The sequence below is a fragment of the Paraburkholderia hiiakae genome (assembly GCF_904848665.1).
Lineage (GTDB): Bacteria > Pseudomonadota > Gammaproteobacteria > Burkholderiales > Burkholderiaceae > Paraburkholderia > Paraburkholderia hiiakae.
Genome location: NZ_CAJHCQ010000004.1, coordinates 343490 through 457875, shown reverse-complemented (window position 1 = coordinate 457875; position 114386 = coordinate 343490). Strand labels below are relative to the sequence as shown.

Genomic DNA, 114386 nt, shown 5'->3' with positions numbered 1-114386 from the left:
CTGGTCGACGCCTCACGCGAGCGTGCGCGTCAACCAGGGCAGGAATCGGACATTTCTAATGAGCCAGAACCGGACATTTCAAAAAAGCCCTAACATTAAAAATGTCGATAATTTTCATTATGTAAAATACGAAACACTCAAATATTCCTGTTGCGAATGCGGCTTGCTGCCAACTTCGCCACGCGTCGCTGCTGACCGAGGAAAGTCAGACGCGATAATCTGCTGCCATCGGCCCGTTGCCAACCTCCAACTCTTCGGGTCATTCATAGCGACTACGCGCCGCTCCGGCGGCGCGTTCGCCTATTAAAACAGGACTACCACTGGGAAGTGTTCTGCTTCCCCAGGCCACGCTATTCGTTCGGACAGAGGGCTTAACCTCGTACGGTCGGGCACCGTCATTGCGAATGCCCACCTGACTCTCGACGCGCTGGGAGCGACGATGCGGCGGCGCCGTCGGTCCCAGCACAAGGAGATAGCGTCTCAAGCCGATCGAGACGACCAAGCAGATCCTTTGCCTGCTTTTCAATGTGCATGGGTAGCAAAGGCATTGCCAGAATGGCGCGAAGCCTCGTCCGCCAGTAGCTCAGGCTAATCACCGTCCCGATCTCCGCGGCGCGAACGCTGTCGGCCGAATGCTCGAGATGGCTTAATACGTTCCTGATATGCGCCAGATCCCGTTCGGCAAATTCGCTGCTCACAATTGATTCCCTGTTCGTTGTGTCCACATCGTTCTTATACGCACTACTCTTCTCCTGCATCGGAGTCACCTGCTGTGCACCCGACGCACTCAACGCCGTGACCGGGTTCGTTGCCACCATTCATGATGATCGAGGTTGCGCAGAAGCTCAGCCCGACGCCTCTCACGCAGGTAGTGCGCGGTCACGCCAACCACGGCAACAACAAGCACGATAGTGCCGGTCGCCATACCCAGCCAGGTTTGGTCCACGACAGTCTCCTCAGTTAGTTCCGGGGTAACCGCTTCATGACGCAGGCGGCGCGCATCACAAATACAGGTCGCGCTCGTGGCAGGCCCTCGACCAGGAGCCTGCGCTCAGCGCGCCCGGGCAATGGCACGCAACATTGCCTCGCCTCGCGGGGTCACGCGAGGCATCGTCCGGCCCGCATCGGGCTGCTCGAGCGCAATCAACTCAAGTGCGCGAAGCACGCCAACTTCCTCGCGCCCAGCGTCCATCCGCTCAGGGGCATCCTTCACGAGCATCAACGTGGCAAGTTCGTGGGGGCTCAGCATGGCGCTCCCTGGCATCGGGCCATTTAGAAAGAGATCGGTATCCAGCGGCGATCCGGTGCGCAATGGCGCTCCGGACAGCGCGCGACATTAGCGCGACGGACTTCGCCGTCTGGGAGACATGGATTCCGTATCCTTGCTCGGGATGTCGTGCAAGGCGACATAACCCTCAAGGGCAAGCCGATTGAGCGAGGTTGACGTTTGCAGCGTCATTTCGAGCACGGCGCTGGGCGACGCGACGAACTGATCGGCGAACAGCGGCAACCCGACGGCCCGATTCCCGGCACGCGGCCCCCGCGTCTGCGGCGGCAGGATGCCGTCCCGGGTGTTCTGCGTGCCGGTGAGTCGAGCGCTGTACATCGCGAGATTCAACCGCGTGAGTTCGCTGAAACCGGCAACCATATGACCGGCCAGGACTGGGAACGCAGCCGCACAGGCTGCGGTAGTGGCAAACAACTTCTCTTGAGGACTGCTCACGAATTGGCTCCAGGTGCTCACCAACAGGCGTGGCCGCTGCCACTGCGGCCGATCGTCCGCACGCCGTCGCCCGCAACCCGCGCGACGCCCGCCGAACAATCTAGAGACTTTATTCTAACTTTGTTAAATCCGCGCCACTGGCGCTTCTTGATGGGGGGTTTCCCCTATATGCGAAAACGCGCTGGCAGGCGTCTACGCTATGACACCCGATCGATCTGCTGTGCCTGCCCCCCTCAAAACCGGTGTGCTCGCAACGTCGCGCCCTATCTTATGGAGCCGCCGTGACTGCCCCGTGACCAGTACGTCCGTGCTGTTTCGCAAATGGCCATCAACTTCCGGACGAGGCTGCCGTTATAACGGTGCAGCAAAGACGAGGGGCGAGGCCCCACCTACTATCGAGGTCGTGTTGACGCGCCAAAGCGTCAGCCAGCAGCCAGTAAGGCTCGCGCAAGAAACGGGGCCGGACGTGAGCAGACTGCAGACAATTCTCAGGCGGAGCCGGCCGGCTGGCACCGAAAGAGGCGACGTGCCGCGTTGGGCGCTCATCCTGCTGCCCGCGCTGACCGTGCTGATCCTGGCCGTACTGTGGGTCACCATCCTCGAGAGACTGCGCCTCGAAAAAGACGCTGCGCTTAACAATGCGCGCGTCGCGGCGGGAACGGCGGCGAGCGCGCTGGCAACGCACACGCTCAAAACGATCCACGACGTCGACGAGATCGCGCTGCTCATCAAGTTCGGGTATGAGAACTCGCCCACGACGTTCGATCTCAAGAAGTACCAGTCTTACGGACTGGTCACGGCTGACACCGCGTTGCAGGTGACGGTTGTGGGCGCAAACGGACGCGTGATCGTTTCGACGATTCCGTTTTCCGGCGAAGTCGACTTGAGTGACCGCGAGCATTTCCGCATGCATCGCGAGCGCGCAGATGTCGGGCTCTATCTCAGCCAACCGGTCGTCGGCCGGATCTCGCATCAGACGTCGGTCCAGGCGACACGTCGCATCAACCGCCCAGACGGCAGCTTCGGCGGCGTCGTGGTCGTATCGGAAAACCCGGCGTGGCTCACCGACGGCTTCTATAGTGCTGCGCTGGGCGAGCACGGCATGATCGCGGTGTTGAGCCGCCGTGGCTTCATGCTTTCGCGCCGAGCAGGCGATGCACCCAGCCGCACGGGCGACGCATCGCCAAGCGGCTACCTCGGTGTGCGCACTGCCATCGGAGCATCCCCTGATCCGATCGACCATGTCGAGCGCATCGTCTCGACCCGAGAGATCAAGCAGTATGGACTGACGGTCGTAGCAGGTCTGTCTGTTGCGGAAGCCCTCGACGACTACTGGAGGATGCGCCGTGTTTACCTGACTATGGCAACCGTCATTTCGGTAATTCTCGTGGGACTGTCGACGTGGATCACCGCACTGATCCTCGAACTGCTTAGGGGCAAAGAAGCGTTGCGGCAGCTCGCGCACACGGACGCTCTCACGGGCCTGTCGAATCGCGCCCGCATTATGGATCTACTCGCAGCGGTCATCGTGAGACCCGGTGCGGCCGGCCGTGTTGCTGTCATCTTTGTGGATCTCGACCGGTTCAAGGAGCTCAACGACACCTTCGGGCACCATCTGGGCGATGCGATCCTTGGCGAAATCGCGCGTCGTCTGACCGACGCGACGCAGGGCCGTGCACGGATTGGACGGTTGGGCGGCGACGAGTTTCTCGTCATCGTCGAAGACGATTGCGCGCGCGACGCCGCGTCGCAGATTGCCACCGGCATCACAGCTGCGCTGGAGGCGCCCTTCGACGTGCATGGCCGCAACTACAGCGTTCGAGCGAGTCTCGGCGTGGCGGTGCTGCAGCCGGGCGAGCGCGCATCCGATCTGGTCAAAACGGCGGACCGGGCGATGTATGACGCTAAGGAGCGCAACCGGGTGAATCGCGTGCCGTCGATGCCGGGTGCGCTTGCCGCGTGACGCGCCCGCAAGGCATCGTAAGCGCCGGGATTGCGAAATGAAAGCTTAGATATCCGAACAATTGTTTGTTTTTTGTAATATTCCTGCGGCTGGGCAGCGCCATCGGCCTATTGCAAGCGCTCGAGGCCGCGAAACAACCGGCTGGATGCAGCAACGCAAATCTGCAATGGGTGGTTCCGAACCGGTAAGGGCATTCCTTATATGCAAAATCGCTGGCTATGTTAATTAACGCACCAACCCCCGCTCCGTCGCACTCTATTTTGGCGAAGGACAGCAAGCAAAAAAACGTCAGGGCGGGGACATGGATACTACGAATACGAGCTCGAGATACGCCACGCTAGATGGCCTGCGCGGCATAGGCGCACTGTTTGTCCTCGTCCAGCATTTTTCTCTGATGTACCATTCACCAGTCTTTGCCCACGCCTATCTTGCAGTCGATCTATTCTTTGCGATGAGCGGCTTTGTCATTGGTAGTGCTTATGATAAGAAGATTATTTCGGGTTCCTTAAAGTTCCACCAATACCTCTTGCTACGGGTGGTTCGCCTGTATCCACTCTACCTTGCCGGTCTCGCGCTTGGCGTCATCGCCATGATGGTTCGCTTGCCGACGTCCTACTGGGCCGAGATTGCTTCGGCGCTTCCGGTAAGCGTGCTCATGCTGCCGAGCCATGTGGCACTGCCCACCTTCTACCCATGGCTAACGACCATTGATTTTAGCTACCCGCTGGATTTTCCGGCCTGGTCGCTATTCTTCGAGTTGATGGTGAGCCTGGGTTACGGGCTTTTCTTTCGCTTTCTGAGCACCCGAACGCTCTTCCTCATCATGTGCGTGTCGAGTGTCGGGCTCGGTATCGCCGCGTACACATCCACCCTCAACGGCGGCGCATTCTGGTCGTCGTTCTACCTGGGCTTCGCGCGCGTGGGCTATTCGTTTCCCGCCGGCCTGCTGCTATACCGCCACCGCCGCCCAGGACAATCCCACAATCATCTTGCGACGGTCGCCGTCCTCCTGACCGTAATCGGCCTGCTCTGCGTTTCGTGGCCTGCGGCTCATCAACACGCGTCCGATCTGTTTCTCGCGCTCGTCGTCCCACCCGCGCTGGTATGGGTGACGACCCGCGTGGAACCGCCCGCGCGGCTCCTGCGGCTTTGCGCCTTCTCCGGCATGGTTTCCTATGGCATCTATGCGATGCACGTGCCGTTCGAGATCATCGTGCAGGAGATCGTCTACCACATCCACGGGATTTCCCATCCAAGCGGCGTCACCGCGCTGTTACTGCTTCCCGGCGTCGTGCTGCTCGCGTGGGCCACCGACCGTTACTACGACACCCCCCTGCGCCGAGCCGTGCTCGCGCGCTCGCGTGGCCGGCGCGCGGCGGGGCCGGTCTCCAGCAATGCGCGCGCGTAGGCGTCGGAGACCGTCGCTCGAAGCGTGAGCGCAACTGCTCATTCAAGACGGCCGCCCTTCCCCGTAAGCGGCCCTGTGCCTGCCTCTCCGGAAAGGTCGCGACCAAGGTGCGCGACCGATCTTCCCAAGCGAAATCGCGAGCTTTGCGCGGTTGAGATCAGCCCCCACTAGGGCAAACCCCTCTTTCGCTGTTCGGGAATAACGATATAAAAATTCATTATTTGAAAAACACATTCTGGACGCTTCAGAATGCAGATTCTGAATTCTTGTACGCCCCGACACTAACCGGAAGATGGAACTACGCCAGCTCGAAGCCTTCGCCGCAGTGATCACGTCCGGTAGCGTCACCGCCGCCGGCCGCCTGCTGGGGCGCTCGCAGCCCGCGATCACGCGGCTGATACAGGAGCTCGAAACCGAGGTCGGGTATCCGTTGTTCACGCGCAATGGCCCGCGCGTCACGCCGACTGAGCAAGGCATCCTGCTCTATCAGGACGTCGAGCACGTGCTGACGGGACTGCATCAGATCCAGAAGCGCGCCGGCGAGATTGGCCGCGGCGAAACCCGGCCGCTGCGCATTGCCGCCACTTCCGCGCTCGCCGCTGGCCTCGTGCCCGTCGCGCTCGCGCGCACCGATTTCGCAGGCGCCGCGCAGACGATCCAATTGCGCAGCATGCCCCCCGAGCAGGTCGTGCACGATGTCCTCACGGGCGCGGCCGATATTGGCGTGGCGAGCCTGCCGCTAGAACACCGCGGCGTGGTCGTGCACTGGATCGGGCAATCCGCGTGCGTGGCGGCGCTGCGCGACGACGACCCCCTGGCGCGCCATGACCGGCTGCCGCTATCGGCCTGCGAGGGCCGGCGCATCGTCACCATGCAGAACCCCTATCGCTTGCGCCGCCGCCTCGACCATGCGTTCGCACAAGCAGACGTCACACCAGCCGGACTGATCGAAACGAATTCGTCGATGAACGCGCTGACCGCGGTTCGCGCCGGTCTCGGCATCTCGGTGCTCGAACCGGTCACGGCCTATGGCATGCCGCTTGCCGGCGTCGCGATCCGCACGATCGACGCCGACATTCCGTATTTCTTTGGCGTGATCTCGCGCGATGCCATCGCGCTGCCCCCCGTGGCGGCGACGCTCATCGGCGCGCTCGCCGACGCAGCCCGCGCCGTGCTGCCCGATTTCGCGCTGCGCGCGAGCGCCGAGCACGCTCAAGTCCTGCAGTCGCTGTATGGCGATCTGCCTGCCAACAAGGAATCTTTGCCGTAATGAATCCGACCACTCCATCGTCCGCAGGTCTTGCCGCGCTCGAAGCCCGCCTGCGCGAGGATCTCGCGTGGCTCGAACTGCCCGCGAAGCGCTGGATACCCGAACGCACCCTCGACGGCCGCTCCGTCATGAATGTAGCGATTGTGGGCGGCGGTATGGCCGGGCTTGCGCTGGCCGCCGCGCTCGGCCATCTCGGCATCGACGCCGTTATCTACGATCAGTCGCCGCGCGGTTTCGAAGGCCCATGGGCCACCACGGCGCGCATGGAAACACTACGTTCTCCGAAGCAGCTCACGGGCCCCGCCCTCGGCCTGCCCTCGCTCACGTTCCGCGCGTGGTTCGAAGCACAGTTCGGCGTAGAGGCGTGGGATGCGCTCGACAAGATCCCGCGCCTGCAATGGATGGACTATCTGCGCTGGTATCGCGACGTACTCGATATCGACGTGCGTAACGAACACAGGGTCACCGCAATCACGCCACGCGCGGACGGCAGCGTCGCGCTGTCTGTGACGAGCCCCGCTGGCAGCGAGACCGTCGTCGCGCGCCATGTCGTCCTCGCGACGGGCCGCGACGGCCTGGGCGGCCCGTCCGTGCCTGCATTCGTGCGTGATGTGCCGCGCCGCTTCTATGCCCACTCGTCCGATGTGTTGGACTACGGCACGCTGCGCGGCAAGCGCGTCGGTGTCATCGGCGCGGGTGCGTCGGCAATGGACAGCGCCGCAACCGCGCTCGAAGCGGGTGCGGCCTCGGTCGATCTGCTGATTCGCCGCGCGGACATCCCGCGTATCAACAAAGGCAAAGGCGCAGGGAATCCGGGCCTCACGCACGGCCATGTCGCGCTGTCCGACGACTGGAAGTGGCGCATCCGCCACTACATCAACGTGCAGCAGGTGCCGCCGCCGCGCGGCAGTACGCTGCGCGTGTCACGCCATGCCAACGCTCGATTCAACCTCGGTGCGCCGGTCATCGGCATCGAGCAGGTGGACGACGAACTTTACGTAAGCACACCGAAGGGTGTCTTCGTACTGGACTTCCTGGTGTTCGCAACCGGCTTCCGTATCGATCTGGCGAGCCGCCCGGAATTCGCGCCGTTCGCACGCCACGTGCGTGCGTGGAAAGACCGCTACGCGTCGCCCGCAGGCGACGATGACATCGAGCTTGCCGATTCGCCCGACCTCGGACCGGCCTTCGAGTTTCAGGAAAAGACTCCCGGCGCGTGCCCCGGACTCGAGCGCATTCATTGCTTTTGCGCACCAGCGACGCTCTCGCACGGCGCGCTGTCGGGCGACATCCCCGCTGTCAGCGAAGGCGCGAAGCGGCTCGCGCAGGGGCTTGCCGCGACGTTCTATCGTGAGGATGTCGAACTGCATTACGCCAACATGGCGGCTTTCGCCGAGCCGGAAGTCGAAGGCGACGAATGGACGCCCGCTCCACCGCCCCCGGCACTCGCCGAGCGCGAAGCGAAATGAGCGTGTGTGAATCTGCAGTTTTCCGGACTTGACCATGACATACGACACTAACGACGACATTATCGATCGCGTCGCCAGCCTGGCGGCCGACTCGGCCACGCATGCGTTACGGCACCAGCGCGCCAAGGTGGTGGAAGCGACCCAGGGCAGCTACGACGCGCTGTTCGATCCCGTACTCGGCGGCCTCACGCTTGTCGAGCGATTGCTCGTCGCGCTCTACGCGAGCCGCCTGGCACCCTCCCCGGCGCTCGTTGCCCACTACCGCGCCGAACTGGCTGCACACGAAGTCGATGCGGCGACGCTCGCCGCCGTGCAAACGGGTGCGCCGGAGGATCTCTCTGCGCCGCGCCTGCGCACAATCCTCGCGTTCACGCGTACGCTGATCGAAAATCCGGTCGCTGGCGACAAGGCCGCGCTGCAGACGCTGCCCGCCGCCGGATTGACGACGCCCGCCGTCGTCGCGCTCGCCCAGCTGATCGCCTTTCTGTCGTACCAGACGCGCCTCGTCGCGGGACTGCAAGCCCTCAAGCAGCTGGAGCGCTCATCATGAACGACATCATCCGTTCGCACGGCTTTACCAACGAATCCCTGGAATGGGACGCGTGGCTCGACGTTGTCGATCTCGACCACGCCACCACGGAGCAGATCGCCGTTCTCGAAGAAAGCCATCCCAAGGCAAAAATCTCGGACTACTACCGATTTCTCGTTCACCAGCCCGAAATCCTGCGACAGCGCTCCGCCGCGTTCAACGCGATCATGTACGCACCCGGCGGTTTGCCTCGCGCGGAGCGGGAACTTTCGACCACTGTTGTTTCGCGGCTCAACGGCTGTGTGTATTGCGCGTCGGTGCATGCCCAGCGTTTCGAGCAGCTCGCCAAGCGCAACGATGTTATCCGCCAGGTGTTCGCCGATCCTCACAGCGCCGGTACGACAAAGCGCGAAGAGGCGATCGCGCGTTTCTCGGCTGCGCTGACCGAGCACCCGAACGAGATCGATGCAGGCCAGTTGCGCGAATTGCGCGAGGCCGGTCTAACGGACGCCGAAATTCTCGACCTGATCCATTCGATCGCCATTTTCGCGTGGGCGAACCGGCTGATGCTCAATCTCGGCGAACCTGTGTTCCCCGAAATGGCACCCGCCTCTTGACCGAACCATGCTGGACCGTCCTTCAACCAATACCCGGGAATAGCCGATGGGCACTCAACCAGGCATCAAGCCCGTCATCGTGGCCGCCGTGCTGGCCAATGCGATGGAGTGGTTCGATTTCACCATCTTCGCAGCGATGACGCCGATCATCAGCAAGCTGTTCTTTCCGGCCTCGCACGGCGTAGCGAGCGCGGATCTGAACGCGATCTTGCTGACCACGGCCCTCTTCGGCGCGGGCTTTTTCATGCGGCCCGTGGGCGGCCTTCTCCTCGGCCTTTACGGCGATACGTATGGCCGCAAGGCGGCCATGACGCTCGGCATGGGCATCATGGCGCTTGCCGCCGCGATCATGACCTTCGCGCCGACCTATGCGACCGCCGGTCTCGCGGCACCGCTCCTGATGCTCGTGGCCCGGCTTCTGCAAGGGTTCTCGATAGGCGGTGAATTCGGCACTTCGACGGCGTTCCTGATCGAACTGGCGCCGCCGAATCGCACTGGCTTTTACGGCTCGTGGCAGATGAGCGGACAACTCATGTCGACGATGCTGGGCGCCGCGCTCGGCATGGTGGTCACGCAGGCGTTCACGCCCGAGCAGCAGCTCGCGGGCGCCTGGCGCATCCCGTTCGCGGTGGGCCTGCTCATTGCGCCGCTGACCATCTACCTGCGCCGCCACGCAAGCGAAACCTATGCACGCATCCACGCAGCGCCGCGTGTCCGAGCGACGGAGGCGGCCGCCGTCAAGCGTGGACTGTCCGACTATCTGATCGGCATGGGCATGGTGGTGGCGAGCACCGTCACGTTCTACGTCACGTTCGGCTACACCGTCACCTACGCGAAGCAGGTTCTCAAGCTGCCCGTTTCGGAAAGCTTCATGGTGCAAATGATCGCGGCCATCGTCATGCTGATCGTCACGCCGATCGCGGGCGCGCTATCCGACCGCTACGACCGCAAGACACTGCTGGTCGCCTCGCTGGGCGCTTACCTGGTTGCGATCTATCCGCTCTATGCGTGGGTCGTGGCGGCGCCGTCCGTCCCCCGGCTCCTGGTCACGCAGATTGTGATTGGCGTGCTGAGCGCGACCTTCCTTGGCGTCTATTGCACGACGCTTGCCGAAATGTTCCCCAAGCGCACGCGTGCGACGTCGCTCGCCGTGGTCAATAATGTCGTTGTCCTGATTTTTGGCGGCTTTGCACAGACTTTCGTGACCTGGCTCATTGCGCTCACGGGCTCGCCGCTGGCGCCGGTGCTCTATGTGATGATCGGCATCGCGCTCAGTCTCGTAGCCGTCGTGGCGCTGAAGCCGAGCCATTTCAGGCAGCGCAGCGCAAACGCCGCTCAAACTGCCGGTTGATGCAGCGGGCTTTGGCAGGTTGAAGAGTGCGACGTCGAGGATTTTGCGACAGGAGCGTGGCGTGACTCGGACCACGCCTCGTTTCACCTTCCTGTCGTCAAGATTCCGCTGTCGTCCGGCGCTGTCTGTGCGTTTGCCGTGTCCTGCACACGTTCGATCTGCACTTGCATCGACCGTGCGTCCGTCAAGCCCAGGGTCTTCGCCGCGGCATAAGAGAGATCGATGATGCGGCCTTTGACATAGGGCCCGCGATCGTTGATGCGCACGACAACCGACTTTCCGGTTGCCAACGACCTGACGCGCACATAGCTGCCGAGCGGCAATGTGCGGTGCGCAGCCGTCAATGCGCCGGGATCAAAGCGTTCCCCGTTTGCGGTCTGATGCCCCTGGAATTTTTCCGCATACCATGACGCCTCGCCGGATTGCACCACCTCATGTCGCGCGCGACAGGAATCAGCGTTGCACACAGCCTGTTTGGGCGCGATTTGTCCGCAAGCCGCAAATAAGGCGCAGATTGCGGAAATTCCCACATAGCGGACTGATGACGTCATGGACCACATGCCAGTCAATGAGCGGTGTTAAGCGTTTTCAAAAAATTGTGCGCATTCCGCGTGCCCGGTCAAGCCTGGGCACGCGGGGCCAGAATGCTCGCAGCTTTTCAGATTTCACGCAATGGGCCTGAAAGTCCGGCCCTCATTTCGCGGCGTGTGACGAGCCCGAACAGAGCCCCCTCCATCCGGAGGAAGGGCTTCGTCAACCTAATGGCTTACTGACCGAAGTAAATCGGCTTCATGCCGTCGGCGGCCTTGGGCGCACCGGACGCTGACGCGCCGCCAACCATCCCGCCGTAACTGCTCCCGCCGTTCTGCGCGGCCACGCGCGCTTCAGCGGCCTGGATATCGGCCGGATAGTTTGTGTTGTCGCCGTCACCTGGGCGGTAGCCAGCCTGTTCCAGTTGCACGAGTTCGGCGCGGACCTGCTCGGGAGTCACGGCCGCGTTCGATTGCGCGAACGAAACAACCGGAGCAGATGCAATAATAAGGATAACGAATGTTTGACCAGGGGATTTCATGATGAGATACCTCTAACGATTGTCACATGGGGGGACAAGCCTTCTTGTTTGCACCAACAAGCCGCTTCACTTCACTCATTTCCTCCTGTATCGGTTTCATTTCCAGGCGTCGTATTCGTTTGCTCGCGGCGTCCTGCCTGAAGAACAGGCTGCTCCGTGATTGCGTTGCCACCATTCGTGGTGATCGAAGTTGCGCAGCAGATCAGCCCGCCGACGCTCACGAAGGTAGTGCGCCGCCACGCCAACCACAGCGATAACAAGCACGATCGTGCCGGCAGCCATACCCAGCCCCGTTTGGTCCACGTGAGCCTCCGCGGTTACGCCTCTGCGCTTCACAGGTCGTTGGACAAGCGTGGCAGTAGCGGTCGCCAACGGAGTTCTCCAGCACGCCGTCGACATACATGCCGACAGGGGCGCTATAGAGACTCGCGGCACACTATGCAGGTGTCATGCCATCCGGGCACGATCCGTGTAAAGCCCGTCCCAACGTGCATCGCGACGATGCTAGTTTGGGCGCGACCATCACTTGGCCGAATGGTGTTGGGGAATCGCCGACAGGCCGGGCAGCGTCGTTTGCGCGTCGAATTCGAGGTTGCAGGCCGTGGCGACTGCGAACCGGCATGGGCAGGCAGACGCTTCGGTGCTGGCCTGCCATGTGCTTCCCAGAGATACCGCGCCGAAGCGCTAACACCCGCAACTTCCGGTTCGTGCTCTATACGGGTGCCTCAAGCCATTGCCTGGCTTCTCGCAAGTCTGCCGTTGCGAAACCCTCGGTGAACGATTCATAAACAGGCGCGAGTATCTCCCGAGCCGCACGCACGCTTCCCTCTTCCGTATGAAGTTCCGCCAGGCTCAACGCCGCGCGAAGTTCGAGCGATCTGGCGCCCCTGCGACGAGCGATTGCCATGGCTTCGCTGAAATTCGCCTTTGCTGCATCGCGGTCCCCGCCTGCGACGCTCGAACGCCCCGCAGGAAGCAGCGACAACTCGCCTTTGAGCCGATATAACTCGGGCTCGTGATAGCGTTCGTCCGATGTTTCGCAAGCCGCGATTGCCTCGGCCAGCGCATGTTGCCCGGCGTCGCGCAAACCCGCCTTGGCGTAGGTTTGCGCCAACAATGCGAGAAAGTACGAGCGGCCAAGACGAGCGCCGGTCGCTTCATAGTCGGTGAGGCCACGACGCACTTGAGCAATACCCTCTTCCTTTTCTCCTGCCTCCGATAGCGCCCAGCCGTGGAGCATGGTCGCCCAGGCGAGAATCATGGGAAAGCCCTGCTCCGTTGCAAGGGCGATGGCGGCCTCGGCGCAGGCATAAGTTTGCGCAGCCTCGCGGCGCAATTGATGGAGCTCAGCCTTGAAAATGAGCGTTTGGCCGAGACTAACCAGATCGTGTATCGAGCGGGCGCGAGTGAGCGCTTGTTCAGCATGTCTTAACGCTGCGTCCGGGTAGCCCATATGCCAGAGAACGAGGCCCAGGCTGCCTTCGCCCACGCTGCGCGGATCCCGCCCGTGCGCAAAGACATCTTCATCGAGCTTCCCGGCGTCCTGCAGCAACGACGATTGCGCGAGGCCGGCAAGGTAGGCATGCGCAGCGGAGAGGTCTCCGAGCCTGAACAAGCTCATGCCGAGTAGATAATGCGCTTCCATGACTTGCGTGGGATTGTCCGCGCGCTCGGCCAGTTCGAGCAGCCGCTCGGCAATTTCTTTCGCCGTTTTATATTCCGCGCTCAACTGATAAAACATCCGCAGCCCGCTTTGAGCGCGGAACAGATGCGGCGTTTGCCCAGCCAGTCTGCACAGCTCCAACGCACGTGAGTAGGTCGCCTCCACGTCGCGCGAAGCCCATCCTCTCGCGGCCATCAAGACCGGCCCGATAGCAAGCCGTAACGCGAGTTCGCGATCGGCGCGTTCGGGCGTTTCTGGCAGGCCTGAGAGTAGATCCAGCGCCATCCCGAGCTGGCGAAGCGCCTCGGCGCTAGCCGAGCGCTGCCACGCCTGTTGACCGGCGCTGAGCAAATACTCGACCGCTTTCGGTACGTTTCCACTGACGCTATAGTGATGCGCGAGTTCGTTCCAGTAGTCCTTAAGACGCGCATGGAAAAGCGCTTCTATCGCCTGGCCGATGCGTTCGTGCAAAAGCCGGCGCCGCTCGGCCAGCATCGAGCTGCCTGCCACTTCCTGCGTCAATGCATGCTTGAAGCCGTATTCCATCTCCGGAAAAGCGGGTTGCTCGTAAATGAACTCCCCCGCTTCCAGACGTGACAAGCTCGCGTACAGCTCGTCGTCCGGCAGGTCGACGACACACTGGACAAGATTTGCCGGGAACGTTTTTCCAATTACCGCGAGCGTCTGCAACAACGCTTTGTCTGCGGCGTGCAGCCGGTCAATACGCGAAGCGAGCACGCCCTGCACCGTGGTCGGGATATGAAGTGCGACCGGTGCCGCTTCCATTCGGTAATGGCCAGGCTCCCCCACGAGGACGTGTTCTTCGGCCAAAGTTTGTACGACTTCTTCAATAAAAAACGGATTGCCTTCCGTTTTGTCGAGCACATGCTGCTTGACGCCAGAAAGCGTTCGATCGTCGCCGACGAGCGCGCTGATGAGGCCCTGCGCATCGGCACGATCCAGCGGTTCCAGCACCAGCTGCGCATACGCGCTGCGATTTCCCCAATCGTGCTGATACTCCGGGCGATAGTTCAGCAGCAACAGCAGGCGCGCACTCGATACGCGCTCAACCAGGTAAGCGAGGAAGGCTTGCGTCTCGCTGTCGAGCCACTGCAGGTCCTCGAACACCAGGACGACGGGTTCGTTCGCGCTTTCGCGCACGAAGAGTTGCGTGATGGCTTCGAACGTGCGGTCGCGCCGAATTTGCGAATCCATTTGCACGAGGGCCGGACTAGTTTCGCCGACCGCAAGCAAATGGAGCAAATAAGGCACTCCATCCTCGAGATTGCGTTCGAGGGAAAGCACCCGGCCCGTCACCTTTTCGCGGCTTCGCCGTTCGTCATCTTCGGAGGTGATCTGAAAGTAGTTCTTCAGCAATTCGATGAGTGGCAAATACGCGAACGACTTGCCATGCGAGACCGAGAACGTCTCCACCACGAGGCAGCCTTTTAGCGCCGAGCGTTTGAACTCATGAAAGAGCCGCGATTTCCCCACGCCCGCTTCGCCAACCACGCCGACGATGCTGTATTGCCCGGCTCGGGTCGCATCGAGCGCCTCGCGCAATGTCTGGAGTTCAGGCTCGCGTCCGACGAACCGCGCGAGCCCGCGCCGCTCGGCCACCTGAAGACGTGTGCGCAGCACGCCAGGCCCCTGCACCTCATACACGGCAAGCGGTTCGACCACGCCTTTGACCTGTGTCTGCCCTAAGGCCTTGAACTCGAAATAGCCCTCGGTCAACCTGTAGGTGGACTGGCTCACCAGTATCGATGCCGGCGTCGCAATGGCCTCCATGCGCGAGGCGACATGGATCGTGTTGCCGACAGGGTCATAGTCCGCTTGCAGGTCGTTCTTGTGGATCGAGCGCATGAGGACTTCGCCGGTGTGGACACCCACGCGTATCTGCAAGGGAATGCCGCGCTCGAGGCGAATGCGGTCACTATGACGGCGCATGGCCTGCTGCATTCTGAGTGCCGCATAGAGCGAGCGCTGCGGATGGTCCTCGTGCGCGATCGGCGCGCCAAACAAGGCCAGAATGCCGTCACCGAGCAATTTCGCTACAAAGCCCTCGTAATGGTGAACGGCCTCCATCATCAATTCGATGACGGGCGCGATCAGCCGGTGAGCCTCTTCCGGGTCCAGCCCGTATATGAGCGCTGTCGAGCCGGCCATGTCCGCAAACAATGCGGTAATCGTCTTACGTTCGCTGAGCGCTTTGCCGCGGGCTTCGAGGGCCGCCTGCGCGGCGTGGATCTGCTCGGCCAGGTGCGAAGGCGTGTAATCGACCGGGGATGGGAGCGACGCAGTGTGAGCGATGTGGGTGCCGCACTGCTCGCAAAATCTCGCGCCCTCGCGGCATTCGAAGCCACAATTTGTGCAGCGCATATAGCCCCTGATCTCGAGAGACGCCCTCCATGGCAATTACCATTAAAAGCTCAATCTATCGAGGCATCAAGCTGACTCGCAAGCTCGTTCAAATCGCCCACGACGAAATCCCACGCCTCGTCCGCTTTCAGGTCCGTCTTCTGATTGGGTCCGTGCTCGGTCGGCCGCACGACGAACGCGGTGGAAAGACCAAGCCGGCGCGCCGCGGCAAGGTCGCCGTTATGCGCCGCGACAAGGCACAGTTCGGCTGGCGCGAGACCCAGAATGTCCACCGTCTCGCTGTACACCTGCGGTGAGGGCTTGTAAGCGCGAACCACTTCGGCGCCGAGAATCGCGTCCCACGGCAAACCGGCGCGCTTCGCCATATCCACCATGAGCCGGATATTTCCGTTAGACAAAGGGGCGATGATGAATCGGCGTTTCAGACGGTTCAGCGCCCCGAGCGCATCCGGCCACGGATCGAGACGATGCCAGGCCAGGTTGAGTTCGTCGATCTCGGCGTCCGTCACCCCGGCAATGCCGCTACGCTCCAGCACCTTCACGAGGTTCTCGCGATGCAGAACGTCGAGGCGCACGTATGGCCGGCGCCCGCTGCGGATTTCCTCCATCGAGGGTGAATATTCGCGTCGCCAGGCGTCGGCGAACGCGAAAGCATCGAGGCTCGGCGCGTGGCGCTGCAGAAAAGCGCTGGCTTCCCTCGCGACACCGCTTCGCCAGTCCACAATGGTGCCGAAGACGTCGAATACGAGGGCCTTGATTTCGGTGGGGTTTGTCATAGGGGCCAGAATGGGCAGTGGATCGGAGGCCAACCGGCAAAGGCGGCGCAACGCTCATTGAAGCACTTGAAGCGCCATCTCGCTGACCGTTGTGCCACTGCGCGCTCATCAAGCCGCTTCGGCCGCAAGCTCGCGCCCGGGAATCGCGGCGAGCAGCGTGCGCGTGTACGGATGCCGCGGCGCGCGCCAGATGTCCCGATGGTCGCCGCTCTCGACGATCTTGCCCTGTTGCATCACGTGCACGCGGTCCGCGATATAGCGCACGACCGAAAGATCATGCGAGATGAAGAGCATGGAAAGCCCCAACTCGCGCTTGAGTTCGACGAGCAGATTGAGGATTTGCGCCTGAATCGAGACGTCCAGCGCCGATACCGGCTCGTCGCAGATCAGCAACGCGGGCTCGAGCACGAGCGCGCGCGCGATGCCAATGCGTTGGCGCTGGCCGCCCGAGAACTCATGCGCGAAACGCGAGAGCGCTGCCGCGGGAAGACCCACGCGCTCAAGCGCCAATCGCACGCGCGCACGGCGCGCCGCCGGGTCGCCCACACCGTTCACGGCCAGTACGGTTTCGAGAATGTCGCCCACCGTGCGGCGCGGGTTGAGTGATGCATAGGGATCCTGAAAGACCATCTGCACCTTGCGCCGCAAAGGCCGCAACGCGCGCTCGCGCAGCGGCACGAGCTCAGTGCCGTCGAGCGCGATCGAGCCGCTCGCAACCGGCACGAGACGCATGATCGCGCGCGAAAGCGTGGACTTGCCGCAGCCCGATTCGCCCACGAGCCCGACCGACTCGCCCCGGCCAATCTCGAACGACACGCCGTCCACGGCGTGAAGCGGCGGCGCGCCATGGCGCTGCGGGTACGCCACGCGCAGGTCGCGCACGGCGAGCAGCGGCGCAGCAGCCGCCTCCCGCGCGCCCGGCGCTGCGCGCTCGGGCACCTTGCGCGGCACCACTACGAAGCCCCCCTCCTCACCGGCCCGATCTTCCGTTACCGTGTGGCGGATTTCCGGCAAGGTCCACGACCGGTAGTGCAAATCATCGGCCAGATTGAGCGAAGCGTTCAGGAGACCTTGCGTATAAGCGTGACGAGGATGCGCAAAGAGGTCCTGGGTTGGCGCCTCCTCGACCTTGCGCCCGGCCAGCATCACCGCTACGCGGTCAGCATGATCGGCCACGACGCCCAGGTCGTGCGTGATCAGCAGGAGCGACATCGATAGCTCGCGGCGCAGCGCGTCGAGCAGTTCGAGAATACGCGCCTGGATGGTCACGTCGAGCGCGGTGGTGGGTTCGTCGGCGATCAGCAGACGGGGGTGGCACGCGACGGCCATCGCGATCATCACGCGCTGGCGCTGGCCACCGGATAGCTCGTGCGGGTAGTCGTCGAAGCGGCGCTGCGGCTCGGGAATGCGCACGAGATCGAGCAATTCGACGGCGCGCGCGCGAGCGGCGCGACGCGACAGCGCTTCGTGCTGGCGCAACGTCTCCACAATTTGCTCGCCGATGCAGAGCACCGGATTGAGCGAGGTCATCGGCTCCTGAAAGATCATCGAGATCTGCTTGCCGCGCAGCTCGCGCACCGCCCTGGGCGGCAGCCCCAGCAGCTCGCGCCCTTCGAATCGCACGCTACCCGTGACGCGTCCGGGCTCGGCAACGAGCTGCATGACCGAAAGCGCTGTCGCGGATTTGCCGCTGCCCGACTCGCCGACCAGTGCCAGCGTCTCGCCCGCCGCGATGTCGAAGCTCACGCCGCGCACCGCTTCGTGTGCCCCAAAATTCACGCGCAAATCGCGCACTTCAAGCAGTTGGCTCACGTGACACCTTTACGGTCGTTGCCGCTGCCGCGGATTGAGGGCTTCGGTCAGGCCGTCGCCCAGCAGATTGAGGGCGAGCACCGCGAGCACGATGGCCGCGCCGGGAATCGCCGTGAGATACCACGCCGTGCGCAGCGAATCGCGTCCGGCGCCGATCATCGCCCCCCAGCTGATGACATTCGGGTCGCCCATGCCAAGGAACGACAGCGACGATTCGATCAGAATGGCGCTCGCCACCATCACCGAAGCCGTGACGATCACCGGCGGCAACGCATTGGGCAGGATCTCGCCAAAAATGATCCGCGTATTGCTGAACCCCTGGCTGCGCGCCGCGAGCACGAAGTCCGAGTGGCGCAGCGTGCGAAATTCCGCGCGTACGATACGCGCGACCGTGGGCCACGAGGCAATGCCGATGGCGAGCGCGATCACTACCACGTTGGGCCGCCCGATCGCCACGAGCACGATCACCAGCAAAAAGGACGGCACGGTCTGGAAGAGTTCGGTGAGGCGCACCAGCGCATCATCGATCAGACCTCCGAAATAACCGCCGATCGCACCCACCAGCGTGCCGATCACGAGCCCCAGGCCCGCCGAGGCTGCGCCGATCAGCAGTGACACGCGCGCACCATGCGCAATGCCGGCCGCTACGTCGCGCCCGAGCGAATCCGTGCCAAGCCGGAATTGCGGGTCGCTGCCCGGCCATTCGAACGGCCCTCCCACCATGTCGAGCGGGTCGCCCGGGTAGAGTCGCGGCGCGAGCACGGCAAGCACAACGAATGCGGCGAGCAGCGCGAGGCCGGCGCACGCCGCAGGGTTGCGCACCAGCGCTCGCCAGAAAGCGTGCCCGGCGCGCCGCGCGCTCGCGCCGTCGCGATCGGCACCGCGGCGGCCAAGCAGCGCGAACGCCAACTGACGCCGCCACGGCGAACCGTGGCTCGCGCTAGCAGGTCGTGCCTCAACCGGCAGATTCGGCGATTCGAAACTCATTGCTGTCCCTCCTTTAACCGACACGTGGATCGAGCCACGCCTGCAGCAGATCGACGACGACGTTCGCGACAATGACGAGCAGCGACGACAGGAGCAGCACACCCAGCAGCACACTGAAGTCGCGCGCCAGCACCGCATCGAGTGCAAGGCGGCCGAGCCCCGGCCAGCTGAACACGGTCTCCGTCACCGCCGCGCCGCCGAGCAGCGTGCCGAAATGCAGCCCCACGAGCGTGGTGAGCGGCATCAGCGCGTTGCGCAGCACGTGCCGCAACGTCACGCGCCACGGATGCAGACCTTTGGCCTGCGCGGTTCGCACGAAGTCCTGCCGCTGCACTTCGATCATCGCGGCACGCGTAATGCGCGCGTAGATCGCCACGAAGAAGGTGGCGAGCGTCGCCGCCGGCAGCAATACGTGCCGCGCGACATCAGCGACGTAGGCGAAGCCGTGCAGGTTCGCCCCGATCGTGACGTTGCCGCCGCTCGGCAGCCACCCTAGCCGGACCGCGAACAGAACGATGGCGAGCAGGCCGATCCAGAAGCCCGGCGTCGAATAAAACAGCAGCGCGCCCACCGACAACACGCGATCGGGCCACTTGCCTGCCCAGTGCGCCATCACCGCGCCAAGCACGACGCCGGCTACGAGGGCGAGCGAAAGCGCCACGCCCATCAACAGCAAGGTGTTGGGCAGCCGCGAGAGGATCAGCTGCATCACGGGCATGTCGTAGCGCGGCGAATAGCCAAGGCTGAAATGCGCGAGATGCGTCAGATACGTCCAGAGCTGCACGAGCAAGGGCTGGTCGAGCCCGAACTTCGCGCGCAGCATCGTCATCGTTTCCGTCGTCGCAGAGCCGGCTTCGCCCGCGATCACATCGGCGGCGTCGCCCGGCATCAGCTTGAGCAGAAAGAAGTTGAGGATCACGATGCCGAGCACCGTGGGCAGCGCCTGCCAGGCTGTGCGGCGCAGGATCGTTTGCCAGCGGGCGCTTCGGCTCATCGTTGGGCTCCGTTCTGTGTTGCGGTGCGCGTCACGTGCTCAGTCAGGCACTGAGCCAGACATCGGCGAAATTGCCTTCCAGACCTTGCGCACTCACCGTGTGATCGTGCACACGGCGGTTAGCGAGCGTGACCATGCGCGGCGCGACAAGATTGAGGATCGGCAGATCGCGGTAAACGGTCTGCTGAAACTGCTTGTAGAGGCTCACGCGACGGCTTTCGTCGATTTCAACCGATGCCGCTTCGAGCAGACGGTCCGCTTCCGGGCTGCTGTAATGCGGGGCATTCGAGAACGGCACGCCGGGCCGGATATTCTTCGACCAGTAAAGTCGCTGCACGCCCACGGCCGGATCGAACAGCGTGTTCACGCCGATGCTCGTGAAGTCGAACTGGCGGTCGGCGTAGACACGCTTGAGGAAGGACGGCAGATCCTGCGAGCGCACCGTCACATCGATACCCACGCGCGCGAGCGCCGATTTCACGTAGCCGGCTTGCCGCTGGTACATGTCGCCGTACGGAAGGTAATCATGGGTTAGCTTGAATCGCACACCGTCTGCGCCGCGCGGCTTGCCTGCCGCATCGAGCAGCGCCTCCGCCGCATGCGGGTCGAACGCGTAGGGCGTGATCTGCGCGTCGTGATAGGGCGAAGCGGGCGTGATGGGCGTGGGCGAGACGTCCGCATAGCCGTAGGCCACAGTTTTTTGCACGACCTGCGGGTTGATGGCATGCGCGATGGCCTGGCGCACGCGCGGATCCTTCAGCACCGGATGGTCGAGGTTGAAATCGATCTCCGCCAGGGGCTCGAGGAAGCGATAGCCGCGCGTTTCGGTCACGAGCTGCGGTAATTGCGTGAGGCGTGGCAAGTCGGTGAGCGGCACGGGGTTCTCGCCGCCCAGATCGAGCGCGCCGGTTTCGAACGCCGCCGAGCGCGCGGCCGGATCGGGAATGACCTTGTACACGAGCGCATCGATATAAGGTTTGCCCGCGTCCCAGTAGTCGGGATTGCGCTCGTAGACGATGCTCGCGCCGCGCGTCCACGACTTGAAGCGAAACGGCCCGGTGCCAATGGGCGCATTGTTGTGCGGGTTCGTGAGCGGATCGCCCGAGGCGTACAGGTGCTTCGGCACGATCGGCGACTCGCCCGCCGAAAGCGCCTTGAGGAGAAACGGCGCGGGCTTCGACAATTCGATGATGGCCGTGCTGGCGTCGGGCGTCTGCACCTTCGTCACGTTCGCAAAGGTACTGCGCCCGCGCGGATGAATCGCTTTGAGCAAGTCGACCGAGAACGCCACGTCCGCGGACGTGAACGGCTGACCATCGTGCCAGCGCACGTTTTGCCGCAGCTTGAACGTATAGCGCAGCCCATCGGGGCTCACGGTCCATGCTGTTGCCAGTTGCGGTTGCGCTCGCAGGTCGAAGTCGTAGGCAAGCAGACCCTCCAGCACCTTCGAGCTTACGGCGAGCGCCGGTCCCGTGGTCTGGAAGATCGAGACCAGCACGGGCGGCTCGGGGTTGATCAGCACGTTCAGCGTGCCGCCGCGTTTGCGCGTAACAGCGCCTTGGGCACGGGCAAGCGCGGGAAACCCCGCCGTGGCGGCAGCCGCGCCGCTTGCAACAAGAAATTCTCGACGGGTCAAACGTGACATGCTGATGCGTTCCGATATCAATGAGACAAAGCGGCGCTAAACGAGGCGAAACGTTGCGATCTGCAAGAACCGTTGAATTCGCGCCGTGGCGACAGTGCTGCAATCGTAGCAACGGCCTTCTCACGCGCTAACCAAGCGATGCTGCTATTCATATGAACTGGCGCACCGAAATGCCAATGCAGCAGCACAGCTACTCAATTGGAAAGCAGAAAAGCTTCTTTGTTATTCGCGCGCGGCGCGTGTTTAATCAATCGATCCGCTGATCGATTAGCATGGCGCCCGGCGCCGCTACAAACCTCCAAGGTGTCTGTCTTGAGCGAACATTCCGTGGCCGAGCCGCGCGCATCCACTCCCGCATCTACACCCTTCGTGCCTGTGGCCTCCCCCGCCGCCTTTTCCGATAGCCCAGTGGCGCGCGCATTCGCGCAGCCGCTCATGCTGGGCCTGTTCCTGCCGATCCAGGCTGGCGGATGGAGCGCGTCCACGCTGCCGCGCGGCACGGACTGGTCGTTCGACTACAACGCCGCGCTCGTGGAAAAGTGCGAGGCGCTCGGCTTCGATCTCGTCTTCGCCCTGTCGCAATGGCTGCCAAAAGGTGGCTATGGCGGCGTGTTCGACGGTCATGCGCTCGACTCGTTCATGACGCTGGCGGCGCTGACCGCGCGTACCGAACGCATCATCCTGGCGGCAACGACCCACGTGCTCTACGGGCCGTGGCACCCGCTGCATTTCGCGAAGTTCACGGCCACGCTGGATCACATCTCGCGCGGACGTTGGGGCATCAACGTGGTCACGGGGCATCGTGCCGTCGAACACGAAATGTTTGGCTGGAACCGCATCGAGCACGATCGGCGCTACGAGATGGCCGCTGAATTTGTCGACGCCGTGCAGCAGTTGTGGGCGCAACCAGACAACTTCAGTTTCGAGCCGGAACTCTCGGGATGGCGGCTGCAGGGCGCGTTCGTCACGCCCAAGCCGCGCTACGGACGCCCGTTGCTCATCAATGCGACGGGCTCCGATGCGGGCATCGACTTCGCCGCGCGTTACTCCGATGTGGTGTTCCTCACGAGCCCTGCGGGACCGCAGATCGATCGCGCGCTGGAGGCGCTGCCCGCGCATGTCGCGCGCGTGAAGGCAGCGGCGCGCGCGTATGGACGCGAGGTACGTTCGCTGATCAATCCGATGGTGATCTGCCGCGAGACGTCCGCCGAGGCGCGCGACTATCACGACGCCATCGTCGCCCATGCCGACGAAGGGAGTTTTCACCGCTTCGACAGCGACGCGCACGCATGGCGTGGCGGTTTCGAAGATCGTGCAAAGGCCGCCTCGCGCGCCGTGGGCGGCAACATTGCGATCGTGGGCTCGCCCGAAGAGGTGGCCGACAAGATCATCAAGCTTCATGCGGCAGGCATCGACGGCGTGCAGTTGAGCTTCTATGATTTTCAGCCCGACCTGGACTTCTTCGGTGAATGCGTGCTGCCGTTACTGCACGAGGCCGGGCTGCGCCGCTGAATTGCGGACTCGCGGCGCCTGGGGCGCCGCCGCAAACGCACAGCTTCAGGCGCGCTGAAGCTGTGCGCCCACCACCGCCTCACGAACGCCCGGCCGCTCGAGCCCGAGATGCGAGCGCAACGTGGTGCCTTCGTATTCGGTTCGAAAGAGTCCGCGGCGTTGCAGGATCGGCACCACGCCATTCACGAACGCTTCCAGCCCGTCCGGCAGCGCGTCGGGCATGAGGTTGAAGCCGTCGGCGGCCTCGCCTTTGAACCAGCGCTCGATATCGTCGGCGATTTGCTCCGGTGTGCCAACGATCACGCGATGCCCGCCGCCGCCCGCGAGCGTGCGGATCAGCTCGCGCACCGTGTGGCCGCCGCGCCGCGCCTCGGCGATCGTGGCATGAAAGAACGTGTGGTTGCCGTTGCCGCCGCCGGGGAGCGCGAGGTTCTCCGGCAATCGCGCGTCGAGTTCGAGCTGATCGGGCGACAGACCCAGTGTGCCGGCGAGGCGCGTGAGGCTGTAGCGCCAGGGAATCTGCTCGACGAGTTCGTCGCGCCGCCGCAATGCCTCGGCTTCGGTCGCGCCGATAATGGTGGTGAGGCCCGCTAATACCTGCACGCCCCGCGTTCGTCCGTATGCGGCGGCGCGCGCATTGAGATCGCGCCGGTACGCAGCCGACTCCTCGAACGATTGCGATGCGGAAAATACGGCCTCCGCGTGACGTGCCGCGAGATCGCGGCCGTCGCCCGAGCCGCCCGCCTGCACGAGCACAGGATGACCTTGCGGCGCACGCGGAAGATTCAGCGGCCCCTGCACCTTGAAAAAGCGCCCCTCATGCGCAACGGGGCGCACCTTCGTCACGTCGATGAAGCGGCCGCTTGCCTTGTCGCCAACGAAGGCGTCGTCATCCCAGCTATCCCAGAGCGCCTTGACGAGTTCCGTAAATTCAGCGGCGCGCGCGTAACGTTGCGCGTGATCGGGCACCGCGTCGTGGCCAAAGTTGCGCGCCGAGGGCAAATCGGCCGTCGTCACGACATTCCAGCCCGCACGGCCACGACTCACGTGATCGAGCGTGGCGAAGCGGCGCGCGATGTTATAGGGCTCGTTGTAGCTCGTCGAAGCCGTGCCGATCACGCCGATATGCGTGGTCGCTGCCGCGATGCTGGCCAGCAGCACGGTGGGTTCGAGCGCCGTGATCGGACGGAAGTCGATCTGGTCGATGATCGCGGCATTATCGGCGAGAAAGACCGCATCGAATTTCGCGCTTTCGGCGAGTTGCGCGACGCGCACATAGTGCCCCACGTCCACGAATGCGCGAGGATCGGCGTCGGCCAGACGCCATGCCGATGGCACGAAGCCCGAGTGCAGGATATTGACGTTCAAATGCAGGCGGCGCGACGCTTCGGTCGCCGAAGTTCGGCTCATCTCGTGGACACTCCTCTAATCATCGATTTCAAAATACCCGGCCTTCGGTGAGGTGCGTCGTCACGCCGTTCAAGGTATAGTCGCCCACCACGCGCGCCTTGTGCAGCAGCGGGTTGTGACTGAAGATCGTGCGCAGGTTGCGCCAGTGCCGGTCGAAATTGTGCGCACGTGAAGTGGCCGAAGCGCCACCCGCTTCGAACAGGCGCTCGGCCGCTTCGAGCGCGAGCTTGCTGACCACGAGTTGCGTGCGCGCCGTTGCCAATGCGCCTTCCAGCACGAGCGGATCTGCGTTTGGCGCACCCGCGCGGATCGCGTGCGCCGATCGATCGAGCGTGCGGGCGTTCTCGCGGACCAGCGCATCGATCGCATGGCTATGCGCGGAGAGCGTGCCGACGACCTGCTGGATGAACGCATCTTCGCGCGCGGAGGGTGCCGTGCTGTGCAGTACTGGGCGCCCGTGCTCCAGCACGTAGCGCTGCGCATCCGCGACCACATTGCGAACGATGCCCGCCGCCACCGCGACCAGATGGAGTTGCCGCAGCGCACCGCCATGACGGCCGGCGAGCGTGGCGAGGCCACGTTCCGTGATCTCATCCGCACGCACCAGCAGATTCTCGAACACGAGACTGCCGCTCGCCGTCATGCGCTGCCCCATGCCGTCCCAGTCGTCGAGCACCGTGAGCCCCTCGCGCCGCACCGGCACGATCGCCACGACCGGCTTGCCCTCGTCATTCAGCACACTCAGGCGCGCGTAGTCGGAAAATGCCGTGCCGGTCGAATAGTATTTGCGGCCGTCGAGCCGATAGTGCTCGCCGTCTCGTCTGAGCGCCGTGGTGTACTCGCCCGGACGCGACGTACCCAGCTCGGTCGAGGCGCCCCCGAAAATGGCGCCGTCAATCACGCGCTGAATCTGCAAATCGTTGAACGGCGTGCGCGCCGAGAGCAGCAGCGCTTCGGTCTGGTCGTAGTGGATGCGCAGCGCGTGCGCGAGATTGCTGTCGGCGGCGGCCAGCGTCGCGATCACGTCGAATTCGTCGACGAGCGAGCCGCCCAGACCGCCCCATTCCACCGGCAACCTGAGGCGCCCGAGCCCTGAGCGCCGGAACGCGTCAAAGCCCTCGAAAGGCAATTCGCGGCGCCCTTCGCGCGCCGCCGCTTCTTTGCCGATTTCGTTCGCGAGCGATGGCAAGTTGGCGAGCGCATCCTGCAACGGCAAACTCGGCGAAAATTGAGTGGGAAGAGCGGACATTGAGTTTTCCTTTTTTGTCAGGCGCGCGAATCATTCTGATGCGCAGGCGGCCTCAAGGTGTTTTGCCGAAAGGGAAAAGTATAGGGAGCGCATTGCCTGCGACTAACCACCGAATTCGAATTTTGTTATTCGCCTGTCTGCGTTGGCCTGCATTGCGCGCATTCGAGCAGCATGACGTTGCGGTCAAAGCAAATCACGCTGGCACGTGGACCTATTTCACGATTCGTTCTTTGACCACACGGCAGGCGTTTGTCGATAATCGTTTGCTCCAGTCTGCCCGCGCAGCCGCTGTGCGCCGAGCGCCCATTCGCGACCGAGGAATCTTCATGACGCTTCTCTGGTACACCCGTTGTCCCGCGCCGACGCCATTTGGTATTGCCGCGCAGCAAGGACTGCTGCAGGACGAATTCGCGGCTGACGGCATCGAGGTGAAGGCATTGCAGGACGCCGCCGAAGCGTCCATCCGCCGCTCGCACTTCACGCACACGCAGCCGTGGTCGTTTCGTCAGGGCGGCAATATTCCAGCGCTATGGGCGCGGGCCCAGGGCAGCGATACGCGGCTCATCGGCGTGAGCTGGGTCGACGAGTTTCAGGCGCTCATTACGCTCGATCCGCACGTTGCGCCAACACGCGCCTCGCTCGCCGGGCGTCGATTCGGATTGCCGATCAATATCTCCGCCGAAGTGGTCGATTTTCATCGCGCCACTGCGCTGCGCGGTTTTCACACGCTCCTCGAAGCCATCGGCGTTTCGCCTGCCGATGTCGAGCTGGTGGATCTGCCGCACGCGCCCCGTGGTCTCGCGCACGCCAAGCCGGATGAATCCGCACCGCTCGCCGATTGGCTCGATGCGCAGCGCGCTCACGAATTTTCGCGCGAGGCGGCGGCGCTCCTGCGCGGCGAAGCCGACGTGGTGTTCGTCAAGGGCGCGACGGGCCTCGACATCGCCAACGTGATCGGTGCGCGCGTGCTGGTCGAAATCAGCGCGCATCCCGATCGCCGCGCGCACGCGAACAACGGTACGCCGCGCCCGCTCACAGTCGATGCGCAACTCCTGCGCGAGCGCCCCGACCTCGTCGAACGCGTGCTCGCACGCACGCTCGATGTCGCCGCGTGGGCCAACTCGCATCCCGGCGAAGTCTCGCGCTATGTCGCGCGCGAGGTGCGCAGCGCCGAGCACTGGGTGACGCGCGCGTATGGCGCTGGCTTGCACAGGCAACTGGCAATCGGGCTGGATGCCGGGGCGCTCGATGCGCTCGAGCACTTCAAGCGCTTTCTCTTCGAGCACGGCTTCATCGCGACCGATTTCGACTTCGCACAATGGGTCGAGCCAGCGCCGCTCGAGGCAGCGCTGGCTCGTCGTGCGGCGGCCGCCGGCTAACCCGTGAAGCGTTGCCCTCCAGCGCTCTAATCTTTCTGATCGTCTTTTGCCTAACCGATGATTTCTCTTCTCCTGCGCACGGCGTCACACCGTGTCGTTCTGCTGCTTCTGGTTGTGGCGAGCGTTCTCGCGCACGGGGCCGCCCACGCTCAAACGCGCGGCGGCACGCTCAATTTCGTGGTGACGCCGGAGCCGACGGCGCTCGTGGATGTCGCCACGACGGCAGTGAATGTCCTCAAGGTCAGCCCGAAAGTGATTGAAGGCCTGCTCGACTACGACTTCGAATTGAAGGCCAAGCCGCTGCTCGCCACGTCATGGGAGATCGAGGATGGGGGCCGCCGTTACGTGTTTCATCTGCGGCACGGCGTGAAATGGCACGACGGCGCGCCGTTTACGTCGGCCGACGTGGCGTGGTCGATCGAAACGCTGCGCAAGGTGCATCCGCGTGCGCGCACCACGTTCGCGAACGTCACCGCGATCTCCACGCCGGACCCCTATACGCTCGTGCTGACGCTCAGCGAACCCGCGCCGTGGCTGATACGCGCGTTCTCGGCCTCGGAAACGCCGATCCTGCCGAAGCACATCTACGAGGGCCGGGACGTGCTCACCAATCCGGCCAACAACGCGCCCATCGGCACCGGTCCGTTTCGCTTCGTCAAGTGGGTGCGCGGCAGCTTCATCGAATACGCGCGCAACGACGACTACTGGAATGCCGGGAAGCCGTATCTGGACCGTATCATCGTGAAGATCATCGCCGATCCCGCCGCGCGCGCGGTGGCGTTCGAGGACGGCTCGGTCGATCTCGGCGGCGATACGCCCGTGCCGCTCGCCGACCTCGATCGCCTCAAGGCCAACCCGAAACTCGGCGTCGAAACTCGCGGCTACGAGTTCCAGGCGGGCGTTGCGCGTATCGAGTTCAATCTCGACAATCCGGTGCTCAAGCCATTGAAAGTGCGTCAGGCGATTGCCTCGGCGATCGATCGCGAAGTGATCCGCAAGGTCATTTACTACGGCTACGCGACACCCACCGCGAGCCCGCTGATGCCGTCGAACCCGTACTATGACGCTGGCCCCACGCCCTACCCGTTCGACGTGGCGCGCGCGAACCGTCTACTCGACGAGGCCGGTTATCCGCGCAAGGCGGATGGCACGCGCTTCGCGCTCACGCTCGACCCGCTGCCGATCGGTGACCTGCCGGCGCGCACGGGCGAGTACATCAAGTCAGCGCTCGCCCGTGTGGGGATCGCCGTGACGATCCGCAATCAGGATCTTGCAGCCTATTTGAAGCGCGTTTATACCGACCGGCAGTTCGATTTCACCGTGAATGGCATGAGCAATCTGTTCGATCCAGTGGTCGGCGTGGCGCGTTTATATACGACTGACAACTTCCGCCCCGGCGTGCCGTTCACGAACGGCTCGCACTACAGCAACCCGCAAATCGACGGCCTGTTTGCACAAGCCGCGCGAGAAAGCGATGAAACGAAGCGCAAGCAGCAGTTCGCGCAAATCCAGCGCATTCTGGAGCACGATTTGCCGGACCTGAATCTCGTCTCGCCGCAGTGGGTGACGCTCGCCTCGAAGCGCGTGCACGACCACACCCTTTCACCCGACGGCACGGCCGCGAGTTTTGCCGATGTGTGGCTCTCGCGGTAAGCGCGCACGTCGCACTGTTTGAATGACACAGAGGAATTCCATGGAATACCGGCAACTTGGCCATAGCGGCCTGAAAATCTCCACGCTGACGCTCGGCACGATGATGTTCGGCGGACAAACCGACGACGCCACGGCCGAACGCATCATTGGCGCCGCGCAGGAACAAGGCGTGAATTCGATCGATACCGCCGATGTCTATCACCAGGGCGAATCGGAGCGCGTGGTTGGCCGGCATATTGCGCGGCAACGCGACCGCTGGGTGCTCGCCACGAAGTTCGGCAACCCGTTCGACTTTTCGCCCGGCAGCGGCAGCCGCGATATCAACGCGGCCGGTGCGTCGCGCAAGCACGTGATCCGCGCGGTCGAAGCGAGCCTGGCTCGCCTCGATACCGATTATCTGGACCTTGTGTATCTGCATCGCGAGGACCACCACACACCTGTCGAGGAGACTGTGCGCGCGCTGGGCGATCTGATCGCGGCCGGTAAGCTGCGTCACTACGGTCTGTCGAATCATCGCGCATGGCGTATTGCCGAGTTCAGCCGTGTGGCCGATTTGCTGGGCGTGCCGCGGCCCGTTGCGAGCCAGCCGCTCTACAACCTCGCCAATCGCCAGGTCGAGGCGGAGCAGTTGAGCGCCGCCTGGCACTATGGACTTGGCGTGGTCTCGTACAGCCCGCTCGCGCGCGGCGTGCTGACCGGCAAGTACGAGCCCGGCGCCCAGCCGGGGGCCGACACGCGCGCGGGACGACAAGACCGCCGACTGAACGAGACCGAATGGCGAGCGGAGACGATCGAACTCGCGCGGCGCGTAGAGGCGCATGCGCACGCGCGCAACCTCACCGCCGCGCAGTTCGCGCTGGCGTGGGTGCTCAATAGCCGCTATATCACTTCGGCGATTGCGGGGCCGCGCACCGAGGCGCAATGGCGCGACTATCTGCCCGCGCTACAGTGCCGACTCGATGAGGATGACGAAGCATTCGTCGATTCACTCGTGGCAAGCGGCCATCCGTCGACACCGGGATACAACGACCCGGGCCACCCGTTCTTCGGCCGCATCGTGCGCCATGGCGCCGCGCAAGAGCCGCGCGCGCCAGGCGGCGAACGTTAAACGCTCAGGGAGTGAACCGTGAATGCATTCACGCCAAACGCCGCGCTCGCGCGCGACGACGATCAGGCAGCCGCGTTGATCGAGCGCGCGGCGCTGCTCGGCCGCGCGTTTGCCGCCGTGGCCGACGAGCATGACCGCAACGCCACCCCGCCGCTCGAGCAGTTTCGCGCGTTGCGCGACGCGGGCCTGCTGCGCGCGAATATTGCGCGCAGCAACGGCGGCTTTGGCGCTGGGCTCGCGCTGGCGCGCGCCATCGTCGCCAAAATTGCCTATGGCGATCCATCGGTCGCGCTGATTCTTTCGATGCACTACAGCCAGCACGCCATGATCGTGCACGACGCGCGCGAGAACACGGGCAACTGGCCCGCAGCGCTCGCGCAGCGCCTTACGCAGGCAAGCGTGGAAGGTCGCGCGCTCGTCAACGCGGCCCAGGTCGAGCCGGCGCTCGGTTCGCCCTCGCATGGCGGCCTGCCCGAAACGCTCGCGCGCCGCGAAGGCGCCTCGTGGCGCATCACGGGCCACAAGCTCTATGTGACGGGCGCGCCCTTGCTTACGTGGATCAACGTGCTCGCACGCACGGACGAGCCCGAGCCGCGCCTCGGCCATTTCCTCGTGCCTCGGGAGGCGGCGGGCGTGCGCATCGTTCAGACCTGGGACCCGCTCGGCATGCGGGCGAGCGCGAGTCACGATGTGGTGTTCACGGACGCCGCGATTTCCGTTGACGATGTTGTCGGCTTGCGGCCCGCGCATCTCGGCGTGCAGCGCGATCCGCACGCCACGGCGTGGTACTTCAGCCTCGTCGGCACGGTCTACGACGGCGCGGCGCGCGCGGCCCGCGACTGGCTGCTCGCCTTCCTGAACGAGCGCAAGCCGGCTGCGCTTGGGGGCGCGGCGCTGGCCACCGTCCCCATCGTGCAGGAAAGCGTGGGGCGCATCGAGATGCTGCTGGCGAGCAATGACTGGCTGCTACGCACGCATGCCGAAGCAATCGACGCAGGCACTGCGGCCGCCGAGCTGTCTGCCGTCGTCAAGCATAACGTGGTGGACAACGCCATTCAGGCCGTGGATATCGCACTCGAACTCGCGGGCAATCATGGGATTGCGCGGCACAATCCGCTCGAACGCCATCACCGGAATGTGCAGTGCGCGCGCATTCACGCGCCGTCCAATAGTTTGCTGCGGACCATGGCGGCGCGACGTGCGCTCGGCTTGTGAGAAAACCCCGGCGCGCGCGCTGCGGCCGGGGTTCGGGGTTGATACGCAGCGGTGGGCACTGCGCACGCGCGAGCGCTAGACGATGCCCGGCGCCGCCGCTTCCAGCACGTTCACGCGCTTCGGAATCAGTTTCAGGTCGAAGAACGTATTCGCGATCTGTTGCTGCTCGGCGAGAATGGCTTTCGTGATCGGGCCCGTGCCGAACGGCACGCGTGCGATTGCCTCGCTGACCACGTCGTTGGGCAGGCCCCACAACTGCGCGAGCTGGGTGGCGAGCGCGGCTCGGTTAGCCTGCCCCCATTGATCGATCTGGCTCAATTCGCCGATGAGAATTTTGATGACATCGGGGTTTTGCTTCGCATAGCTGAGCGACGAGAAATAGTAGGCGCGGTTGCCGACCACGCCGCTCGCATCGGCGAGAATGCGGGCGTCGAGTGATTTTTGCGCGGCGGCGAGAAACGGGTCCCAGATCACCCACGCATCGATGGAGCCGCGCTCGAACGCCGCGCGCGCGTCGGCGGGCGCGAGGAACACGACTTTCACATCGCCATACTGGAGGTTGTGCGCTTGCAGCAGCTTCACGAGGAAGTAGTGGACGTTGCTGCCGCGATTGAGCGCGATTGTCTTTCCCTTGAGATCCGCCACGCTGCGTATGGCTGAAGCGTGAGGCACGAGCACCGCTTCCGACTGCGGGCGCGGCACCGTGGCGGCGACGTAGGCGAGCGGCGCGCCGGCCGCCTGCGCGAAGATAGGGGGCGCCTCGCCCACGTCGCCAAAGTCGATCGAACCTACGTTGAGGGCTTCGAGTTGCACTGGGCCCGCATCGAACTCTGTCCACGTCACCGCGACACCAAGCGGAGCGAGCCGCTTCTCGAGGGTTCCACGTCCTTTCAGAAGACTCAGATAACCTTTCTGATTGCCGACACGCAGCGTGCGCGATGCGCTGGCCGCGCGCGCGGGACCAGCGCTGAGCACGGGCAAAGCGGCGAGCGCTGCGGCGCCCGCTGAGATTCGAATGAAGTTACGGCGTGCGTTCATGCTCGGCTGCCTCGATGTGAGATCGACGGTGAATAAGTAAATAGCCGATGTTATAAGCCGCCCGGCAGAGTGAAAACCATCAAATCCTGCGCTTCTAATTCCCGCAGCAGATAACCCCATTGCTTTGCGTTCCATGCGGACTGTCGATATGTAAATCTCGATTTAATATTGGCCGACCCAGGGGGCCACAACGATAATCGGTCTTTCCAGTCCCTGAAAGCACTCGTGATGATAAATCGATTAGTTATCCAAACGTTATTCTCCACTATTGCACTGTTTGCGCTGCAATCGCCGGCTGTCCGCGCTGCCGACAACGCCGCTCACGTGTTGCGCGTCGGCTTCGTGCCCGGTCCATACGCCGACGAATTCCGCGAAGGCGTCGAGCCTCAACTCAAGCGCAAGGGTTACATCATTCGGTACGTCAACTTCAGCACCGGGCTCGAAGCGAATCAGGCCGTGTGGCACGGCGAGATCGCCGCCGACGTGATGCAGCACAGCGTCTATCTGAAGGCGTACAACGATCGGAACGGCACCGATCTGGTCGGCGTCGTACAAGTGCCTACGCCACCTATGGGGCTCTACTCTACCCGCCATCATTCGCTCTCCGAGGTGAAAGCCGGCGCGACGGTCGCCGTGCCGAACGACCCCGTCAATCTCGAACGCGCGCTCAAGATTCTCCAGGCAATTGGCTGGATCCGCATTCGCGAGAATCCCAATCCCGTCGATGTCTCCGAGCGTGACGTGGTCGCTAATCCCGCTGGCATTCGCATCGTTCCGCTCGAAACCGCACAGGCGCCGCGTGCACTCGAGGACGTCGATTTCGCAGCGATCCAGGGCAACTTCGCAATATCTAGCGGGCACCGATTGACCGAAGCGCTGGCACTCGAACAAATGCGCTCGCCTTATGTGAATCAAGTGGTCGTCAAATCGGCGAACCGTGGTTCACAGGAGACCGCCGATATCGTCGCGGCCTATCGGTCGGAGGAATTCCGTGCCGCGATCCTGCGCAACGAAACCTACAAGGGCTATCGACTGCCCGATTACTTCCCGCATTGACACCGACTCACATAAGCTCACAACGGCTTGAAGAAGCCCTTAATCATGAAAAAAACACTTCTCGCGCTAACTACAATCGCACTGTCCCCCGTCGCCGCCTACGCTCAGAGCAGCGTGACGCTCTACGGGATCGTCACGGGCAACGTGACCTACACGAATAACGTTCAAACGGCGGCAACGCCCGCTGGAGGCAAACCCACCGGCGGCGGCCAGGTCGCCCAGTTCGATAGCGGCACCTCGGGCCCGAGTTCGAGCCGCTGGGGCCTGAAAGGCACCGAAGATCTGGGTGGCAGCGTGAAGACGCTGTTCGTGCTCGAAAACGGCTTTAGTGTCAGCAATGGCACGCTCGGACAGGGTGGCACCCTGTTCGGCCGTCAGGCGTGGATCGGGCTCACCGCGCCCAACTACGGCACCGCATCCCTCGGGCGTCAGTCCGACGCCGCGGTGGATTATGTGTCGCCGTTGCTCTATGCCTGGTACTTCGGCAATCTCGCGATCCATCCGGCCGACTACGACAACCTCAACTTCACGCATCGCATCAACAACGCGGTCAAATACAGTTCGGACTCCTTTGGAGGATTCCGGTTTGGCGCGCTGTACAGCCTGGGCGGCATAGCCGGCAACTTCACGCAGAACCAGTACTGGTCCGCGGGCCTCAGCTATACCGGGCCGAGCGTTGCGGTCGCGGCGTCGATCATCAACGCGCGCAATCCGAACAACTCGCTCTATGGCACGAATGCGAACGCGAGCGCCACTGGCAACAATCTCGGCTCCGCCGGTTCCGCCACGACGCCGGCATCGAACCCGTCCATCTCGGGATTCGCCTCCGCGCGCACGCAGCAGACGGTCGCGGTGGCCTCGACCTGGACAATCGGCTCGGCGATCCTGGGCCTCGCCTGGTCCAACACGCAATACCGCGATCTCGGGGCCACGGCCTCGCTCAACACGCAGAACTACCACGGCACAGCTTCGTTCAACACGGTGGGTGCGAGCGTGCGTTACCAGGTCACGCCGTTTCTGCGCGTGGGCACGTCGTTCGATTACACAAACGGCGGCAACCTGAACGGCGGTGGCGGCGCGCGCTATGAGCAGTGGAACCTGGGCGCCGGCTATTCGCTCTCCAAGGCCACCGAACTGTACGCAACGGCCGCGTACCAGCACGCAAGCGGCGTGGACTCGTGGGGTCGCGAAGCGGTCGCGGACATCGGCTACCTGTCGCCCTCGACAACGTCGAATCAGCTTGCGGTGTCTGCGGGGATCAAGCACCTGTTCTAACCCGCAACACGAACCGCCGCTCAGTCGATTCGTGGCTGGCGGCGCGCTCGTCCAGCCTGTTGGATAATGAAGCGTTCGTTTGGACGCGCACGCCCATCCGCCCTACGATGCGTGTCGCCACTCTCACTCCGGAACGCCCGCCATGTCCTCAACATCCGCTTATCTTCCGCATGATCTCGATAACGCGCTGCTCGTCGGGCGCGTCTGGCGGCCCACCCCGGAAGGCGACGGCCCCTGCGTCGTCGTGGTGCGCGGCGGCATGGTCTTCGATATTTCGCAGGTTGCCCCCACCACAGCCGACTTGTTCGAGTACGACGATCTGCTCGATGTCGTGCGACATACGCCCGGCGAGCCGCTCGGGACGGCTGAAGCGCTGCTCGAACACAGCCTCGCGGGCGATCGCCCCGAAGATCGCCCTTCGCTGCTCGCGCCGTGTGACCTGCAGGCCATCAAGGCTTGCGGCGTGACGTTCGCCGTGAGTCTTCTGGAGCGCGTCATTGAAGAGCAGGCTGGTGGCGATCCTGCCAAAGCGCAGGACGTGCGCGCGGAAATCACGAAGCTGATCGGCGCCGACCTTTCGAAGATCAAACCGGGTTCCGCGGCTGCGATCAAACTGAAGGAAGAACTTCAGCGCCGGGGCGCCTGGTCCCAATACATGGAGGTCGGCATCGGCCCGGACGCCGAGGTGTTCTCGAAGTCCCAGCCGATGTCCGCCGTGGGGTTCGGCGCCGATATCGGCCTGCATCCCGCCTCTGCGTGGAATAACCCCGAACCTGAGATCGTGCTCGCGGTGAACAGCCTGGGCGACGTGGTCGGGGCGACGCTCGGCAACGACGTCAATCTGCGCGACATCGAAGGCCGCTCCGCCCTGCTGCTCGGCAAATGCAAGGACAACAACGGCTCGTGCGCCATAGGCCCGTTCATTCGTTTATTCGACGAAACCTTCACGCTCGACTCGGTTCGCGCCACCAGCGTTTCGCTTCGCGTGGAGGGCGCAGACGACGACTTCCTGCTCGAAGGTGTGAGTCATATGCGGGAAATCAGCCGCGACCCGCTCGATCTCGTCTCGCAGGCGTGGGGCCGGCACCATCAATATCCGGACGGTTTCATGCTGTTCCTCGGCACGATGTTCTCGCCGATCAAGGACCGCGACACGCCCGGCGGCGGCTTCACCCATCACCTGGGCGACCGCGTCACGATCAGCGCGCCGCCGCTTGGCGCCATTGTCAACACCGTGCGCCTTTGCACTGAAATCGAACCGTGGACGTTCGGCGTGCGCGCCCTGTACGCCAATCTTGCCGATCGGGGTCTTTTCTAACCCCGTTAGAAGGTTTCCCATTCCCCGCCGGCGGTTGCGGCAGGAGCCGGAGTCTGCGCGAACGCCACGGTCTTTGCCATCGGCTTTCGGCTCGTGACTGCGTTTTTTGGGCGAGTCGCCTGTTTCGGCTTCGATGGCGCCGACATCGTCGCGCGGCTGGAGGGCGGCGCTTCTCCGCCAGTCCGGAAGAAGGCAACCTCCGTTTTCATTCGGTCTGATTGCTCCTGAAGCGACTGTGCAGCAGCAGCCGACTCTTCGACGAGGGCTGCATTCTGCTGAGTCACTTCGTCGATCTGCGTGATCGCTTGATGGACCTGTTGAATTCCCTTGCTCTGTTCGTCGGAGGCTGCGGTGATTTCGCCGACAATATCCGACACCCGGCCAATGGCGCCGCTGACCTTGCCCATGTTCATGCTGACTTCGCCCGCCTGCTGCGCGCCCCGCTCGACCTTGGTGGACGAGACTTCAATGAGGTCCTTGATTTCCTTTGCGGCTGCTGAAGCACGTTGAGCCAAAGCGCGCACTTCACCAGCCACTACGGCAAAGCCACGTCCCTGCTCACCCGCACGCGCCGCTTCCACCGCGGCGTTAAGCGCCAGAATGTTGGTCTGGAATGCGATACCTTCAATCAGGCCGGTGATGTCGGCAATCTTCGCCGAGTCCGAGGTGATCTCACTGATCGTCTCGACCATCATCTCCACCGCCTTGCTGCCTGCATCCGTCATCTCGCGCGCATTGGTCGCGAGCGTATTGGCCTGACGCGCGTTGTCGGCGTTCTGCCGCACAGTCTCCGTGAGCTCTGTGATGCTCGCAGCAGTTTGTTCCAGTGACGACGCCTGCTCTTCCGTCCGCGCGGAGAGATCCATATTGCCTGCTGCGATCTGGCCGGCAGCGACATTCACCGATTCACTCGAATGGCGGATACCCCGGACTGTTTCAGTGAGCCGTTCGCTCATGATTTTGAGCGCACCCAGCAGTTGGCCGATTTCGTCCCTCGACGATGCCTGGATGAAATTGTCGAGCTTTCCCGCAGCTACGCTGTTGGCAACGGACACGGCTTGCACGAGCGGGCGCGTAATCGCCCGCACCAGAACGGTCGCGACGATCGTGGCAAGGATTGCCGCGCAAGCGGCCAACGCGCTCACTAGCCAGATCGTGCGCGTCGCAAGCTCGGCAGCCTCGTCAGCCGCGCGCTTCGCCATGCGCCCGTTCATTTCGATATCCTCAGTAGCGGCCGCCGCGAGTGCGAGTGCTACAGGAAGAAATCGCTGCTTGTATTCGTCCGAGGCGTCCGTGGCGCTTCCCTTTTCGAGCATAGGAATGACTCGATCGATGCTGGCGATGAATAGCGTCAACTGGTCATTCATCTTGTCGGCAAGCGCGCGTTCCTGAGCCGATGTGATTCCGCTCGGGTAGTAGGCGTTCCACGCCGCCTTCACGTAATCCTCGTCGGCTTTGATCGCCTGAGCGCCCTTCTGAAACTCTCCAGGCTCGTTCTGGAGAAGCAGGCTGCGGACCAGCGTAATCCCGATGTTCAGAACGCGGGCGCGAAAATTCGCGACATTCAAGATCGGTTCGGTATTCCCCCGATATGTCTCGGTCATATTCGAACTGAGCGTGCGAACGGCGCCGACGCCAACCACGCCGACAATAATGATCATCAAGACGCAGGCCGAAAATGAAGCTGATAGCCGGGCTCTTATTGTGCCAAACATGATGGACTTGCTCTCCTCAATCTATTCGGGATCGAACGTTCTGGCGGCGCCGCCAATACAACACGGTCACCCGTAAATTCCACTCGTATTTCGTTTCAATGGGCCGTGGCAGGCACATTGCAGAGGTTCGCTGCCGGCCAGGAAATGTGACCGGTACAGGTGGCATTTCGTTGACGCAGCCGATAAAGATGCGTGGTGAAGAAAATGTTTATATCGGAACCAGGTTGCGGAGACTCTGATAGATGTCAATTTTCGAAGATTGAGGAAGAGCGTCCGGCCCTAAAGGAGCGTTGCGTTTCGTCTTCACGTCGATCGCCCAACTATTGCCATCCATCAATCTTTCCTCGCTGCGGTTTGGGAAGGACTTGGCAACTTTTGACACTCTCCTTTAATTCAGGGATTCGCGCAGATGAGGTTAATGTGAAAACCGTGGTCCGTTTGTACAGGGCCAGGATCATTACGGTCCTGGCGACGAGCGCCCTTTTGATCGCGACGGCAGACGTTGGCGCAATGATCGGGCTTGATCGTCTTCAGCGTCACGTCGAGGTGATGATCAACGGAAATATGCTGCCAGTGGTGCAACTGAACGAGCTTCGCGCCGCGGAACTCCAGGCGCGCCGCCGCTTCTGGAAAACCGCGGAACTTCGGCAGCCCGAACGGTTGCAGGAAGCGCTCGAAGGCTTTCAGACCGATATGGACAAGGTTGATACTGAGTGGAGTGCCTACTATCCACGAGGCATTAGCAGTCCGCGCGAGGGGACAATCGCCGAAGAATTGAGGCAATCTTTGCCAAAATTCAAAACCATTATTGCGGTCGCGATCCACCGTCTTCGTGCAGGGCAATACACGTCCGCGATGCAGTGGTTCGACGAGAGCGTTGGCTGCATGGACTATTTCGATACGCTTCTTGCCGACGATATCAGCACAAACGCCGATCAGGCGGCGGGGTTGGTTAAGGAAAGCAAGACGATTTTGAAATGGATGTCACGAGCCGTAATCAGTTTCCTGACCGCTTTCATTTTGCTGGTGGCAACGCTCACGATCTACCTCTTGAGACAGCGGGATAATGCGGTTGTGGAATCACGCTACCAGTCGTGGCTGACCAACCGCGTGTTCGAATTGACACTAGACGGAATGATGGTGACAGACGCAAAAGGACACATCCTGCACGTGAATCAGGCGTTTTCCGATCTCACCGGCTACTCGGCCGTTGAGGTCGTCGGAGGGACGCCGAAGATCCTCAATTCGGGGAGGCAGACTCCAGAGTTCTATTGTGACTTCTGGACGGCGCTGAAAACAACAGGTCAGTGGAAGGGGCAACTGTGGAACCGTAGAAAGTGCGGCGACGTCTACCTGGAATCACTCAAAATCGCTGGCATACGCGACGGCGACGGTCGCTTCTCACACTACGTTGCCGTCATGAACGACATCACACAGCGCTTTCGTCAGGAGGAACGGCTGAGCCATCTTGCGACGCACGACGCGCTGACCGGTCTACCCAACCGAATGCTGTTCAGCGAGCGTTTGAAGCAGGCGATCATCCGCGCGAAGCGGCACCGGAATCAGGTGGCGGTCATGTACATCGACCTTGACGGTTTCAAGCAAGTCAACGATACGCGTGGTCACGGCGCAGGCGATGAGGTGCTGCGGACCGTTGCCGGACGACTCACGCATGGATTGCGCGAAAGTGACACGGTTGCACGCCTTGGCGGAGACGAGTTTGCGATAGTGCTCGAAGACATCGCCCCGGGTTCGGATGTCAAGAGGATCGCTTCGTCACTGGTGACCTCGGTCGGCGCGGCGATCCGGATCGGTGATCGCGACGAATGGGTAACGCCGAGCATCGGTATTAGCATGTACCCCGGAAGCGCAACCGATGCGGAGAAGCTGGTAGAAATGGCCGATCACGCGATGTACCTGGCAAAGAAGGATGGGAAAAACGGCTATCGAATCGCAACGGAATCGCCTGGAACTCAGCCGGAACGAGTGATCGAGGAGTCGATCTCGTAAGGCGTCGCGCCGTGATGTTGTCGGCGCGTCGCTCACTTTCGACTCACCCGGTTCCGCCCTCTTCGCGCTCTCCATTCGCGCCAAAACCCACGATGCGGAGCACCGAAGATCGCGTGCGCATAGGGCGCCCCGGCGCCATGACTTGCGTTGCGCCCGACTACACGAAACAGATACAACACCACGATCGCTATGAGACTGTATTGGAGATTTTTCATTGATATCAGGGAATTCAAGCGCAACAGGAAACGACACGGCGTGGTCGATTTGCGGGTTGTAACGTCAACGCTTATTTCCAACCGTCCTTAACCAGGCAACGATGAGACGAATCCCCTCAACCATTGCGTTTGCAACCATTTCACTGCTTAGCGTGTGCGCTGACGCTCGTGCCGAACGATCAGCGGCTGGCTTGCGCCAGGCTCAGAACCTTGTCACTCAAGGACGCACGCAACTTCAGGTCGTACACAGGCGCCATCCTCACGGATATGGCGGCCACGATGTCAAAGCAGAGCGGTTTTTGAGAATGGCGTCACGCGAACTAAGCGAAGCGGAGGTTTATCGGAAGTACAACCGCGGGAAAAGCTGACGGGAGATGAAAGGCGTACGCGGGCACGGGTACGCTTCCCTCACATTGCGCGTCATTCGACAAACGCGTCTTCCGCGTTCTTTCCGATGACGATCTGGCCGCTCTCCGCAAGGTTTCTGACGACTTGCAGAATGGAACGTTGTTGCTCCTCGACCTCGGAAACCCGAACGGGGCCACGCGCACCGAGATCCTCGGCGAACAGCTCCGCCGCACGTCGCGACATGTTATTGAGGAACTTCTGACGCAATGGCCCCTGCGCGCCTTTTAGCGCAATAATGAGCGTCTCGCCGGGTATCTCTTTGATCAACAACTGGATGGAAGGGTTGTCCAGATCAAGAAGATTATCGAACGTGAACATCTCGTCGATAATCGCCTGAGCGAGTTCGGCATCGTACGCCTTCACATTTTCAAGCGCGCTTTGCTCTTGCCCGCCAGTCATGTAATTCAGAATCTCCGCTGCCGCACGAACGCCACCCATGGCGCTTCGTTTGAGGTTGCCGCCACCAGCCAGCAGGTCCTTCAACACGTTGTCCAGTTCGCGCAAGGCAAACGGCTGAATACCTTCAAGCACGGCGATGCGCAGCAAGACATCGTTGCGTAGCCGCTCGGGGAACGTAGCGACGATTTCAGCCGCCTGGTCGTGGTCGAGATGAACAAGGATCGTTGCGATGATCTGCGGATGTTCGTTCTTGACTAGTTCAGCGATGGCCGACGAGTCCAGCCATTTCAGGCCCTCGATGCCGCTCGTGTCGCTACCCTGAAGAATGCGGCCGATCAGCTGATTACCCTTTTCGTCGCCGAGCGCGCGTACCAGCACTGAACGAAGGTACTCATCCGTGTCTACGGAAATACCACCCAGTTCTTCGGCAGCGAGGTTGAATTGCTCCAATATCTCGCTAAGCTCGTCGCGAGAGGGGGACGCGATTTTTGCCATCGCGGAGCCGATCTTCTGCACTTCCCGAGGGCCAAGCGCCCTGAAAACATCTGCCGCGTGCTCTTCGCCGAGCACCATCAGCAGCAGCGCTGCACGTTCAATCCCGTTACTTGCCATCATTCATCCACTTCAAGATCACCGCAGCCGTCGCGGCGGGATCATTCCGTACGATCTCATCGACACGCTTGCGCGTCTCACTGCTTTCAAAACACATCGCCCGAGATATCGCGGTGCGGAGCGCACCCAGTTCGCCGGCGTTGTCCTGCAGATCGACAACAAAAGTCTTTGCCTTCCTGCACTCGACGGCGGCGTCTAGAAGCAGACGTACGATTTGTTTATCCAATTTCGATTCCTCACGAATTCGTATGCCCGGGCCGTGCCAGCTGTGTCTTTCTGCCGTCGTATAGGGACGGCACGCGTGCTCGAAGCGAGAGGGTGCGGCGCTTCCAAACTTATCGGATGGATGGGTGACGCTGAGGAGCATTCAACGGTGATTCAGTCGAACGTCCGCAGGGACCAGCGAACACGGCCGCTCGATTACAGCATGGTGTCCCTGCGGGAAAATTGATAACCATCAATTTTCAGAACGACGGGCGCGTCGTGTGTGCCGGTGTCGAAGCCGATACGAGGAGTTCATCTCAAGTTTGACCGATGTTAACTTTCCGCCGCGCCTCCGCCCGGCCTTAAGAGCAGTTCCCGAACCGATGTGCCGTTATCCAGTCATGCATCGAACCGATAAAAGGCGAAAAAAGGGAGCTATGAATAATCGACCCCCCGATAGTGAAATCGAAAAGCGCACGAATCTGACCAGCAACAATCAGTTCGAACTCCTACTGTTCAAACTCACGGGATCAAGTGATGAGGCAGCGCAGGAGTTGTATGGGATCAACGTGTTCAAGGTCCGGGAGATCACGATGATGCCCACCATTACTCCGGTTTCTAGTGGACACCCATTTCTCTTGGGGATGTCGGATATCCGCGGACAGGTCATTCCTGTCATTGATCTTTCTGCTGCCGCGGGCCGTATTCAATCGGGCGGCGCCGCCCGCACCCTGATCATCACCGAGTTCTCGCGATCGACGCAGGGGTTCGCTGTCGAAGAGGTCGATGAGATCGTCCGGCTCGACTGGCGCCATGTTCTCCCAGCGCAGACCTACGTCGGAGGAAAGACGGTCACGAGCATCGCGCGGCTCGACGGCGATCGAGAGAACTCACGCCTCGCACAAGTCGTCGACGTCGAGCAGATTCTTCGCGACGTGCTGCCGTCCACGGCTGAAGATGTCATCGAGTCGAGGATCGGCGATCGGATCGTCATGCCAGCGGGCGCCAGAATCCTCGCTGCGGACGATTCTCCACTTGCTCGCACGCTCCTGGGTCAGATCTTCGAGGCGCTCGAGGTTCCGTACGAAATCGTGAAGAGCGGTCAGGAGGCGTGGGATTGGCTAAAGACCGCTGCCACGCGCGCCAAGGACCAAAACAAGCGCTGCCGCGACCTGGTCCCCCTCGTCATTACAGACCTCGAAATGCCGGAAATGGACGGATTCACGCTCACGAGGAAAATCAAGGCAGATCCAACGCTCGCATCGATCCCTGTCGTGATTCATTCGTCGCTCACCGGAGAAGCGAACGAGCAACACGCGCATAGGGCCGGTGCAGATGCGTATGTCGCGAAGTTCGTAGCCGACGAGCTCGCCGACGTTATCCGCGCCTCCCTCGCAAAGATCGAGGCTCAGTGATCGCACAATAGTGCGGTAGTTGCCTTGCGCACGACGTCGAGCCTCCGAAACACTCGACGTCGATACCTCGTTCGTGTACCCATTGGATCAGGTGAGCGACCGGCAAGCTCACATCGCGATTCCACCCGAATAGGCCTCGAAAATGAAGGCCTGCAGGTACCCCTGGACTTCGCTCGGAACGCTCGTAAATTCGAGGCCGATAAGCTGTCCGCTCCCCGACGGACTCACTTTTCTCACCTTTCCACCGAGGTTGATCTGCCTCGCGCGATTCTCAAACGGAAGCGACAATACAACGCTCACGTACTCCCCGCTCGCGAGGGCGGCTCGCGGCAACCGCACCTTTGCGCCGCTCAGGCTCAGGTCCAGCGTCCTACCGTCGATTCCAGCGGTAGATCCATCATTTTGCCGGAGTCTGATTGGCAGATTGGCGCTTACGCGAAGGTGCCTGCGGATCGGAATTCTTTGCGTCTCCTGAGGATAGTCCAGGTGTACCACGCCCACGGGGCCTGGATCCCTGACAAGCACCCGGGTACTAAAACGATAGATATAACGCCCGTAAAGAGCAGTCGCATCGAGCAACTGCCCGATTCGCAGCAGATCGCTCTGACTTTGACTCGACACGAGCAAGCTGATCCCCGGCAGCATCCCCACCCATATAGCCCGAACAGGGATATCGCTCCTTTCTGGATCGGCTAATTGCAACTCCGGTCCCTGGGGCATGCGAGGAAAGGCAGCAGTGGTCGATTCTATGCCACGGTGCAATGCCTCCTCGCTTTCTGTGGGCGCGCCCGTAGTTACGCCCCCAAAAACCTTATCCGGCACCGGGGGGCGAGGCGCTACGCAGTGTCCATCCACTCGCGCGTCGCGCTTTAACAGCGTATTGACCTGCTCTATCGACTCTATAACGTGCCCCGGTGCGAGGAGAAGGCTGCCGTCCGGCGCGTAGACGGGAAATCGCAAAGGCTTGCCGATAACGACGTCGCCTGGTGAAAGTTTCACGCGTGCCATGTCTTCTTCATTGTTCTGAGTGTGTTCATCTGCCAGATGGGGACTAGCCCATTAGCGTAGCGGTCGCGCGCGCCGGATTCTTTGATAATTTCCAGGGATTGGTCCTGCGTGGGGGCAGCGAAGCAAAGAAAAAAGCGGAGACCCGATATCAAATCCGGTCTCCGCTTTGGAAAACAAAGAGGAAGCGCTGCCGCTCTTCCTCCCACACCAATCAGTCGTAAAGCACGGCAGCGATCTTCGGGTCGCTCATATTCGTCTTGTCGTACCAGTAAAAGCCCGTGTCGATTTTCTTCGGCAGCGTCTCGCCCTTCAACGCCTTCGCCGCGGAATCGACGACACACTTGCCGATGCCGACCGGGTTCTGCGTGATCGCACCCGCCATCAGGCCGGACATGATGGCCTCCTTTTGCTCCTTGCCCGAATCGAAGCCGATCAGCACCAGTTTCTTGCCCGACTCCTTCACGCCGATCGCCGCGCCTTCCGCCGAGCCTTCATTGGCGCCGAAAATGCCCTTGAGGTTCGGGTTCGCCTGAATCATGGTCTTGGCAATTTCCGCCGACTTCAGGTGGTCCCCAGCGCCGTATTGCACGGAAACGATCTTGATGCCCGGGTGCTTCGTCTTCATCTCGTTGAGGAAGCCGTCGCGCCGATCGATACCCGTGCGGCTCGTCTGGTCATGCACGATCACGCCGACTTCGCCCGCGTTGCCGATCATCTCCGCCATTTTGTCGGCGGCGAGCGCGGCGGCGGCGAGATTGTCCGTGGCGCAGGTCGTGAGCGGAATATCGCTGTCGACACCCGAGTCGAACGCGATCACAGGGATCTTGCTGGACTGCGCGCGTTTGAGCAGCGGAACGGCGGCCTTGCTGTCGAGCGCGGCAATACCGAGCGCCTGCGGCTTCTTGGCGAGCGCTGCCGAGAGCATGTCGATCTGCTTGTCGACCATGGCCTCGGTTTCAGGGCCTTCGAACGTGATCCGGACGTTGTTCGCCTGCGCCGACTGTTCCGCGCCAGCTTTCACGGCTTGCCAGAACTGATGCTGGAAGCCCTTTGAAATGATCGGAATGTAGGGTTCCTCAGCATATGTCAAGCCAGACACGCCCACGAGCGCGCCCACTCCGATTACGGCACTGATCAGTTTTCTTTTCAACATGACATTTCTCCTCCTAAGGTGGGCCATAGACCTCCAGCCGTTGAGGGAGTCTTGTTTTACTCCCCGTTCTTTCCTTGCTTCTTCCGTCTCCTCTTTCAACGCTTCTTGCGCCGCAAGATATCCGCATAGACCGCGAGGATGATGATGAGCCCCGTCACCACGATCTGCCATTCCTGCGCGACCGACATGATGCGCAGGCCGTTCGTCAGCACGCTCATGATGAACGCGCCGATGATGGTGCCGAGTATCGTGCCCGACCCGCCGCTCAGCGACGTACCGCCGATCACGACGGCCGCGATGGCTTCCAGCTCGTAACCCTGGCCGAGCGCCGGTTGTGCCGAATTCAGACGCGAGGCGATCAACAGTCCTGCAATGCCGCAAATCGCGCCGCCAAGGCCATAAATGGCGATCTTCCAGCGATCGACATTCACGCCCGAAAGGCGCACGGCCTCTTCATTGCTGCCGAGCGCGAACGTATAGCGCCCAAGCGCCGTGCGGTTGAGCGTGATCGAACTCACAATGGCGAGCACGAACAGAATCAGCACGGCGTTCGGCACAGGCACGCTGGGCAGGAAATAGCCGATCAGCGAGTCTTGCGAAATCATGTAGAAGTTTTCGGTGTCGGTGAAATAGATGGGCTTGTCGGACGAGACCACGAGCGAGAGCCCCTTGAGCAGCAGCATCATGCCGAGCGTGGCGATGAACGGCGGGATTTTCATCTTCGCCGTGAGCGTGCCCGAAACGGTTCCGCACAGCGCGCCCGTTGCGATTGCGGCGAGCACGCCAATCCACATCGGCAAATGCCAATAGGTCAGAAACACGCCACAAATCACGGCCGTAAAAGTCATCAACGTGCCGACGGACAAATCGATGCCGCCCGTGATGATGACGAACGTGCTGGCAATGGCGAGCACGCCGTTCACTGCCGTTGCCTGCAGAATGCCGAGGATATTGTCCATCTGCATGAACGCAGGCGAAGCGAAGCTGAAAAAGATCAGCAGCAGGATCAGGCTCGCGAACGCCAGCATTTTCTGCAGCGCAGTAGGCGAGAAAATGCGCGCCCTTAAACCGGCCGACCGTTTCTGATCCGCCAGAGCCGCAGTATCCGATTGCATAGTCATGGATTCGACCTCTTGAGGCTCATGCCGCTTGCAAGGTTTCGCGCAGGGTCGCGAGATGCATGATGCGCTCCTGGGTCGCCTCGCTGGCAGAGAGTTCGCCAGTGATACGGCCTTCGCACATCACTACGATCCGGTCGCTCATGCGCAGGATTTCCGGAAGTTCCGACGAGATCATCACGATCGCCTTGCCTTGTTCCGCAAGCGCGCGCAACAACTTGTAGATCTCGCTTTTCGCGCCAACGTCGATACCGCGCGTGGGCTCGTCGAAGAAAAGCACATCACAGTCGCGCTCCAGCCACTTCGCTATGACGATCTTCTGCTGATTGCCGCCCGAGAGCAGACGCACCGGCTGCGTGGCGGAAGGCGTGCGAATGGCGAGGAGACTGATGAAATGCGCCGCCGTCTTGCGTATCTGCATGCGGCGCAGAAAGAGGTTCAGCGAGAGGAATTTGCCGAGGTTGGACATCACGATGTTCGACTCGACATCCATGCCGGTCGCGAGACCAAAGCGTTTGCGGTCCTCGGAGAGATACCCGATGCTGTGCGCGACCGCGTCGCTCGGCGTTTTGATCGACACCTTCGCGCCTTTCACGAAGATGTCGCCGGATTCGACCGGGTCCGCGCCGAAAACGGCGCGCGCAACTTCGGTGCGGCCCGCGCCCATGAGTCCCGCAAAACCCAGTATTTCGCCCTTGCGCAACGTGAAGCTCACGTCCCTCACGAGCGGCCCGGCGTTCAGATGCTTCACTTCGAGCGCGACCTCGCCCTGGTGCGCCGGACCCTGATACGGCGCGATGTCAGCGAGCGTTCTGCCGACCATCATGCCAATGACGGCCTGCACGCTCGTATCGGCGGCGGCGACGGTGGCCACGTATTCGCCGTCGCGCAGCACGGTGACGCGATCGGCAATCTGCTTGAGCTCATCCATCTTGTGCGAGATGTAGACGATCCCCACGCCCCGCTCTTTCAACTGGCGAATGATGCGGAAAAGCTCGGCGATTTCCGCGTCGTTGAGCGCGGAAGTCGGCTCATCCATGATCAGCACGCGCGAATCGTACGACAGCGCCTTGGCAATCTCGACCATCTGCTGACTCGCGACGGTGAGTGAGCCGACCACGGTGCGCGGGTCGAGTTGCACATGCATACGGGCGAGGATCGCGCGCGCCTGCGCATTGAGTTTGTCTTCGTCGAGAAAGAGGCCAAGACGCCCGCGCGGCTCGCGGCCGACGAACATGTTCTGTGCGACGGTCAAATGATTCATCAGCTGGAGTTCCTGATGAATGATGCCGACGCCCACGGCCTGGGCCTCGCGCGGACTCGCAAACGCCACGGGCTGGCCATCGTAGAGAATGTCGCCCGAGTCGCGCGTATAAACGCCCGCGAGAATCTTCATCAACGTCGACTTGCCCGCGCCGTTCTCGCCCATCACCGCGTGCACCTCGCCCGCCATGAGCTCGAATTGCACTTCGTGAAGCGCTCTCACGCCGGGAAAGCTCTTGCTCAGCTTGCTAACGGAAATGAGCGGCGTCATGGCGCAAATCCGCAAAGAAAAGCCAGACACATTACCGGGGCCCCTTGATTCCGTGCGCGGCGTTGCTTGCGGCGCTGCACGAAGGTGGTTGAAGTACGGTCGCTGCTTGACGTAAGCCTAAGGTGCTTAAGGCGCAAAGAGATCCGGCCGCGCTTTCGCGGACCGGTGCAACTCCTCGATCACCTGATCGAGATGGTCGTGCATGGCTTTTGCCGCCGCGTCGGCGCGGCCGGCGCGAATGGCCTCGAAAATCCGTTCGTGTTCGTCGAGCGTATGCACGAGACGCTCGGGACTCGCCAGCAATTGCCTTGCGCGATCCAGCGCATTGCGCGACACCGCAACGATCTCTTTCACGCGCGGCAGGTTCACCGCGTCGAGCAAGATTTCATGAAACGCGAGATCGAGTTCATGAAACACGAGACGCTGATCGTTACCGGCAACCTTGCGCTGCTCCTCGAGATTGGCTGCTAGTGCGTCGATCGTGGCGCTGTCCTTCATGCGCGCGACACCACGCACCGTTTCGACTTCGAGCGCGCTGCGAATGAACAGATGCTGGCGAATATCGTCGAGCGCGATCGGTTTGACGCGCGTGCCGCGCTGCGGCAAAACTTCGACGAGACCCGCGTGCGCGAGCTTCGCCAGCGCGGCGGAAACCGGAAAGCGCGACACGCCCATGCGTTCGCAGACCGCCATCTTGTCGATCATCATTCCGGGTTCCAGCGCGAGCGTCACGATCGCTTCTCTCAGCGCCTGCTCGACCGCATCGGTCAGGCTGCCGCGCTCACCGCCCCTGATCTTTTGCAGTGCGACATAAGGATTGCCGGCGACACTCGCCACTTCCGATGAAGAGTTCACGGCGCGCTTGATTTTAAGAAGACATGCTAGCATGCTAGGTAGCAGATTCAGCGTTGTCAACGCGTGCAAACGCCTGGTTTTCCCCTACCCGAAAGCCGTCCCTTCCATAGGGAGTTCGAATGACCACGATCAGCAAGCTGTCCGTTCGCGATATCCGCTTTCCCACTTCGCGCTCGCTTGACGGTTCCGATGCCATGAACGCCGCGCCGGACTACTCAGCCACTTACGTCACACTCGAAACCGATTCTCCAGACAAATTCACGGGGCACGGCCTGACATTCACCATTGGGCGCGGCAATGAAATTTGCGTGACGGCGGTCAACGCGCTGGCGCCTCTCATCGTCGGAAAGCGGCTCGAAGACATTACCGCAAATATGGGCGCGTTCTGGCGCGCGTTTACTTCGGATAGCCAACTACGCTGGATAGGCCCGGATAAAGGCGCGATCCATCTTGCCACTGCGGCGGTCGTCAATGCGGTGTGGGACCTGTGGGCCAAATCGGTTGGCAAGCCCGTTTGGAAGGTGCTCGCCGACATGAGCCCCGAGGAACTCGTGCGCTGCCTCGATTTTCGCTATGTGACCGATGCGATCACGCCTTATGAAGCGTTAGCCATCCTGCACCGCCACGCGAAGACGAAGGGCGCGCGCGAAGCGGAAATGCTCGCGCAGGGCTATCCCGCCTATACGACCTCGGCTGGCTGGCTAGGCTACGACGACGACAAGATTCGCCGCCTCGCACGCGAAGGCGTCGCGCTGGGCTGGACGCATTTCAAGCAGAAGGTGGGCGGCAATCTCGACGAAGACGTACGGCGCGCACGCATTCTGCGCGAGGAAATCGGCGAGAACCTGAAGCTGATGATGGACGCCAACCAGGTATGGGATGTGGACGAAGCGGTGGCGAACATGCGGCGTCTCGCGGAGTTCGATCCGTGGTGGATCGAGGAGCCGACGAGCCCCGACGATATTCTCGGCCATGCGGCGATTCGTCGGCGTTTGGGGTCGATTGGGGTTGCCACGGGCGAGCATTGTCAGAATCGCGTGATGTTCAAGCAACTGCTACAGGCCGAGGCGATCGATTTTTGCCAGGTGGATGCCTGCCGATTAGGTGGACTGAACGAGGTGATCGTCGTGCTCCTGATGGCGGCGAAATTCGGTATTCCGGTGTGCCCACATGCGGGCGGCGTCGGACTGTGCGAGTACGTGCAGCATATTTCGCTGTTCGACTATCTATGCGTTTCGGCTTCGCTGGAGAACCGGGTGCTCGAGTATGTCGATCATTTGCATGAGCATTTCGTCGATCCTGTCGTGATACGCAATGGGCGCTATATGCCACCGCAAACGCCCGGCTATAGCATCGAAATGAAGCCGGATTCGCTGGAGAAATACACTTTCCCTGATGGCGAGGGGTGGGGGCCTTAGGCGGGCGGCTGGCTGGCTTGCTACCCTTGCTCACTCTCGGGCAGCAACCCAAGCGCTGCCCCCAACGCTCTGCCCCGCTCACCCGCCATCAACTCGGCCAGCAACTCCGGCAATGGCTTGCCGCCCCAATCAAGCGCCCGTTTGAGCATATAAGGCACAGGACTGTGTGGCTCATAGCGCATGAGATAGTCCGCGACAATGGCCAGCAGCCTGTACGCCTCATCGCGCGACTGAGGCGTATCGAGCCTTCCCGGCCCCTTCGGTTCCTGCGCCGCGCCAGCCGCAGCAACCTGAACCGCAGCAGGCTCGACTACCGCCTGTTCCTGAATCGGTGCGGCCTCAACCATCGGTAGGTCCTCCCACTCGGGATGCTTCGTGAGCCAGCCTCGCAACACGCTCTCCATGCGCTCTAACGTCTCCAGCAGCGCACCGAACGACGGAGCTTCCGCGCCGAGCCGCTGCGTGCACCACGCGTCCAGCTTCGCAATCGGTGCGCGGGCCGCGCGTAGCGCCTGCAACTGGTCGCGTAGCGCGGCGGGCGACGCGTCGTGCGCAGCCTGCGCCAGTGCCTGCGCCAACCGTGCGGCTTCCTCGCGCTTCGCCGCGGGCACGTCCTTGCGGTCCTTCACTGCAACGGCCTCGCGCTGCGCGCCTTGCCAGCGCGCAAGCGTCAGCGCCGATCCATCAGGCCCCGCGCACAGCGCGATACGCCCGCCGAGCAAGGTCGGGAACTGCTGGGCAACCCATGCGAGCGGCGCGGCCCGAAAACCCAGGTCGCCGTCGCGCGGCAGCGGATGGATGTCGTCCCAATAGCGCGCACACAATTCGCTCAGCAATGCGAAGCAAGCCGGCAATGCAACACAACCATATCGTTGCAGCCAGCTTTCGCCCAGCCATGCGGCAAGCGTCAGGTCCTTGCTACGGCGCGCGAGGAGGTCCTCGCAGCCCGCCTCGACCGCAGCCCAATCGGCGACCTTGAGCGTGGTTTGCCAGATACCCGCTGGCAATGCCGGGTCGTCCTCGCGGCGCGCCGCCTTGATCGCGTCGAAGGCAGCGTCGTGCAGCAGCGAGACGCCGGCTGGCGCGCTGCCCGGTATCGGTTGAACGAGTGCTTCGATGTCGAATGCCGGGTTCATCCGCGCCCCGCCTGGGTGTTCGAGGTGCTCGACGGATACGGTCCATCAGTCACCGCGGGCGCCCCGTACACACTGTAGCCCGGCGCCGCGTAGGGCAGATCGGGCCACGTGAGCGCCGTTTTCGACGCGCCCGTCATGCCCACGCGCATGAACATGCGCGCGGTTTGCGTGCCGCCGTTGCGGTCGCGCACCGGCACGCTCAGCACCATGCGTGCGTTGCCCGCTCCCGTGCCGGTATCCACGCCATCATCCGGCACCGCATGCAGGCGCACGAGGCGCAACAGCGACCATGTGTCGTTTGCCGCCCAGGTGGCGGCTTCGCCATCGACGGACAACGTCGGTTGCGAAGCGTCCTGCATCGGCCGCCACGGGCCGTCCTTCGCCCAGCGCAGGCTGAGCGCCGCGGGCTGGCCCGGCGCCCAGCGCAGCGGCGTGCCGGCCACAGCGGGCCAGGCGAGCATCTGGCTGCCGCTCGCGAGCGACCACTGGATCACCTGGTCCGCACCGGCTTCGTCGGCGCGGTCGATGCGCCAGTCCACCGCCACGTCCACGCCCACGAGCGCGCCGTCCGCGCCGCGCGCCACCAGCGCGTCGAGCCAGGGCTTCGCGCGCGCGAGCTTCGCCAGAAACTGCTGCGCACCCGCTTGCTGGCCGCCGCTCGCCGCCGCGGCACTCATGCCTCGTTGCGCGTCCGCGAGTTTCGCATCGAGCAGCGCCACGAACGTCGCCGTCTGCCGCAGGTCGGCGGCCTGCGCGTTCGCGTCTGCGGAGAACGGGAAGCGGCCGGCCAGATAACGCGCGAAATAGCTGCGCAACTGTTCATAGGCGTCGCCGCCGGTGCCGATCTGCAGCCGGTAGCAGCGTTCGCGCGCGGACGAGACGAGCCGCATGCCCGCGCTCGAGACAATGTCGCCCGTGCCCGGCACATCGACCTGCGCGAGCGACGCGCTGCATGTGTCGAGGTCCATCTTGTCGAGCTGGTTGGAGATGATCGACGGCACCGCCACCAGCGCGCTCGCCGGGCTGCGCGCGCGGTACTGCGCAAGGTCCGCGAAAAGCGCCTTCCAGCGCGCAACGAGCCGCGCGTCCGCAGTCGAGAGCGGTGGGTTCTGCGCCGTGAGCCAGTCAAGCGCGCTCGACGCGAGCGTGGCCGTGTCGGCCACCGCGCCCGCCTGGGCGGCGAGGTAGGTTTGCAGCGCTTCGGGTGTCGCGGCGCCGAAGGCGCGCATCGACCCGCCGGCGCTGCCGTTCCAGGCCGAGAAGTCGCCGCGCACCGGTCGAAACGGTTCGAGCGATTGCAACTGCACATCGGTCGAGCGCAGCACGTCGAGTGCAGCGTCGCTTACGCGCAAGGCCACCGCCTGCGCGAGATCAGCGCGGCCGAGCGAGTCGAACGCTTCCACAAGATCGGTCGCGTTCTTGCGCAGCGTGTCGAAGGGCGCGCCTTGCGTTTGCGGCGCATAGGCGACGTTGCGCGCCCCACCCGGCGCCGCCGGTGCCGAAAGCGCGGCCACCATGCTGTGCACGGTTGCGTTGCCCGCGGCGGCGAGCAGCGCGCCGCGCCATGCTTCGGGCGCCTGCGCAAGAAGACCCGCGGAATATTGCTTGTAGGCGGGCAGGACTGCGAGCGCGCGCTGCGCCGAGTCCGCGTCCACGCCGCGAATTTCGGCCGCCGCGTTGCCCTCGCCAGCAACGAACGACTGGCCGAGCAGCGTGCGCAACGCATCGCGCAGCGGCAGCAGGTCCGGCGCCAGTTGCAGCCCCGTGGTGGGATCGGAGGCCAGCACACCAGGCAGGTTGCCGCTTGCGAGCCAGCGTGCCGCGAACGCGCTTTGTTCGCTCTGCTCGTGCTCCAGCACGCTCGCCACCGGCGTCGCGCCGATCAGGCGCAGGGCTTTTGCCGTGTCGAAGGTCGCCGTGAGTCCCGGCACGAGTTCCTGGCCGTGCGTGCCCGCCCAGCCGTGGTCAGCGGTATCGACCTGAGTGGCGAGCGTGTCGATGCGCGTGGCCAGTTCGGAAAGCGCAGCGGTGGTGGGAACCGCGCCGGGCGCCTTGAGATCGGCGAGCATGGCCTGGATTTGCGCGGCGTTCGTCGTGAGGGAGGAGTCCTGATAAATATCGTCGAACCAGCGGTCGAAAGTTTCCTCGAAGCACACGCTCGCGCGCGCTTGCGCGGTGCGCGCCTCGGTGCCGTCGAACGTCAGTTGTCCGCCTTCCACCGCGGTCGCGCGCACCGCGTCGTCGAGCCCCGCGCGGTCGGCCACATGATCGGGCGAAAAGCTCACACCCACCGCGCCGCGCATGAGTTGCGCGAGCATGACGGTGTTGCCCGAGTCGCGCTCCACCAGCTCGTTGTAGTTCGTGATCAGCCGCTCGGTCTGCGCCGCGTTCGTGACGAGCCGCGTGCCCTGCGTGTACTCGGGCAGGTCCTGGGAACGCCGCGCGGCGGCCGTGAGGTTTGCGTTCGCGCCCGATGCAACGGTTGCGTCATCGCAGTTCAGATCGGCGAGACGGCTGACGAGCCGCGCGCGCAGCGGCGTGAACACGAGCCCGCTCAGCACGTGGTATTGCGCGTCGTCGAGCCGGCGGCGCAGGCCGAAATACGACAGCGGCATGAACGGCGTGGCGAGCTGCCAGCGCGGCACCTTGACGAAGGCGTTCGCCGCGCTGCTCAGCGCGTTTGCCTGCGCCGTTTCGCTGCTGCTCGCACCCGCTTCATGCCACGCGGCGCTCGCGAGCGCGAGCGCGTCGTAGTTGCTGGCGAGCATGCGCGCGTCGCTGCGCACGTGCCACGTGGTCACGCCGAGCCCCACGCACCAGCACACGCCCAGCGCGATCGCGGCGAACGTGGCGATACGGTAGCGCCGCATGCGCAGCGCGAGCACGCGCGGGATAGCAAGCGCGAGTCCCTGCCCCGGCATCAGCACGTCGTGCCAGAGGCGCGATGCGAAGGCCGGCGCCGCAGCAGCGCGCGCTTCCTTGCGCGCCGCATTCGTGATGGCGGGCTCCTCGCGCTCCTGCGCCTGCGGCATCGCGCCCACGCACCAGATGCCGCGCATGAGCGGCGCGGTGCCGTCGGCGGCGCCGCGCAAGGTCGGTTCGATGTGCTCGCGCAATGGCTCGCGCAGCGTGTCGAGGCGCTGGGGCAGCAGGAACACGTCGCCGTCCAGCGTGCCGTCGAGCGTGCCCATTTCGGTGACAGTCGCCGCGAGCGCGCGGCTCATGTCGGCGAAGGCTTCGTCCACCCAGGCGGGCTCGAAGGCGCGCCGTGGCGCATACGGGGAGGCCCAGCCCAGCGGCGTTTCGATGCGCTCGCGACGCAGGCGCGCCGCGAGCACGTCGAACCCGGGCAGCGCGTCGCAGCCCGTCACCACCACGTAGAGCGGCAGCATCTGCCCGAGCTGGCGTTGCAGCGCGAGCACCGTGCGCGAGGCTTCGAGCGCCGCGTCGGTGTCCGCGCGCGCTGTGCCGTTTTCGTCGATGAGCGTGTCGAGCGCGATCACCCACACGAGCGCGTCGAGCGGCCGGCCCGGCCGGTTGCGCAACAAGCCGCGCAGCAAACGTCCGCCGGTTGAACCGCGTCGGCGCTCGGCGGCCGCGCGCGCGCCGAGCGAGTCGCCCGGCTCCGCAATCAGAATGCCTTCCGCGTCGTGCCAGAGCCTGCCGAACCAGGCCGGCTCGCCAACGCTCGTGAGGCGCCAGCCAAGCGCTAGCGCGTCGAGCGCCGCCGGTGCGCCAGTGGCCAGCACGCGCGGCACCGAGTACGGGTCGCGCACGCCCATCGCGTTGTGCGCCGCGCGCATCATGGCGGTGAAATTGCGCAGCGGCCTGCGTTCGTCGCGAGCGCGCATCCAGCGCACCACCAGCGCGACCGCGAGCCCCACGATCAACAGCGCAATCAGGACGATCAGGACGACTACGAGTGTGGTCGTCATGGCCGGGCTCCCGGTGGCGTAACGTCCGGGCTTTCTTCACTGGCTTCGTCGGCGTTCCGCACGCTCACCGTGACGATGCGCCGCGCCGCGAGCGCAAGCGTGGCGGGCGGCGTCGTGGAAACCGTCGGCGCCGCGGGTGTGTCCTGCGTTTGCGGCACGCCCGGCAAGTCTGCGGGCGGAGCCGGCGGCCGTAGTCTGCGCATCGTCCTCGCGCGCGGCAGCACCATGCCCGTGGTGCTCGTATGGCTTATCTGCGACGGACGCCCTTGCACCATCGACACCGTTTCAAACTGTTCGAGCGAAGGACGCACAGGCGCCGTCGCGTAGCGCCACAACAGTTGCGACACGGCGAGCAGCACCGCGAATCCACCGCCCACGAATAGCGCGAGGCGTGCGCGGTCTGGAAACATCTGCGTGAGCGGCCGTGTTTCGCGCGGCGCCAGCGCGGCGCGTTCGAGCGGCGCGCCAAGCCGGTTGGGCTCGGGGTCGCGCTGCATGGCGAAAGCAAACAGCGCGTGACGCAACTGGTCGTGGCGCAAGGCGCCCGCCTCGCCGCGCAGGCGGCCTCGAAAGCCTAGCGTGAGGCAGGCGAGATAGACGTTGGCAAGATCGCGCTGCGCCGGATCGCGCTGCGCGAGCAGAGATTCGATAGCGGCCGGAATGCGCTCGCCCGCCGCGCGCGTGCCAAAAATGCGCGCTTCGAGCGGCCAGGTCTCCCACACGCTCGCGCCATTCCACGCCGAAAACAGCAGCAATTCGTCGAGCAGCGCGACATAGGCGTATTGCGCGGCGGCAATGTCCGCTTCGCCGGCCGCCCCGGTCCACGCCATGGCGTCGCGCGCGAGCTTGCGCGTGGCGGACTGCAACTGCGTGGCGAGCGTGTCCGCTTCGCGCTGGGGATCGGCGGGTGGCTCTGCATTGGCGGCGTTTGCTGTATTCGCCGTGCTCGCCGCCTGGGCGACCGCGCGCAGGCGCGCGTTCTCCGCGAAAGCGAACGCCACGACGAATGCGCGCATGAGCGGCAGGCGCTCGTCGCTCGGATCGCTGGTATCAAGCATTGTCGGCTCCCGCGTGGCGCGCGTCGTCGGCGGCGTCGCCCGTGGGCGTGAAAAGCTGCACGGCCCAGGGCGCGCGGCCTGGCACGGTCGTGCGGACCTCGATGCACAACGGCTGCGCGCGGTCGAACCATGCGTCCTCCACGGTCACCGCGAAGAGCGTCGTGTCGTCGCCCGTCGCGTAGGCTGCGCGCTCCTCGCGCGCGAGGCGCCGGCGCGCGAGGCCCCGCATGCGCTGCCGCGCGAGCGTGGGCACGTAGGGCCGCGACGCGACGACGGCGTGATCGAGCCACACGCTCGCGTCGTGCTCTCCGGCGTCAGCCGGCATGCGCAACCCGATCACGAGTTCGCGCGCAACGTTGCCGCCGCTTTCGAACGGCGGCGCGATCCAGAAGCTGCCGCCCTCCTCGGTGAACGCGCGTACGCGATATCCCTGGCGGATCGTCGCGAGCGCTTCGTCCGCCCACTCGAGCAGTGGATCGAACGACGCAAGGAGTGCCATGTAATCGAACGTCGCGAATGCGGGCACGCCGCGCGCGGGGCGCAGTGCCGCGAGCGCGCCCGTCATGCCGGCGACGACGCGATACAGTTCGGCGGGATGCGCGATGCCGGTGACGAGCGTCGCCTCCACTTCGGGCAGGCGGCTCCAGAGCGCGCAGAGCTGGCGCTCGATCTGCGCGGCGTCGTCGCGCTCCTCCGCACGTTGCGCCGCCTGCAGACGCCCGGCCAGGAACACGCATTTTTCGCGCACGCGCAGCAAGAGGCGCATCACGCGTTGACCGAGCACCGAGTCGGCGCGCACGAACGGACACGGCGGCGCGTAATCCGCAATCGCCACACCGCCGCCCTGCTGCCTCACACACATGAGCGGCAGGCGGTCGAATTCGTGACGGCCGAGATCCGTCATGAGGTGCAGGCGCGGCGTCCACGTCGTGATCGAAGCCGGCTCGCCGCCTGATACAAGATCGGGAACGTCCGGACTCTCGCGCTGGGTGTAGCGCCCGGCCTGGGGATCGAGTTGTCCGCCGCGGTACAGCGGCGGCACCGCAAGATAGATCGTGAGCGCTTCATCCGGCGCGCTGAACGCGTGGCTCACGTCGACCTCCAGCACGGGGTCGTGCGGCGTGTGGCGAATGGCGAGCCCGTCGGCCAGGATCGCCTCCAGCGCGCTGATGCGCACGAGCCCCTGGGCAAGCCCCGCGGCGTCGTGTTCGAGCGAGAGCACGCCCCAGTAATGCGCGCGCGCGGCGCCGGCCAGCAGCGCGGCGTGCCCCGCGGCGTGCAGTGCCTGGGTCTGGAAATGCTGCGGCAGCAAGGGCATGCCGTCGAACCAGCAGACCGGATCGGGAAACGAAGTTCGCATGATGTGTTTGCTTTCTATTGCTAAACGTTTCGTCGTTCAGTGTTGCCGCGCCATTTCATGGCACATTCGCGCGGCACATTCGCGTGACATATTCGCGTCACATCAATGTGAGGCCTGCACGCTCAGATCCTGGTCGCCGAGCAGCAGCAGCGCGTGAGCGGGCCCGGTGTCGAGCCTCACGCGATGCGCGCCCGGTGTCTGGTAGTCCGCGAATACCACGACGCCTGCACCACGCTTGCCGCCAAACGGAAACGGCGCCGCCGCGATCTGCTGCCCCGGCACGACCTCGAACGACACGACTGTAATGTCCTCGGGATGATCGCGGCGCCATTGATCGCGCTGCGCGAACCACTTCGTCGAAGGCAGGCCCAGCAACGCGTCGAGCAATTGTGGATTGCGCACGAGCACGGCGTCCACGGCAATGGGCGTGTCCTGATTCGCTTGCGTGGAAACGGCAATAGCCAGGGTATCCACCTGTACCTTCGGCAGCGACGAACACGCCGCGAGCATCTGCGCGAGCGCGAGCAGCACGAGCGTGGCTGCGCGCCAGCCGTGCGGCTGCGCGGCGCGCGACGCGCCGGCCATTAACGTGGTGATCACTGCGCAATCCCCATTGTGTGCGTCGCCTCTTGTCTGCGATGCCTCCTGCCCGCGCGCAGGAGAACTCATGCTAGTTCGTATTTCTAATCAAGACGCATGTTCTGCCGCGCAAGCGGTTTCGCGCGTAGTCTACAAGTGCACAACACGTCATTGCAATAACGATTTTTAACCGGTCGATTCAAAAATAATGCCTAAATAAACTTGAAAGGCGTTTAGCATATGCGCAGTAAATATACTTTGAATTTCCCCGTTTACTGTCCTAAAGTCCTGACCGTCTATCTTCACGAATCGCGCGACGAAGCACAAGCTGAAGAACCAGGCAGCGCGAACGCTTAACGCCGTGAATGCTCTCGTCTGACGAATCCGGGGCATGCTATAGCTGTGCTTTTTTTCTGAAGGACCGGGAATGGATCTGGCAATCGTTTAATTACGTTTTGCGGACCATTCTCGTCTTAAAGAAAATGCATCATGAAAAAGGCAGATTGACGACAAACGCGCATCTCCTCCCGTTACACAATGCAATAGAAGAACGACCGCCACCGAGGTGACCATGGCCGACAGTACCCAGCACTGGTTCGAACGGAACCGACCGCCGCGTGTCCAGATCACGTACGACGTCGAAACGGGCAATGCCATCGAAAAGCGCGAGCTGCCGCTCGTCGTGGGCATTCTTGCCGACCTGTCCGGCAAGCCTGTCGAGCCGTTGCCGAAAATGACGGAGCGCCGCTTCGTCGACATCGACCGCGACAATTTCAACGACGTGATGAAGTCGATCGGGCCGCGCGTGACGCTGCAGGTCGACAACACGCTCGCCGCCGACGGCAGCAAGGTCAATGTCGAGCTGAAGTTCGAGCATATCGACGACTTCGATCCTGTGAGCATCGTTCAGCAGATCGGCCCGCTCAAACAGCTTTACGACGCGCGGCTGCGCCTGCGCGACCTCCTCACCAAGCTCGACGGCAACGACGAACTGGACAAGCTCCTCCAGGAAGTGGTGCATGACCCGAAGGGGTTGAGCGAAATCCGCTCGGCGCACCCGCAGGACACGCCGACTGCGCAGTTGCCGCCACCGGAGCCGGGCGACGCCCCGCCCCCCGCTGGCGACACGCCGGCCAGCTAAGCCCAACACGAGGAGACAATCATGTCCGACATACAAGCCGCCGCGAGCGCGCAGGCGGAGACGGTCACGCTGCTCGACCGCATCGTGCAGGAAGGGCGCATGGCGCAATACGAGGAGCAGCAGCAGCACGCGCGCGAGCTGCTCGCCGAATTCGCCCTGCAGGTGCTCGACAAGAACATGACCATCAGCCGCGACACCGTGGCGATGATCAACGACCATATTCGCAAGATCGACGAGCTGATCAGCGAGCAGCTCAACGAGGTGCTGCACCACCCCGACATGCAGGCGCTGGAGTCGTCGTGGCGCGGGCTGCACTTTCTCGTGAAGGGCTCGGAAACGGGCACGCGCCTGAAACTGCGCCTCCTGAACGCTTCGAAGAAAGACCTGCAGAACGATCTCGAGAAGGCGATCGACGTCGATACCAGCGCACTCTTCAAGAAGATCTACGAAGAGGAATACGGTACGTTCGGCGGCTTTCCGTTCAGCGTGCTGGTGGGCGACTACCACTTCACGCGCCAGACGCCCGACGTGAGCCTGCTCGAAAAGCTCGCCTCCGTGGCCGCCGCCGCGCATGCGCCGTTCATTTCGGCGGCGCACCCGCAACTCTTCGACATGGCGAGCTTTACGGAGCTGGGCGTGCCGCGCGACCTCTCCAAGGTCTTCGAGACGATCGACATGGCCCGCTGGCGCGAATTCCGCAAGAGCGAAGACTCGCGTTATGTCGCGCTCACGCTCCCGCACATCTTGATGCGGCGTCCTTATCATCCGGACAGCAACCCGGTGGAGGGCATGAACTTCTTCGAGGATGTCGACGGTACGGATCATTCGAAGTATCTATGGGGCAACTCCGCGTACGCGCTTGCGCAGCGCATTACCAACGCGTTCGCACAATACAGCTGGTGCGCGGCGATTCGCGGCGTGGAAGGCGGCGGCGCCGTCGAGCGCTTGCCGGACCATATCTTCCAGACGGCCTCGGGCGACAAGGCCATGAAGTGCCCCACGGAGGTGGCGATCACCGACCGCCGCGAAAAGGAGCTCGACGCGCTCGGCTTCATCGCGCTCGTGCACAAGAAGAACGAGGGCCTTGCGGTGTTCTTCGGCGGCCAGACCGCCTGCAAGCCAGCGCTCTACAACACGCCCGAGGCCACGGCGAACGCGCGCATTTCGGCCATGCTGCCGTATATCCTCGCGGCTTCGCGCTTTGCGCACTACATCAAGGCGATCATGCGCGACAAGGTCGGCAGCTTCATGACGCGCGATAACGTGCGCAGCTACCTCAACACGTGGATTGCCGACTACGTGCTCGTGAACGACAACGCGCCGCAGGAAATCAAGGCGCAGTATCCGCTGCGCGAGGCACGCGTGGACGTGACGGAGGTGCCCGGCAAGCCCGGTGCTTACCGCGCGACGGTGTTCCTGCGGCCGCATTTCCAGCTCGAGGAACTCACCGCGTCGATCCGGCTCGTGGCAACCTTGCCGCCGCCGGCTGCCGCCTGATGCACCAGCGACAAAAAGCGATTCGATGAAGATACGACGGCCAGGCGGCGCATGGGCGCCCCCTGGTCCCTGAACGCGCCTGGCGCCGCGCACGTGACCGGTGTGTTCACTTATTGCTTCGGGAGCAGCAAATCATGGATTCGATCATTCTCGATCTGGGCAGCGACATCAAAGGCGAGTGCACGCTGGAAGGCTATACCGACAAGATCGAGTTGATGTCGTACAGTCACAACGTGGCGATGCAGGTGACAAACGACGTCAGCAATTCGGAGCGCACGTCGGGCAAGCCCCATCTCGGCGAATTCACCGTGACGAAGTTCGTGGACGTCGCTACGCCCACGCTCAACGAATATTGCTGCGGCGGCAAGGCCATTGCGACCGCGACTGTCGTGGTGGGCCGCAACGCAGCCGAAAGCGACGGCAAGATCATGCCGTTCATCACCTATACGCTCAACAACGTCGTGCTAAGCAATGTAAGCGTATCGGGTGGCGCGGGCGGCAAGCCCGTGGAAACGCTCTCGCTGAACTTCACGAAGATCAAGTGGGAACTCACTACGCAGAAAGACGATGCCACCAAGGAAGGCACTGCGGCTTCCACGTGGGACCTGGCTGCGAACAAGGTTGTGAAGGCGGCGGCCTAGCGCGTACCGCCTGTGGCGAACATCCGCCCCTTCATCGCCATCGCGCCCATGCCGCTCTTCGAACGGCTGGCCGACGATGCGCCTTTCGACACGCACGAGTCCGTTGACGAACTCGCCGCGCGCACGCTCGACGCGGCCGGCTTGCGCGCGTCGGTCCGCTCGGAGTTGCTGCGCCTTCTCAATACGCGCCGCGGCACGCCACGCGTGCCGCGCGCGCCGGACGTGCTGCTTTATGGCCTGCCGGACTGGAGCGGACAAAGCGCGGCGCGCGCGGAAGACCGGGCGGTAATCGAGCGCGAAGTGGCCGAGGCCATCCGCGCGTTCGAGCCGCGCCTTCACGGCCCAGGCGTGAAAATCGAAGCGGACGCCACCGCGCCATGGCGCCTATGCCTGCGCATTCGGGGAACGCTGCGCGGCAGTGATGGCGTGGAGCATGTCGTCACCTACATCGCCGGGCAGGACGGCGAAACGCAGTCCATCGGGATCGTCGATGAACGACTCGCTTGATGCGCAACTGCTCGACTACTACCAGCGCGAGCTGACTTATCTGCGCCGCGCGAGTGAAGGTTTTGCGCAGCGTTATCCGAAGATCGCCCGGCGGCTCGAACTCGGCCCTGGCGAAAGCGCCGATCCGAACGTCGAACGCCTGATCGAAAGCTTCGCGGTGCTAACTGCGCGCATCCAGCGCACGCTCGACGACGAATACACGACGCTTACGGATGGCCTGCTCGAACAGTTCTATCCGTATGCGTCGCGGCCCGTGCCTTCCATGACGATCGTGCAGTTCGAGCCGGACCCCACGCAAGGCAGCATCGCCACGGGGTTTCGCGTGCCGCGCGACACGCCCCTCATGCACGTGGACGCAAGCGGTGCAACGATCCACTGGCGCACGAGCACCGACGTCACGCTCTGGCCGCTCACCATCGCCGCGGCCCAGTTGCTCGACGCCGAGGAAGCGCAGGCGCTCACGGGCAATGCGTCGCTGCAATCGGCGCTGCGTCTCACGCTGCGCGGCATCGGGCCGCACAGATTAGGCGCGCTGCCGATCGAGCGTTTGCGTGTGCGCCTCGCGGGTTCGCCTGTCACGTCCGCTGCGCTCTACGATCTGCTCGGCGCGCACAGCGCCGCCACCTGGCTGCAGGCGCCTGAGGGAACGTTGCACGCGCAACCAGGTCTGCCCTGCCCGGTTGGCTTCGACGAGGATGACGCGCTCCTGCCGCTCGAAGACGGCGCGCATCCGGCCTGCCGTCTGCTGGTCGAATACTTCGCGTTTCCCGAGAAGTTCGCGTTTTTCGACCTGCCGTTCAAGCCGCCTGCCGATGCCGATGAGAGCCTCGATCTCGTGATCGGCTTCACGGCCGCCCCGCGCGGACGCTTCACGTTGCACACACACGATATCCAGCTCGGCTGCGCGCCGGCGCTCAATCTGTTCGCCCGCACCTCCGAACCGTTGCGGCCCGACGGCACCGCGCGCGAAATGCGCGTGAGTCCCGACGCGCACCGCGAATCGAGCACCGAGATCTACGCCGTGCGTAATGTGCGCGCCGTGGCCGGCCGCACGGTAACAGACGTGGCGCCCTGGTACGGCTCGATGCACGGCGCGGATTCGGCCGTCTACTGGTACGCGCGGCGCGTGAGCGGCCTGCATGCATCGCGCCCCGGCAGCGACGTCATGCTCACCTTCGTCGACACGCGCTTCAACCCAACCGCGACTGCGGCGCGCACGCTCACCGCGGACCTGTTGTGCACCAATCGTCATCTGGCCCATCGGCTCGCGCCGGGCGCCGCGCTCTCGTTCGAAGTGCCCGGCCCCGTGGCGCGGGTGCGCATTGCGCATCGGCCCACGCCGCAGATCGTGGCGGCGCTCGACGGCACGTCGCGCTGGCGTCTCGTGTCGCAACTCGTGCTCAACCACGCATCGATCGTAGAAGGCCCGCAAGCGCTGCAGTCACTGCGTGAAATGCTCATGCTCCACAATCTCGGCGCGCATGCCCCTTCACAGCGCCAGATCGCGGGACTCGTGGCGGTGTCGAGCGAACCCATCGTCGCGCATGTCGGCTCGGACCGCTGGCGCGGCTGGCGCAACGGACTTGGCGTGCGGATCGAACTCGACGAAGCGAGCTTCGTCGGCGCGAGCACCGTGCTCTTTTCTGGCGTGCTCGCGCAATTCTTCTCGCTCTATGCGAGTGTCAACCGTTTCGTACAGACCTCGCTCGTACGCGACGGTCGGGAGATCCACACATGGCGGCCGACGATGGGCAGCCCGCTCGTTCTCTGACGCAGCGGCTGTTCGACGAGCCGCATGCGTTTGAATTCACGCAGGCGGTGCGCCTGCTCGAATTGCTGCAGCCGCTCGCCCAGCCGCTCGGCACCGGGCTCGACCCCAGCCAGGAAGCGCTCGCGTTGAGCGGCAATCTCTCGCCCGCCTTTCCCGCGAGCGCGCTCGGCCCATTGCGGCGCGGCTTGCCGCGCTCGCTCGCATTTGTGCCCGAGGTTGGCGAGGAACAATCCACACAATCCGAACACGCCGGACCGCCCCAGCTCCAGGTCAATGCGTTCGCGCTGGGCGGCCCGAACGGCCCCCTGCCTGGTGCATGGCAGGAATGGCTGCAGGACCGCCTGCGCCGTAAGGACCGCTCGGCAGCGGCGTTTCTCGACATCTTCCAGCACCGGCTGCTTGCGCTGCTCTATCGCGCGCAGCGCAAGTACCGCAGCGCCGAGCCGCTGCCGGCCACGGCGCAGCGTTCGGCTGACGTCGTGCTGCGCGCGCTCACGGGCAACGCCTCGCTGGGTTCGCTCGCGTATGGCAACCATGCGGTGCAAGAAGCGCCAGCGCTGCCCGAGCCGCTTGACATACGCGCCGTACTGGCGCGCACGGGCCTCTTTGCGAATCGTCGGCGTTCGCTCGCGGGCTTCGATGTCATGGTGCTCCATCACTTCCGCGTGCACGTGCGCTCCACCCCGTTCGCGGGCGGCTGGCGCACGCTGCCCGCCGCGAGCCGCACGGCCATCGGCTCCGGCGGCCGCAACCGGCGGCTCGGCCAGGACGCCGTTGCGGGCACGAGGATCTGGGACGAACACCAAGGCATCCGCGTACGCCTCGGGCCGCTCAGGCGTGAGCAGTACGAAGCATTCCTGCCGGGTGCGCCTGCGCATGAAGCGCTGCATTCGCTGGCCGCCGAGTGGTTCGGCGCCGAACTCAAGGTGCATCTCGAACTGCAGCTCGCAGCAGGCGAATTGCCGCGCGCGCGCCTCTCGCGGCACGCGCCGCTGCGGTTAGGCTGGACTGCCTGGGCGGGCGCCGCGGAATCGGCGCCTGCGCGCCTCACGTGTCTTGCGCCCGACGACATTCAGGGGCGTGCCGCGCCGTGACGCTCGACCTCAAGACGCTCGTTGCGCGCCTCGAGCGCGAGCCGCGCGAAGCGCTCGAACGCGCCACGCAACATTGCCTGCGCGAGACGCATTTCGCGGTCGAAATCGAGCACTGGCTGCTCACGCTCGCCGAACCCGAGGGCGGCGACTTCGCGTGCGTGCTGCCGCACTTCGGCGTGGACCGCGCCGCACTGAGCGCCGAAATCCGCACGGCCATTGCGCGCTTCAAACGCGGCAACACAGGCATTCCGTCGTTCTCGACCGACCTGCTCGTGTGGCTCCAGGACGCGCTCGTGCAATCCACGGTCGTGCTCCAGCAGCCCCGCGTGCGTGCGGCGACGCTGCTCATCGCGCTGCTCGAAAACGACGCGCTGCGCGCACGCATCGTGCATGCGGCGCCGACGCTGCTGCGTGTGGCGAGCGCCGCGTTGCGCGCCAACTTCGCCGTCTGGCTCGCGCCCGGCGAGGCGGCCGCGCCGCTTGCGCCGCTTGTGCCATTACCGCCGGATGCGCCGCTCGAAGCGGCCATAGGCGACAACGCGAGCCTCCCCGCACTAGCCGGCGCCCTGGAGCGCGCCGCGCCAGCGCCGGCCCTGCTCGACCAATACACGCTCGACCTGACCGCCGAAGCGCGAGCCGGGCGCATCGACCCGATCATCGGGCGCAATGCCGAGATCCGCCAGACACTGGACATCCTGTTGCGGCGGCGGCAGAACAATCCCTTGCTCGTGGGCGCGCCCGGCGTGGGGAAGACGGCCGTAGTCGAAGGTCTCGCGCTGCGCATCGCGGCGGGCGACGTGCCGCCGCCGCTTGCCGAGGTCTCGCTGCGCATGCTCGACCTCGCGCTGCTGCAGGCGGGTGCGGGCTTGAAAGGCGAATTCGAGCGCCGCCTGCGCGCCGTGATCGACGAGGCTCGGCACTCGCCACGGCCCGTCGTGCTCTTCATCGACGAGGCCCACACGATGATTGGCGCAGGGGGCGCGGAAGGCGGCAGCGACGCCGCGAACCTGCTCAAGCCCGCCCTTGCGCGCGGCGAGCTGCGCACGATCGCGGCCACGACGTGGCTCGAATACAAGAAGTACTTCGAGCGCGACCCGGCGCTCGCGCGTCGCTTCCAGCTCGTGCAGATCGAAGCGCCCGACGAACCGGCGGCCATCGCCATGCTGCGCGCGCTCGCGCAAAAATTCGAGGCGCATCACAACGTGACGATCCTCGACGCCGCCATCGTCGATGCGGTGAAGCTCTCGCACCGGTACATTTCCGCGCGCCAATTGCCCGACAAGGCGATCGCCGTGCTCGACACCGCGTGCGCGCGCGTGGCGCTGGCGCAGCACGACACGCCACCGCAACTCGAAGCGGCCCGCCACCGGCAGCGCGCGCTCGACGACGAACTGCTGCGCCTGCGCGCGGAAACGGTGCTGGGCGCGAACCACACGCAGCGCCTCGCCGTGCTCGAAGCCGAACATACGCATAACGCAGCGCTCGTCGAGACGCTGGAAGCGCGCTGGCACGACGAGGCGGCGACCGTGCGCGAGATTCTCGCGGTACGCGCGCGCCTGATCGCCCTCGATGCCCTCGGCGCCGTTCCTCGCGACCCATCCGATGTCGGCGCGCAAGAACCGCCCGATAGCGTGGATGCGAGTGAAAGTAACGAAACCGCCGACCCGCGCGAAGACCTCGCCGCCGAACTGGCGCGCCTCGAAAGCGGCCTCGAAGCGATTCGCGACGACGACCCCATGGTCCCGGTGTGCGTGGATTCGAAAACCATCGCTGCCGTGATCGCGAGCTGGACCGGGATTCCGGTGGGCAAGATGCTCGCCGACGAAGCCCACGCCGTGCGCACGCTCAAGGGACGTCTCGCGCAGCGCATCGTCGGACAAGACGCAGCGCTCGACCGCATCGCGATGCGCATCCAGGCCTGGCGCGCGGGACTCGCCGATCCGTTACGGCCGGTCGGCGTGTTCCTGCTCGTGGGGCCGACGGGAACAGGCAAGACCGAGACGGCCTACGCCCTCGCCGACGCGCTCTATGGCGGCGAGCGCAATCTCATCGTGATCGACCTCGCGGCGTACCAGGAGGCGCACGCTGTCTCGCAGCTGCGCGGCGCGCCGCCGGGCTACGTGGGCTATGCGAGCGGTGGGCAGCTCACCGAGGCAGTGCGTAGGCGTCCTTACAGTGTCGTGCTGCTCGATGAAATCGAAAAAGCGCATGTCGATGTACTCGAAGCCTTCTATAACGTTTTCGACAAGGGCGTGATGGAAGACGGTACTGGGCTCGTGGTGGATTTTCGCAACACCGTGATCCTCGCCACCAGCAATGTGGGCGCCGAACTGCTGCTCAATACGCCAGCCGCGACACTCGCCACCGACGCCTTTGCGCGGCGGCTGCATGAGGAATTGCTGCAGGCGTTTCGCCCCGCGTTCCTCGCTCGCATGACCGCCGTGCCGTATGCCGCGCTCGACGACACCGTGCTGCGCGCCATCATCGAAAAAAAGCTCCAGCAACTGCGCACGCGCTACCGCGACGCCACGGGCAAGCAGTTTGCCTTCGACAGCCGGATCATCGATGCCGTGCTCGCGCGCTGCCGCGCCGCGGGCGGCGCGCGCGAGATCGACAACGTGCTCATGAACGAGCTGGTCGGTACGCTCGCGCGGTGGGCGCTCGAATGACGATGCACACGACCCGCCACGCCGCATACAGCCAAACATCATCCACACGATGAACCGCCCCATCTCTGCCGCTACCGATGCGCGTATCGGCCTCACCGGAAGTGCGTTCAGTACGCTCTTTCCCGCCAGTTTCGATGCGCGCGAGGCGCTGGACGCCCCCACCGCGCTGACGCTTCGCGCCCATGGCGGATTGCCGCCACCCGCGCCCTCGGGCATGACCGGCAATCATGCCACGCTCTCGCTCGCGTGGGGCGAGTCGCCGCGCCTCATCGACGCCGTTTGCACGCGCGCCGCGCAGTTGCCCTCCACGGTGGACGCCAGCCACTTCATGCTGGAGCTGCGCTCGAGGCTCTGGCTCCTCACACTCTCGCGAAATAACCGCATATTTCAGGGCAAAAACGCGCAGGAAATCATCCAGGCCGTGTTGGCGGATCACGGCTTGACGGACTACTCGTTCTCGGTCACGGGCACGGCCGCCACGCGCGAATGGTGCGTGCAGTACGCGGAGTCCGACTTCGCGTTCGTTAGCCGTCTTTGTGAGGAGGAAGGCTGGTTTTATTTCTTCCGCCACGATACGGGCAGCCATACGCTCGTCATTGCCGACAGCAACGACGCCTTCACGCCGCTGCCCGGCGACGCGACGCTGCACTACACGGGCGGCACGAGCGGCGCGCGCGAATCGACGCAGATTGTTCACTGTGAGGTCGTCGAAGAAACGGCCACCGGCCTCTTCTCGCATACCGACTACGCATGGGAAACGCCGACCGCACAGCTCTATTCGCAGGCACAAGCGGCATCGAACGGACACAGCGTGTACGAGTATCCGGGCCGCTACGCCACCAGCGGCGATGGCTCCACGCTCTCAAAGCATCGCGTGGACGCGTTGCGCGCGCCCACACGGCTGCTCATTGGCGAAAGCGATTGCCGCGCGCTCGCGCCGGGCTGCCGGTTTACGCTGGCCGATCACGAATCCAGCGACGCCAACATCGAATGGGTCGTGCGCAGCGTGGTCCACGAAGCCGATCACAACCGTTATCGCAACCGCTTCGAGGCGTTTCCCTTCGCGACGACCTGGCGCCCCGCGCGCACGACGCCGCGACCGTTCATGCCCACGCAGACCGCGACGGTGGTCGGCAAGAGCGGCGAAGAATTGTGGACCGATCAGTATGGCCGTGTGAAGGTTCAGTTTCACTGGGACCGTGACGGCCAGAACGATGAACAGAGTTCATGCTGGATTCGCGTGGCGCAGCCCTGGGCGAGCAAGCGCTTTGGCATGCAGTTCATGCCGCGCGTGGGCGACGAGGTCGTGGTGACCTTCATCGACGGCGATCCGGACCGGCCGCTCATCACCGGCAGCGTGTATAACGGCGCGAACTTGCCGCCTTATACGCTGCCCGACAACCAGACGCAATCCGGCATCAAGACGAATACCTCGAAAGGTGGCAACGGCTTCAACGAACTGCGCTTCGAAGACAAGCAGGACAGCGAAGAAATCTTCCTGCAGGCACAAAAGGACCTGAATGCCAAGGTGATCAACGACGCCACGTGGACCATCGACCATAACGAAACCAGCACGATCAAGAACGACCGCACGCACACGATCAAGGAAGGCAACGATACCCTCTCGGTCGAACAAGGCAACCGCAGTACGACGGTGAAGACCGGCGACGAAACGGTCGACATCAAAGGCGCGCGCACCGTGAAAGCCGGCGGCAACGAAACGCGCACGGTGGGCGGCAATCTCGATCAGACCGTGACGGGCAATATGACGCTCACCGTGGACGGCAACCTCACCATCAAGGTGAGCGGCACGCTCTCGCTGCAAAGCACGGGCAACCTCACGGCGAAGAGCGACGCATCGATCACGAATCAAGCCGGCGTGTCGCTCACGAATCAGGCCGGGACGTCACTGACGAACAAGTCGGACGGCACGCTTTCGAACGAGGCGCAGAGCGTGACGAACAAGGGCGCCGTGCAGCAGACGGTGGACGGAGGCGGCATGCTCGTAGTCAAGGGCGGCATTGTGAAGATCAATTGAGGCGAACATGGAGACGATTCAGCCGGTCACGATAGAACGCGACGACACACGCATTGAAGCCTCGACGCTGGGCGGCGCGCTGCACGGCCCGGTTCGCATCGAATCCGAAGGACGTCCCGTGGCAATGATTCGTTATGCAAACGGTGTGCTCAGCGGTCCTGCCACCTACTTTTATCCTGAGGGTAGTCCCTCGGCGCAGGTGCAATATGCGAGCGGCAAGCTCGACGGCAAGACGCTTTTCTATTTTCCCGACGGCAAGATCCAACGCGAGGCCCACTACGCGCACGGCGTGCTGCACGGCATCTCGCGCACGTGGCTGGCCGACGGCACGCTGCTCGAAGAAGCGCATTACCGCAACGGCAAGCTGCATGGCGTCTTGCAACGTTTCCATCCGAATGGTTACCTCGCGCTGCGGCAGCCGTTCAGCGCGGGAAAGCCGCTCGAAGCCGCGAAGCGCTATACCGACGACCGCCGTCCGATAGCGGCCGACGGCAAGCCGCTGCCACGATGGAAGCAATGGTGGCAATCGCTCGGCAATCCGTCTTCAGTCTGATTTTGGCCTGATTTCGGCATGCAAAGCCGGCACGGCAACACGAAAAGGAGCTACACGATGACAAGTCCGCAAGTCTGCGCCGGCGCCACACTGCAGTGTTCCTTTGGCGGCGCGCCGGGCACGCTGAACGTTATGCCCGTCAATCGTGTGCTCGTGGGCGGGGTGCCTGCCGCGACGATTGCCGACTCGATTCCCGTCGCCAATATCACGCCGTTCGCCCTGTGCCAAAGCCCGGCGAACCCCACGGTGATCGCTGCAACTGCCGCGGCGCTGGGCGTTTTCACGCCCATGCCCTGCGTTCCGGCGACGCCGTCGCCATGGATTCCCGGTGGTGCGCCGACCGTCACGCTGGGCGCGATGCCGGCGCTGGATGCGCAGGCTACGCTCGTTTGCATGTGGGGCGGCGTGATCAAGGTGGTTCAGCCGGGGCAGGTGACTACGCTGGTTCCGTAGGCCGTGCCCTCGGCTTTAGGAAAACCAGTATCGCCACCCCGTGACGTTCAGCTTGATTTCAACACAAAAGCGGTGAGCGATCTGTTCAATCGCTAGCTGGATGTTGTTCGGCCCTACGATTTCGTTGACCGCCGCAATGATGTCGTGGTTGATTCCAGCGCCGATGCTAAGCAGGCCTTGTTTGCCAACACAGATCCGGAGCCAGCCCGACGAGCGCATGCCTCGACATAGATTGGCCAGCGCACGACGGGTCATATCGGCGTCGAAGTAGCAAAACATGAAGCATGAAATGACACCTTCATAGTTCAACCCGCTGAGATCGTCGGTAAGGATGTTCATCTGCAGGGGTTGATGCGTGAGGTAATAGTGGACGATCTCATCGATTCTCGAGAAAGTCCGCATGAACAACTCGACATTGATGGTTTGCATCAGGCACTGATCAGCTTGATTGAACTCGATCAGAGCCCGGAGGAAGAACATGTTTTCTATGTAACAACGGATCGCCTCCTGCTCCCCCTGCGTATCGCGCGCTTCCAGATCCACCGGCACCACATTGGCTCCGAACATGACGTTCACTTCGGCGTAGAAGAGCGAATAGCCGCAGCCCAGATCGAGGATCGTTTTGCCTTTCCAGCTCGCGAGCGTTGCCGCGTTGAGATCCAGGCAGTCGATATAGTTATCCGCGCCGTCGCGCTGCTGCCGAAGTGCAGACGTACGCCGGTCGCCACGCCCGGGCACGCACACGAACCGGTCCAGAAACAGGCAGCGCGCCGTATTGGAAATGCTGTTCGATTTGGCCCGGTGCGCGAAGTTATGGCCGCTCTGAGAATCGGCACCATGCCAGGCCAGATCCGGCATTGCACTGCCGACGGCGCCCAGCGCCGATAACAGCAAACCACTGCCGCCACCCACGCATTGAAACTGTCTGACGAGCCCGCGTATCACCTGCGTCTCGCGAGCGAGCGACAGCGCGCGCATATCGGTCACGACGCGCGCGATTTGCGTGCCGAACACGGTAATCAGATTGTTGTCGGCAAACACAAAAACCTGATATGACGCGAGACTCCTGTCGAAATTGAACACCACGATGTCGGCAATGATGCCGATCCGATGATCGGTCAGTTGCACCACGGCACCCCGCTGTTGCATGCGCAAGTTCCGCGCGGCATTTCGGCTCGCCAATCTCAACGCCTGCTGGCTTCGCAGCGGCAAGTACCCGGCAATGTTCTGCAGTGCATCAGGCGGCAGGAGGGCGAACGGATCGCTCACGGTGGTCTCCGTTGTGTCGGGCCGGTGCGCGCTCCCGGCTTGCACTGCGATTACATCTGCGCTCGTGGTTGATTCCTTCGGCGAGGCGGTGGGGTCGACCGCGCGCGACGATCCCATTAACGCTACTGGTTTTTCGAAAATTTTCAACGAATATTGTGGAGTTGCTGATGTTTAATTACATCGGCTGATAGCCATTGCGTAGATATCCGCGCAAATTCTTCATAAAACGCTTCACTGGAAAATTGTTCCCGCAACAAGTAGCAATCGGCGATTTCGTTGACCTATACTCGTTTGACTCTGCAAGGCAGCCCCATTTTCCGAACACCAACAAAAACGGAGCGTGAAATGCGAGGAGCGATTCTTAAGACGAGTTGGGTACTGCTGATTTTCTTTTTGTCGAGTGCCAGCGTTGTCGTGCAGGCCGGTTCGACATGTAGCGGGTTAAGCTGCTTTTTCCGCGGCCAGTTGGTCGAGCAGAGAACGAGCCTGCGCCTGAGCGCGGGTGATTTCACGAAGCTGTTAGGAACGAACGCAACGGGTCAGCAGTTGCTGCAGGTTGCAGGCACGCCGCGCTGCGACATCGAAATCAAGTACTTCCGTTACCTCACGATAGGTGGCGCGGGCGAACCCACGATGTCGAGCGCAGCGCTGATGATTCCTGGCGGCGGCGCCTCGTGCACGGGTCCACGTCCCCTCATGCTGTATGCGCACGGCACGACGACCTACCGCAACTACAATATCGCCGACATTACCCAAACGGACCCCGCCAACGGTGACGGCGCGGGCGAAGGTATTGCCGTGGCGGCGATCTACGCCGCGCAGGGGTATATCGTGGTCGCGAGCAACTATGCCGGCTACGCAGGCTCGCCATTGCCGTACCACCCCTATCTGAACGGCGACCAGCAATCGGCCGATGTAATCGATTCGTTACGCGCGGCCCGCTTCGCGATGGCCCTCCCCGATCCGGCAAACAAGACGCGAGAGAACGGCAAGCTGTTCGTCACCGGATATTCGCAGGGTGGCTACGTGGCGCTCGCCACGCATCGCGCGCTGCAAGCCGCCGGCATCAATGTCACGGCCTCAGCACCCGGCTCGGGTCCGTATGCACTGGGCGCGATGGCGGACGCGCTGGTCCAGGGCGAGGTCGACCTCGGCTCGACGATCTTTACGGTGCTGGTGACCACGAGCTACCAGCACGCGTACGGCAATATCTATCGCAAGCCAGGCGACTTTTTCGAGGCGGCCTATGCCCCGGGCATAGAGAACCTGCTGCCGAGCGTCACGTCAATGGACACGTTGTTCGCCCAAGGCAAATTGCCCGCAACGCAACTCTTCAGCAGCACGCCGCCTGCGCCACAATTCGCTTCGTTGACGCCGCCACTTGCGCCGCCTCTCGCGCCTGCTGAATTGACGCCGCTATTCGCGTTGGGATTCGGCACAGCGAATCTCGTGCGCAATAGCTATCGTCTGAGCATCCTCGAAGACCAGATCGTCAACCCGGATGGCGCGTATCCCTCGCCGACCGCTGCGATGGCCCCGGCTGCCAGTCCGGCTCAGCCGCTGCGGCAGGCGTTCAAGCGTAACGATCTGCGTAACTGGGTGCCGCGCTCGCCAGTGCTGCTATGCGGCGGCCACCTCGACCCGACTGTGTTCTTTTTCAACGCGGCGATCGAGCAGGCCTACTGGAAAAACGCCAAAGTTGCGCCGGGCCTGACGAGCGTGCTGGACGTCGATTCCGCGCCCGGCGCGAACGATCCGTTCGCCGCAGTGAAGTCAGGCTTTGCTCAGGCCAAAGCGGCAGTCGCCGTACAGGCGGTCCAGGCCGGTGCGAAGGATGGCGGAATGTCCGCCGTTCTAGAGGCCTACCACGGCGACATCGTCGCGCCGTTCTGCATGGTCGCGGCGCGCGGCTTCTTCGGTAACTTCTGATTTGCGGCGTCGATCGAGCCCGAAAGTCAGCATGGCGGTCATGCTTGCCATTTTTGAATGACACGCCATGTTTGACTTGCAGTGATTCACGTGATTTGCATACGGATATCGTGACAGTCGGTCTGAGCAGTGCGTCTACCCTTTCGTTTCACCACTCCCAAAATCCGCTTGACCCGACTACCGTAGTCACCTTCACGATCGATATTCTGTTCAACGAATATCGTGTCGAAACACATGGAAACGACCCGGCATCTCACCGACAAGGCCTTCCTCGAAGCCTTCCTCACTTGCCAGTTGCCACCGGCTGCGTTCAATCATCGCAATCATCTGCGCGTCACGTGGATTCACTTGCAGCGTTACCCGCTGGAAGAAGCCATTGAGCGAACCTGTGCCGGTATTGCGCAATACGCCGCTCATCTCGGCGCACCAGATCGATACCACCGTACAATGACCGAAGCGCTGATCCGGCTCATGGCGCATGCCGGCGCGTCGAATCCAGCGCATTCGTTCGAGGGATTTCTCGCCCATGCACCGGTGTTCACCGGCGATTGCCGCGCGCTTGTCGCCGAACACTACTCACCCGAATTGCTGGCCCGGTCCGAAGCGCGTTGTGGCTTTCTCTCACCCGACAGACTTCCCTTGCCGTCATGACACGCACTAGTTTCACGCTAGGACGACTGGCACGCGAGGCAGGACTCTCGCGCTCCTCGCTCCTGCACTACGAAGCGCTCGGCTTGCTGATGCCGAGCGCACGCAGCACGGCAGGCTACCGGCTCTACGACGAGGCACAACACGAGCGCCTGCGCGCGATCTGCGCCTACCGGGCCGCGGGACTGCCGTTGGCCGCAATACGCGACATACTCGCGCGCGAGGGCAACGCCGCCGCACAGATCCTCGAAACGCATTTGATGGGATTGACGGCGGAAATCGCGCGTCTCAAAGAACGTCAGAGGGTCATTGCAACGTTGCTCGCGCAACCATCGTTTCGCCGGCGTGGCAAGCACCGTGGCAAGGACGCGTGGGTTGCGATGCTGCGTTGCGCTGGCTTCGATGAGGCAGAGATGGACAGATGGCACGCCGCGTTCGAGGCAGAAAACCCCGACTCGCACGCCGCGTTTCTGGCTTCGCTCGGGCTGACGCGCGAAGAGGTGAAAGCAATCCGCCGGCGCGCGAAACTCACAGGCAACCCGGCCATCGGCCTTGCAGGCTCGTAAAGGTCATTGACCGCCAAAGCCGGAAATGTGCGCCACCGCACGTTCTCGCGCGACTCCGGTGCACGTCGTTGTGCTTGCCCGCCTACTCTGCAGCAACCGGCTTCCCCTTCCAATTTTCCAGCCAGGAGGCTTTCATCCCATGCACGAGACAAGCGGTATGGTTCGCGCGTTTATCGAGGAAGTTCTCAATCAAGGGCAGATCGACGCCGCGGACCGGTTCTTCTGGGAAGACATGGTCGAGCAGGTGCCGTTCCCCGGGCAGGGTCCCGGTATCGAGGGCCTCAAGGATGTCGTGCGTGGCTTGCGGGCTGCGTTCCCGGACATGCATTGGCGCGTCGAGGAACAACTCACCGAGGGTGACCGCGTGCTAACCCGCTTCGAGTGGACGGGCACGCACAAGGGAGTGTTCCTCGGCGTGGACGCTACGGGGCGCTCCGTTAAGGTATGGGGCATGGTCATCGACCGCTTTCAGGACGACAGGATCAAGGAAACCCGCCTCATCATGGACACGCTCGGGTTGATGGTTCAGCTAGGCGCGGTTCGTCCACCGGGCCAATGAAGCCGCGAAAACCGGGATGGCCCTGCGACTGAGCGCAGGTGCCATAACCCAACATACAGTCATCCGCGCTCGCTACAGCGACTGCATGCACGCCTCATGCAGCACGTTGAGCCTGCGCACCGGGTCCGCCACGTAAGGATTGCTCTCGTCCCACGCGTAGCCCGCGAGCACTGAGCTAATCATCCGACGGATCGAGGGCGTCTGGCGCGGGTAGTAGATGATGTCCTGCAGTTCGCCCGTGTACCAGCGCTCGACGAACGCGCGGAACGTGTCGATCCCCTTGCGCAGCGGCACGTCGTATTCAGCCTGCCAGTCCACCGCCTCGCCGCCGAGCGCGCGCTCGAGCACCTTCACGGCCAGATGCGCCGAACGCAGCGCAATCGTGACGCCCGAAGAAAACACCGGATCGAGAAACTCGCCGGCGTTGCCGAGCAGCGCGAAGCCTGGCCCATGCAAGCGTTCGACGTTGGCCGAATAGCCGCCGATCTGGTTCACGGGCATGAGAAACGGCGCGTCGCCGATCAGGCGGTTCAGGGTCGGCTCCTCGCGAATGAGCGTGCGCAGCCGCGCCTCACGTTGCGCTTGGGGCACGTCGAGGAAGGCGGCTTCGGCGACACAGCCAACCGACGAGCGACCGCCCGCGAGCGGGATCATCCAGAACCATACGTCGCGGTGCTCGGGGTGGGTCGCGACGCAAATCTTGTTGCGATCGAAGGCGTCCAGCGCCAGGCCGTCGCGCACATGACTGAAGATCGCGGCACGCGTGGGCAGACCGGTCGGCGCCTCCAGATTCAGGAGGCGCGGCAGCACGCGGCCAAAGCCGCTCGCGTCGAGCACGAAACGCGCGTGCACTTCATAGCGCGTCTCATTTTCGTCGACGACTTCCAGCATTGGCGTGTCGCCCGTGCGCATCGCGACCACGGTGTGACCGAAGCGCACTTCAGCGCCCTGCTGCGCGGCACAGTCGATCAGCAACTCGTCGAATTTCGCACGCTCCACCTGGTAAGTCGTGCCCCAGCCCGCCGAATGCTTGTCACGAAAGTCGTAAGACGTCGCCCGATCGCGCCATACGAAATGCGCGCCGTTCTTGTACTGAAAGCCGGCTTCCACTACCGCCTGCAACATGCCGGCCTCTTCGAGGTACGCCATGCTTTGCGGCAGGAGGCTCTCGCCAATCGAAAAGCGAGGGAAATGCTGGCGCTCCAGCACAAGCACCGAACGCCCGGCCTTTCGCAGTAAGGCTGCCGCCACCGCGCCCGAAGGGCCCGCGCCGATGATCGCCACGTCGACGGCTTCGCGTCGCGCGGATGGGGTCATAACTGCTTCTCCAGTGCTCTCTGCCATAGTTCTATCCCTTCTGTGCGTCTTGTTACGTCCTGTTACTTCGCGCATGTCCAATGCAAGCGTACTGCGCTGCGTGATGCCGTGATTTTGACATCCCTCGCACCGCCTTTGCATTTACGACGCCCATTTTCGCGTGCGCGGTCCTTCTTCAAGGTCGATAAAATATATCGGTATCCGAATTAAACTGACGTGAGTCACGCCACTTGAATTGGATTCCTTATTAATTTCATGACAACCTGAGTGTAGTCGACCCGTAGGCGCAATACGGGTTACGTGGTCACGCGACGGTGGCTTGCGGGATAAGAGACGGTTTCCAGACGCGCGACTTTAACCTGGCGCTCGAAACCCAAAGGAAGGATTTGATGTGAGTGCCCCTCCCGCGCGAACGACGGCTGCGGGAGGGAGAGCGAGAGGCTGTTAGAACACGCCCGAGATCACTCGTACGAGACCGCTACGCAGCGGCGTGACCGCGTCGTTGAAGTCGAGGTTCACCTTGTTTGCGACGCTCATCACACGCGTTTGATAGGTGCGGTAGTCCGTATCCTCGGCGTAGGTCACGGTCGTGCCGCCGCTGTTGCCTTGGTGCAGGTTGTGCATCGAGCTTTCGTGGCTCTTCGTGCCGCTGCGCTGGCGCTCCCTGATCTGCACATCCGTGATGGCGGTGAAATACACGTCCTTCACCGCCGAATTGGCGACCATTTCGATCAGGCCGCCCGCGAGGCCCGCGCCGAGAATCGCACCGCCGCTGCGGGCCCCCATGCCCACTGCAGCGCCCGCCGCCAGGAACGCGCTGCCGAGCGGCGCGCCGTACCCGCCGAACGCCATATGCGCCGCCGACTCCGACACCTTGCCCACTTGCAGGATGTTCGCCTGGAGGATGTACTGCGCCTTTTCCGGGTCGGTGACAACGTGGTAACCCTTGGCCGCGATGGCCGACGTGACGTCCGCCGCAATGTCGAAGTCCGGCTTGTCGGACGTATTGCGCACCTGTACGAAGATGGTTTTCTTCGATTCGGCCATCGGGTCAAGGAAGATGGTATCGGACAGCTTCGTCTGAACATCCAGATCGCGCTTCTCGATGGCGAGTTGGGTGGCGGCGCACCCCGAGAGCAGGCTGGTCGAGCCCATGGCCGCCAAGGATGCGGCGACAAATATTGTTTTAGCGTAGCGCTTCATTGCTTTTTTTCTCCGTATGCCGTCTCAGTGGGCATGTGGTGTGGTTTTGTTGGTTTTGCACGGCATTCTTCTTATCGGCACGGCTTACAAAAAATTAAGGGTTTATTAAACGAGTGCCGAATGCCGGGAATCGGAGAAACGATCGCTTCGTTATCAACGCTGCAATAACCACCACTTTGTTGTGCGCGCAAACGTTTAACTTCAACAATAGCGTTTTCAATCGGCGCAAATAAACCACGCGCCGGGTTGATTCACATGGACAGTGGGACGGACAGTTCAGATTCAAAACGCATACCTGAACAGGAGGAACACCTCAACGAAGCCAGCCTTGCGACGGCGAAAGTGCTCCCGCAACGTGCGGCTCAACGGCGGAAAGCAAGCGCCGAAATACTTTGAGACGATTTGTTACGCATCGACAGCCCCATTTAAATCAATAATTTAGATGGTCGACACATGCGCGCGACGCTGCCAAGCCGATGTTCGCGCGCGATACGGGCTACGATGGGCCCTATCCCCAGCCTCCAATAATCCGAGCCCCTATTCTTCCAGTCGCCCTTTCATGCTTTCCCTTTCCACCATCGGGCTGATGGTCTCGGGCTGCGCGATCGTGCTGCTCATGCCGGGGCCAACCAACACCCTGCTCGCCGCCGCCGGTTTGAGGCAGGGTGTGCGGCGCTGCGCGCATCTGACCGCCGCCGAACTGGCCGGCTACCTGGTGTCGATTACCCTTTGGGGGCTTTGCTTCACCCATGCGTCGCATTCGCTGAGCTGGCTGCCAAACGTTCTGCGCGTGGCCAGCAGCCTTTATCTCGCGTGGCTCGCCTTGCGTCTTTGGTTCACGGCAAACTCGATCGAAACGTCGGCAAAGGGTGTGGTCAGTGCGCGCACGCTGTTCAGCGCCACGGTGCTCAATCCCAAGGCCATTTTGTTCGCCGGTTCGATTTTTCCACCCGCGGCATTCGCGAGCGTCATGACGTGGCTCCAGGCCATGGCGATCTTCGCGGTCTTGCTGATCCCCATTGGCCTGACGTGGATCGCCATCGGCGCCGCGCCGCGCAATGGGCGTGCGCCGTTCATTCGTCCGGCGCTCTTCCAGCGTTGTGCGTCCGTCGTGGTGGGCGCTTTTTCCGTGTCGCTCATGTGGGCGCTCGCCCACTAACGCCATCGCGTCATGCCCAGGCTCAAGCCACCTGTGGAGGAACGAGTTCGGCGACGCTGAGCCAGCGGCTGCCGGCCGCTCCAGCAAGGCGCTGCAGCGCCTCGGCTTCGTGCATGGCGCACTCCACCGGAAAAGACTTCGCTGCGTAAGCGGCAAGCCAGAGCGTCCGCATCACGCCATCCGTGAACGTGACGTACGGCACAGCGGCGCTCGCCGGGCAGCTGACTTCCGCAAGCGGCACGGGGTCGTGCTCGCCGAAACTGAAACCCTCGGCGGCCAGTTCGAAGCGCGGGTCCGCTCGCCATGTCTGCGGATTGCCATTTGCCAACCCAGCGTGCTCGCCGCGTGGCTCGTCCCGCCATAGTCTGAACAGGCGCGCGCAGTCCACTTCGACCACGGCCCGTTCCTCGTTGCCGTAGTTCGAGCGGCTCACCGACAGATACACGTCGGCGACCGATGTATGCACGCGAAAAAGCGCGACACGCTGCCCGTTCCACGCGCCTGTCTGCAGACCCAGGTAACTCTCCATCTCCGCTCCAGATTAGCCGCAGCCCTATGCTTGCCGGAGAAAAAAACGGGGGATAGCAGGAATGCGACAGCCATCAGGGCAAAAGCGATCTTCTTCGAGTTGGCGGTGGTTTGGCGCTGGTTTGGCGCTGCGTTGGCGTTTTCATTCTCGCGATACAGCGCGTGGGTTCTATGTGCCGCGAGCCGATTGGTGGCTTACTTGCGCCATCACGCCAGCGCCCCCGCACGACCTGCAGGTTGCACCGGGCGCATCACGACACGAGGAGAACGCGCATGCCCACCGAAGACCCGCAGCACCGCTACGTGCTCACGCTGTCCTGCCCCGCCGCCGCGGGGCAGGTTGCCGCGGTCGCCGGCTTTCTCGACGCGCACCGCGGCTATATCGACGAACTCACGGTGTTCGACGACGACATCAGCACGCGCTTTTTCCTGCGCTGCGTCTTTCACGAGGTGGTGCAGGCCGGCGCGGGCGAGCGCTTCGATCTCGCGGCCCTGCGCGACGAGTTCGCGAGCGTCGGCCGCAAGCACGAGATGACCTGGGCCATCCACGATCTGCGGGTGCGTCCCAAAGTCCTCATCATGGTCTCCAGGCTCGAGCACTGTCTCGCCGACCTGCTGTTTCGCTGGCGCATGGGCGAGTTGCAAATGGACATTGCGGGCATTGCCTCGAATCACCGCGATTTCGAGCCGCTCGCAAAGCAGCACGATTTGCCGTTTCACTATCTTCCCGTCACGCCGCAAACGCGCCGCGAACAGGAGGCCGCGATCCTCGACCTGTTCGACTCGACCGGTTCGGAGCTACTGATTCTTGCGCGCTACATGCAGATTCTTTCCGACGAAGCGAGCCAGAAACTGGCTGGCCGCGCCATCAACATCCACCATTCTTTCCTTCCTGGCTTCAAGGGCGCGCGCCCTTATCACCAGGCGCACGTGCGCGGCGTCAAGCTGATCGGCGCGACGGCGCACTTCGTCACCGACGATCTCGACGAAGGCCCGATCATCGAGCAGGAAGTGCAGCGGGTCGACCACTCGCTGAACCCCGAGCGTCTACTGGCCGTCGGGCGCGATGTCGAATGCGTGACGCTCGCGCGTGCCGTGCGGGTATTTCTCGAGCGCCGGGTCTTCATCAACGACGGGCGCACCGTCGTGCTGTGAGCGCACGCATGGGCGTGGGCGTTCATGCCGCCGCATTGCCGTGGCGGCGCTGCGCCTGCGCCACCAGCGCCGCGTACGGGCGCTCGCTCATCTTGCTGGCCACCTGTTGCGCGTAGTCGTGATGCCGCTGTTCAAGCGCCGCGCCCACGCAGCGCGCCTGCAGATAGCGCAGCAGCCCGATACGCCCGTGCCCGCGCGTCATGCTGTGCTCCAGCAGCGCGAGCGCGGCTTGCGCGTCGCCGTGACAGGCGCGTTTGTTGAGTTCGACGGTTTCGCTGCGCGGCATGAAGGCAGGCCTCGTGAATAGGTTCGGCGTGGGCGCGTGCCCACTAGCGAGTTGACCAAAGCTGCGGCGCTGCCGCTAGAACGAACACGCCAAGGCGCCGGAACCGCCCCGTCACGCGGCGGTGTATCCGATCAACCTCCCGCCGATTTCGCTTTTGCGACGATCGATGGCGGAAAACGACAAGCGCCCAGGGGCCATATCGGGGATGCTTGCCTGAAACCGCCTCCCCGCTCTCCTGTGCCTCCATGTCCGACACACTCGCCACCGCCGTTTCCTTCGACGCCGCTCCCAAGGAGCGGATCCGTTTCGGCATCGTGCTGCTGCCGAACTTCACGCTGACCGCGTTCTCCGGTTTCGTCGACATGCTGCGTCTGTCCGCCGATGAAGGCGACTACAGCAAGCCGGTGCGCTGCTCGTGGCGCGTAATCGGCGAAACGCTCGCCCCCGTGCGTGCGAGTTGCGGCATTCAGATCGCGCCATGGGAGACCTTTGCCGACGCCGAGCCGGTCGACTATCTCGTGGTCGTGGGCGGACTGCTCCACTCCGGCCCGCACGCGAGCGAAGCCACGCTGCAGTACATCCGCCGCGCAGCCAGCGGCGAGACGACGGTGGTCGGGATCTGCACGGGCGTGTTCGCACTCATGCGCGCCGGCGTGCTGGACGGCCATCGTATTTGCGTGAGCTGGTTCCACTATTGGGACTTCATCGAGCGCTTCCCCAATGTCAATGCCGACGCGATCGTCGCCGACCGCCTGTTCGCGATCGACCGCCGTCGCATTACGTGCTCGGGCGGGCGCGCATCGATCGACGTCGCCGCCGCCATTTTGCTGCGCCACTTCGACCACGCGACCGTGCAGAAGGCGCTGCGCATTCTGCTGGTCGGCGAGATGCAAAAGGGCAATGCGCCCCAGCCTCACCCGCCTGGCCTCGAACCCGCCACGCACCCGAAGGTCAAGCGCGCCGTGCTGTTGATGGAGCAGCAGGTTGGCCGCAATGTGCCGCTGGAAGAACTGGCCTGCAAGCTGAACCTCTCGCCGCGGCAGCTCGAACGGCTCTTCAAGGCGGAAACGGGCAAGAGCCCGCGCGCGTTCGCCAACGTCCTGCGCCTGCGCACCGCGGCCTGGCTACTCACGAGTTCAGACCGCACCGTCGCCGATATTGCTTCGAGTTGCGGCTTTTCTGACGCCTCGCATCTTGGCCGCGAGTTTCGCAAGCAGTTCGGCGTGCCGCCTGTCATGTTCCGTGCGCAGCGCAGCGGGCAGGATGCCACGCAGTTGGCGGACCTCGATGCGCTGTTGCGCAACGACGTTGCACTGGCCGAACCGGACGCCGATGGCATGGTCATCAACGCTTCGTTACACTAACTTCTTATTCCGCCCCGCGCCGCTCATGGCTCGGCGCATGTCCGAACTGCACCCGGTACGCCTTGCTGAAATGGCACGGTGAATTGAACCCGCAAATTGCCGTCACGCGCGAGATCGAGGTATCGGTCGTGCGCAGGAGTTCACGCGCGCGCTTCAGGCGCAGCGTGAGGTAGTAGTGGGTTGGCGAGACGTTCAGATACGCCTTGAACATCCGCTGCAAGTGCCGTTGCGAAAGCCGCACGAGGCGCGCCAGCTCCTCTAGCGAGAGCGGCTCCTTGATATTCGCCTCCATCAGCCTCACGACCTCGACCAATTCGGCGCGCGAAAAGCCCACGCGCGCATCCACGGGGATGGGCTGCAGATCGCTCGAGCCGCGAATCCGTTCGAGGATGAACTGTTCGGACACCTTGGCAGCAAGACTTTGCCCAAGGCGCGCGCCAATGAGTTCGAGCATCAAGTCGAGCGGCGCGGTGCCGCCCGTGCAGGTGAGGCGATCGCGATCGACGACGAACAGCTCATCGGCGAAGCGCACGCGCGGAAACTCTTCGTGCAGGACCGTGAGATCTTCCCAATGCACGGCGCAGCGATAACCGTCCAGCAGCCCGCTCGCCATCAGCGCGTAAGCGCCGGTGCAGATGCCGCCAAGCGGTACGCCCTGCTGCGCCACCATGGCGAGCGTCGCGCGCACGCCTTCGCTCATGATCTCGCGAATGCGAATGCCGCCGCACACGATCAGCACGTCGGGCAGGCACGCCGGGTCGAGCGCCTGCGCGGGGCGCACCGTGATACCGTTGCTTGCGCGGGCCGGTGCGCCGTCGAGCGAGTAGATCGACCAGCGGTAATGGTCAGCGCGCCCCACGTAGTTCGCCATGCGCAGAACCTCGACCGCGCTGGAAAACGCGATCATCGAAAAGTTCTGCAACGTCAGGAAACCGAAATGCCTGAGGGACGATGCCGTGCGCGTTTCGGGCTCGGGCACGGCGATGTCGGTCGTCACATTGCGCTCCTCGGGAACAGCGGTTGATCGTGTTATTTCGACTGTTACGCCTCGACGACTGCGGGCCGTACGCGCATCAGATGCTTGAGCCCCGAGAACAAGGGTGCTTTCACAGCGCCCGGTGCACGGCCAAAGCTTTCGGTGATGCGGTCGAGAATGATGGCGAGCAGGACGACGGAAAGTCCGCTTTCGAAACCCAGGCCAATATCCAGCCGCTGAATGCTCGCGAGCACATCGTTGCCAAGACCGCCCGCGCCCACCATCGAAGCGATGATGACCATGGAAAGCGCCATCATGATGGTCTGGTTCACGCCCTGCATGATGGACGGCAGCGCATTCGGGAACTGCACCTTGTACAGCAACTGCCACGGCGTGCAGCCGAACGCCTGCCCGGCTTCCACGATCTCGCGGTTCACGTGCTTGATGCCGAGGCTCGTGAGCCGCACGGCGGGCGGCATGGCGAAAATCACGGTAGAGAGAATGCCGGGCACGCGGCCAAGGCCGAACAGCATCGCGGCGGGAATCAGATAGACGAAGGCCGGCATGGTCTGCATCAGGTCGAGAATGGGTCGCACGATGGTGTGCACGACCTTGCTCTTCGCCGTCCAGATACCGAGCGGGATGCCGATCACGAGGCTGATCACCGTTGACGAGAGCGTGAGGCCGAGCGTCACGACGGTCTGATCCCAGAAGCCGGTGGCGTAGATCAGCAATAGCGAGCACGTCGCGAAGATGGCGAAGCGCCAGCCCACGCGCCACAGGCCGATTGCAATGAAGAACGCCATGAGCGCCCACATGGGGATGGCCTGCAAGCTGTGCTCGACGAGTGCGGCGAAGCCCTCGATTGCCCGGCCGACGGCATCGAAGCTGTTGGCGTCGTGGTCGAGCAGATAGTGAACCGACTGATCGACCCACTGGCCGACGGGAATGATCTCAGACATGGGCACCTCGATTGCGCGTAATGACCTTCAGAACGGCGGCCTGATCGATGGAGCCGCAGTAACGGCCCTCGTCGTCGACCACGGGCAGCGCCGTCGTGTTCGCGCACACGCGCGTAACGACGTGCTCCAGCGGCATGCCCAGTGTGATGCATTCGACTTTCTTGAGCGATGGCTGCGCGGCGCCGATCGCATCGCGCGTGACGAAACCGCTGATGCGCCGCTGCCCGTCCAGCACGAAAGCGTATTCGGCACTGCCGTTGAGCGACGAAGCCACGCTCTTCGCGTCAAGCGAGCGAATGAGCGGCACGGCTTCGCGCTGCATGAGATCGCCCGCCGTGAGATACCGGCTCGTGTCCACGCCGTCAAAGAACGCGCGCACATAATCATCGGCAGGATTGCTGATGATTTCCTGCGGCGTGCCAATCTGCACGATGCGTCCGCCTTCCATGATCGCGATTCGGCTGCCGATGCGCAGCGCCTCCTCGAGGTCGTGCGAGACGAACATGATCGTGCGGCGCTGCTCCTTTTGCAGTTGCAGCAGCACGTTCTGCATTTCCTTGCGCTTGAGCGGATCGAGCGCGGAGAACGCTTCGTCCATGATCATGAGCGAAGGATTCACCGCGAGCGCGCGGGCGAGACCGACACGCTGCTGCATGCCGCCCGAAAGCTCGGCGGGCAGCTTCTGCGCGAATGCCGCGAGGCCGACCTGCTCCAGCACGGTGAGCGCGCGCCGCTCGCGCTCCTTGCGGCCCACGCCCGCCACTTCCAGGCCGAACGCGGCGTTCGCAAGCACGCTGCGCTGCGGCATGAGCGCGAACGACTGGAACACCATGCTCATATCGGTGCGGCGCAGCGAGACCAGCTCCGAGCGCCGCACGGCGGCGATATCGCGCCCGTCGATGACGACCTTGCCGGCGGTGGGCTCCACGAGCCGGTTGATGAGCCGGATCAGCGTGGACTTGCCCGAGCCGGAAAGCCCCATCAGCACGAAAATCTCGCCCTCGTGCACCTCGAACGAGGCATTGTTCACGCCGAGCACATAGCCGGTCCTCGCGAACAGCTCGTCTTTCGTTGCGCCCTTCGCAAGCAGCTCACGTGCAAGCTTCGGGTTGGGCCCGAACACCTTGCATAATCCATCGACCACGATCTTGGGGGATTTCATCGACTGCGTCTCCTCGAACGGCAGGCGCCGGCCCGCACGGTATGTCTACATGGTTGCCAGAAAAAACCCTGCCGGGATGGCGTATTGCGACAGACGCTTACGCAAAAGCGACACGGCGGCGCATCAGGATAATCACGTGCTGCATGTGCACAATCGCACCGCGCGCGCTCCCCAACGGGCACGGGTCTGGCGGGGCCGCGGCGGGCCCCCTGCCGTTTTATTGCTGACGACTACTGCGTGGCCGCCCAGGCATTCACGCGCTCGCCATGCGCGGCGATCCACGTGTCGGCGGCGGCGTCGGGCTTCTCGCCGTTCTGGATCGCGAGCATCACGCTGTCGATCTCACCCGGCTTCCACTGGAAGTTCTTCAGGAACGCCACCACCTGCGGAGCCTTCTTCTCAAGCTCAGGGTTGGCGACGTTGTCCACGTGCTCGGCGGCGCCGTACACGTTCTTCGGATCGTCGAGGAAGCGCAGCTTGTACTTGGCGAACATCCAGTGCGGGGTCCAGCCCGTGACGATCACGGGCTTTTTCGAACCCACGTCGCGCGCCAGTTCGGCCGTCATCGCGCTGCCCGAACTAGGCATCACGCTGTAGCTGAGGTCGTATTGCTTGACCGCCTCGTCGGTCTTGCGCATCACGCCCGCGCCCGCATCGATGCCGACGATGCGCCCGCCGAACGCCGACTTGTCCGCGTTGAGATCGGCAATGCTCTTCGCGCTCACGTAGTCAGGCACCACGAGGCCGATCTTCGCGCCCGGGAAGTTCGTGCCGAGGTCGACCACCTTGTCCTTGAATTGCGCCCAGTACGCGCCCTGTGTGACGGGCAGCCAGGCGGAAAGCGTCGCGTCGAGGTCGCCGCGCGCCACGCCCTGCCACATGATGCCGGCGGCAACGGGCACGAGCTGCACCGGATAGCCATAGCGCTTCTCGATGATGCGCGCGGCCACGTTCGAAGTCGCTACGCTGTCGTCCCAGCCTTCGACATAACCGATCTTCAAGGTCGGCTTGCCGTCGGCAAACGCCGGGGCGCTCATGCTCACCATCGCCGATAACACACCGGTCCAAAAGAGTTTTCCAGCCCGCTTCATGGTCGATCTCCTGTGATATGGGCAAGCGCCCCGTGCCTATGCAGATTCGCCCGCCACAATCTGCCGCTAACGTCGATTTGCGACGTGTTCTTGTCGTTGCGCGACGCCGGCCTCATTTATCGACGACGAGGTCGGACAGCGGCTTCGAGCAGCACAGCAGGGCCATGCCTTGATCGATTTCGCGCTGGCGGATACCACCGCTATGCTTCATATCGACCTGCCCGGAAACGAGCTTGACCTTGCAGGTTCCGCACATGCCCTGGCTGCACGAGGAGGCTAGCCGTACGCCCGCTTGACGCGCTGCATCGAGCACGGTCTGTTGCGCACCGCATTGAATCTCGCGGCGACTCTTCGCGAAGGTGATCGTGAAGCTGGCGGTTTCTGCGGACGATTCCGATTCTGCCGGGGGGGATGCCGCCGGCGCATCGGCGTGCGCCGAAAGCGTTTCGAATGAAAAACTCTCTTCGTGATAGCGTTCGCGCGCGAAGCCGGCTTCGTCGAGCAGATCGCGCACGGCTTTCATATAGGGTGCGGGGCCACAGGTGAAGATTTCGCGCTCCATGAAGTCCGGAGCGATGAGCTTCAACAGCGGCAGGGAAAGAAAACCTGTGACGCCCGACCAGTCGGTGCGCGCCCCCACCCTTTCGCAGACGAACGACGTGCGGAAATTCGCGCGGCTCGAAGCAATCAGTTCCAGCTCGCGCGCGAAGATAATGTCGTCAGGCGTGCGGGCGCTGTGCACGAAAACGATATCGCGGTCCTCGGCGAGATCGTGATGCGCGCGGCTCATCGACATCAGCGGCGTCACGCCGGACCCCGCGGAAAGAAACAGATACTTCGGCGCGGGGTGACGCGCACAAGTGAATTCGCCGGCCGGTCCGAGCACGCGCAGCGAAACGCCTGGGCGCAGATTGTCGTGCAGCCAGTTCGACACCTTGCCGCCGGGCACCCGCTTGACCGTAATGGAAAGGGTATGAGGCCGCGCGGGCGACGACGAAATCGTATAGCAACGGTTGATGGGCTCGCCGTCGATCTCGAGTTCGAGCGTGAGGAACTGCCCCGGCTCGAACGAGAACGTGCGGCCCTGCGGCGAGCGCAGGAAAAAGCTCTTCACGTCGTGCGTTTCCTGCCATACGTGGCAGCACACGAGGGTTTCCTCGACCTCGCTCGTCCACCGCTCGGGCAACGCGCCCCAGAACGCCGGGCGCGTCACCCGGCTGTCGCTGGGATCGAGTGGATGGAATTGGGCCGCGTCTCGCATCATGTCAAACTCCGCTCTCTTTGCCGCATTTTTTGCTTTAAGCGCGTGCGTTATGCGCCAATCTGCCTGGCGAGGCGGCCGATATACCAGGCCGAGAACTTTTCGACGAGCCCTTCCGTGTACGGCGAATACGGGCCCGGCTCATACGCGCTGCTCGCCGCGCCGCGCTGCGAATACTCCACGAGCGTGCGATCCTGGTTGTTGGTCGCGTTCCACACGGCGGTGAGATTCTCCACGTCGTAGTCGATGCCTTCGCGCGCGTCCTTGTGAACGAGCCAGCGCGTGCGCACGAGTGTCTCGCCCGCGGAAAGCGGAATGACCGAGAACGACACGATGTGATCGCTCATGAAGTGATGCCACGAATTCGGCTGCGTCCAGAACGAGAGGCCGCCCAGATCGGCCGTGCGGAATTCGCCGAGCAGCTTCTTCGAGGCGACTTTCGCGTCCAGCGTTTGAGACTCGCCGCAGCGGTCGAGCGGCAGGCGTTGCGTGCGAAAACCCGTTACGTCCAGCAGTTTTTCGATTTCGACCGATGGCAGGTCCATCGCTTCCCACTGCTTCGCGCGCTCGTTGCAGGTGCGCTCGAACGCATCCATGCCTTCCGCGTTGGCGTCCGTGCGTGCGTAGCCAAAGCCGTATTCGTAGAGGGAAATGGTCAGCTCGGGGTGGTTCGCCACGCAGTGATAGCACTCGCGATTGTTTTCCATCACGAGCTTCCAGTTGCCCTTTTCGATGATGTCGACCTGCGCGGCGACCTTGCAGCCCGCCAGATCGTGCGGCAACAGATACGGCTCCATCTCGGCGCGCATGTCCGCGAAGTCGGCGGGCGGTTCTTCGGCGAGACACACGAAGATCAGGCCCGCGAGATTCTCCACATGCACGTTCTTGAGGCTGTGCTTGCAGCGGTCGAACTGCTCGCCCATGTGCTCGGCGAACATCAGCGCGCCGGTGAGGTTGTAGGTCCAGCTGTGATACGGGCAAACGATATTGCCCACCGATCCTTTGTCTTCGTTGCACAGACGCGCACCGCGATGGCGGCAAACGTTGTGGAACGCACGCACCTGCATGTCGTCGTCGCGCACGATCAGGATCGAGTCGCCCGCCAGATCGACGGTCACGTAGTCACCCGGCTCGGGAATTTCCGCTTCCGTGGCGACCTCGATCCAGTGCTGCCGGAAAATCGTCTCCATATCGAGCGCGAAAATCTCCTCGCTCAGGTAGAAAGGCGCCTCCAGGCTGTAACCCGCCTGACGCCGCTCGATCAGCGCGCGAATCTCTGCCGTTACTTTCATGTGTGCTCCGGATTTTTCATCCCAGTTCGTTGCCGACAGGCCAGCAAAATCAGTAGTCGATGAGTTGATGCTCCCGCAAATATGCGAGGATCACTTGTGCTTTTTCGACCGAACTCCCTTCAATTACGACGTTGCCGCCCCGGCTTTCGGTCGTGGTCGCCGACAGCATGCGCGCGTGGCCCGTGCGCTTCTCCGCCGCGGCTAGCCGCACCGGCTTGCGCTCGATCGGGCCAACAGTCCATGCGGCGGCTTCGGTGGAAACGGCTACGCTCGCGCCCGTCGCGCCCGACGCACGCTCGGACCGCACCGCGCCTGCACGCAGACGCGCGTAGGCATAACGAGGCTGGGCGCTCGCAAGCGGATGCACGGCGATGACGGCGGGCAGCGCCGTCTGCACGCGCCGGCGCAGCCCTTTGGGCAGGAACTGACGCACGACGGCGGCACGCGTGGCGACATCGACGTCGATGTCCACGGCGCTTCCCACCATCGGCACGCCAAGCGCTGCAGCCACGCGGTACGGCAGCATGCCGCTGTCGTGCGCCCCTTCGGCGCGCGTGCCCGTCAATATGAGGTCGTAACCGCGCACGCGTTCGGCGAGCAGGCGTGCCGCGTCGCCGGACGGCGTGCAGGCCAGCACCTCCACTTCGTGCGCGCCGAGCGCAAGGTATTCAGCGAGCGCGGGATCGGCGGCGTCGCCGGCATGCAGCACGTCGAGACGCGCGCGATGCCGCTCGGCGAGCGTGCGCGCAAGGTCGAGCGCGAGCGCGTCGTTGCGGCTATAGCGTGGTGCGCCGCTTACCGGGTGGCGCCCCACCGAAACGAGCACCGCGATGCGCTCGATTCCACGTTGAGGATCATGGCGCGCGTTCATGCGGCGACTCCTGCGGACTGGGTTTCGTGATGGACGGCGCTCGCCCCGCCCTGCGTTGCGCGTGCGGCTTGCACCTGTTCGATCAACGCGGCGATGGTGCCTTGCGCGTCGCCGACTACGGTCAGATTGGCGCGCTTTGCGATCGGCGCGCTGCCGTCCAGATTCACGGCGATCACATGGCGGCAATCCTTGATGCCCTGCAAGTGCTGCACGGCCCCCGAAATACCGAACGCGATATACACGCTCGCCTCGACCGTCTTGCCCGTTGCGCCCACCTGCTTGTCGCGCGTGAAGTGACCGTTGTCCACGGCCACGCGGCTCGCGCCGATTGCCGCGCCGAGTGCGCCAGCGAGCCGGCCGAACGCCGCAATGTCGGTCACGCCGTTGCCCGCCGAGACGATGAAATCGGCTTCTTCGAGCGCGACCTGGGCGGCGTCGATGGATTCGAGGCCGAGATCCCTGTATGACGACGCGAGGTCGTTAGCAGGCCGGATGAAATTGCCCGCAAGGCGTTCTCCCGCGCCGACGAATGGCAGCTTCGAATCGACGGCGTTCGCAGCGAGCAGGATCACGTCGGGCAGCGAACGCGCGGCCCACGCGCGCTTCGACTGCGCGTACACGCCTACATGCTTCGCATCGATCTCGACCACATGGGCCGCCGTGCTCGCGCCAGCACCGGCCGCGTAGCGGCGGCCGAGGTCGCCGTCACCATAAGCGTTGTCGGGCAGAAATATGTGCTTCGGGGCGAGCGCCGCCGCGCAGGCCTGCAGCGCGCGCAACTCGCTTTCCGGCGCGAACATGCGGCGCTCGAAACCGGGCATCTCGATCAGCTTGTCTACACCGAGCGCCCCAGCGTCGTTTTTCAGTTCGCCGAACACGAGCAGCGCCACTTCGGTTTGCGCATCGGCGAGTAGCGCGGCGGCGGCAATGGCCTGGCACGCGTGGTCGTCGAGCGCGCCCCGTTCGGCGTGGGCGACTACGAGCAGAAACTGATTTGGGTTACTAATCACACGGCGAGGCTTCGCAACGCCAGCATGCCCGTGTTGTGCCAGCCATTGCGCAGCGCTCGCATCCGCGCTGCCGGTCTCACCCAACGTGATGCGCCTGAGGCCCGCCGCCGTGACGACGAAAGGGCGGCGCGGATCGATTCGTTTGAGGGTATTCATCGATTCACTCCAGCGAGGCGGCCACGAGTTCGGCCACGTCGAGCACGTCCGGGCGCGGGCCCACCACGCCTTCGAACATGGCCGTGCATTGCGGGCAGGCCACGGCGACGACGTCGGCGTTGACTGCGCGCGCGTCGGCGATGCGGATGTCGGGAATGCGCTGCTTGCCGGGGATATCGGTGAGCGGCGCGCCGCCGCCGCCGCCACAGCAACGTGCGCGCATGCCGCTGCGCTCCATTTCCACGACCTTGATGCCGATGGTCTTGAGCAGCTTGCGCGGTGCTTCGGTTTCGCCGTTATAGCGGCCCAGATAGCAGGGATCGTGGTACGTCGTGCGCTTGTCGGCGAGCGCCTGCACGGCCTTCGGCGCGATGCGTCCGGTCGCGGCGAGTTCCGCGAGGTAGGTTGTGTGATGCAGCACCTCATAACGCCCGCCAAGTGCGCGGTACTCGTTACGCAGGCTGTGCATGACGTGCGGATCGGCGGTCACGATGCGCGCGAAGTTCAGCGTGGCGAGCGTCGTCATCATCTGCTTCGCCATGCGCTGGAACGTCGCTTCGTCGCCAAGGCGGCGCGCCACGTCGCCCGTGTCGGTTTCGCTCGCACCGAGCACCGCGTAGTTCACGCCCGCCTTGTTGAGCACCTTCACGAGCGCGCGCAGCGTGCGCTGATAGCGCATGTCGAACGCGCCCTCGCCCGCCACCACGAGCACGTCCACGCGCTTGCCCGGTTGCGCCACGGGCGCGTTGAGATCGACTGCCCAGTCGTAGCGCGCCGCCTTGTCGTAGCCGCCGGCCGTGCCCGTTTCGCGCAGATTGGCCAGCACTTCGGGACCTTTGCCCGGCACCTCGCCATGCACGAGTGTCTGGTTGCGGCGCATGTCGACAATCGCATCGACGTGCTCGATCAGCATGGGGCACTCCTGCACGCAAGCGCGGCAGGTGGTGCACGACCACAGCGTTTGCGCTTCGATCAGACCGGAAACGATCGGACCGTTCGGCGCGCCGCTATGCTGGCCAACCTCGATGCCGGGCGTGGGGCTGCCCGCATAAGCCGCGTCGGTACCGCCCGCCATGCCGACCACGAGATCCTGAATCAGCTTCTTGGGGTTGAGCGGCTGGCCCGAGGCGAATGCCGGGCACGCGGCTTCGCATTTGCCGCACTGCACGCAGGCATCGAAGCTCAGCAACTGATTCCAGCGAAACTCAACGGGTTTCGCCACGCCATATTCCTGCTTCTCTTCGATGTCGGGGAGCTTCAGCGCCGTAGGCGGCGTGGCCGTGCCGTTGCCGGTCCAACCCTCGCGCGTCGCTGAAAAGCGCTCCTGACGTGGATGGAACGCTAGATGCAGCAGTCCTGCAATCGCGTGCTTCATGGGGCCGCCCTTCGCTGCGCCAAACGTCATCGCGCACGCGCCAACGCCGATCAACACAGCGCAAAGCACCGCGAAGCCGCCCGACATGGCGCCCGCGGGCACCACCGTAAAGAGCGCCACGCCCAGCGCGAACGAACCGAGCAGCCACGGCAGCGTATTCCACGGTCCCCGCGAGAGACGCGCGGGGACATCTTTCGCGTGCCGGCGACGCCACACGAACACCGCGCCGATCAGCATGGCGAGCGCCGCGAGAAAGATCAGCTTGTCGAGCCACGGCGAATAAATCGCCAGCCCGTAGTTGACGAACACGAGCGCAAGCGCCGCGATCGCACCACCCGCCGTCGCGACGTGCGTCTTCGCGATATACGGGTCGCGTGCCACCACGTGGTGCAAATCGACGAAATAACGCTTCGGGATACTGAACAGCTTGCCGACGCCCACGGAGCTGGGTGAGGCGGCGCGCCCCACCCGCCAGAAAGCGGCACGCTTCGCGACCGCGAACGCGAGGCCCGCCATCGACATCCACAACAGCGCGGTAATGAGCCAGGTCGGATTCATGGTTCAGAAGTCCTTGGCGAGCCGCAGCGCGTCGTAAATCGCGCCGTGAATGTTGTGCAGGGAGATGCAGTCGCCCACGCGGAACAGCAGGAAACGGCCATTGCCGAGGTCTTCGGAAAGGCATGGCTGCGCCTCAGCCGCGAAGAGCTTGTGCACGTCCACCTGACCGCGATTGACCGATTCGGGCTTGAGTTTCCAGTACAACTCGTCGTTCGGCGTGCTGCCGTTTTCGATCACCACCTGATCGACGGCGCGCTCTTCCTGCTCCTCCGTGTACTCGTTGCGCAGCACGGCGATCTTCTTGTCATCTTCCTCATACACGCGATCGAGCCAATAGTTCGGCGTGTGAATCACGCCCTGCGCATAGAGGCGGCGATAGAAAATCGGGAACGTGGTGCCGCCCACGTCGTCGGCGACCTTGACGTCGGGCGTGACGATTTCGACCTTCGAGCCACGGCTCGAAATGAAGTCGGCGACGCCCGCGCCCGCATGCGTGCTCACGCCGTCGTAGACGAGCACGTTCTGCTTCGGCTCGACCTTGCCGCTCAGGATGTCCCACGCGCTCACGGCAAGCCCTTCTTCCACGCCCCAGGCCGGAACCTGCTGCGTGAAGCTCGACCCGCCGGTCGCGAGCACGATGATGTCGGGCTTTTCCGCAAGTATCGTTTTCTCGTCGGCGCTCACGCCAAGGCGGCGATCCACGCCAAGGCGCTTCGTCTCCATGTCGAACCAGCGCACGATGCCCGCCATCTGCTCGCGCTGCGGCGCTTTCGCTGCCAGCAGAATCTGGCCGCCCACGGCGTCGCTCTTTTCGAACAGCACCACGTCATGGCCGCGCAGCCGCGCTACGCGTGCCGCCTCCAGACCCGCAGGGCCCGCGCCGACCACCACGACTTTGCGCTTCGGGCCACGCGACTTTTCGATGACATGCGGCATGGTCGCTTCGCGCGACGTTGCGGCGTTCTGCACGCACAGCACATCGAGCCCGTTGTACTGGCGGTCGATGCAATAGTTCGCGCCCACGCACTGCTTGATTTCGTCTTCGCGGCCGTCGCGAATCTTGATGACCATATGCGGGTCGGCGATCTGCGCGCGCGTCATGCCCACGAGATCGACCATGCCGCTCGCGAGCAAACGCTCGGCCTGGCCCGCGTCGCGAATGCTCTGCGCGTGCATCACGGGCAGCTTGACCACCGACTTGATGCCCGCCGCGAGATGCACGAACGGCTCGGGCGGCAGCGCCATGGGCGGCATGCAGTTCGCGAGCGTGTTGTGCGTGTCCGCGCCGGAGCCAATCACACCGAGGTAGTCGATGAGGCCCGTTTCCGCCATCGCCTGCGCGATCTCCTTCAACTGCTCGTGATCGAGGCCATCTTCATGGAATTCGTCGCCGCACATGCGCAGGCCGACGCAAAAGTCCTTGCCCACCGCCTCGCGCACGGCCTTGAGCACTTCCACGCCAAAACGCAGCCGGTTTTCGAGCGAGCCGCCCCATTCGTCGGTGCGAAAGTTCGTGCGCGGGCTCCAGAATTGATCGATCAGATGCTGGTGCGCGGCGGAAATTTCGATGCCGTCCATGCCCGCGTCTTTCACGCGCTTCGCAGCGGCCGCAAAGTCGCCGATGATGCGGCGGATTTCCTCTACCTCGATGATCTTCGCGTTACCACGGTGCACGGGCTCGCGCACGCCCGAAGGCGACATCAAATGCGGCCAGTGCTCACCGTGAAAGGCGGAACGGCGGCCCATATGCGTGGCCTGGATCATGATCTTCGCGCCGTGGCGGTGCATGGCTTCGGCCAGACGCGCGAGCGGATCGATGATCTTGTCCGTGGCGAGGTTCACCGATTTCCACCAGCCCTGGGGACTGTCGATCGACACCGGGCTCGACCCGCCGCACACGGCGAGACCCACGCCACCCTTGGCCTTCTCCTCGTAATAGCGGATATAGCGGTCGCCCGGCAAGCCGCCCGGCTCCGCGTAGACTTCGGCGTGGGCCGTGCTGACGATGCGGTTGCGCAGCGTGAGCTGATTGAGCGTCAAGGGTTTGAACAAATTGGGGTAGCGCATCGCAGACGACCTCTGGCGTTCGTGTCTTTCGGTATGTCCTGTGTTACGGGGCGCGCGGCCGTTCAGGCGGCGATTGGCGAGACTTCGAATACGCAGTGCGGGTGGCCTTCGGCGGCGCATTGCACTTCCGTCGATCGCGCGCGCGGGGCGTTCTTGCCGCCTTCCGTGGTGTCATTCACCCAGTCCATCGCGCCCGCGAACCAGCCCGCGAACATGTAGCAGAGTTTGCCTTCCTTGCCCGGTTGCGCGAGCACGAAAGACGAATGGCGCAATTCGATCTTCGCGCGCGCCGTGGCCGGATCGGCTTCGCGTATCGTGAAGAGGCCCCAGCCGCGCTGCGAAAGACGCTTCAGGTAGTGTTCGAACACGGCCATGCCAGCAATGCCATGCTTTTCGGCTTCCTTCGCGCACCAGTGGTACGCCGACTTGTAGCCGGCCTTGTAGAGAATCTCGGCGTACACGTCACGACCCAGCGCCTCTTCCACGGCGGTGTGATTGTTGGTGAAGAAGTGACGCGGCACGTACAGCATCGGCAGCGCGTCCGTGGTCCAGACGCCGGTGGCGGGATCGACATCGATCGGCAGTTGCGGTTGCATTTCGTGGGGTTCCAGTGAATCAGTGAGCGAGTTTATTTAGGGTTTCTAATTAGTTACAGTGGCTGTTCCGTAATAACCGGTCAGGCCTGGCGATCAACCGCCCCAGACTTCGCCGAACACGCGCATCCAGTTCTCGCCCATCACCTTCTTGATGCGCGTCTCGCTCCAGCCTGCTTTTTGCATGGCGGCGGTGAGATTCGGGAATTCGCCGATCGTGCGGATGCCTTCCGGATTCACCACCTTGCCGAAATTCGTGAGGCGGCGATAACGACCCTTGTCGTGCGTGATCCAGTCGAAGAACTCAGTGCTGTAGCCCTGCGTGAAGTCCGTGCCGATGCCTACGCGGTCTTCGCCGATCAGATCGACTACGTATTCGATCGCTTCGAGATAATCCTCGACGGTCGAATCCGCGCCTTTCTTGAGGAACGGCGCGAACATCGTCACGCCCACGAAGCCGTTCGCATCGGCGATTTCCTTCAATTGCTCATCGGTCTTGTTGCGCGGATGCTCCTTGAGACCCGACGGACAGCAGTGCGAATACGTCACCGGCTTCTTCGAGCAGGCAATCGCATCCGACGAAGTCTTTCCGCCGACGTGCGAAAGATCGACCAGGATGCCCACGCGATTCATTTCCTGAATCACTTCGCGGCCATAGCCGGATAGCCCGCCGTCCGGCTCATAGCAGCCCGTACCCACGAGGTTCTGCGTGTTGTAGCAAAGCTGCACGACATTCACGCCGAGTTCCTTGAACACCTCGATATAGCCGAGGTTGTCCTCGAAGGCATAGGCGTTCTGGAAGCCGAAGATAATGCCCGTCTTGTTCTCTTTTTTCGCGCGCAGGATGTCGTCGGTCGTACGTACGAGCGTGAGGATCTCGCTGTACTCGCGAATCTGCTGCTTCATTTGCGCAATGTTGTCCACGGTCTTCTGGAAGTCCTCCCACACAGAAACCGTGCAGTTGACGGCAGTGACGCCGCCCTTGCGCATGTCTTCGAACACCGAACGCTCGAACTTCGAAATATTCAGGCCGTCGATGATGATGCTGTTGTCGTGCAGAGTGCTCATTAGCCGCTCCGGAACTCGCGAATGTAATTGAAAGGCGGTGGTGTGAAGAATCAGGCTTGCGTATAGATCGGGAACCGCTCGCACAGCGCGAAGATCTCGCGGCGCACGCGCTGCTCGGTGGCGGCGTCGCCTTCGGGGTGCGTGCGCAGCGCGTCGAACACGTCGAGAATCAGGCGGCCGATCTCGCGGAATTCCTCCACGCCAAAGCCGCGCGTCGTGCCCGCGGGAGTGCCCAGGCGAATGCCGGAGGTGACCGTGGGCTTTTCGGCGTCGAACGGAATGCCGTTCTTGTTGCAAGTGATGCCGGCGCGCTCCAGCGCCTGCTCGACCTGATTGCCCTTGAGGCCCTTGGGCCGCAGATCGACGAGCAGCAGGTGGTTGTCCGTGCCGCCCGTCACGAGGTCCACGCCGCCCGCCTTCAGCACCTCACCCAGCGCCTTCGCATTGGCGAGCACACTGTCGATATAGGTCTTGAAGCGCGCGTCGAGCGCTTCGCCGAACGCCACGGCCTTGCCGGCAATCACGTGCATGAGCGGGCCGCCTTGCAGGCCAGGGAAGACGGCCGAGTTGATCTTCTTTGCGATCTCCTCGTCGTTGGTCAGCACGAAGCCGCCGCGCGGGCCGCGCAACGTCTTGTGCGTGGTGGAGGTCACGACGTGCGCATGCTCGACGGGATTCTGGTGCCGCCCCGCCGCGATGATGCCCGCGATATGCGCCATGTCCACCATGAGCTTTGCGCCGACCGCGTCGGCGATCGCGCGAAAGCGCGCGAAGTCGAGCGCGCGCGGATAGGCGGAAAAGCCCGCGATGATGAGGCTCGGCTTGTGCTGCTGCGCGAGTTCTTCGACCTGGTCGTAGTCAATCAGCATGGTTTCGCGATTCACGCCGTACTGCACGGCGTTGAACCACTTGCCGGAGAGCGCCGGCTTGGCGCCGTGCGTGAGGTGGCCGCCCGCGTCGAGCGACATGCCGAGCACGGTGTCGCCAGGCTTGGCGAGCGCGAGCATGACCGAGCCGTTGGCCTGCGCGCCCGAATGCGGCTGCACGTTGGCGAAGCCGGCATTGAAAAGCTGCTTGATACGGTTGATGGCGAGCGCTTCCACCTCGTCGGCGAATTCGCAACCGCCGTAGTAACGCTTTCCCGGATAGCCTTCCGCGTACTTGTTGGTCAGCACCGAACCTTGCGCCTCGAGCACGGCGCGCGACACGATGTTTTCCGACGCGATCATTTCGACCTGCGACTGCTGGCGCTCGAGTTCTTTCAGGATGCTGCCGCGAACCGCCGGATCGCGCTGCGCCAGCGTTTGCGAAAAGAAAGGTTGAGTGTTCGACATAGGGCTTCCGTGACGATGAATGAAGGACTTCCTGCAATGCTAGAGGCCCCGTCGCGGCTGGCTTTACGGTGGTTGAACCGGCTGGGGACCGACGGTTCTATTCTTGTCGTTCGAATGGGCGCTCAACGTCGAAATTCAGACGCGTTCTTTTCCTTTTCCGCCATCCGCGTCCATTTTTCACAAGTGGCCCCGGCTGCGCCCGTTCACGGTGCGCCGTGCCCCATGTTTCCCAATCCGAATCATTTATCGTGCATCGCAGTGCACCATTCCCGCACCCTCGTCCTTTTTCCCGTGTTTGGCTTTTTTGTCCAGATGACTCAGGGTTTTGCCGCATGGCACACTGGACCCGCCAAATTCGAAAATTGCGGTAGCGTAGCCGCCCCCCGGCCTCACCGGGCCTCCACTGGGCATCAGGCTACCGATCACAAGGAATCGTCCCCCATGCTGCCGGATCGCACAGCGTCGTTAGCGCACTTCGCGTTCATGCCGCTGCCCGACTTCACGATGATCGCGTTCACGAACGCCATCGAAGTCCTTCGTATGGCTAACTACCTGAGCGGCCAGCCGCTTTACAGGTGGTCGATCATCAGCCCGGAGGGCGGTCCAGTCACGTCGAGCAACGGACTTTCCATCGACACTGGCCCGGCCGAATGTGTGGGGCAGCCCGATATCGTGTTCGTTTGCGGCGGCATCGACGTGCAGCGCGCCACCACGCCCGCTCATCTCGCTGCCTTGCGCCGCTTTGCGCGCATGGGTGTCGCGCTGGGCAGTCTTTGCACGGGGACCTATGCGCTCGCGAAGTCCGGTCTGCTGGCCGGGTATGCCTGCGCGATCCACTGGGAGAACATGTCGGCGCTGAAGGAAGAGTTTCCGTCCACGCGCTTTCTCAAGGAGCTGTTCGTGATCGACCGCGACCGTGTGACCTGCACGGGTGGCGTCGCGCCGCTCGACATGATGCTGCACCTCATCACGGCGCGCGTGGGCACCGCACGCGTAACGCAGATCGCCGAGCAGTTCGTGGTCGAGCATGTGCGCGATACCTCTGCCCAGCAGCGTATGCCGCTCGTTGCGCGGCTCGGTTCAGCGAACAAATCGCTCTTCGAAGTCATCTCGCTCATGGAGAACAATATCGAGGAGCCGCTTTCTCGCGAAGAGCTTGCGCGTCTTGCGAATATGTCGCAGCGGCAGTTGCAGCGGCTCTTTCATGAGCATCTTGGCATGACGCCGACGCATTACTATTTGACGCTGCGTCTGCGTCGTGCGCGCGAGTTGCTGTTGCAAACCGATATGTCGATCATGCAGATTACGATGGCATGTGGGTTTCAGTCGGCTTGTCACTTCAGCAAGAGCTATCGCGATGCGTTTGGTAGTGCGCCTACCGGTGAGCGGCGGAAGCGGATCGCGCCGCTTTCTGGTGTGGATGCGCCTGCTCTTTCGGCTGCACCAGTGCACGTTTGAAACTTGTTTTCGCGTCGGTATGCGAGCGTTGCCCCTGTGCGGGGCGGCACCTACTTTCTTTGCCGCGGCAAAGAAAGTAGGCAAAGAAAGCCGCTCACACCGCCAATGCCTGCCACGGTTCACCTCGCGCCACCACAGGTAGCGGCTCCGGAGCGTCTGTCACCTCGCACCACCAAACTTAGTGACAAAGGGCTCATCCATCCCGCTGCTCGCTACGCGCGCAGCGGTCGGGTCTGCAAGGGAAACCAATGGGATGGGTGAATACCGGCGAGAACTCACGCGCCCCAACGGTTTTGGGTTATGCCCTTCGGCGCGCGTAGCGCCGCCGGAAGGATGAGCGCCTTGTCACTCCGGTTGGGGGCGAGTGGCGACAGACGCTCCGGAGCCACTGGCAGTAACGGCCAGAGGTGAACCGTGGCAGGCACTGGCGGTGTGAGCGGCTTTCTTTTGCCTACTTTTCTTTGCCGCTGCAAAGAAAAGTAGGTGCCGCCCCGCACAGGGGCAACGCTCGCAGACCGCCGCGAATACAAGCAAGCCCCAAAGCGGCAAGCAGCCAAAACAAACCTAAGCCGCAAGCAACCCATGCGGATCAATCACAAACTTACGGGGCGCGCCCCCATCGAACTTCTTATAGCCCTCAGGCGCCTCATCGAGAGAAATCACCGACACATTAACGATCTTCGCAATCGGCAACCGGTCAAACAAAATAGCCTGCATGAGATTGCGGTTGTACTTGAGCACGGGCGTTTGCCCGGTATGGAACGTATGCGACTTGGCCCAGCCAAGCCCGAAGCGAATGCTCAGACTGCCATGCTGCGCGGCCACGTCACGCGCGCCCGGATCGTCGGTCACGTAAAGGCCTGGAATGCCGATCATGCCCGCGGGCCGCGTAATTTCCATCAGCGAATTGAGCACTGTAGCCGGCGCTTCCTCCGAGTGACCGGAAGCGCCATGCCCGTGCGCTTCGAAGCCCACGCAATCCACAGCGCAATCGATTTCCGGCTTGCCAAGAATCTGTTCGATCTGCTCGCCGAGCGTCGCGTCCTTCGAAAGATCCACGACTTCGAAGCCCATCGCCTTCGCATGAGCGAGACGCTCCGCATTGATGTCGCCGACGATCGTGCACGCCGCGCCGAGCAGGCGCGCCGAAGCCGCCGCCGCCATCCCGACCGGCCCCGCGCCCGCGATATAAACGGTCGAGCCCGGTTTCACGCCCGCGGTCACCGCGCCGTGATAGCCCGTGGGCAGAATATCGGAGAGGCACGTGAGGTCGCGGATCTTCGACATGGCTTGATCGCGGTCCGGGAACTTCAGCAGGTTGAAATCGGCATACGGCACGAGCACATATTCAGCCTGGCCGCCGATCCAACCGCCCATGTCGACGTAGCCATAAGCCCCGCCCGCGCGCGCGGGATTCACGTTCAGGCAAACGCCCGTGTGCTGCTCGCGGCACATCGCGCAGCGCCCGCAGGCCACATTGAACGGCACCGAAACGAGGTCGCCGAGTTTCAGCGTTTCGACGTCGTTGCCCACTTCCACCACTTCGCCAGTGATTTCGTGGCCCAGCACGAGACCGACGGGCGCCGTCGTCCGTCCGCGCACCATATGCTGGTCCGAGCCGCAGATGTTCGTGCTGACCACTTTGAGAATGACGCCATGGCCGATCGAGCGCCCGCTCGGATCGACCATCTTCGGATACGCGATGTTCTGCACCTCGACCTTGCCCGGCCCTTGATACACGACGCCTCGATTACCGCTCATCTCGCTGTCTCCTGTTCGATGCAGCTCGCAACGCTGCTCACTAGTTGGCGTTGCCTCGCGCGGGCTCTCGCGTGAGGTAACGATGCTTCGAGCGTAGCCTGCCCGCCGCATACGACGATGTGCAAAAAACGACGCGCCTTTGCTTGGCGCCGACATCGGGCTACGCGTCGCGCCCGCTACGCCTGCCCGCCCCCGTCAGCGCGAATCCATTGGCGATAGTCGGCGCGGGTCCAGTCGAGCGCCACGCCCACGCGCCGCGTGCCGGGCCGGATCTTCGGCTTGTGCACCGCGAGCCTGAGCGTTTCCAGCGCGGGCCATTCGCGAAACGAAAACGCCGCAATGTCCGCCACCAGCGTTTCGAGCAGCCGTGTGTGCGGCTTGCGCCCGAGAAAGTCGGCCAGACGTGTGCAATAGCCGTCGTAGTCGATCCAGTCGCCCGCTTCACCCGCTGCGCTCTTTTCTCGCGGCATACAGCGATAGCCAAGCTGCGCGTCGATCACGAGTGGCTGCGGCGCGCCGTGCTCGTGCGGATAAATGCCGACGCGCGCCGGCACGCTCAACGCTTCGACGAACACGCTCCAGCCGCGCCCGCGTGGCTCGTCATGCGGCCGGAGCGCACCCATCGCACCCACCGCACCCAGCGCCGGTTCGAACGCCGCATCGACGACCTTCATGGCGCGACCGACGCTGCGGCGTCGACCATGATGCGGCAAAAATAATCGGCGAAACTGCGGCGCACGACGATTTCGAAGTGGTCGTCACCGGTGGGAATCAGCACGATCGATGCCTTGAAATACACGCTCTGCGCGCATTGCCCCGGTTTGAACAGGCGCGGATGCAGATCGAGCGGACAGCCGCGCGAGAGCACGTCCCGCGCTCGCGTGCCTTCGATTTCGACCACGGTGTTGCCGCTGCCGATGTCCACGGCCGCCGCATAGGCGTCGCCGAGCACGGCGGTGAGCTTCGCTTCGAGCATGCCTGTTTGAACCGGGGCGAGCGAGCGCACGAGCCATTCATCGGGCCCGAGCCAGAGCACGTCGTAGTGGTCGCTGCGCGCGACGGTGTTCGGCGCGGCGGGCGGCTCGCAGCCCACTACGCCTGCGAACGCCGCGACGAACGCCGGGTCACTCAATTCGCCGCGTACGTTCACGAGGTCACGGAACGGCAGCTCGCGCATGGCGAACGCCTTCGAGGCGCGACCCTCCTGCGCCTTGATCAGATCCGCCGCACCGACGAGCGGCGACTCAAGGCGCACACCGACAACACGCTCCGCGACCGGCAGGGGGTCCTTCGTTTCATTCAACATGCTGACGCACTCCTTCCGTGTCGTAGAAAATCGGGCTCGCGATCTGCGCTTTTACGCGTCGGCCATCGGCCATGGGTATCACCACGTGCTCGCCTATCTTGTTCAAGCCGCCCTTCACCACCGCGAGCGCGATGGAACGCTCGAGGATCGGGCTGTAATAGCTCGACGTGACGTGGCCGATCATCGGCGTCGTGCCGTCGGGCCGCGCTTGCACGTCGGGCGCGACGATCTGGCCGCCTTCAGGCAAGACGTATTGCGCGTCATCTGTTAGTAGTCCGACAAACTGCTTGCGGTTTTCCTTCGCGGTGTCCGAGCGCTTGAGCGAGCGGCGGCCAAGGAAGTCCTTCGTCTGCGAGACGAGACCGCCCATGCCGAGGTCGAATGGCGTAACCGACCCGTCCGTATCCTGGCCCACGATGATGTAGCCCTTCTCCGCGCGCAATACGTGCATCGTTTCCGTGCCGTAAGGCGTGATGTCGAATTCGGCGCCCGCTTCCATCAACGCTTCCCACACGGCGCGGCCCGCATTGGCCGGCACGTTCACCTCATAGGCCAACTCGCCCGAGAAGCTGATGCGCATGACGCGCGACTTCACACCCGCGACCGTGCCATTGCGATACGACATGAACGGGAATGCGGCGTTGTCGAAGTCGATGTCCTTGCACACCTTCTGCAGCACCTTACGGCTCTTTGGGCCGACCACGGCGAACGTCGCCCAATGGTCGGTGACGGAAGCCAGACGCACCTTCATATCGGGCCATTCGGTCTGCAGCCAGCGTTCGAGCCACGTGAGCACGCGCGCGGCGCCGCCCGTGGTGGTGGTCATCATGTAGTGCTGCGGGCCGAGGCGTACGGTCACGCCGTCGTCGAACACCATGCCGTTTTCGTCGAGCATCAGGCCGTAGCGGCACTTGCCCACTTCGAGCTTGAGCCACGGGTTCGTGTAGACCCAGTTGAGCAACTTCGCGGCGTCGGGGCCTTGAATATCGATCTTGCCCAGCGTGGAGGCATCGAGAATGCCCACGCTGTTGCGCACCGCAAGGCACTCGCGTTTCACGGCTGCGTGCAGATTCTCGCCGCTCTTCGGGTAGTACCACGGGCGCTTCCAGTTGCCCACGTCCTCGAACGCCGCGCCATGCTGCACATGCCATTCGTGAATGCAGGTCTTGCGGATCGGGTCGAGCAGGTCGCCGAGTTCGCGCCCCGCGAACGTACCGAACGTGACGGGCGTGTAGTTCGGGCGGAACGTCGTCGTGCCCGTTTCGGGAATCGTCTTGCCGAGCGCGCTGGCGAGAATCGCCATGCCGTTGATATTGCCGAGCTTGCCCTGGTCCGTGCCGAAGCCCATGGCCGTATAGCGCTTGACATGCTCGACCGACTCGAAGCCTTCGCGTGCTGCGAGCAGAATGTCCGCCGCCGAAACGTCGTTCTGGAAGTCGACGAACTGCTTTGGCCCGCGCGCCGCCTCCTTGCGGCTGCCGACGAGCCACAGCGCCTCCAGCGGCGTTTCCGCGACCTCGGCGGCCTTCGGCACGACGGGCCGCTTGAACGGCAAGCCGAGCGACTTCACCGCGTCGATGCCGCCGTCCACACCCTGCGTGAGCGCACGGGCAAGGCCGAATTCGCCCACCGCCGCGCCAACGCTCACTTCCTCCTGCACGCGCTTGCCCGGCATGAAGCAAGCCTTCGCGTCGCTCCAATGCGCCTTGCCGCCCGACTGCGCGAAAAGGTGCAGCACGGGGCTGAAGCCGCCCGACACCGCAACGAGATCGCATGCGAGCGTGTCCTGCTGTGCGCCGGTCTGGCCGTTCGTGTAGCCGACCACATCGACCGAACTCACGCGCTCTTTGCCATGCGCGCAGTTGATGGCGGCGTTGTACATCACCTTCACGCCCTGGCGGCGCGCGGCGGCCTGTAATGCGCCGTTGCCTTGCGTGCGCGAATCGACGACGGTGACGGTCGCGCCGCATGCCTTCAGGTCGAGCGCGCAGCGGTAGCCCGCGTCGTTGTTCGTGAACACGACCGCATTGCGGCCCGGCAGCACACCATAGCGATGGATATACGTCGATACCGCCGAGGCCATCATGATGCCCGGCAGATCGTTGTTGCCGAACACGATGGGACGCTCATGCGCACCCGTTGCGAGAATCACGCGCTTCGCACGGATTTTCCACAAGAGCTCGCGCGTACCCTGACGCGTGGACACCGGCAGATGCTCCGTCAAACGCTGCGTGACGGTCACGAGATTGTGGTCCTGATAGCCGAAAGCCGTGCTGCGCGAAAGGATCTTCACGTCGGGCATTTGCTTGAGTTCGGCTTCGATCTTCTCGACCCAATGGAGCGCGGGACGGCCGTCGATATCGGCCTTGCACGACAGCAGGCTGCCGCCCAGTTCGCGCTGGTCGTCCACGAGAATCACGCGTGCGCCGCTCGCGCCCGCCGTATGCGCAGCCGCGAGGCCGGCAGGGCCGCCGCCGACCACGAGCACGTCGCAATGCGCGAAGCATTTGTCGTAGCGGTCGGCGTCGCGCACTTCGGGCGCTTTGCCGAGACCCGCGGCGTCGCGAATCTTTTCCTCGTATTTCGGCCACCATTTGCGCGGCCACATGAAGGTCTTGTAATAGAAGCCTGCCGGCAAAAAGCGCGAGAACTTCTGGTTGATCGCCATGCGATCGTTTTCGAGGCTAGGCTCGGCGTTCACGCTCGTCGCAATGAGCCCCTGATAAAGCTCGACTTCGGTCGCGCGTGCATTGGGCACCGTATGCGCGCCGCGCTCCAGTTGCACGATGGCGTTGGGCTCGGCCACGTCCGCCGTCATAATGCCGCGCGGGCGATGGTACTTGAAGCTGCGCGCGACGAAATGCACGTCGTTGGCGAGCAGCGCTGAGGCGAGCGTGTCGCCCTGGAAGCCTTGATACGTGCGGCCGTTGAACGTGAAATTCAGCGGAATCGCGCGGTTGACGCGCCCACCGGCGCCCAAGCGGTTCTTCTGGCTCATCGCTGCGTGCTCCCTTGCTTGTTGCCTTGCGCCTCATTTGGCGCGCCGAAAGTCTCGTAACGCTGAATCTCATAGGTGACGGTGTCGCGCGTCGCCTTGAACCAGCGGCGGCACCCCTGCGCGTGCAGCCACTGCTCCTTGTGCACGCCGCGCGGGTTGTGACGCATGAAGAGGTAGTCGCCCCATTCCTCGTCGGTGAGTTTGTCGGTGTCGAGCGGACGCGCGATGTCGGCTTCGCCGCCGCACGTGAACTCGACTTCGGCGCGGGGACCGCACCACGGGCATTCGATCAGCAACATGTTGTGGTCTCCTTTAGTGCGCGACAGCGGCTGCGCCGTGTTCGTCGATCAGATGGCCGGTATAGAAGCGGTCCAGCGAGAACGGCGCATTCAGCGGATGCGGCTCGTCCTTCGCAATGGTGTGCGCGAACACCCAGCCCGAGCCCGGCGTCGCCTTGAAGCCGCCGGTGCCCCAGCCGCAGTTGAAATAGAGACCCTTCACATCGGTCTTGCTGATGATCGGGCAGGCGTCCGGAGAGACATCGACGATGCCGCCCCACTGCCGGTTCATGCGCACGCGCGAGAACACCGGGAACATTTCGACGATGGCCTGCAGCGTGCCTTCGATGATGTGGAAGCTGCCGCGCTGGCCAAAGCCCGTGTACTGGTCCACGCCCGCGCCGATCACAAGATCGCCCTTGTCGGACTGGCTGATATAGGCGTGCACCGCATTCGACATGATGACGGTGTTGACCACCGGTTTAATCGGCTCCGAAACCAGCGCCTGAAGCGGGTGGCTTTCGAGCGGCAGACGCACGCCGGCCATGTCCGCGAGCGTCGTGGTGTTGCCCGCCGCCACCACGGCGACCTTCTTCGCCTTGATGAAACCCTTAGACGTATCCACGCCCGTGACGCGCGCACCGTCGCGGCGAATGCCCGTCACCTGGCAGTTCTGAATGATGTCCACGCCGTGCTGGTCCGCGCCGCGCGCAAAGCCCCATGCCACGGCGTCGTGGCGCGCCACGCCCGCGCGGCGCTGGATCGAGGCGCCCAGCACGGGGTAGCGGCTGTTCAGGTTGATGGTCGGCTCGATTTCCTTGATCTGCTCGGGCGTGAGGAATTCGGCGTCCACGCCGTTCAGGCGGTTCGCGTTCACGCGGCGCTCGGTGTCGCGCACGTCCTGCAGCGTGTGCGCGAGATTCATCACGCCGCGCTGGCTGAACATCACGTTGTAGTTGAGATCCTGTGAGAGCCCTTCCCAGAGCTTCATCGCCTTTTCATAGAGCGCCGCCGACTCGTCCCACAGATAGTTCGAGCGTACGATAGTCGTGTTGCGCGCCGTATTGCCGCCGCCGATCCATCCCTTCTCCAGAATCGCGACGTTTTTCACGCCGTGTTCTTTCGCGAGGTAATAGGCCGTTGCGAGACCATGGCCGCCGCCGCCGACGATCACCACGTCGTACTCCTTTTTCGGCTCCGGGCTTCTCCACTGCCGCTCCCAGTTCTCGTGATACGACAACCCATTGCGGAACAGACTGAATATCGAATAGCGGCTCATCTCGCAGACCCCTTATTGCGCGTTACCATTAGCTTTCGTTAGCACTCGATGACGTTCACGGCGAGACCACCGCGCGACGTCTCCTTGTATTTCGTCTTCATGTCGGCGCCCGTTTCGCGCATCGTCTTGATGACGTTGTCGAGCGTGACGTAATGCTCGCCGTTGCCCTTGAGCGCCATGCGCGCGGCGTTGATCGCCTTGATCGCGCCCATCGCGTTGCGTTCGATGCACGGAATCTGCACGAGGCCGCCCACGGGGTCGCAGGTCATGCCGAGGTTGTGCTCCATGCCGATTTCGGCGGCGTTCTCCACCTGAGCCGGCGTGCCGCCCATCACGGCCGCGAGCGCCGCCGCGGCCATCGAGCACGCCACGCCCACTTCGCCCTGGCAGCCCACTTCCGCTCCCGAAATCGACGCCGTTTCCTTGTAAATGATGCCGATAGCCGCAGCCGTGAGCAGGAAGTTGGCGATGCCGTCTTCGTTGGCGCCCGCAACGAACTTCACGTAGTAGTGCAGCACTGCGGGAATCACGCCGGCCGCGCCGTTCGTGGGCGCCGTGACGACGCGGCCACCCGCGGCGTTCTCCTCGTTCACGGCCATCGCGTAGAGGTTGACCCAGTCGAGCATGGAAAGCGGATCGCGCAGCGACTCTTCCGAGCGCGAACGCAGATGCACCGAGAGATCGGCGGCGCGGCGCTTCACCTGCATCGGGCCGGGCAGCTCGCCGTGCATCTTGCAGCCGCGCTCCACACAGGCGGCCATCGCGCGCCAGATCACGAGCAGCCCTTCGCGCACGTCTTCCGGCGAGCGTGCCGCGCACTCGTTTGCCAATGTGACTTCGGCGATCGAACGCCCGCTTTCGTTGCACACGCGCAGCAGGTCATCGCCCGTGCGGAACGGATACGGCACGTCGCGTCCGCTGCGCACGCCGTTGACCCGGTCTCCGTCCCGGTTCACGACGAAGCCGCCGCCTACCGAGTAGTACTCCTTTTCAACGAGCAACTGCCCGTTTTCGTCGAAGGCCTGAAAACGCATGCCGTTCGGATGCAGCGTGTTCGCGCCGCTCATCGTCCTGCGAAAGAAACCAATGCACTCCTTTTCGTCGAAGCGGATGGTCTGCTTGCCGAGCAGCACGAGCATCTTCTCGCGGCGAATGGCGGCGAGGCGCGGCTCGATCCGGTCGGGATCGACCGAGTCGGGCAGATTGCCTTCGAGGCCGAGCAGCACGGCCTTGTCGGTGCCGTGGCCCTTGCCCGTCGCGCCGAGCGAGCCGTACAGCTCGACTTTGACGCGGCGCACAAAGGCGAGCAGATTGGCGTCCTCGACATGGGATGCAAAGCGGCACGCGGCGACCATCGGGCCGACCGTATGCGAGCTGGACGGACCGATTCCGATCTTGAACAAGTCGAAAACGCTGACGTTCATCTGACTTCCCTTCGCGCTGAGCGCATGGATGAGCTTGAGTGCAAGTAGACCAAAGAGGTCATGGCAGCCGATAGAACAAAAACGCCATCGCCGTTGGACGGCCTCGCCAGCCGTGGCTTCGGGCGACTCCGGCGGACGTTATGCCGGGGTTTTACTGGGGGTTTTCCCGAGGTTTTGTGGCGGAGAAACACCCGCCTGCACGGTCAGAACGAATGTCGCAAGCCGACACGCACGTCGGCCTGCGTGGTGGTGGAAGACGGCGTGAAGCTGTAGCCGATCACCGCGTCCACGCCCTGCGAGGCCTTCAGCCAGTCGCCCGAGAGATAAACGTCGGTGGTCTTCGAAAGCAGGTAATGCAGGCCCGCCGAAAGCTGGTTCCAGTGGTGGCCGTCGAAGTGCGTGTACTGATAACCGCCCGCCACGCTGAACGCGGGCGTGACCTGCCAGTTGGCGCCGCCTTCGCCCACCTGCATGTGTTCGCTCTCGCCAAATGCCTTGATCTGCGTGTACGTGAAAGCGCCCATCAACGTGACGTCGCCGATGGCGTAGCTCGCGCCCGTGCCGAAGGTCGCCTGCTTGTCCACGGGGAACGGCGTCTCGCTATAGAGCGAGCTGACTGCGCCCGTGGCGGGATCGACGCTGACGGTTGGCCTGCCAAAGAACGTGCGCACGCCGATCATGTTGTACGGGTCGAACGCGTAAATGCCGGATGGGTTGTTGAGCTGGGTGTAGGCCGTGCCCATCGCGAACGGGCCGTTCTGGTACTGCGCGCCCACGCTCCAGGCGCTGCCGGTGTGAAAGTCGCCGGGTGTGTTGCTGAACGAGTACATGCCGCCGAACTGGAATCCGCCGAACGTGTTCGACATGAACTTCACGGCGTTCGGCAGATGGTCGCCGTTCATGCGGTCGAAGTCGCCCTGGTTGATCGCGTAGCCGCTTGCCCACGCCGTGACGTTGTACAGGTACACGAACTCCTGCGTCATGTCGGCCTGATTGCCGAGCGTGAGCGTGCCCCAATCGTTCTGGAGTCCGACATAAGCGAGGCGGCCGAAAAGCGAGCCGCCGTTGGCGATCTGCCCATTGCCAAGGTGAAAGCCGCTCTCCAGCTGGAACACGGCCTTCAGCCCACCGCCGAGATCCTCGGTGCCCTTGAGCCCCCAGCGGTTCGCCTGCGCAATGCCGTCGTCGAATTTCACTTGATGCGAGCCGCCCGCGTTGCTCACATACGTCACGCCCGCGTCGATGATCCCGTACAGGGTGACGCTGCTTTGGGCATGACATGCGTTCGAAACAGCGCTCAATGCCATCGCAATGCCGCTCAGTGCCACCGCATTCAGTTTTCTCATGGTGTCGGGTCTCTCTGGTCTGGCGATACAGGTTGTCGAGCCGCGCGGGGCACGTGTGACGCCTTGCGCGGTGGATCAAAACGTACAAGTCCAAATCTCACCCGACTTGCGCAGACACGACACGCGCTGGCGCTAACGCGACACGCTCACAGCGAAAAAACCCCCGCAAAACAGGCGCAATCCGTTATGTGGCGGGCCCTGCGAGGGATTCCGGGGAGGCGATCATTGGTAATCCGACGCGGACTTTGTAAAATCCGCCGATCCCGCCATTTCTACGTTTTTATTGATTGATCATTCAATAAAAAATACCTAGAGTGGAAACCTTCCCGCATCGCCCGGAGTCCCCCTTGCCCAAGATCGGAATGCGCGACGTGCGTCGCGCGCAACTCATCGACGCCACCCTGCATTCGATCGACCAGTCGGGTCTCTCGGGCACGACGCTCGCCACTGTCGCGCAGCACGCGAAGATCTCCACTGGCATCGTCAGTCACTATTTCGGCGGCAAGGACGGCCTGCTCGAAGCCACCATGCGCCACGTGCTGCACGACCTGTGGGAAGCCACGGTGCGGCGGCGCCTCGCCGCGAAAGACGAACCGCGCGCACGCTTGCGCGCCATCGTTGCGGCCAACTTCGACGTATCGCAGGTGAATTCGCCCGTGATGAAGACGTGGCTCGCGTTCTGGGCCGAGAGCATGCATCAGCCCGCCCTGCGTCGCCTGCAGCGCGTCAACACGCGGCGGCTCCATTCGAACCTCTGCGCGGAGTTCGAGAAGGTGCTGCCAGGCGCCACGGCCCGGCGCGCCGCGAGCGGACTCGCCGCGCTGATCGATGGCCTCTGGCTGCGTGGCGCGCTCACGGGCGAACCGTTCGACACGAAGGCCGCGCTGCGCGTGGCCAACGACTACATCGACCTGCTGCTCGAAGCGCGCGCCAAGCCGCGCTCAAGCAAGTCGGCCAAATAACCCGGCCCGGAGCCCATCGATGTCCCTCTTTCCCCTGCAACGCCTCTTTATCGACGGCACGTACTCCGACGCCACCAGCGGCGAGACCTTCGACACCTACGATCCCGCCACCTGCACGAGGCTCGCCACGGTGCAGCACGCGAGCGCCGCCGATATCGACCGCGCGGTGCAATCGGCGCGCGCCGGCCAACGCGTCTGGGCAGCCATGACAGCGATGCAGCGCTCGCGCGTGCTGCGGCGCGCGGTCGAGTTGCTGCGCGAGCGCAACGACGAACTCGCGGCTCTCGAAACCAGCGACACGGGCAAGCCCATCGCCGAAACGCGCAGTGTGGACATCGTCACCGGCGCCGACGTGATCGAGTACTACGCGGGTCTTGCGCCCGCACTGGAAGGCCAGCAGATTCCGCTGCGCGAGACCTCGTTCGTCTATACGCGCCGCGAGCCGCTGGGCGTCACGGCGGGCATCGGCGCCTGGAACTACCCGCTGCAGATCGCCTGCTGGAAATCGGCGCCTGCGCTTGCGGCCGGCAACGCGATGATCTTCAAGCCGAGCGAGATCACCCCGCTTTCGGCCGCGAAACTCGCCGAGATTTATATCGAGGCAGGCGTGCCGCCGGGCGTGTTCAACGTGGTCCATGGCGACGGCCGCGTGGGCGCCATGCTGAGTGTGCATCCCGGCATCGAGAAGATTTCCTTTACGGGCGGCGTCGAAACGGGCAAGAAGGTCATGGCGGCCGCAGGCGGCTCCACGCTCAAGGAAGTCACGATGGAACTGGGCGGCAAGTCGCCGCTCATCGTCTTCGAAGACGCCGACCTCGATCGCGCCGCCGATATCGCCGTCACCGCCAACTTCTTCAGCGCCGGCCAGGTGTGCACTAACGCCACGCGCGTGTTCGTCCATCAATCCGTGATTGCCGCGTTTGAAGCACGCGTGCTCGAACGCGTGCAGCGCATCCGCGTGGGCAATCCCGCCGATCCCACCACGAACTTCGGGCCGCTCGCGAGCGCCGCGCAACTCGACAAGGTGCTCGGCTATATCGAAAGCGGCAAGCGCGAAGGCGCACGGCTGATCGCGGGCGGCGCGCGCCTCACGCAAGGCGATTTCGCGCGCGGCCAATACGTGCAGCCCACCGTGTTCTCCGGTTGCCGTGACGACATGCGCATCGTGCAGGAAGAAATCTTCGGCCCGGTGATGAGCATTCTCGCCTTCGCCAACGAAGCCGAAGTGATCGCGCGCGCCAACGAATCGCCTTATGGTCTCGCCGCCGGTGTCGTGACCGAAAGCCTCTCGCGCGCGCACCGCGTGATTCATCGGCTCGAAGCCGGCATCTGCTGGATCAACACGTGGGGTGAGTCGCCCGCCGAAATGCCCGTGGGCGGCTACAAGCAGTCGGGCGTGGGCCGCGAAAACGGCATCACCACGCTCGAGCACTACACGCGCATCAAATCCGTCCAGGTGGAACTGGGACCGTATCAGCCCGTTTTTTGAGGGAGTCCTGCATGGCAGCGCAAGAGTACGACTACATCATCATCGGCGCAGGGTCGGCGGGCAATGTGCTCGCCGCGCGCCTCACCGAAGATCGCGATGCGACGGTGCTACTGCTGGAAGCCGGCGGCCCCGACTACCGCTTCGATTTCCGCACGCAGATGCCCGCGGCACTCGCGTACCCGTTACAAGGCCGACGTTACAACTGGGCCTACGAAACCGACCCCGAGCCGCACATGAACAACCGGCGCATGGAATGCGGGCGCGGCAAGGGGCTCGGCGGGTCGTCGCTCATCAACGGCATGTGCTATATCCGCGGCAATGCGCTCGACTATGACGGCTGGGCCGAGCGCAAAGGTCTGGAAAACTGGCGCTATCTGGACTGCCTGCCCTATTTCCGCAAGGCCGAAACGCGCGACGTCGGCGCGAACGATTATCACGGCGGCGAAGGTCCCGTTCACGTGACGACGAGCAAGCCGGGCGTGAACCCGCTCTTCGAAGCGATGATCGAGGCCGGCGTGCAGGCAGGCTACCCGCGCACCGACGATCTCAACGGCTACCGCCAGGAAGGCTTCGGGCCGATGGATCGCACCGTGACCGCCAAAGGCCGGCGCGCGAGCACCGCGCGCGGCTATCTGGATCAGGCAAAGCATCGGCCTAACATCGACATCGTCACGCACGCTGTGACGGACCGCATTCTGTTCAGCGGCAAGCGGGCATGCGGTGTTGTCTTTCTCGATGGACCCGCGCGCGTGACCCGTTATGCGCGTCGCGAAGTGCTGCTGTGCGCGGGCGCGATCGCCTCGCCGCAAATTCTGCAGCGCTCGGGTATCGGACCGGGTGCGTGGCTGCGCGAGCTAGACATTCCCGTTGTGCTCGATCTGCCTGGCGTTGGGCAGAATCTTCAGGACCACCTGGAAATGTACATGCAGTACGAGTGCAAGGAGCCGGTCTCGCTCTACCCCGCGCTTCTCATGCGCAATCAACCGGCCATCGGTCTTGAATGGATGCTGCGGGGCACCGGTATTGGCGCGAGCAATCATTTCGAAGCGGGCGGCTTCATCCGCACGCGCGACGACGATCCGTGGCCGAACCTTCAGTACCACTTTCTGCCCGTTGCGATCAATTACAACGGCAGCAATGCGATCAAGATGCACGGCTTCCAGGCGCACGTGGGCTCGATGCGATCGCCGAGCCGCGGGCGCGTGAAGCTGCGCTCGCGCGATCCGCGTCAGCATCCGTCGATACGCTTCAACTACATGGCCGAAGCGCTCGACTGGCGCGAGTTCCGCGACGCGATCCGCATCACCCGCGAAATCATTGCGCAGCCCGCACTCGACCGTTTTCGCGGACGCGAGTTGAACCCCGGTGCGGCGCTCAAGTCGGACGCCGAGATCGATGCTTTCGTGCGCAACCGCGCGGAAACCGCCTATCACCCGTCGTGTTCGTGCGCGATGGGCGACGACGATATGGCCGTGGTGGACGGCGAAGGCCGCGTGCATGGCGTTGACGGCCTTCGCGTCGTGGATGCGTCGATCATGCCGCGCATTACCACCGGCAACCTCAATGCACCGACGATCATGATCGCGGAAAAGATCGCGGACCGGATTCGCGGGCGTGAGGGGCTGGCGCGTTCGAGTGCGCCGTATTTTGTGGCGAACGGGACGCCGGCGCGGGGCGCTGGCTTTGCCGCCGCGAGTGACACGTCGCGTACGGAGAAAATACGCGCGCATAGCGTGGCGCTTTAAGAAACGCCTATGGGCCAGAGTCGGCTCGCCGACTCTGGCTTTTTCGTTGAATTCGTCATGTATTTCCAGTTCGCGCTCTCTCCATCAAATGATGGATGCGAAAACGCACCGCGATCTTTAGGCTTAGGAAGCGGAACGTCTATTCGCGCCACGTGAAAGGAGATCAGCCATGGCCAACTATAGCTGGGCGCCAGGCGCGACCGGGCATTTC

At 63.4% G+C, this 114386-nt stretch carries 93 protein-coding genes and 1 pseudogene (1 of these 94 cut by a window edge); 40 read left to right on the top strand and 54 right to left on the bottom strand.

The features are described 5' to 3' along the window. Positions 1-395 precede the first annotated feature (395 nt). From JMY28_RS11245 to JMY28_RS11235, 3 genes are all read right to left on the bottom strand, one after another. The gene (locus JMY28_RS11245) at positions 396-818 is read right to left on the bottom strand and encodes a hypothetical protein (protein ID WP_201695970.1); all 423 of its coding nucleotides are present in this window, start codon (positions 816-818) and stop codon (positions 396-398) included. Positions 819-1051: 233 nt separating this feature from the next. After that, complete coding sequence (locus JMY28_RS11240; RefSeq protein WP_201695969.1) at positions 1052-1249, bottom strand: hypothetical protein; 198 nt, start codon at positions 1247-1249, stop codon at positions 1052-1054. An 87-nt stretch (positions 1250-1336) separates the two neighbouring features. Further along, positions 1337-1723: a hypothetical protein gene (locus JMY28_RS11235; protein WP_201695968.1), complete on the bottom strand. Its 387-nt coding sequence runs from the start codon at positions 1721-1723 to the stop codon at positions 1337-1339. A 307-nt stretch (positions 1724-2030) separates the two neighbouring features. Here JMY28_RS11235 and JMY28_RS11230 point away from each other — a divergent pair, with 307 nt between their 5' ends. From JMY28_RS11230 to JMY28_RS11200, 7 genes are all read left to right on the top strand, one after another. Continuing rightward, on the top strand, positions 2031-3686 hold the full coding sequence (locus tag JMY28_RS11230; protein ID WP_236596792.1) for a diguanylate cyclase domain-containing protein: 1656 nt from the start codon (positions 2031-2033) through the stop codon (positions 3684-3686). Positions 3687-3987: 301 nt separating this feature from the next. Then, positions 3988-5094 (top strand): acyltransferase family protein, encoded by a 1107-nt coding sequence (locus tag JMY28_RS11225; protein ID WP_201695965.1) that lies wholly within the window; start codon positions 3988-3990, stop codon positions 5092-5094. Between the two features lie 292 nt (positions 5095-5386). Beyond that, a complete protein-coding gene (locus tag JMY28_RS11220; protein WP_201695964.1) occupies positions 5387-6364 on the top strand; it encodes a LysR family transcriptional regulator in 978 nt (325 codons plus the stop codon). Further along, entirely contained in the window at positions 6364-7833 is a 1470-nt protein-coding gene (locus tag JMY28_RS11215; RefSeq protein WP_201695963.1) for a flavin-containing monooxygenase, read from the top strand. The genes JMY28_RS11220 and JMY28_RS11215 overlap by 1 nt, the downstream gene beginning before the upstream one ends. A 34-nt stretch (positions 7834-7867) precedes the next feature. Continuing rightward, complete coding sequence (locus JMY28_RS11210; protein ID WP_201695962.1) at positions 7868-8383, top strand: CMD domain-containing protein; 516 nt, start codon at positions 7868-7870, stop codon at positions 8381-8383. Beyond that, positions 8380-8979: a peroxidase-related enzyme gene (locus tag JMY28_RS11205; protein ID WP_201695961.1), complete on the top strand. Its 600-nt coding sequence runs from the start codon at positions 8380-8382 to the stop codon at positions 8977-8979. Before JMY28_RS11210 ends, JMY28_RS11205 begins: the two co-directional genes overlap by 4 nt. 46 nt (positions 8980-9025) lie before the next feature. Next, positions 9026-10330, top strand: a complete 1305-nt coding sequence (locus JMY28_RS11200) for an MFS transporter (RefSeq protein WP_201695959.1) — start codon at positions 9026-9028, stop codon at positions 10328-10330. A gap of 83 nt (positions 10331-10413) precedes the next feature. Here the strand turns inward: JMY28_RS11200 and JMY28_RS11195 are convergent, their stop codons facing one another. From JMY28_RS11195 to JMY28_RS11155, 9 genes are all read right to left on the bottom strand, one after another. Further along, positions 10414-10881 (bottom strand): septal ring lytic transglycosylase RlpA family protein, encoded by a 468-nt coding sequence (locus JMY28_RS11195; protein ID WP_236596791.1) that lies wholly within the window; start codon positions 10879-10881, stop codon positions 10414-10416. 215 nt (positions 10882-11096) lie between these two features. Continuing rightward, positions 11097-11402, bottom strand: coding sequence for a DUF4148 domain-containing protein (locus tag JMY28_RS11190; protein ID WP_201695958.1), 306 nt, complete (start codon positions 11400-11402; stop codon positions 11097-11099). A 96-nt stretch (positions 11403-11498) separates the two neighbouring features. Then, positions 11499-11684, bottom strand: a complete 186-nt coding sequence (locus JMY28_RS11185; RefSeq protein ID WP_201695956.1) for a hypothetical protein — start codon at positions 11682-11684, stop codon at positions 11499-11501. 430 nt (positions 11685-12114) lie between these two features. After that, entirely contained in the window at positions 12115-15447 is a 3333-nt protein-coding gene (locus JMY28_RS11180) for an AAA family ATPase (protein WP_201695955.1), read from the bottom strand. A 50-nt stretch (positions 15448-15497) separates the two neighbouring features. Continuing rightward, positions 15498-16223, bottom strand: coding sequence for a haloacid dehalogenase type II (locus JMY28_RS11175; RefSeq protein WP_201695954.1), 726 nt, complete (start codon positions 16221-16223; stop codon positions 15498-15500). A gap of 108 nt (positions 16224-16331) precedes the next feature. Then, a complete protein-coding gene (locus tag JMY28_RS11170; RefSeq protein WP_201695952.1) occupies positions 16332-18035 on the bottom strand; it encodes an ABC transporter ATP-binding protein in 1704 nt (567 codons plus the stop codon). A gap of 9 nt (positions 18036-18044) precedes the next feature. Then, entirely contained in the window at positions 18045-19022 is a 978-nt protein-coding gene (locus JMY28_RS11165) for an ABC transporter permease (RefSeq protein WP_201695951.1), read from the bottom strand. A gap of 13 nt (positions 19023-19035) precedes the next feature. Then, positions 19036-20016, bottom strand: a complete 981-nt coding sequence (locus tag JMY28_RS11160; RefSeq protein ID WP_201695949.1) for an ABC transporter permease — start codon at positions 20014-20016, stop codon at positions 19036-19038. Between the two features lie 43 nt (positions 20017-20059). Beyond that, positions 20060-21661, bottom strand: coding sequence for an ABC transporter substrate-binding protein (locus JMY28_RS11155; RefSeq protein ID WP_201695948.1), 1602 nt, complete (start codon positions 21659-21661; stop codon positions 20060-20062). 312 nt (positions 21662-21973) lie between these two features. Here JMY28_RS11155 and JMY28_RS11150 point away from each other — a divergent pair, with 312 nt between their 5' ends. Further along, positions 21974-23173 (top strand): LLM class flavin-dependent oxidoreductase, encoded by a 1200-nt coding sequence (locus tag JMY28_RS11150; RefSeq protein WP_201695947.1) that lies wholly within the window; start codon positions 21974-21976, stop codon positions 23171-23173. A gap of 45 nt (positions 23174-23218) precedes the next feature. Here the strand turns inward: JMY28_RS11150 and JMY28_RS11145 are convergent, their stop codons facing one another. Continuing rightward, positions 23219-24583, bottom strand: coding sequence for an LLM class flavin-dependent oxidoreductase (locus JMY28_RS11145; protein WP_201695946.1), 1365 nt, complete (start codon positions 24581-24583; stop codon positions 23219-23221). A 28-nt stretch (positions 24584-24611) separates the two neighbouring features. Then, positions 24612-25832 carry an acyl-CoA dehydrogenase family protein gene (locus JMY28_RS11140; RefSeq protein ID WP_201695945.1) on the bottom strand — a complete coding sequence of 407 codons (1221 nt, stop codon included), beginning with the start codon at positions 25830-25832 and terminating at the stop codon, positions 24612-24614. A gap of 326 nt (positions 25833-26158) precedes the next feature. Between JMY28_RS11140 and JMY28_RS11135 the strand changes: the two genes are divergently transcribed. The 4 genes from JMY28_RS11135 to JMY28_RS11120 are packed head-to-tail and all read left to right on the top strand — an operon-like array spanning position 26159 to position 31187. Further along, the gene (locus JMY28_RS11135; protein ID WP_201695944.1) at positions 26159-27211 is read left to right on the top strand and encodes an ABC transporter substrate-binding protein; all 1053 of its coding nucleotides are present in this window, start codon (positions 26159-26161) and stop codon (positions 27209-27211) included. 57 nt (positions 27212-27268) lie between these two features. Next, complete coding sequence (locus tag JMY28_RS11130) at positions 27269-28864, top strand: ABC transporter substrate-binding protein (protein WP_201695943.1); 1596 nt, start codon at positions 27269-27271, stop codon at positions 28862-28864. A 40-nt stretch (positions 28865-28904) separates the two neighbouring features. Continuing rightward, positions 28905-29972: an aldo/keto reductase gene (locus JMY28_RS11125; RefSeq protein WP_201695942.1), complete on the top strand. Its 1068-nt coding sequence runs from the start codon at positions 28905-28907 to the stop codon at positions 29970-29972. Positions 29973-29990: 18 nt separating this feature from the next. After that, positions 29991-31187 (top strand): acyl-CoA dehydrogenase family protein, encoded by a 1197-nt coding sequence (locus tag JMY28_RS11120; RefSeq protein WP_201695941.1) that lies wholly within the window; start codon positions 29991-29993, stop codon positions 31185-31187. Between the two features lie 75 nt (positions 31188-31262). Here JMY28_RS11120 and JMY28_RS11115 read toward each other — a convergent pair whose 3' ends face one another. Next, positions 31263-32225 (bottom strand): sulfonate ABC transporter substrate-binding protein, encoded by a 963-nt coding sequence (locus JMY28_RS11115; RefSeq protein ID WP_201695940.1) that lies wholly within the window; start codon positions 32223-32225, stop codon positions 31263-31265. Between the two features lie 228 nt (positions 32226-32453). Between JMY28_RS11115 and JMY28_RS11110 the strand changes: the two genes are divergently transcribed. The 3 genes from JMY28_RS11110 (at position 32454) to JMY28_RS11100 (ending at position 35874) form a co-directional block, all read left to right on the top strand. Beyond that, positions 32454-33281, top strand: a complete 828-nt coding sequence (locus JMY28_RS11110; protein WP_201695939.1) for a MetQ/NlpA family ABC transporter substrate-binding protein — start codon at positions 32454-32456, stop codon at positions 33279-33281. A gap of 45 nt (positions 33282-33326) precedes the next feature. Continuing rightward, a complete protein-coding gene (locus JMY28_RS11105) occupies positions 33327-34556 on the top strand; it encodes a porin (RefSeq protein ID WP_201695938.1) in 1230 nt (409 codons plus the stop codon). Positions 34557-34698: 142 nt separating this feature from the next. Next, on the top strand, positions 34699-35874 hold the full coding sequence (locus JMY28_RS11100; protein ID WP_201695937.1) for a fumarylacetoacetate hydrolase family protein: 1176 nt from the start codon (positions 34699-34701) through the stop codon (positions 35872-35874). A 5-nt stretch (positions 35875-35879) separates the two neighbouring features. Here JMY28_RS11100 and JMY28_RS11095 read toward each other — a convergent pair whose 3' ends face one another. Beyond that, positions 35880-37589 (bottom strand): methyl-accepting chemotaxis protein, encoded by a 1710-nt coding sequence (locus tag JMY28_RS11095; RefSeq protein WP_201695936.1) that lies wholly within the window; start codon positions 37587-37589, stop codon positions 35880-35882. 420 nt (positions 37590-38009) lie between these two features. Here JMY28_RS11095 and JMY28_RS11090 point away from each other — a divergent pair, with 420 nt between their 5' ends. Beyond that, a complete protein-coding gene (locus tag JMY28_RS11090) occupies positions 38010-39599 on the top strand; it encodes a diguanylate cyclase domain-containing protein (protein ID WP_201695935.1) in 1590 nt (529 codons plus the stop codon). A gap of 635 nt (positions 39600-40234) precedes the next feature. Here the strand turns inward: JMY28_RS11090 and fliG are convergent. Further along, on the bottom strand, positions 40235-41194 hold the full coding sequence (gene fliG / locus JMY28_RS11085; protein ID WP_407945493.1) for a flagellar motor switch protein FliG: 960 nt from the start codon (positions 41192-41194) through the stop codon (positions 40235-40237). Positions 41195-41222: 28 nt separating this feature from the next. Continuing rightward, positions 41223-41459 carry a hypothetical protein gene (locus tag JMY28_RS11080; RefSeq protein WP_201695934.1) on the bottom strand — a complete coding sequence of 79 codons (237 nt, stop codon included), beginning with the start codon at positions 41457-41459 and terminating at the stop codon, positions 41223-41225. Between the two features lie 415 nt (positions 41460-41874). On the opposite strand from JMY28_RS11080, the gene JMY28_RS11075 reads away from it, so the two are divergent. Further along, positions 41875-42852: a chemotaxis protein gene (locus JMY28_RS11075; RefSeq protein ID WP_201695933.1), complete on the top strand. Its 978-nt coding sequence runs from the start codon at positions 41875-41877 to the stop codon at positions 42850-42852. Positions 42853-42960: 108 nt separating this feature from the next. Here JMY28_RS11075 and JMY28_RS11070 read toward each other — a convergent pair whose 3' ends face one another. The 5 genes from JMY28_RS11070 to JMY28_RS11050 all read right to left on the bottom strand — a co-directional run bounded on the left by JMY28_RS11070 (position 42961) and on the right by JMY28_RS11050 (position 48553). Beyond that, complete coding sequence (locus tag JMY28_RS11070) at positions 42961-43860, bottom strand: flagellar brake protein (RefSeq protein ID WP_201695932.1); 900 nt, start codon at positions 43858-43860, stop codon at positions 42961-42963. Between the two features lie 211 nt (positions 43861-44071). Continuing rightward, entirely contained in the window at positions 44072-45013 is a 942-nt protein-coding gene (locus JMY28_RS11065; RefSeq protein WP_201695931.1) for an ABC transporter substrate-binding protein, read from the bottom strand. A gap of 95 nt (positions 45014-45108) precedes the next feature. Next, on the bottom strand, positions 45109-46134 hold the full coding sequence (locus JMY28_RS11060; protein ID WP_201695930.1) for an ABC transporter permease: 1026 nt from the start codon (positions 46132-46134) through the stop codon (positions 45109-45111). 19 nt (positions 46135-46153) lie between these two features. Next, positions 46154-47665: a sugar ABC transporter ATP-binding protein gene (locus JMY28_RS11055; protein ID WP_201695929.1), complete on the bottom strand. Its 1512-nt coding sequence runs from the start codon at positions 47663-47665 to the stop codon at positions 46154-46156. Positions 47666-47791: 126 nt separating this feature from the next. Next, complete coding sequence (locus tag JMY28_RS11050; protein ID WP_201695928.1) at positions 47792-48553, bottom strand: GntR family transcriptional regulator; 762 nt, start codon at positions 48551-48553, stop codon at positions 47792-47794. A gap of 86 nt (positions 48554-48639) precedes the next feature. On the opposite strand from JMY28_RS11050, the gene JMY28_RS11045 reads away from it, so the two are divergent. Further along, a complete protein-coding gene (locus JMY28_RS11045; RefSeq protein WP_201695927.1) occupies positions 48640-49938 on the top strand; it encodes an L-fuconate dehydratase in 1299 nt (432 codons plus the stop codon). Between the two features lie 20 nt (positions 49939-49958). Here JMY28_RS11045 and tssA read toward each other — a convergent pair whose 3' ends face one another. From tssA to JMY28_RS11020, 5 genes are all read right to left on the bottom strand, one after another. After that, positions 49959-51074 (bottom strand): type VI secretion system protein TssA, encoded by a 1116-nt coding sequence (tssA, locus tag JMY28_RS11040; RefSeq protein ID WP_201695926.1) that lies wholly within the window; start codon positions 51072-51074, stop codon positions 49959-49961. Further along, positions 51071-55009, bottom strand: a complete 3939-nt coding sequence (locus JMY28_RS11035; RefSeq protein ID WP_201695925.1) for a type VI secretion system protein — start codon at positions 55007-55009, stop codon at positions 51071-51073. The genes tssA and JMY28_RS11035 overlap by 4 nt, the downstream gene beginning before the upstream one ends. Beyond that, positions 55006-56067 carry a DotU family type IV/VI secretion system protein gene (locus JMY28_RS11030; RefSeq protein WP_201695924.1) on the bottom strand — a complete coding sequence of 354 codons (1062 nt, stop codon included), beginning with the start codon at positions 56065-56067 and terminating at the stop codon, positions 55006-55008. The genes JMY28_RS11035 and JMY28_RS11030 overlap by 4 nt, the downstream gene beginning before the upstream one ends. Beyond that, a complete protein-coding gene (tssK, locus tag JMY28_RS11025) occupies positions 56060-57427 on the bottom strand; it encodes a type VI secretion system baseplate subunit TssK (protein WP_201695923.1) in 1368 nt (455 codons plus the stop codon). Before tssK ends, JMY28_RS11030 begins: the two co-directional genes overlap by 8 nt. A gap of 102 nt (positions 57428-57529) precedes the next feature. Further along, on the bottom strand, positions 57530-58027 hold the full coding sequence (locus tag JMY28_RS11020; RefSeq protein ID WP_201695922.1) for a hypothetical protein: 498 nt from the start codon (positions 58025-58027) through the stop codon (positions 57530-57532). 550 nt (positions 58028-58577) lie between these two features. On the opposite strand from JMY28_RS11020, the gene tssB reads away from it, so the two are divergent. The 10 genes from tssB to JMY28_RS10970 all read left to right on the top strand — a co-directional run bounded on the left by tssB (position 58578) and on the right by JMY28_RS10970 (position 70370). Next, on the top strand, positions 58578-59147 hold the full coding sequence (gene tssB, locus JMY28_RS11015) for a type VI secretion system contractile sheath small subunit (RefSeq protein ID WP_201695921.1): 570 nt from the start codon (positions 58578-58580) through the stop codon (positions 59145-59147). 21 nt (positions 59148-59168) lie between these two features. Beyond that, entirely contained in the window at positions 59169-60644 is a 1476-nt protein-coding gene (gene tssC / locus JMY28_RS11010) for a type VI secretion system contractile sheath large subunit (protein ID WP_201695920.1), read from the top strand. Between the two features lie 134 nt (positions 60645-60778). Beyond that, positions 60779-61285, top strand: coding sequence for an Hcp family type VI secretion system effector (locus tag JMY28_RS11005; RefSeq protein WP_201695919.1), 507 nt, complete (start codon positions 60779-60781; stop codon positions 61283-61285). A gap of 12 nt (positions 61286-61297) precedes the next feature. Continuing rightward, positions 61298-61792, top strand: coding sequence for a type VI secretion system baseplate subunit TssE (gene tssE / locus JMY28_RS11000; protein WP_201695918.1), 495 nt, complete (start codon positions 61298-61300; stop codon positions 61790-61792). After that, positions 61776-63563: a type VI secretion system baseplate subunit TssF gene (gene tssF, locus JMY28_RS10995; protein WP_201695917.1), complete on the top strand. Its 1788-nt coding sequence runs from the start codon at positions 61776-61778 to the stop codon at positions 63561-63563. Before tssE ends, tssF begins: the two co-directional genes overlap by 17 nt. Beyond that, entirely contained in the window at positions 63527-64657 is a 1131-nt protein-coding gene (gene tssG / locus JMY28_RS10990; protein ID WP_201695916.1) for a type VI secretion system baseplate subunit TssG, read from the top strand. Before tssF ends, tssG begins: the two co-directional genes overlap by 37 nt. Further along, positions 64654-67326, top strand: coding sequence for a type VI secretion system ATPase TssH (gene tssH / locus JMY28_RS10985; RefSeq protein ID WP_201695915.1), 2673 nt, complete (start codon positions 64654-64656; stop codon positions 67324-67326). Before tssG ends, tssH begins: the two co-directional genes overlap by 4 nt. A gap of 49 nt (positions 67327-67375) precedes the next feature. After that, positions 67376-69364, top strand: a complete 1989-nt coding sequence (locus tag JMY28_RS10980) for a type VI secretion system Vgr family protein (RefSeq protein WP_201695914.1) — start codon at positions 67376-67378, stop codon at positions 69362-69364. A gap of 7 nt (positions 69365-69371) precedes the next feature. Then, the gene (locus JMY28_RS10975) at positions 69372-69917 is read left to right on the top strand and encodes a toxin-antitoxin system YwqK family antitoxin (protein WP_201695913.1); all 546 of its coding nucleotides are present in this window, start codon (positions 69372-69374) and stop codon (positions 69915-69917) included. A 57-nt stretch (positions 69918-69974) separates the two neighbouring features. Then, positions 69975-70370 (top strand): DUF4280 domain-containing protein, encoded by a 396-nt coding sequence (locus tag JMY28_RS10970; protein ID WP_201695912.1) that lies wholly within the window; start codon positions 69975-69977, stop codon positions 70368-70370. Positions 70371-70385: 15 nt separating this feature from the next. Here JMY28_RS10970 and JMY28_RS10965 read toward each other — a convergent pair whose 3' ends face one another. Continuing rightward, positions 70386-71639: a hypothetical protein gene (locus JMY28_RS10965; protein ID WP_201695911.1), complete on the bottom strand. Its 1254-nt coding sequence runs from the start codon at positions 71637-71639 to the stop codon at positions 70386-70388. Positions 71640-71984: 345 nt separating this feature from the next. Here JMY28_RS10965 and JMY28_RS10960 point away from each other — a divergent pair, with 345 nt between their 5' ends. From JMY28_RS10960 to JMY28_RS10945, 4 genes are all read left to right on the top strand, one after another. Further along, positions 71985-73568, top strand: coding sequence for an alpha/beta hydrolase family protein (locus tag JMY28_RS10960; protein WP_201695910.1), 1584 nt, complete (start codon positions 71985-71987; stop codon positions 73566-73568). Between the two features lie 234 nt (positions 73569-73802). Then, positions 73803-74219, top strand: a complete 417-nt coding sequence (locus JMY28_RS10955) for a hypothetical protein (protein ID WP_201695909.1) — start codon at positions 73803-73805, stop codon at positions 74217-74219. Continuing rightward, positions 74216-74782, top strand: coding sequence for a MerR family transcriptional regulator (locus tag JMY28_RS10950; protein ID WP_201695908.1), 567 nt, complete (start codon positions 74216-74218; stop codon positions 74780-74782). The genes JMY28_RS10955 and JMY28_RS10950 overlap by 4 nt, the downstream gene beginning before the upstream one ends. A gap of 139 nt (positions 74783-74921) precedes the next feature. Next, the gene (locus JMY28_RS10945; protein WP_201695907.1) at positions 74922-75341 is read left to right on the top strand and encodes an ester cyclase; all 420 of its coding nucleotides are present in this window, start codon (positions 74922-74924) and stop codon (positions 75339-75341) included. A gap of 72 nt (positions 75342-75413) precedes the next feature. Here JMY28_RS10945 and JMY28_RS10940 read toward each other — a convergent pair whose 3' ends face one another. Together JMY28_RS10940 and JMY28_RS10935 are read right to left on the bottom strand one after the other, a co-directional pair. Further along, entirely contained in the window at positions 75414-76658 is a 1245-nt protein-coding gene (locus JMY28_RS10940) for an NAD(P)/FAD-dependent oxidoreductase (protein ID WP_236596790.1), read from the bottom strand. Positions 76659-77102: 444 nt separating this feature from the next. Further along, positions 77103-77861, bottom strand: a complete 759-nt coding sequence (locus tag JMY28_RS10935; protein ID WP_201695905.1) for a complement resistance protein TraT — start codon at positions 77859-77861, stop codon at positions 77103-77105. Positions 77862-78420: 559 nt separating this feature from the next. Here JMY28_RS10935 and JMY28_RS10930 point away from each other — a divergent pair. Next, positions 78421-79020 (top strand): LysE family translocator, encoded by a 600-nt coding sequence (locus JMY28_RS10930; protein WP_201695904.1) that lies wholly within the window; start codon positions 78421-78423, stop codon positions 79018-79020. A gap of 22 nt (positions 79021-79042) precedes the next feature. Here JMY28_RS10930 and JMY28_RS10925 read toward each other — a convergent pair whose 3' ends face one another. After that, positions 79043-79549, bottom strand: a complete 507-nt coding sequence (locus JMY28_RS10925; RefSeq protein ID WP_201695903.1) for a plasmid fertility inhibition factor family protein — start codon at positions 79547-79549, stop codon at positions 79043-79045. Positions 79550-79821: 272 nt separating this feature from the next. On the opposite strand from JMY28_RS10925, the gene purU reads away from it, so the two are divergent. Then, positions 79822-80703 carry a formyltetrahydrofolate deformylase gene (gene purU, locus JMY28_RS10920; protein WP_201695902.1) on the top strand — a complete coding sequence of 294 codons (882 nt, stop codon included), beginning with the start codon at positions 79822-79824 and terminating at the stop codon, positions 80701-80703. Positions 80704-80725: 22 nt separating this feature from the next. Here purU and JMY28_RS10915 read toward each other — a convergent pair whose 3' ends face one another. After that, on the bottom strand, positions 80726-80989 hold the full coding sequence (locus JMY28_RS10915; RefSeq protein ID WP_201695901.1) for a hypothetical protein: 264 nt from the start codon (positions 80987-80989) through the stop codon (positions 80726-80728). Positions 80990-81234: 245 nt separating this feature from the next. Between JMY28_RS10915 and JMY28_RS10910 the strand changes: the two genes are divergently transcribed. Next, entirely contained in the window at positions 81235-82353 is a 1119-nt protein-coding gene (locus tag JMY28_RS10910) for a GlxA family transcriptional regulator (RefSeq protein ID WP_201695900.1), read from the top strand. A gap of 4 nt (positions 82354-82357) precedes the next feature. Here the strand turns inward: JMY28_RS10910 and JMY28_RS10905 are convergent, their stop codons facing one another. The 13 genes and pseudogenes from JMY28_RS10905 to JMY28_RS10845 form a co-directional block, all read right to left on the bottom strand. Next, positions 82358-83350, bottom strand: coding sequence for a GlxA family transcriptional regulator (locus JMY28_RS10905; RefSeq protein WP_236596789.1), 993 nt, complete (start codon positions 83348-83350; stop codon positions 82358-82360). A 44-nt stretch (positions 83351-83394) separates the two neighbouring features. Continuing rightward, positions 83395-84291 carry a choline ABC transporter permease subunit gene (gene choW, locus JMY28_RS10900; RefSeq protein ID WP_201695899.1) on the bottom strand — a complete coding sequence of 299 codons (897 nt, stop codon included), beginning with the start codon at positions 84289-84291 and terminating at the stop codon, positions 83395-83397. Next, positions 84284-85683, bottom strand: a pseudogene (locus tag JMY28_RS10895) (quaternary amine ABC transporter ATP-binding protein); the annotation flags it as partial. The pseudogene JMY28_RS10895 and the gene choW, both read right to left, overlap by 8 nt. Then, positions 85684-86544, bottom strand: coding sequence for a glycine betaine ABC transporter substrate-binding protein (locus JMY28_RS10890; protein ID WP_201695897.1), 861 nt, complete (start codon positions 86542-86544; stop codon positions 85684-85686). Between the two features lie 112 nt (positions 86545-86656). Next, positions 86657-87808: a hybrid-cluster NAD(P)-dependent oxidoreductase gene (locus JMY28_RS10885; protein WP_201695896.1), complete on the bottom strand. Its 1152-nt coding sequence runs from the start codon at positions 87806-87808 to the stop codon at positions 86657-86659. 47 nt (positions 87809-87855) lie between these two features. Then, on the bottom strand, positions 87856-89097 hold the full coding sequence (locus JMY28_RS10880; RefSeq protein WP_201695895.1) for an aromatic ring-hydroxylating oxygenase subunit alpha: 1242 nt from the start codon (positions 89095-89097) through the stop codon (positions 87856-87858). A 49-nt stretch (positions 89098-89146) separates the two neighbouring features. Continuing rightward, on the bottom strand, positions 89147-89968 hold the full coding sequence (locus tag JMY28_RS10875; protein WP_201695894.1) for an electron transfer flavoprotein subunit beta/FixA family protein: 822 nt from the start codon (positions 89966-89968) through the stop codon (positions 89147-89149). Then, a complete protein-coding gene (locus JMY28_RS10870) occupies positions 89965-91134 on the bottom strand; it encodes an electron transfer flavoprotein subunit alpha/FixB family protein (protein WP_201695893.1) in 1170 nt (389 codons plus the stop codon). The genes JMY28_RS10875 and JMY28_RS10870 overlap by 4 nt, the downstream gene beginning before the upstream one ends. A 4-nt stretch (positions 91135-91138) precedes the next feature. Next, on the bottom strand, positions 91139-93067 hold the full coding sequence (locus tag JMY28_RS10865; protein ID WP_201695892.1) for a (Fe-S)-binding protein: 1929 nt from the start codon (positions 93065-93067) through the stop codon (positions 91139-91141). A 3-nt stretch (positions 93068-93070) separates the two neighbouring features. Further along, on the bottom strand, positions 93071-95134 hold the full coding sequence (locus JMY28_RS10860; RefSeq protein WP_201695891.1) for an NADH:flavin oxidoreductase: 2064 nt from the start codon (positions 95132-95134) through the stop codon (positions 93071-93073). Positions 95135-95196: 62 nt separating this feature from the next. Next, entirely contained in the window at positions 95197-95730 is a 534-nt protein-coding gene (locus JMY28_RS10855; RefSeq protein ID WP_201695890.1) for a DUF5943 domain-containing protein, read from the bottom strand. 93 nt (positions 95731-95823) lie between these two features. Beyond that, positions 95824-96846: a dipeptidase gene (locus JMY28_RS10850; RefSeq protein ID WP_268960631.1), complete on the bottom strand. Its 1023-nt coding sequence runs from the start codon at positions 96844-96846 to the stop codon at positions 95824-95826. Next, complete coding sequence (locus tag JMY28_RS10845; RefSeq protein ID WP_201695888.1) at positions 96846-98129, bottom strand: serine hydroxymethyltransferase; 1284 nt, start codon at positions 98127-98129, stop codon at positions 96846-96848. The genes JMY28_RS10850 and JMY28_RS10845 overlap by 1 nt, the downstream gene beginning before the upstream one ends. A gap of 441 nt (positions 98130-98570) precedes the next feature. Here JMY28_RS10845 and JMY28_RS10840 point away from each other — a divergent pair, with 441 nt between their 5' ends. Further along, on the top strand, positions 98571-99587 hold the full coding sequence (locus JMY28_RS10840) for a GlxA family transcriptional regulator (RefSeq protein ID WP_201695887.1): 1017 nt from the start codon (positions 98571-98573) through the stop codon (positions 99585-99587). Positions 99588-100151: 564 nt separating this feature from the next. Here JMY28_RS10840 and fdhA read toward each other — a convergent pair. From fdhA to JMY28_RS10800, 8 genes are all read right to left on the bottom strand, one after another. Continuing rightward, complete coding sequence (gene fdhA / locus JMY28_RS10835) at positions 100152-101348, bottom strand: formaldehyde dehydrogenase, glutathione-independent (protein WP_201695886.1); 1197 nt, start codon at positions 101346-101348, stop codon at positions 100152-100154. Positions 101349-101524: 176 nt separating this feature from the next. Continuing rightward, positions 101525-102022 (bottom strand): dihydroneopterin aldolase, encoded by a 498-nt coding sequence (locus JMY28_RS10830; RefSeq protein WP_201695885.1) that lies wholly within the window; start codon positions 102020-102022, stop codon positions 101525-101527. Further along, the gene (locus JMY28_RS10825; protein ID WP_201695884.1) at positions 102019-102654 is read right to left on the bottom strand and encodes a sarcosine oxidase subunit gamma; all 636 of its coding nucleotides are present in this window, start codon (positions 102652-102654) and stop codon (positions 102019-102021) included. Before JMY28_RS10825 ends, JMY28_RS10830 begins: the two co-directional genes overlap by 4 nt. After that, positions 102644-105652 carry a sarcosine oxidase subunit alpha family protein gene (locus JMY28_RS10820; protein ID WP_201695883.1) on the bottom strand — a complete coding sequence of 1003 codons (3009 nt, stop codon included), beginning with the start codon at positions 105650-105652 and terminating at the stop codon, positions 102644-102646. The genes JMY28_RS10825 and JMY28_RS10820 overlap by 11 nt, the downstream gene beginning before the upstream one ends. Then, entirely contained in the window at positions 105649-105951 is a 303-nt protein-coding gene (locus tag JMY28_RS10815; protein ID WP_201695882.1) for a sarcosine oxidase subunit delta, read from the bottom strand. The genes JMY28_RS10820 and JMY28_RS10815 overlap by 4 nt, the downstream gene beginning before the upstream one ends. Before the next feature lie 13 nt (positions 105952-105964). Then, positions 105965-107209, bottom strand: a complete 1245-nt coding sequence (locus JMY28_RS10810) for a sarcosine oxidase subunit beta family protein (protein WP_042260300.1) — start codon at positions 107207-107209, stop codon at positions 105965-105967. A gap of 38 nt (positions 107210-107247) precedes the next feature. Beyond that, positions 107248-108633, bottom strand: a complete 1386-nt coding sequence (locus JMY28_RS10805; RefSeq protein ID WP_201695881.1) for an L-serine ammonia-lyase — start codon at positions 108631-108633, stop codon at positions 107248-107250. Between the two features lie 203 nt (positions 108634-108836). Beyond that, positions 108837-109979 (bottom strand): porin, encoded by a 1143-nt coding sequence (locus JMY28_RS10800; protein WP_201695880.1) that lies wholly within the window; start codon positions 109977-109979, stop codon positions 108837-108839. 347 nt (positions 109980-110326) lie between these two features. Between JMY28_RS10800 and betI the strand changes: the two genes are divergently transcribed. The 4 genes from betI to JMY28_RS10780 form a co-directional block, all read left to right on the top strand. Next, positions 110327-110941 carry a transcriptional regulator BetI gene (gene betI, locus JMY28_RS10795; RefSeq protein ID WP_201695879.1) on the top strand — a complete coding sequence of 205 codons (615 nt, stop codon included), beginning with the start codon at positions 110327-110329 and terminating at the stop codon, positions 110939-110941. A 19-nt stretch (positions 110942-110960) separates the two neighbouring features. Beyond that, the gene (betB, locus tag JMY28_RS10790) at positions 110961-112430 is read left to right on the top strand and encodes a betaine-aldehyde dehydrogenase (protein WP_201695878.1); all 1470 of its coding nucleotides are present in this window, start codon (positions 110961-110963) and stop codon (positions 112428-112430) included. Positions 112431-112441: 11 nt separating this feature from the next. Further along, the gene (gene betA / locus JMY28_RS10785; protein ID WP_236596788.1) at positions 112442-114175 is read left to right on the top strand and encodes a choline dehydrogenase; all 1734 of its coding nucleotides are present in this window, start codon (positions 112442-112444) and stop codon (positions 114173-114175) included. Between the two features lie 169 nt (positions 114176-114344). Continuing rightward, positions 114345-114386, top strand: the 5' end (the start) of a protein-coding gene (locus JMY28_RS10780) for a hypothetical protein (RefSeq protein WP_201695877.1). Its footprint extends 1398 nt past the window's final position; the window shows 42 of its 1440 coding nt (coding positions 1-42); its start codon is at positions 114345-114347; its stop codon lies off the right edge, out of view.

Excerpts from the sequence above, each read along its gene's own strand:
- JMY28_RS11245 (WP_201695970.1), bottom strand. The coding sequence starts at position 818 with ATGGTGGCAACGAACCCGGTCACGGCGTTGAGTGCGTCGGGTGCACAG.
- JMY28_RS11240 (WP_201695969.1), bottom strand. The coding sequence starts at position 1,249 with ATGCTGAGCCCCCACGAACTTGCCACGTTGATGCTCGTGAAGGATGCC.
- JMY28_RS11225 (WP_201695965.1), top strand. The coding sequence starts at position 3,988 with ATGGATACTACGAATACGAGCTCGAGATACGCCACGCTAGATGGCCTG.
- JMY28_RS11220 (WP_201695964.1), top strand. The coding sequence starts at position 5,387 with ATGGAACTACGCCAGCTCGAAGCCTTCGCCGCAGTGATCACGTCCGGT.
- JMY28_RS11215 (WP_201695963.1), top strand. The coding sequence starts at position 6,364 with ATGAATCCGACCACTCCATCGTCCGCAGGTCTTGCCGCGCTCGAAGCC.
- JMY28_RS11210 (WP_201695962.1), top strand. The coding sequence starts at position 7,868 with ATGACATACGACACTAACGACGACATTATCGATCGCGTCGCCAGCCTG.
- JMY28_RS11205 (WP_201695961.1), top strand. The coding sequence starts at position 8,380 with ATGAACGACATCATCCGTTCGCACGGCTTTACCAACGAATCCCTGGAA.
- JMY28_RS11200 (WP_201695959.1), top strand. The coding sequence starts at position 9,026 with ATGGGCACTCAACCAGGCATCAAGCCCGTCATCGTGGCCGCCGTGCTG.
- JMY28_RS11195 (WP_236596791.1), bottom strand. The coding sequence starts at position 10,881 with ATGACGTCATCAGTCCGCTATGTGGGAATTTCCGCAATCTGCGCCTTA.
- JMY28_RS11190 (WP_201695958.1), bottom strand. The coding sequence starts at position 11,402 with ATGAAATCCCCTGGTCAAACATTCGTTATCCTTATTATTGCATCTGCT.
- JMY28_RS11185 (WP_201695956.1), bottom strand. The coding sequence starts at position 11,684 with ATGGCTGCCGGCACGATCGTGCTTGTTATCGCTGTGGTTGGCGTGGCG.
- JMY28_RS11180 (WP_201695955.1), bottom strand. The coding sequence starts at position 15,447 with ATGCGCTGCACAAATTGTGGCTTCGAATGCCGCGAGGGCGCGAGATTT.
- JMY28_RS11175 (WP_201695954.1), bottom strand. The coding sequence starts at position 16,223 with ATGACAAACCCCACCGAAATCAAGGCCCTCGTATTCGACGTCTTCGGC.
- JMY28_RS11165 (WP_201695951.1), bottom strand. The coding sequence starts at position 19,022 with ATGAGTTTCGAATCGCCGAATCTGCCGGTTGAGGCACGACCTGCTAGC.
- JMY28_RS11160 (WP_201695949.1), bottom strand. The coding sequence starts at position 20,016 with ATGAGCCGAAGCGCCCGCTGGCAAACGATCCTGCGCCGCACAGCCTGG.
- JMY28_RS11155 (WP_201695948.1), bottom strand. The coding sequence starts at position 21,661 with ATGTCACGTTTGACCCGTCGAGAATTTCTTGTTGCAAGCGGCGCGGCT.
- JMY28_RS11145 (WP_201695946.1), bottom strand. The coding sequence starts at position 24,583 with ATGAGCCGAACTTCGGCGACCGAAGCGTCGCGCCGCCTGCATTTGAAC.
- JMY28_RS11140 (WP_201695945.1), bottom strand. The coding sequence starts at position 25,832 with ATGTCCGCTCTTCCCACTCAATTTTCGCCGAGTTTGCCGTTGCAGGAT.
- JMY28_RS11135 (WP_201695944.1), top strand. The coding sequence starts at position 26,159 with ATGACGCTTCTCTGGTACACCCGTTGTCCCGCGCCGACGCCATTTGGT.
- JMY28_RS11130 (WP_201695943.1), top strand. The coding sequence starts at position 27,269 with ATGATTTCTCTTCTCCTGCGCACGGCGTCACACCGTGTCGTTCTGCTG.
- JMY28_RS11125 (WP_201695942.1), top strand. The coding sequence starts at position 28,905 with ATGGAATACCGGCAACTTGGCCATAGCGGCCTGAAAATCTCCACGCTG.
- JMY28_RS11115 (WP_201695940.1), bottom strand. The coding sequence starts at position 32,225 with ATGAACGCACGCCGTAACTTCATTCGAATCTCAGCGGGCGCCGCAGCG.
- JMY28_RS11110 (WP_201695939.1), top strand. The coding sequence starts at position 32,454 with ATGATAAATCGATTAGTTATCCAAACGTTATTCTCCACTATTGCACTG.
- JMY28_RS11105 (WP_201695938.1), top strand. The coding sequence starts at position 33,327 with ATGAAAAAAACACTTCTCGCGCTAACTACAATCGCACTGTCCCCCGTC.
- JMY28_RS11100 (WP_201695937.1), top strand. The coding sequence starts at position 34,699 with ATGTCCTCAACATCCGCTTATCTTCCGCATGATCTCGATAACGCGCTG.
- JMY28_RS11095 (WP_201695936.1), bottom strand. The coding sequence starts at position 37,589 with ATGTTTGGCACAATAAGAGCCCGGCTATCAGCTTCATTTTCGGCCTGC.
- fliG (WP_407945493.1), bottom strand. The coding sequence starts at position 41,194 with ATGGTGCTCGGCGAAGAGCACGCGGCAGATGTTTTCAGGGCGCTTGGC.
- JMY28_RS11075 (WP_201695933.1), top strand. The coding sequence starts at position 41,875 with ATGAATAATCGACCCCCCGATAGTGAAATCGAAAAGCGCACGAATCTG.
- JMY28_RS11070 (WP_201695932.1), bottom strand. The coding sequence starts at position 43,860 with ATGGCACGCGTGAAACTTTCACCAGGCGACGTCGTTATCGGCAAGCCT.
- JMY28_RS11065 (WP_201695931.1), bottom strand. The coding sequence starts at position 45,013 with ATGTTGAAAAGAAAACTGATCAGTGCCGTAATCGGAGTGGGCGCGCTC.
- JMY28_RS11060 (WP_201695930.1), bottom strand. The coding sequence starts at position 46,134 with ATGACTATGCAATCGGATACTGCGGCTCTGGCGGATCAGAAACGGTCG.
- JMY28_RS11055 (WP_201695929.1), bottom strand. The coding sequence starts at position 47,665 with ATGACGCCGCTCATTTCCGTTAGCAAGCTGAGCAAGAGCTTTCCCGGC.
- JMY28_RS11050 (WP_201695928.1), bottom strand. The coding sequence starts at position 48,553 with ATGCTAGCATGTCTTCTTAAAATCAAGCGCGCCGTGAACTCTTCATCG.
- JMY28_RS11045 (WP_201695927.1), top strand. The coding sequence starts at position 48,640 with ATGACCACGATCAGCAAGCTGTCCGTTCGCGATATCCGCTTTCCCACT.
- tssA (WP_201695926.1), bottom strand. The coding sequence starts at position 51,074 with ATGAACCCGGCATTCGACATCGAAGCACTCGTTCAACCGATACCGGGC.
- JMY28_RS11035 (WP_201695925.1), bottom strand. The coding sequence starts at position 55,009 with ATGACGACCACACTCGTAGTCGTCCTGATCGTCCTGATTGCGCTGTTG.
- JMY28_RS11030 (WP_201695924.1), bottom strand. The coding sequence starts at position 56,067 with ATGCTTGATACCAGCGATCCGAGCGACGAGCGCCTGCCGCTCATGCGC.
- tssK (WP_201695923.1), bottom strand. The coding sequence starts at position 57,427 with ATGCGAACTTCGTTTCCCGATCCGGTCTGCTGGTTCGACGGCATGCCC.
- tssB (WP_201695921.1), top strand. The coding sequence starts at position 58,578 with ATGGCCGACAGTACCCAGCACTGGTTCGAACGGAACCGACCGCCGCGT.
- tssC (WP_201695920.1), top strand. The coding sequence starts at position 59,169 with ATGTCCGACATACAAGCCGCCGCGAGCGCGCAGGCGGAGACGGTCACG.
- JMY28_RS11005 (WP_201695919.1), top strand. The coding sequence starts at position 60,779 with ATGGATTCGATCATTCTCGATCTGGGCAGCGACATCAAAGGCGAGTGC.
- tssF (WP_201695917.1), top strand. The coding sequence starts at position 61,776 with ATGAACGACTCGCTTGATGCGCAACTGCTCGACTACTACCAGCGCGAG.
- tssG (WP_201695916.1), top strand. The coding sequence starts at position 63,527 with ATGGCGGCCGACGATGGGCAGCCCGCTCGTTCTCTGACGCAGCGGCTG.
- JMY28_RS10980 (WP_201695914.1), top strand. The coding sequence starts at position 67,376 with ATGAACCGCCCCATCTCTGCCGCTACCGATGCGCGTATCGGCCTCACC.
- JMY28_RS10975 (WP_201695913.1), top strand. The coding sequence starts at position 69,372 with ATGGAGACGATTCAGCCGGTCACGATAGAACGCGACGACACACGCATT.
- JMY28_RS10970 (WP_201695912.1), top strand. The coding sequence starts at position 69,975 with ATGACAAGTCCGCAAGTCTGCGCCGGCGCCACACTGCAGTGTTCCTTT.
- JMY28_RS10960 (WP_201695910.1), top strand. The coding sequence starts at position 71,985 with ATGCGAGGAGCGATTCTTAAGACGAGTTGGGTACTGCTGATTTTCTTT.
- JMY28_RS10955 (WP_201695909.1), top strand. The coding sequence starts at position 73,803 with ATGGAAACGACCCGGCATCTCACCGACAAGGCCTTCCTCGAAGCCTTC.
- JMY28_RS10950 (WP_201695908.1), top strand. The coding sequence starts at position 74,216 with ATGACACGCACTAGTTTCACGCTAGGACGACTGGCACGCGAGGCAGGA.
- JMY28_RS10945 (WP_201695907.1), top strand. The coding sequence starts at position 74,922 with ATGCACGAGACAAGCGGTATGGTTCGCGCGTTTATCGAGGAAGTTCTC.
- JMY28_RS10940 (WP_236596790.1), bottom strand. The coding sequence starts at position 76,658 with ATGACCCCATCCGCGCGACGCGAAGCCGTCGACGTGGCGATCATCGGC.
- JMY28_RS10935 (WP_201695905.1), bottom strand. The coding sequence starts at position 77,861 with ATGAAGCGCTACGCTAAAACAATATTTGTCGCCGCATCCTTGGCGGCC.
- JMY28_RS10930 (WP_201695904.1), top strand. The coding sequence starts at position 78,421 with ATGCTTTCCCTTTCCACCATCGGGCTGATGGTCTCGGGCTGCGCGATC.
- JMY28_RS10925 (WP_201695903.1), bottom strand. The coding sequence starts at position 79,549 with ATGGAGAGTTACCTGGGTCTGCAGACAGGCGCGTGGAACGGGCAGCGT.
- purU (WP_201695902.1), top strand. The coding sequence starts at position 79,822 with ATGCCCACCGAAGACCCGCAGCACCGCTACGTGCTCACGCTGTCCTGC.
- JMY28_RS10915 (WP_201695901.1), bottom strand. The coding sequence starts at position 80,989 with ATGCCGCGCAGCGAAACCGTCGAACTCAACAAACGCGCCTGTCACGGC.
- JMY28_RS10910 (WP_201695900.1), top strand. The coding sequence starts at position 81,235 with ATGTCCGACACACTCGCCACCGCCGTTTCCTTCGACGCCGCTCCCAAG.
- choW (WP_201695899.1), bottom strand. The coding sequence starts at position 84,291 with ATGTCTGAGATCATTCCCGTCGGCCAGTGGGTCGATCAGTCGGTTCAC.
- JMY28_RS10890 (WP_201695897.1), bottom strand. The coding sequence starts at position 86,544 with ATGAAGCGGGCTGGAAAACTCTTTTGGACCGGTGTGTTATCGGCGATG.
- JMY28_RS10885 (WP_201695896.1), bottom strand. The coding sequence starts at position 87,808 with ATGATGCGAGACGCGGCCCAATTCCATCCACTCGATCCCAGCGACAGC.
- JMY28_RS10880 (WP_201695895.1), bottom strand. The coding sequence starts at position 89,097 with ATGAAAGTAACGGCAGAGATTCGCGCGCTGATCGAGCGGCGTCAGGCG.
- JMY28_RS10875 (WP_201695894.1), bottom strand. The coding sequence starts at position 89,968 with ATGAACGCGCGCCATGATCCTCAACGTGGAATCGAGCGCATCGCGGTG.
- JMY28_RS10870 (WP_201695893.1), bottom strand. The coding sequence starts at position 91,134 with ATGAATACCCTCAAACGAATCGATCCGCGCCGCCCTTTCGTCGTCACG.
- JMY28_RS10865 (WP_201695892.1), bottom strand. The coding sequence starts at position 93,067 with ATGAATCCGACCTGGCTCATTACCGCGCTGTTGTGGATGTCGATGGCG.
- JMY28_RS10860 (WP_201695891.1), bottom strand. The coding sequence starts at position 95,134 with ATGCGCTACCCCAATTTGTTCAAACCCTTGACGCTCAATCAGCTCACG.
- JMY28_RS10855 (WP_201695890.1), bottom strand. The coding sequence starts at position 95,730 with ATGCAACCGCAACTGCCGATCGATGTCGATCCCGCCACCGGCGTCTGG.
- JMY28_RS10845 (WP_201695888.1), bottom strand. The coding sequence starts at position 98,129 with ATGTCGAACACTCAACCTTTCTTTTCGCAAACGCTGGCGCAGCGCGAT.
- JMY28_RS10840 (WP_201695887.1), top strand. The coding sequence starts at position 98,571 with ATGCTGCCGGATCGCACAGCGTCGTTAGCGCACTTCGCGTTCATGCCG.
- fdhA (WP_201695886.1), bottom strand. The coding sequence starts at position 101,348 with ATGAGCGGTAATCGAGGCGTCGTGTATCAAGGGCCGGGCAAGGTCGAG.
- JMY28_RS10830 (WP_201695885.1), bottom strand. The coding sequence starts at position 102,022 with ATGAAGGTCGTCGATGCGGCGTTCGAACCGGCGCTGGGTGCGGTGGGT.
- JMY28_RS10825 (WP_201695884.1), bottom strand. The coding sequence starts at position 102,654 with ATGTTGAATGAAACGAAGGACCCCCTGCCGGTCGCGGAGCGTGTTGTC.
- JMY28_RS10820 (WP_201695883.1), bottom strand. The coding sequence starts at position 105,652 with ATGAGCCAGAAGAACCGCTTGGGCGCCGGTGGGCGCGTCAACCGCGCG.
- JMY28_RS10815 (WP_201695882.1), bottom strand. The coding sequence starts at position 105,951 with ATGTTGCTGATCGAATGCCCGTGGTGCGGTCCCCGCGCCGAAGTCGAG.
- JMY28_RS10810 (WP_042260300.1), bottom strand. The coding sequence starts at position 107,209 with ATGAGCCGCTATTCGATATTCAGTCTGTTCCGCAATGGGTTGTCGTAT.
- JMY28_RS10805 (WP_201695881.1), bottom strand. The coding sequence starts at position 108,633 with ATGAACGTCAGCGTTTTCGACTTGTTCAAGATCGGAATCGGTCCGTCC.
- JMY28_RS10800 (WP_201695880.1), bottom strand. The coding sequence starts at position 109,979 with ATGAGAAAACTGAATGCGGTGGCACTGAGCGGCATTGCGATGGCATTG.
- betB (WP_201695878.1), top strand. The coding sequence starts at position 110,961 with ATGTCCCTCTTTCCCCTGCAACGCCTCTTTATCGACGGCACGTACTCC.
- betA (WP_236596788.1), top strand. The coding sequence starts at position 112,442 with ATGGCAGCGCAAGAGTACGACTACATCATCATCGGCGCAGGGTCGGCG.